This window comes from Streptomyces sp. HUAS CB01, assembly GCF_030406905.1.
GTDB lineage: Bacteria > Actinomycetota > Actinomycetes > Streptomycetales > Streptomycetaceae > Streptomyces > Streptomyces chengbuensis.
Genome location: NZ_CP129137.1, coordinates 1,615,001 through 1,726,349 on the forward strand (window position 1 = coordinate 1,615,001; position 111,349 = coordinate 1,726,349).

The window sequence follows — 111,349 nt, forward strand, 5'->3', positions numbered from 1 at the left end:
CGCGGAAGGCGTGGGAGCCCGGGTCGGCCTGGCCCGCGTAGGCCTCCACCTCGGTGAGCCGGAGTTCGATGAGGCCGTCCTCGCTCCGGCGCACCAGCGTCCGGCCGAGGAGATCGGGTGCGACCTCCAGGACGGGCCGGTCGAAGAAGTCCCGGGGCAGCGGCGTACGGTCGGGGCTCTCGATCATGCCGTACGAGGGTACTCGTCCCCTCCGGGGAACCGGCTACCGTCGTCGCGCGTATGTAGAGGTCAGTACACAGGAGGGATGGAACATGGGCTTCAAGAAGCTGCTCGCGAGCCTCGGGGCCGGCGGGGCGTCGGTCGAGACGGTGCTCACCGAGGACAACGTCGTGCCGGGCGGCGTCGTCCAGGGCGAGGTGCGCATCCAGGGCGGTTCGGTGAACCAGCAGATCGAGGGGCTCTCCGTCGGTCTGCAGGCACGCGTCGAGGTCGAGGGCGGTGACCAGGAGGTCAAGCAGGACATCGAGTTCGTCAAGCAGCGTCTCGGTGGTGCCTTCGAGGTGCAGGCCGGGGCCGTGCACGTGGTGCCGTTCGGGCTGGAGATCCCCTGGGAGACCCCGGTCACGACGATCGCCGGCCAGCGGCTGCGCGGTATGGACATCGGTGTGACGACCGAGCTGGAGATCGCGCGCGCCGTGGACTCGGGTGACCTGGACCCGATCAACGTGCACCCGCTGCCGGCGCAGCAGGCCGTCCTGGACGCTTTCATCCAGCTGGGCTTCCGCTTCAAGAGCGCGGACATGGAGCGCGGCCACATCCGCGGGACCCGCCAGCGGCTGCCCTTCTACCAGGAGATCGAGTTCTTCGCGCCGCAGCAGTACCGCGGGCTGAACCAGGTCGAGGTCACCTTCGTCGCCGACGACCGCGAGATGGACGTCGTGCTGGAGATGGACAAGAAGCCGGGTCTGTTCAGCGAGGGCAGCGACTCGTACCGGGCGTTCACGGTGGACCTGCACAACTTCCAGGGGACGGACTACGCCGGTTACCTCAACCAGTGGCTCGCTGAGGTCGGCGGGCGTCGTAACTGGCTGTAGGGCTCTAGGCTCGGTGCCGTAAGCGCGCGAGCGTAAGCGCAGGACTCCCGATTACGGAGGTTCAGACGTGTCCGAGGCGAAGAGGGCTCCGCTGCCTCATGACTTCCATCCGCAGGTGCCGTCGTTCACCGTGACGAGTACCGACGTGGAGGACGGCGGTGTCCTGCGGGACGCCCAGGTCCACTCGGCGGGCAACACGTCCCCGCAGCTGCGGTGGGAGGGCTTCCCGGCGGAGACGAAGAGCTTCGCCGTGACGTGCTTCGACCCCGACGCCCCGACGGGCAGCGGCTTCTGGCACTGGGTGCTCTTCGACATCCCCGCGTCGGTGACCGAGCTGCCGGCGGGTGCGGGGAGCGGGAAGTTCGAGGGTCTGCCCGAGGGCGCGATCCATGTGCGCAACGACTACGGGACGAAGGACTTCGGCGGTGCCGCCCCGCCGCCCGGTGACGGTCCGCACCGCTATGTGTTCACCGTGTACGCGGTGGACTCCGGGAAACTGGGTCCCGGTGACGACGTGTCGCCCGCGGTCGTGGGCTTCAATCTGCGGTTCCACACGCTGGCGCGTGCCCAGCTGATCGGCGAGTACGAGAACCGCGGCTAGCTTCACCGGCGTTCGCCTGTTGTTTGCCCGCTCCTGGTCTTGGAGAGATCAGGAGCGGGCATCTTTCGTTGTACGCGGATATTGCGTTGTCCATCGCGGCGAGCCCGGCCAGAGTTGATCCCAGCCCAGAGCCCGCCACAGGGGCCGGGCCGGCACACGGGAGGTGGGGCACAATGCGGGACACGCTGGTACTGAATGCGAGCTTCGAGCCGCTTTCGACGGTGACGCTCAACCGTGCGGTGGTGCTGGTGCTGCAGGACAAGGCCGTCGTCGAGCAGGCCCACCCCGCGCTCCGTGTGCGTGCGGCCGCGGTGGAACTCCCGGTGCCGCGGGTGATCAGGCTCTGCAGATACGTACGGGTGCCGTTCCGAAGACAGGCGCCGTGGTCGAGGCGGGGTGTGCTGGTACGGGACCAGCACCGGTGCGCGTACTGCGGGAAGCGGGCGACGACCGTGGACCATGTGGTGCCGCGGTCGCGGGGCGGTGCGGACAGCTGGCTGAACACGGTCGCGTCGTGCGCGGAGGACAACCACCGCAAGGCGGACCGTACGCCGGAGCAGGCCGGTATGCCGCTGCTGCACGAGCCGTTCGTGCCGACGCCGGCGGACGCGATGCTGCTCGCGCTGCGGGCGGGTGAGCGGTCGGCGCTGCCGGAGTGGCTCGGCCAGCACGGCGGCCACGGTGTGGAGTCCGAGGTGCGGTCGGCGGCCTGAAGTCGCTCGCACCGGCGCGGTGCCCCGTAGTGCCGTCGCGTCGCCGTGGTCCCGCCCGGGGCACGGATGTGCGTGGATGCCCGCCTCCTCGTGGGGCGGGCTTTCGTGTGCCGTCAGCGCAGGACGAGCTGGACGATCGCGGCCGTGCCGACAAGCACGATGAACGTCCTCAGCACCACGGGTGAGAGCCGGCGGCCGATCTTGGCGCCGATCTGGCCGCCGATGGCGGAGCCGACCGCGATGAGCAGGACGGCTGTCCAGTCGAAGTCGGCGACGAAGAGGAAGAACGTCGCGGCCACGCTGTTGACGATCGCGGCGAGCACGTTCTTCGTGGCGTTGAGCCGCTGCAGGCTGTCGTCGAGCAGCATGCCCATGAGGGAGAGGTACACGATCCCCTGGGCGGCGGTGAAGTAGCCGCCGTAGACGCTGGCGAGCATCAGCGCGGTGAAGAGCAGCGGGCCTCCGTCGGGGTGCGGCGCTCCGGTGCCGCGGCGTTCGCGTCGGCGCTGGACGGCGGCGGAGATCCGGGGCTGGAGGACCACGAGGACGAGGGCGAGGGCCACGAGGACCGGGACGATGGTCTCGAAGGCCGTCGGCGGCAGCAGGAGCAGGAGCATCGCTCCGGCGAGTCCGCCGATGAGGGCGGCGATGCCGAGCCGGATGACGCGGCGCTTCTGGTCGGTGAGTTCGGCGCGGTAGCCGATGGCTCCGCTGATCGATCCAGGTATCAGGCCGAGGGCGTTCGACACGGTGGCGGTGACGGGCGGGAGCCCGGTGGCCAGCAGGACCGGGAAGGTGATGAGGGTTCCCGAGCCGACGATCGTGTTGATCGTGCCCGCGGTCGTGCCGGCCACGAAGATCGCGACCGCTTCCCAGATGGACAAGGCCATCTCCTCACATGATCAGTGCGTCGCCTCCCCGCCGTCGAGGTCGAGGGGCCGCACCGATCATGCACGACCGTGCCGGGGTGTCAGTCGATCGGGGGCTGCTCGCGTCGCTCCGCGCCGCCGCTCTGGCGGGGGACGCCGTTCCCGCCGCCGCTGTTGCCGCCGTTGCCGGAGAGGGGCCCGCCGAAGCTGCCGATGGCGCCGGAGAGGCCCTTGAGCGCGTCGCCGATCTCGCTGGGCACGATCCAGAGCTTGTTGGCGTCGCCCTCCGCGATCTTCGGGAGCATCTGGAGGTACTGGTAGGAGAGCAGCTTCTGGTCGGGGTCGCCGGCGTGGATGGACTCGAAGACCGTGCGGATCGCCTGGGCCTCGCCCTCGGCGCGCAGGGCCGCTGCCTTGGCCTCGCCCTCGGCGCGGAGGATGGCGGACTGCTTCTCGCCCTCGGCGGTGAGGATCTGGGACTGGCGGATGCCCTCGGCGGTGAGGATGGCGGCGCGCTTGTCACGGTCGGCGCGCATCTGCTTCTCCATCGAGTCCTGGATGGAGGTCGGGGGCTCGATGGCCTTGAGCTCGACGCGGTTGACGCGGATGCCCCACTTGCCGGTGGCCTCGTCGAGGACGCCGCGGAGGGCGGCGTTGATCTCCTCGCGGGAGGTGAGGGTGCGCTCGAGGTCCATGCCGCCGATGATGTTGCGCAGTGTGGTGACGGTGAGCTGCTCGATGGCCTGGATGTAGCTGGCCACCTCGTACGTCGCCGCGCGGGCGTCGGTCACCTGGTAGTAGATGACGGTGTCGATGTTGACGACGAGGTTGTCCTGGGTGATCACCGGCTGGGGCGGGAACGGGACGACCTGTTCGCGGAGGTCGATCCGGTTGCGGATCGAGTCGATGAACGGGACGACGATGTTCAGCCCGGCGTTGAGCGTGCGCGTGTAGCGGCCGAACCGTTCGACGATGGCTGCACTGGCCTGCGGGATGACCTGGATCGTCTTGATCAGGGCGATGAAGACCAGCACCACCAGAATGACCAGAACGATGATGATCGATGGCATCGTGCTTCCCGTGCCCTTCGCTGCCGGATGAGTCTCTGATGATCGAGTTTCCCAGACCGCGGCCGGTCGTGGGTGAGGTTCCGTCACATGATCATGACGAACCGTCACCCGGTATGTCACATCACCACGGCCGTCGCCCCGTCGATCTCGACCACGTCGACCTGCTCCCCCGGTTCGAAGACCCGGGAGGCGTCGAGGGCCCGCGCCGACCAGACCTCGCCCGCGAGCTTGATGCGGCCGCCGTCGCCGTCGACCCGTTCGAGCACGACGGCCTGACGCCCTCTCAGGGCGTCGACCCCGGTGGCGAGTTGGGGGCGCTGGGCGCTGTGGCGTGCGGCGATGGGCCGTACGACCGCGATGAGCGCGACCGAGACGGCGGCGAACACCACCACTTGCGCGACCACGCCGAAGCCGAGGCCCGCGGTGACGGCTCCGGCGACCGCGCCGACGGAGAGCATGCCGAGTTCGGGCATGGCGGTGATCACGAGGGGGATACCCAGACCGACCGCTGCGACGAGCCACCACACCCATGCGTCGATGTCCACAGGGGCATCGTAGGACGGCGAACGCCGCCCCGACAGGGCGCGATCAGGAGAGCGGCAGGCCCTGGGCCGTCCAGCGCTCGCCGTTGCGCTCGACCACGAGCGGGAGTCCGAAGCAGAGGGAGAGGTTGCGGGAGGTGAGCTCGGTCTCCATCGGGCCCGCGGCGAGCACCTTGCCCTGACGGATCATCAGAACGTGGGTGAAGCCCGGTGCGATCTCCTCGACATGGTGGGTCACCATGACCATGGAGGGCGCGTACGGGTCGCGGGCGAGCCGGCCGAGGCGGCGGACCAGGTCCTCGCGGCCGCCGAGGTCGAGGCCGGCGGCGGGCTCGTCGAGGAGCAGCAGTTCGGGGTCGGTCATCATCGCGCGGGCGATGAGGGTGCGCTTGCGCTCGCCCTCGGAGAGGGTGCCGAACTTGCGGTCCAGGTACTCGGACATGCCGAGGCGGTCGAGGAAGGCGCGGGCGCGCTGCTCGTCGACGGCGTCGTAGTCCTCGTGCCAGGTGGCGGTCATGCCGTAGGCGGCGGTGAGGACGGTCTGCAGGACGGTCTGGCGCTTGGGCAGCTTCTCGGCCATGGCGATGCCGGCCACTCCGATGCGGGGGCGGAGCTCGAAGACGTCGACCTTGCCGAGCCGGTCGCCGAGGACGGTGGCGGTGCCGGTGGTGGGGAACAGGTAGCTGGAGGCGATGTTGAGGAGAGTGGTCTTGCCGGCGCCGTTCGGGCCGAGGATCACCCAGCGCTCGCCTTCCTTGACCGACCAGGAGACGTCGTCCACCAGAGCACGTCCGTCGCGGACCACGGATACGTCCACCAGCTCCAGTACATCGCTCATGAGCGCGTTGTCTCCCCATGCAGTCGTCGAGTCTCGGGCCCTGCGCGCCTGTGGGCGCGGCTCCCCAGGTAAACCTACGCCACCCGTCCTGTGCTCCTGCCCCGGGTCCGGTACCTAGGCTGGGTCCATGCTCTCGGAACCACGCTCAGGACGCCTGGCCTCTTGGGGAAATGCCCTATTGGCCGGATTTGTATCACCCGATGACGCAGTGACCGCGATTGTCGGGGACGACGCGGTGCACCGCGTGGAAGGACTCCCCGGCGAGAACGGGCCGGTCGGACTCACACTGGGACTGGGCCGGCTGCGCGCCGCCGGGGTGCGGGGGTTCCGGGTGGCGCTGCCCGCGCCGGGGCATCCGCTGGGGCTGAGCGGACCGCCGGAGTTCAATGCGCGGGCGCTGGACGCGGAGGAGGCGGTCGTCTGCCACGGCGCCGCCTACGGCCTGGTGCCCGAGGTGTACGAGGCGGGCCCGGACGGCGACGTGCACGTCGAGGTGGTCTGGCACTGTCTGCCGGTGCGGGAGGCGCCGCCCGCGGACGTCCCCTCCCTCGGGGAGGCGGAGCGCGAACTCGCTGAGGGGCTGCGGGAGGCGACGGAGGTGCTGTCGCGGCTGGACGTGGCGGCCTCGGGGCCGGTGGCCGAGGCCGCGCTCGACGCGTACCGGGCACGGGCGGAGGCGAGGGGGGCCCGCGACGTGCTCGCGCCCGGGTACCCGTCGCGCGCGGTGCGTGTCCTGGAGCTGGCCCAGCGGATCGGGCTCCTGCTGTCCCTGGCGTACGAGAACGGGCACGGCGGGGCGATGAGCGCGTCGGAGATGGCGGCGCGGGGAGCGGCGCTCCGGCCGGTGGAGCGCGTGGCGCGGCGCGCGCAGGTCGCGGCGTACAACGCGTACGTGGAGGACCGGGAGCGCCGGGCGGGTCTCTGACGGGGCGCGGATCGCCCACGACGGGCGCGCGGGCAGGAGACGCACGACGGGGTGGCACCGCCCGGCCCGGCACGCCGGAACGCGGCCCGGCACGCCAGCGGACCCCGGGCATGGGCCGGGGTCCGCTGGCTGTCGCTGGGCCGTGGGAAGGCCGGGCGGCTCGTTCAGCCGTTGATGCCCGCGTTGCCGAAGGCCGGGTTCAGGGCGCCGATGACGTTGACCGTGTTGCCGACGGCGTTGACCGGGACGTGGATCGGCGCCTGAATCAGGTTGCCGGAGCCGACGCCCGGGGAGTGCGTGGCGTGGCCGTCCGCGTGCGCGCTGGTGGCGGACGCGACACCGGCACCGGCGGCGACGATTCCGCCGGCGACCATGGAGACGGCGAGGGCCTTCTTCAGGTTCTTCACTTCAGGATCCTCCTAGGCGTCACCGCGGCGGGACCGCCGCAGCTCACCCTGGAGAACGCCCGGGCCCCGTACGGGATACGCCGTGTGGGCGACATACACACGACGGTATGAATCTCACACCGGAGGGAACCGGTCCGCTTCGCCCTCCCGATGACCTGCCGAAACGTTCCGAGCAGCCCGGGACTCAGCCCGAGAGCCCGTGCCGCACGGCCCAGAGCGCCGCCTGGGTGCGGTCCGCCAGGTCGAGCTTCATCAGGATGTTCGACACATGGGTCTTCACCGTCTTCTCCGAGAGGACGAGCGCCCGGGCGATCTCCCGGTTGGAGCGGCCGTCGGCGATCAGCCCGAGCACCTCGCGCTCCCGCTCGGTGAGCGACGTGCCCCTCCCCTGCCCGCCGCCCGGCTCGTCCTGGGCGAGGAGCGCTCCCGCCACCTCCGGCTGGAGCAGCACGTGGCCCGCGTGAACGGAGCGGATCGCCGCGGCGAGCGCGTCGGGGTCGACGTCCTTGTACACGTAGCCGGAGGCGCCGGCGCGCAGCGCGGGCACGACCGTGCGCTGCTCGGTGAAGCTCGTGACGACGAGCACCTTCGCCGTGTTGTCGAGGGCGCGCAGCTTGCGGAGCGCCTCGATGCCGTCGGTGCCGGGCATCCGTACGTCCATCAGCACGACGTCGGGCCGCAGTTCCTCGGCACGGGCGACCCCCTCGTCCCCGTCCCCCGCCTCGCCGACGACCTCGATGTCGTCCTGCACCTCGAGGAAGGTGCGCAGACCGCGGCGGACCACCTGGTGGTCGTCCACGAGCAGCACGCGGATCGCCCGCCCGTCTCCCGGCAACGCCCCGCCGGCGGGGTGCTCCCCGCCTCCGCCCACCCGCTCAGCCACCGGGGACCTCCATCTCGACCGTGGTGCCCTTGCCGGGCGCCGATTCCACCGTGAGTCTTCCGCCCACACCGCTCGCCCGGTCGCGCATGGAGACCAGGCCGAGGTGGCGGCCGGCCCTGCGGACCGCTTCGGGCTCGAAGCCCCTGCCGTCGTCGGTGACGCTGAGCACCGCACCCGGGCCCCGGCGGGCCAGGCTGACCGCGACCCGCGGGGCGCCGGAGTGCCGCAGTGCGTTGTGCAGGGCCTCCTGGGCGACCCGCAGCAGGGCCTCCTCCTGGGCGGCCGGCAGCGCGCGGACCCCGCAGCTGTCGAAGGTGACGCGCGCGCTGTGGGCGCGGTCGAGGACCTGGATCTGGGTGCGGAGCGTGTTGACCAGGCCGTCCTCGTCCAGAGCGGCGGGACGCAGTTCGACGACCGCGGCGCGCAGTTCGTCGGCGGCCTCGGCGGCGAGCACGGCCACCTGCTGGAGCTCGCCCTTGGCCCGGGCCGGGTCGCGGTCCACGAGGCGGGCGGCGGCCTGTGCGGTCAGCCGGAGCGAGAACAGCTTCTGGCTGACGGCGTCGTGCAGCTCGTGCGCGAGGCGCGAGCGCTCCTCGGCGATGGTGAGCTCGCGGCTGCGCTCGTACAGCCGGGCGTTGGTGAGGGCGATGGCGGCGTGCTGGGCGAGGATCGACAGCAGTTCCTCGTCGGCCTCGGTGAAGCCGCAGCCCCCGTCGGGCTTGGGGCACCGCTTGTTGGCGAGGAACAGCGCGCCGATCGTCTCGTCGCCGTCCTTGATGGGCAGCCCGAGGAAGTCCGCCATGTCGGGGTGGGCGGAGGGCCAGCCCTCGAAGCGCGGGTCCTGCCGGACGTCCGCGAGCCGCTCGGTCCTCGCGTCCCTCAGCATCGCGGCCAGGATGCCGTGCTGGCGCGGGAGCGGGCCGATCGCCCGCCACTGCTCGTCGCTGACGCCGTCGACGACGAACTGGGCGAAGCCTCCGTGGTCGTCGGGCACGCCGAGCGCCGCGTACTCCGCGTCGAGCAGCTCCCGGGCCGAGGCCACGATCGTCTTGAGGACGTCGCGGACCTCGAGATGCCTGCTCATCGCAAGCAGCGCGGTGCTGACGGCGGCAAGGCCGGAGCTCGGTCGATGGCTCATGGGATCACCGTACCGGGGTGCCGTGACGGTGCGTATCGGCCTGTGGACGGCTGTGGACCCGGTCCCGGGGACTAGGTCGAAGTGCCCTGCGCGGTACGGCCGCGGGGACGAGGCGGCGGGCCCCGGCGCCGAGCCAGCCTGGGTCCCGTCGGCAAACGGCACCGCACGGTGAGCAAGAGGGGACGGACGACATGCCTGTCGCGATCATCACGGGGGCTTCGAAGGGGCTCGGTCACGCGCTGGGGGCCGCGCTCGCGCGGCGCGGCTGGGACCTGGTCCTGGACGCGCGGTCGGCGCGGGTCCTGGAGGCGTCGGCGGAGGAGCTGCGCCGGCACGGGACACGGGTGAGGGCCGTACCGGGCGACGTCACCGACGCGCGGCACCGGGCCGAGCTGGTGTCCGCAGCCCGTGGGCTGGGCGGCTCCCTCGATCTGCTCGTGAGCAACGCCAGCGCACTGGGCGCCGAGCCGCTGGTGCGGCTGGCGGAGCTGCCGGTGGAGGGGCTGCGAGCGGCTCTGGAGACCAACGTGGTGGCGGCGCTGGGTCTGGTGCAGGAGGCGCTGCCGCTGCTGCGGGCCGGTGTGCCGGGCGCGGTGGTCGCGGTGTCGTCGGACGCGGCGACCGGGGCGTACGAGACCTGGGGCGGCTACGGGGCGTCGAAGGCGGCGCTCGACCGGCTGGCGGCGGTGCTGGCGGTCGAGGAGCCGGAGCTGCGGGTGTGGGCGGTGGACCCGGGCGACATGCGCACGGATCTGTACGCGGCGGCGGTGCCGGACGACGACGACCCGAGGCCGGCGCCCGAGGAGGTGGTGCCGGGGTTCCTGCGGCTCCTGGACGAGCGGCCGGCGAGCGGGCGGTACGCCGCGGCGGCGCTGGTGGCCGGGCGATGAGCGTGCTGGAGGCCCTGCGGGTGCCGGACGGGCTGTCGGCGCGCGTCCCGGCGGAGGAGCGCGGGGCGGGGCGGGACGACGTCCGGCTGATGGTGTCGCGCGGTGCGGCCGTGACGCACCACGCGTTCCGTGAGCTGCCCGGGCTGCTGCGGGCCGGGGACGTGCTGGTGGTGAACACCTCCGCGACCCTGCCGGCGGCCGTGAACGCGCGGCTGGGCGGCGAGCGGCTGGTCGTCCACTTCTCGACGCGCGGGGAGGAGGAGCACCCCGGGCCGGGGGGCGGGCGGTGGGCCGTGGAGCTGCGTTCCCCGGACGGGGCGGGCAGCACCCTGCCCCGGGCGGGAGGCCCGGCGGGTGCGCGGATACGGCTCCCCGGGGGTGGGCTGCTCGTGCCGCGCGAGCCGCTGGTGGAGGGCTCGCCCCGGCTGTGGTGGGCCACGGTGTCGGTGGACGTGCCCGCGCTGATGGCGCGGTACGGGCGGCCGATCCGGTACGGGTACACCGAGCGGGACCAGCCGCTCGCCGCGTATCAGACGGTGTTCGCGCTGCCCGCGCCGGACGGGGCGGGCTCGGCGGAGATGCCGAGCGCGGCACGGCCCTTCACGGAGCCGCTGGTGGCGGAGCTGGTACGGCGCGGGGTGCAGTTCGCGCCGGTCACGCTGCACACGGGGGTGGCCTCGACCGAGGCCCACGAGCCGCCCTACCCGGAGCGGTTCGAGGTGCCGGCGGCCACGGCGTGGCTGGTGAACGCGGCCCGGGCGCGCCACCGGGCCGGTGGCGGCGGGCGGATCGTCGCGGTCGGGACGACGGCGGTGCGGGCGCTGGAGTCGGCGACCGGTCCGGACGGGACGGTCCGCGCCGCGGCGGGCTGGACGGATCTGGTCGTCACGCCCGCGCGGGGGGTGCGCGTGGTGGAGGGCCTGCTGACGGGCCTGCACGAGCCGGCGGCCTCGCATCTGCTGATGCTCGCGGCGATCGCCGGGCGTGAGGCGCTGACCAGGAGCTACACGGAGGCGCTACGGCGTCTCTACCTCTGGCACGAGTTCGGCGACGTCCATCTCATCCTTCCGGACCAGGACACTCACTGAGTGCATTGCGGGAGCAACGGAAGGTGAGCGCGAGGACGGCGCGATGTGAGCCCGCACATAGGACCCACATCACTTACGAAGCGCGCTAGTGGATACATAAAGGACATGTGAGCAGGCCAAGGTGAGTGACTTGTCCGATTTTGGGGCTTCCGCGTCCACTACCCGGGATCGTATGTCACACCTTTGCCACAGGATTTTGCTGCCGCTAAGAATTGCGTCCGTCGCCGCCGAGCAGGCGCTGCGCCGCACCGGCCGAAGCGACACCCGCTATTCGAAGAGGTACGTCTCGCATGTCCGCGTCCCGCACCCCCGGCTTCCGCCGTATGTCCAAGACCCACAAGTTCTCGATTGCCGGTGTGGCCGCCGTTGGCGCCTCCGCCCTCGCGTTCTCGCTCGTCCCGGGCAACGCCGTCGCCGGTACCGAGACGCAGGCCGCGCCGGCCTCCGAGGTCGCCTGGTCCACCACCGTCGACACCGCGAAGGCCACCGCGCTGCAGACCAGCATCGCCGAGCAGAACGCCTTCACCGCCGCCCAGGCGAAGGCCGCCGCCCAGGCGAAGGCCGCCGCCCAGGCGAAGGCCCAGGCCGCCGCGAACGCCAAGGCCGCCGCCCAGGCCCGGGCCGCCGCCCAGGCGAAGGCCAAGGCCGTCGCCGCCGCCAAGGCCGAGGCCGCCGCCAAGAAGCGCGCCGTCGAGCAGGCCGCCAGCCGCGCCGCCGCCCGCAAGCCCGTCTACGCGAACAACCTGGACGGCTGGATCCGCGAGGCCCTGGACATCATGAAGAAGCACAACATCCCGGGCACCTACCACGGCATCCACAAGAACGTGATGCGTGAGTCCAGCGGCAACCCGCGCGCGATCAACAACTGGGACATCAACGCCATCAACGGCGTCCCGTCGAAGGGCCTGCTGCAGGTCATCAAGCCGACCTTCGACGCGTACCACGTCCCCGGCACCGCCAAGGACCAGTACGACCCGGTCGCCAACATCGTCGCGGCCTGCAACTACGCGGCCGACCGCTACGGCACGATCGACAACGTCAACAGCGCCTACTGACGGACGCGGCGAGCAGCACACACATGCGCCGGAGGGCGGCACCCCGTGCGGGTGCCGCCCTCCGGCGTCGTCCGTTCCGCGCCCAGGCGGGGGACCGCTACTTGCGCATGACCTCCGGCTCGTGGCGGCGCAGGAAGCGGGCCACGAAGAAGCCGCACAGGGCACCGAGCGCCAGCAGGGCGGCCATGTCCATGCCCCAGGCGCCGACCTCGTGATCCCAGAGCGGATCGGTGTTGCCGGGGTCGTCCTGGTTCGGGCTGATCTTGTTGAAGTCCAGCGTCGCGCCGGCCGCGGCGACCGCCCAGCGGGACGGCATCAGGTACGAGAACTCGTTCACGCCGACCGTGCCGTTCAGGATGAACAGGCAGCCGGTGAAGACGACCTGGACGATCGCGAACATCACGAGCAGCGGCATGGTCTTCTCGGCGGTCTTCACCAGCGCCGAGATGATCAGGCCGAACATCATCGAGGTGAAGCCGAGCGCCATGATCGGCAGCGAGAGCTCCAGCAGTGTGGCCGAGCCGAGGACCAGGCCCTCCTCGGGGATCTCCCGGCTGGAGAACCCGATGACGCCGACCAGCGCGCCCTGGAAGACCGTGATCATGCCGAGGACGATCACCTTGGACATCAGGTACGCGGAGCGTGACAGACCGGTCGCGCGCTCCCGCTCGTAGATCACCCGTTCCTTGATCAGCTCGCGGACCGAGTTGGCCGCGCCGGCGAAGCAGGCACCGACCGCGAGGATCAGCAGCACGGTCGTGGCCGTGCCGTTCGGGATGACCCTGCCGCTCTGCGGGTTGACGCCGTTGGGCAGCAGGCCCTTGTCCGGGTCGATCAGCAGGCTCACCGCGCCGAGGACGGCGGGCAGGACCACCATCAGCGCGAGGAAGCCCCGGTCGGAGACGATCACCGAGACATAGCGCCGGACCAGCGTGCCGAGCTGGGAGAACCAGCCCTGCGGCTTCGGCGGTCTGATCGCCTGCGGCGGCGGCATGTGCACCGACTGCGGGGCGACGGCGTCGATGTCCGCCGCGTACATCTGGTAGTGCTGCGAGCCCTTCCAGCGGCCCGCCCAGTCGTAGTCGCGGTAGTTCTCGAAGGCGGAGAACACATCGGCCCAGGTCTCGTAGCCGAAGAAGTTGAGCGCCTCCTCCGGCGGGCCGAAGTAGGCCACGGAGCCACCGGGCGCCATCACCAGCAGCTTGTCGCAGATCGCCAGCTCGGCCACGGAGTGCGTGACGACGAGGACGGTGCGGCCGTCGTCGGCGAGGCCGCGCAGCAGCTGCATGACGTCGCGGTCCATGCCCGGGTCGAGGCCGGAGGTCGGCTCGTCCAGGAAGATCAGCGACGGCTTGGTCAGCAGCTCCAGGGCGACGGAGACGCGCTTGCGCTGACCGCCGGAGAGGGAGGTGACCTTCTTGTCCTTGTGGATGTCGAGCTTGAGCTCGCGCAGCACCTCGTCGATGCGGGCCTCGCGCTCGGCGGCCGTGGTGTCCGCCGGGAAACGCAGCTTGGCCGCGTACTTGAGGGCCTTGTTGACGGTCAGCTCCTTGTGCAGGATGTCGTCCTGCGGGACCAGACCGATGCGCTGGCGCAGCTCGGCGAACTGCTTGTACAGGTTCCGGTTGTCGTAGAGCACATCGCCCTGGTTGGCCGGACGGTAGCCCGTCAGTGCCTTGAGCAGGGTCGACTTTCCGGAGCCGGAGGGGCCGATGACCGCGATGAGCGACTTCTCCGGGACGCCGAAGGAGACGTCCTTGAGGATCTGCTTGCCGCCGTCGACCGTGACGGTGAGGTGGCGGGCGGAGAAGGAGACCTCACCGGTGTCGACGAACTCCTCGAGGCGGTCGCCGACGAGGCGGAACGTCGAGTGACCGACGCCGACGGTGTCGTTCGGGCCGATGAGCGCGGTGCCGGACTTGGCGAGCGGCTGACCGTTGACGTACGTGCCGTTGTGCGAGCCGAGGTCGCGGATCTCGAAACGTCCGTCGGGCGTCGCGTGGAACTCGGCGTGGTGACGCGAGACCTGGAGGTCGGAGACGACCAGGTCGCTCTCCAGCGCACGGCCGATGCGCATCACGCGGCCCAGGGACAGCTGGTGGAACGTGGTGGGGCTGCGGTCCCCGTGGACCGGCGGGGCCCCCGCGGCACCGCCGGGCGTCTTCTGGACGTAGTGGTCGCGCGGGCCCTGCTGGTGGGGCACCTGGGCGGCGGGCTGCTGCCACTGCTGCTCGGCGGCCTGGGGCCGGGGCGCCTGCTGCGGAGCCCAGCCCTGCTGCGCGGGTGCCTGCTGCGCCGGCTGGGCCTGGGCGGCCTGCTGCGGGGCGGCTCCCTGCGCGCTGTACGCGCCGGCCTCGGCACCGGACAGGCTCAGCCGCGGGCCGTCGGTGGCGTTGCCGAGGTGCAGCGCGGAGCCGGGGCCGAGCTCCAGCTGGTGGATCCGCCGGCCCTGCACATACGTGCCGTTGGTGCTGCCGTGGTCCTCGATGACCCAACCGCGGCCGCTCCAGCTGATCGTGGCGTGCCGCCACGACACCCGGGCGTCGTCGATGACCACATCACCCTGGGGATCCCGCCCCAGGGTGTACGACCTGGACGGATCGAGGGTCCAGGTCCTTCCGTTCAATTCCAGTACGAGTTCCGGCACTCCACGCCCCACTAGTTGTCCCCCGAGCTACCCCCGTCAACGGGAGTCTAGGGATGGCGAACATCGTGGGGAACTATTCCAGGCACGGTCGCGTATCGGAAAGTCGGGCCGTGTGAATACGGCCTCCACCCGCCTGCCCGTGCGCCGCCGGCTGAGGAGAAACACCCCGGAGGGGGGCGGGTGGCACGAGTACGCACGGAACGTGCGGGAAAGGGGCAAGTCCGTGCGGATCGGGGGCTTCTGAGGACATCGGCGGCCGTGTGACGGGACTCGACGACCGCGGCGGTCACGGTGCCCGCGACGGGGGGACGGGCGACGCCGTCGGGCGCCCTGCCCGCGGTAGCGGTCGGCACCGGTCCCGGCTGGCGCTGAGACTGCGGGTCCGGGGCGCTGCCGCGGGCCGGCGGACCGCGCCGCGTACCCACCGTGGCGTGCCGCCGACCGCCCTCGGCCACCCGGGCCGGAACCGTGCCAGGCACGCAGGACCGACCACCCCCACCCCTCCGGCGGGCGTTCCGGGACCGCCACACGGGCGCTTCCGCGCCCGCCGTACGAACGGAACCGCGCCCTCGGCACCCCGTACCGCCGCCGTCGGGCCCTGCGGCAACCCCGCTGCCACCTGCACGTATCCTGGGAGGGCCGCCGACTGTCCGGTACGCGGGACGGGGCGGCGCCTGGCACGGAGTGCCCGATACGGTGGGAGCACCATGAGCGCATCGCAGCCCCCGCAGACGCCCGACGTCCCCACCCTGCTGGTGAAGATCTTCGGGAAGGACCGCCCCGGCATCACGGCCGGGCTCTTCGACACTCTCGCCGCCTTCTCGGTCGACGTCGTCGACATCGAGCAGGTCGTCACGCGGGGGCGCATCACCCTGTGCGCACTCGTCACCGAGCCGGCCGCCGGCACCGAGGGCGAACTGCGCGCCACCGTGCACAGCTGGGCCGAGTCGCTGAAGCTGCAGGCCGAGATCATCTCGGGCCTCGGCGACAACCGGCCCCGGGGCAGCGGGCGTTCGCACGTGACCGTGCTCGGGCATCCGCTGACCGCGGAGTCCACGGCAGCCATAGCGGCCAGGATCACCGGCACCGGCGGCAACATCGACCGTATCCACCGGCTGGCGAAGTATCCGGTCACCGCAGTGGAGTTCGCGGTCTCGGGCTGCGAGACCGAACCGCTGAGGACCGCTCTGGCGACGGAGGCGGCGGAGATCGGGGTGGACGTCGCGGTCGTCTCGGCCGGTCTCCACCGCCGGGCGCAGCGCCTGGTCGTCATGGACGTCGACTCGACGCTCATCACCGACGAGGTCATCGAGCTGTTCGCCGCGCACGCGGGCTGCGAGGCGGAGGTCGCGGAGGTCACGGCGGCGGCGATGCGCGGGGAGCTGGACTTCGAGCAGTCGCTGCACGCCCGGGTGGCGCTGCTGGCGGGCCTGGACGCGTCGGTGGTGGACAAGGTGCGCACGGAGGTACGGCTCACCCCCGGCGCACGCACCCTGATCCGCACGCTGAAGCGCCTGGGCTTCCAAGTCGGCGTGGTCTCGGGCGGGTTCACCCAGGTCACGGACGACCTCAAGGAGCGTCTGGGCCTCGACTTCGCCTCGGCGAACACGCTGGAGATCGTGGACGGCAGGCTGACCGGACGCGTCACCGGCGAGATCGTGGACCGGGCCGGCAAGGCGCGGCTGCTGCGCCGTTTCGCGGCGGAGGCCGGGGTGCCGCTCGCCCAGACCGTGGCGATCGGCGACGGCGCCAACGACCTGGACATGCTGAACGCGGCCGGACTCGGCGTCGCCTTCAACGCCAAGCCCGTGGTCCGCAAGGCCGCGGACACGGCCGTCAACGTGCCCTTCCTGGACGCGGTGCTGTATCTGCTCGGGATCACCCGCGAAGAGGTCGAGGCCGCGGACGCCCACGAGGACTGAGGCCGGTGCCTCCCGGCCCGTACGGCGCCGGACGGTTTCGGCGGCCGGCGGGGGACGGAGGAGACGGAAGGGCCCCGGTGCGCCGCGTACGCACCGGGGCCGTCTCCTGCGCGGTGTGCGCCGGTCAGTCGTGCGGGGCCCAGTAGTCGAGGAGCGTGCCCACGCCGTGCTCGACGGACTTCCAGGAGCCGGAGAAGCCGACCACCGCGAACGCCGCGGTCGGGAAGCCGCCGCGGTTCATCCGCTGCAGGGCGTCGCCCTCCGCCTTGCCCGAGAGGGCGTCGGCGAGGGCGTGCATCCCGGGGTTGTGGCCGATGAGCAGCAGCTCGGTGACCTCGTCCGGGGTCTCGTTGAGCAGCGCGAGCAGATCTCCTAGGGACGCCTCGTAGAGCCGCTCCTCGTACACGGTCCTGGGCCGCTCGGGCAACTCGTGGACCGCGAGCTTCCAGGTCTCGCGGGTCCTCGTCGCGGTCGAGCACAGGGCGAGGTCGAAGGGGATACCGGTGTCGGCGAGCTTGCGTCCGGCGACGGGGGCGTCCATGCGGCCACGGTCGGCGAGCGGCCGCTCGTGGTCGGACACCTGGGGCCAGTCGGCCTTCGCATGGCGGAGTAGGACGATCCTTCGCGGTGTATCGGCGCTCATGTTCCCCAGCTTCGCATGAAATCAGCCAGCAGGCGCAGGGTGTTGGGGGCACCGCACGAAGGGGGAACACGTCGGCGGTGGCAGGCACGGCGCCGGGTTCAGGAGCCGGTCAGGGCCAGCTGGATCCAGCCGAGGAACGTCACCGGCGAGTGGGCCGCGGCTGCCTGCGCCTCGCTCGCTCCGGTCACGAGCAGGAGCAGCGCGGAGAAGGCGAGCACGGGCAGGACGACGGCCCACCAGCGCAGTCCGGTGTCGGCACTCCTCGGTCCGGGTTCGACACCGCTCGGTGCCGTTCCCACGCCGCTCGTCAGTGCGGTTCCCACGCTCCTCGGCCGCGCACGGACGGCCGGCCTCGGTGCGGTGCCGCCGCTCGCGGCCCCGGGGTCGCCGCCGACGGCCGCCGGGCCGTGGTGCCGGGGGTGCGTACGGGCCGACATGGCCGCCTCCGTGAGGTCCGAAGCTGCGCTCCTGCTGAGCTGCTTCCAACCTACGGATCATGGCCCCGGCCGCCCATCCGGTGAGCCACCCACTTCACCCTGACACCCGCCCCCTAGGGGACGGTGGGGAAAACCCCCGTCGGGACACTCAGGGCGAGGCGATCGAGGCGATGATGCCGATGATCACAGTGATGCCGATCATCGTGCCGAAGACGAGCAGGAGCTTCTTCTGGCCGTTCGGGGGGTTCGGGTCGAGCACAGGCATGGGGTCAGTGTCGCATCCCCGCTTCGTCCTCGATCGTGCGGTCCCGGCCCGCGAGGACGCCGGCGGCCATCTGCGGCACGATCAGTCCCGCCATCAGCGCGAGCGGGAGGCCCCAGCCGCCGCTGTGCTGGTAGAGGACGCCGACGAGCAGGGGTCCGGGGATGGAGATCAGATAACCGGTGCTCTGCGCGAAGGCCGACAGCCGGACGACCCCGGCGCCGGTACGGGAGCGCATTCCGATCATGGTCAGCGCGAGCGGGAAGGCGCAGTTGGAGATGCCGAGCAGCAGCGCCCAGGCCCAGGCTCCGGCGGCGGGGGCGAGGAACAGCCCCGTGTAGCCGGTCAGTCCGCACAGCCCGAGCGCGAGGACGATCGGGCCCTGCGTCCTCAGCCGGGCGGCGAGCCGGGGGATCACGAAGGCGAGCGGAACGCCCATGACCATGGTCACCGCGAGCAGCACGCCCGCGGTGCCGGCCGGGACCCCGGCGTCGCGGAAGATCTGCGGCATCCAGCCCATGGTGATGTACGCGCCGGTGGCCTGGAGACCGAAGAAGCAGGCGAGGGCCCAGGCGGTACGGCTGCGGGCGACACGCGGGGCGCCGCCCCGTGCCGTCCCGGGGATCTGCGCGGTCCCTGCTGCGCGTACCGTCCCGGGGGCCTGCGCGGTCCCTGCTGCGCGTCCCGTCCCGGGGATCTGCGCGGTCCCTGCTGCGCGTACCGTCCCGGGGGCCTGCGCGGTCGTGCCGGTGGCGCGCGCGCCCGTGGTGGGGGGCGCGGTGTCCGTACCGCGGTGGCGGACCAGGGGGATCCACGGCAGTACGGCGGTGGCGGCGAGCGCGGCCCAGACGGCCAGACCGGTACGCCAACCGCCGCCCAGCGCCCGGGTCATGGGCACGGTCGCGGCCGCGGCGACCGCGGTGCCGAGGGACAGCGCCATGGAGTACAGACCGGTGACGCTGCCGATGCGGTCGGGGAACCAGCGCTTGACGATCACCGGCATCAGCACGTTGCTGACGGCGATGCCCATGAGCGCGAGCGCACTGGCGGCGAGGAACGCCGCGGTGCCGCCGGCGAAGGGGCGGAGCGCCAGCCCCGCGGTGATGGCCACCATGCCCGCGCAGACCACCGCCGCGGCCCCGAAGCGCTGGGCGAGCCTGGGTGCGGCGAGCCCGAAGACGGCGAAACAGAGCGGGGGCACGGAGGTGAGCACCCCGGCCACGCTGCCGCTCATGTGGAGGCCGTTCTGGACCTCCTCCAGGAGGGCGCCGAGGCTGGTGATGGCGGGCCGGAGGTTGAGTGCGGCAAGCACGAGACCGGCGACGACGAGCCGGAGGACCCAGGCCGGCGGCTTTCCGCCGCGGGAGACGGAAGAATCGGCGGGAGTACGGACCGCCGTGGCGGCGGGGCTCAGGGTCTGGGTCTCGTCCGGCATGGAAGCCATCATAGAATCATGGGATGATTGGTTGTCCAATCCCGGACAGTCCCGCGGGGCCCGGCTGCCGGAGTGCCGGAGCCGACGGCGGGACGGCCGGGCCGTGGACCCTCCCCCGGACAAGGAGCACCATGGCACTGACCTCTCCCCGGCGTTCCGCCCTCTCGGACCAGGTGATCACCGAGCTGCGGAACCAGATCACCTCGGGCGAGTGGCCGGTGGGCTCACGGATCCCGACCGAGCCGGAACTGGTCGAGCAGCTGGGTGTCGCCCGCAACACCGTCCGCGAGGCGGTCCGGGCGCTGGCGCACAACGGGCTGCTGGACATCCGCCAGGGCTCCGGGACCTATGTGGTCGCCACCAGCGAACTGGCCGGGGTCATGCACCGCAGGTTCGCCGGCGCCGATCCCCGCCACGTCGCCGAGCTGCGCTCCACGCTGGAGTCCTCGGCGGCCCGGCTGGCCGCGGAACGGCGTACCGAGAAGGATATGAAGCAGCTGGACGCGCTGCTGGCCCGGCGGGAGGAGGCGTGGGAGTCGGGGGACGCCGAGCGGTTCGTCGCCGCCGACGCCACCTTCCACCTGGCCGTCGTCGCCGCCTCCCACAACGACGTGCTGACCGCGCTCTACGCCGACCTGGGCGATCTGCTGCGCGACTGGCTGCGGGACGACGTGGGCCGGGAACTGCGCCCCGAGAACCACATGGACCACGGCCGGCTGCTGGAGGCGATCCGCGCCCACGACGGCGGGACGGCGGCCGCCGAGGCGGCGAGCTACCCGTTCCAGTGCCTGCGCGGCGGGGTGTGACGGCACACGACGAAGGCCACCCCGTGCCGGCCGCGGAAGGCGGGAAGCGTCCCGGGCCCGGCGGAAACGGCGAGGAGGCGCCCCGGGCCGGACGTGCCCGGCGCCGGCCGCGGCGGGACGCTCAGCGCCGCAGGTGGCTCACCCACACGCTGCGTATCTCCTTCCAGCAGCGTTCGCTGAGCGTGGCGCGGCCGGTCGGGCCGAGGTCGACGGGCGTGCTGTCCGCGTCCACGTCCCACCAGCGTTCGCACTCGACGTGGAGCTGCACCCGGTCGGTGTCCAGGTACGGGTTGTGGCAGTGGGCCGTGGCCCTGGAGCCCTCGACGTACACGCTGCACGCGGCCCCGAAGGGCCGGGGCGCGGGCTCGCGCGGCGGCTCGGAGACGGCAGCCGTGGACGCGGGCCACACCAGGACCCCGAGCACCCCGAGCACGGACGCGGATCGCCACGACGTACGCACAACCAGTACCTCCTCGGCCGTACTGCGGCTCGCGCCGCTGCTGCACCACAAGGGAGGGATTGCCTCTCCAGGGTCCCCCGGACGGGTGCCGGTCCGCCCGCTGCGTTGACCCGAACGGGCGATGCCCCGGCCTCCCGCACACAGCGGGTGACCAGGGCATCGAAAGCGACCAGGTGACGGCCGTCCGTGGGTGACGCTGCGTTACGCACCCATCATGTGCACGCCACCGTCGACGTGGATGATCTCGCCCGTGGTCTTCGGGAACCAGTCGGACAGCAGCGCGACGATGCCGCGGCCGGTGGGCTCCGGGTCGGCCATGTCCCACTCCAGCGGGGAGCGGTGGTTCCACACGTCCGCGAGGTCGCCGAAGCCCGGGATGGACTTCGCGGCCATCGAGCCGAGCGGGCCCGCCGAGATCAGGTTGCAGCGGACGTTCTGCTTGCCGAGGTCACGGGCCACGTAGCGGGAGGTGGCCTCCAGCGCGGCCTTCGCCGGACCCATCCAGTCGTACTGCGGCCAGGCGAACTGGGCGTCGAAGGTCAGACCGACCACCGAGGCGCCTTCCTGCGGGAACAGCGGCAGACAGGCCATGGTCAGCGACTTCAGCGAGAACGCGGACACGTGCATGGCGGTCGCCACGGACTCGAACGGCGTGTTGAGGAAGTTGCCGCCGAGCGCGTCCTGCGGCGCGAAGCCGATGGAGTGGACGACGCCGTCCAGACCGCCCAGCTCCTCGCGCACGATGTCGGCGAGACGGCCGAGGTGCTCGTCGTTGGTGACGTCGAGCTCGATGACCTTGGTCGGCTTCGGGAGCTTCCTGGCGATGCGCTCGGTCAGCGTGGGCCGGGGGAAGGCGGTCAGGATGATCTCCGCACCCTGCTCCTGGGCCAGCTTCGCGGCGTGGAAGGCGATGGAGGACTCCATCAGCACACCGGTGATGAGAATGCGCTTGCCGGCGAGGATTCCACTCATGTGATCAGTGACCCATGCCCAATCCGCCGTCAACCGGGATGACGGCTCCAGTGATGTACGAGGCGTCGTCGGAGGCGAGGAACCGCACCGCTGCGGCGATCTCCTGCGGCTGCGCGTAACGGCCGAGCGGGACCTGCGAGACGATGCCCGCGCGCTGCTCGTCGGTGAGCACCTTGGTCATGTCGGTGTCGACGAAGCCGGGCGCGACGACGTTGAAGGTGATGTTCCGCGATCCGAGCTCGCGGGCGAGGGACCGCGCGAAGCCGACCAGCCCGGCCTTGGAGGCGGCGTAGTTGGCCTGACCCGCCGAACCGAGCAGCCCGACCACCGAGGAGATCAGGACGACGCGGCCCTTCTTGGCGCGGAGCATGCCGCGGTTGGCACGCTTCACGACGCGGAAGGTGCCGGTGAGGTTGGTGTCGAGGACGGTGACGAAGTCCTCCTCGGACATCCGCATCAGCAGCTGGTCCCTGGTGACGCCGGCGTTCGCGACGAGCACCTCCACGGGACCGTGCTTCTCCTCGATCTCCTTGTAGGCCTGCTCCACCTGTTCGGCGTCGGTGATGTCGCAGCGGACCGGCAGGCAGCCCAGCTCGGCCAGTTCCGCCGGTGGCTCACCGGACCGGTACGTGATCGCGACCTTGTCTCCGGCCTCGGCGAAAGCGCGGGCGATGGCGAGGCCGATGCCCCGGTTTCCTCCGGTGACGAGAACCGAGCGGCTCAACGGATCACCCTTTCGATAGCGGTCTGATACTGCGAAAACCTATCGGTACCGCCCTCTGTGCAGGGGATCGACCCCTGACAGTGGCGTCACGGATGCGCTGTCGGGTCCCTACAGAAAGCGGTAGGCAGCGGGCACCCGGGCGCGACATGATCGGTGCGACGACCGGTGCTGTGCCGACCGGTCCCACCAGGACAGGAGACATTCGTGGCTCATTCCATCGACGAAGCCTTCACGGCGTTGCCGCTGCGGGCGCTCGCCGACGCCGCGCTCGCCAGGGCGCGGGCGCTCGGCGCCGAGCACGCCGACTTCCGGCTGGAGCGGGTGCGCAGCGCGGCATGGCGGCTGCGGGACGCCAAGCCCGCCGGCTCGTCGGACACCACCGACCTGGGGTACGCGGTCCGCGTCGTGCACGGCGGGGCCTGGGGGTTCGCGTCCGGTGTCGATCCGACCATGGACGGCGCGGCCCGGGTGGCGGGCCAGGCGGTGGCGATGGCGAAGCTGTCGGCGAAGGTGATCGCGGCCGCCGGCTCCGGCGAGAGGGTCGAGCTGGCCGACGAGCCGGTGCACGCGGACCGCACCTGGATCTCCTCGTACGAGACCGACCCCTTCGACGTCCCGGACGAGGAGAAGTCGGCGCTGCTGGCGGACTGGAGCGCACGGCTGCTGCGGGCGGACGGCGTGGCGCACGTGGACGCCTCGCTGCTGACCGTGCACGAGAACAAGTTCTACGCGGACACGGCGGGCACCGTCACCACGCAGCAGCGGGTGCGGCTGCATCCGCAGCTCACGGCCGTCGCCGTGGACGAGACCACGGGCGAGTTCGACTCGATGCGCACGATCGCGCCGCCGGTGGGCCGCGGCTGGGAGTACCTGACCGGCACCGGCTGGGACTGGGACTCGGAGCTGGAGGAGATCCCGGAGCTGCTGGCCGCCAAGATGCGCGCGCCGAGCGTCGAGGCGGGGACGTACGACCTGGTCGTGGACCCGTCGAACCTGTGGCTGACGATCCACGAGTCGATCGGGCACGCCACCGAGCTCGACCGGGCGCTGGGCTACGAGGCGGCGTACGCGGGCACGTCCTTCGCGACCTTCGACAAGCTCGGGAAGCTGCGCTACGGCTCGCCGGTGATGAACGTGACCGGGGACCGCACCGCGGAGCACGGGCTGGCGACGATCGGCTACGACGACGAGGGCGTCGAGGCGCAGAGCTGGGACCTGGTGAAGGACGGCACGCTCGTCGGCTACCAGCTCGACCGGCGCATCGCGCGCCTCACGGGCCTCGGCCGTTCCAACGGCTGCGCCTTCGCCGACTCGCCTTCGCACGTCCCGGTGCAGCGGATGGCGAACGTGTCGCTCCGGCCCGAACCGGGCGGGTTGTCGACGGAGGACCTGATCGGCGGGGTGGAGCGCGGCATCTACGTCGTCGGGGACCGGTCGTGGTCGATCGACATGCAGCGCTACAACTTCCAGTTCACCGGCCAGCGCTTCTACCGGATCGAGAACGGCCGGCTGGCGGGCCAGCTGCGCGACGTCGCCTACCAGGCGACGACGACGGATTTCTGGGGCTCGATGGAGAAGGTCGGGGGCCCGCAGACGTATGTCCTGGGAGGCGCCTTCAACTGCGGCAAGGCCCAGCCGGGCCAGGTCGCGGCCGTGTCGCACGGCTGCCCGTCCGCGCTGTTCCGCGGCGTCAACATCTTGAACACCACCCAGGAGGCCGGTCGATGAGCCCCGTCAGCAAGCCGCACGAGATCGTCGAGCGTGCCCTCGAACTGTCCACCGCCGACGGCTGTGTCGTCATCGCCGACGAGCACTCGTCGGCCAATCTCCGCTGGGCCGGGAACACCCTCACCACGAACGGCGTGACCCGGGGCCGTACGCTCACCGTGATCGCGACCGTGGACGGGGCGCAGGGCACCGCGTCCGGAGTCGTGTCGCGGTCGGCCGTGACGGCCGCGGACCTGGAGCCGCTGGTCCGGGCGGCCGAGGCGGCCGCACGGGCCGCGGGTCCCGCCGAGGACGCTCAGCCGCTGGTCGGCGGGGTCCCGGTGGCGGGAGACTTCACCGACGCCCCGGCGGAGACCTCGTCGGCCGTCTTCGCCGACTTCGCGCCCGCGCTGGGTGAGTCCTTCGCCCGCGCCCGCGCCGGGGGGCGTGAGCTGTACGGCTTCGCCAACCACGAGCTGACCTCGACCTACCTCGCCACGTCCACGGGGGTGCGGCTGCGCCACGACCAGCCCAACGGGACGCTGGAGCTCAACGCCAAGTCGCCGGACCGCAGCCGCTCGGCCTGGGCGGGCCGCTCGACACGGGACTTCAAGGACGTCGACCCGGCGGCACTGGACGCCGAGCTGGCGGTCCGGCTGGGCTGGGCGGAGCGCCGGGTCGAGCTGCCCGCGGGCCGGTACGAGACGCTGCTTCCGCCGACCGCGGTCGCCGACCTGATGATCTACCAGCTGTGGTCCTCGTCGGGCCGGGACGCCGTCGAGGGCCGTACGGTCTTCTCCAAGCCGGGCGGCGGCACGCGGATCGGTGAGTCGTTGTCCGCGCTGCCGCTCACGCTGCGCAGCGACCCGGACGAGCCGGGCCTGGAGTGCGCACCGTTCGTGATCGCCCACTCCTCCGGCGGCGACGCCTCGGTGTTCGACAACGGTCTGGCGGTGCCCTCGACGGAGTGGGTGCGCGAGGGCACGCTGGAGCGGCTGATCACCACCCGGCACAGCGCGGGTCTGACCGGGCTGCCGGTCTCCCCCGCCGCCGACAACCTGATCATGGACGCCGGGGGTGAGCGCTCGCTGGCGGAGATGGTCGAGTCGACCGAGCGGGGGCTGCTGCTGACCTGCCTCTGGTACATCCGGGAGGTGGATCCGGCCACACTGCTGCTGACCGGGCTGACCAGGGACGGCGTCTACCTCGTCGAGAACGGCGAGGTCACCGGCGAGGTGAACAACTTCCGCTTCAACGAGTCGCCCGTCGATCTGCTGTCGCGGGCCCAGGAGGCCGGGCCGACGGAGAAGACGCTGCCGCGGGAGTGGAGCGACTGGTTCACCAGGGCCGCCATGCCGGCGCTGCGCATCCCGGACTTCAACATGAGCTCGGTCAGCCAGGGCGTCTGAGCCTTCGGGTGCCCCATAGACTGCTGGATGCCCCTTGGGGCGACCATCATCTTCTTCCCACTGTTCGAGGAGAACCGGAACCGTGACGGACATCGTCGACGAGCTGAAGTGGCGCGGGCTGTTCGCCCTGTCCACCGACGAGGACGCTTTGCGCAAGGCGCTCGCGGACGGTCCCGTCACGTTCTATTGCGGTTTCGACCCGACCGCGCCCAGCCTGCACGTCGGTCATCTGGTGCAGGCGCTCACCATGCGCCGGCTCCAGCAGGCGGGACACCGCCCGCTGGCGCTGGTGGGCGGGGCCACGGGCCAGATCGGCGACCCCAAGCCGACGGCCGAGCGCACCCTGAACGACCCGGAGACCGTCGCGGCCTGGGTGGAGCGGGTCCGCGCCCAGATCGAGCCGTTCCTGTCCTTCGAGGGCGAGAACGCGGCGGTCATGGTCAACAACCTGGACTGGACGGCGGGCATGTCCGCCATCGAGTTCCTGCGGGACATCGGCAAGCACTTCCGGGTGAACAAGATGCTGACCAAGGACTCGGTCGCCCGCCGGCTCGAGTCCGACCAGGGCATCAGCTACACGGAGTTCAGCTACCAGCTGCTGCAGGGCATGGACTTCCTGGAGCTGTACCGGCGGTACGGCTGCGTCCTGCAGCAGGGCGGCAGTGACCAGTGGGGCAACCTGACCGCCGGTCTGGACCTGATCCACCGGCTGGAGCCGCACGCGAACGTGCACGCGCTCGCGACACCGCTGATGACCAAGGCGGACGGCACCAAGTTCGGCAAGACCGAGGGCGGCGCCGTGTGGCTCGACCCGGAGATGACGACGCCGTACGCGTTCTACCAGTTCTGGCTGAACGTGGACGACCGCGACGTCTCCCGGTACACGCGCATCCTCAGCTTCCGCAGCCGCGAGGAGCTGGAGGAGCTGGAGAAGCTCACCGAGGAGCGGCCGCAGGCACGCGCCGCGCAGCGCGCGCTGGCCGAGGAGCTGACGACGCTGGTGCACGGCGCCGACCAGTGCGCGGCGGTCGTCGCCGCGTCGAAGGCCCTGTTCGGCCAGGGCGAGCTGACGGAGCTGGACGAGGCGACCCTGACGGCGGCGCTGTCCGAGCTGCCGCACGCACGGGTCGCGGAGCCGGCCCCGGTGGCCGACCTCTTCGCGGAGGTGGGGCTGGTGGCGAGCAAGTCGGCCGCGCGCCGCACCATCAAGGAGGGCGGTGCCTACGTGAACAACGCGAAGGTGACCGCCGAGGACGCGGTCCCGGCCGCGGACGAGCTGCTGCACGGCCGCTGGCTGGTGCTGCGGCGCGGCAAGAAGAACCTGGCCGCGGTCGAGGTCACGGGCTGAGCCCCGGGCACGGACACACGGCGGCATGCGAGCGGCGGCCGGGCGGATTCCTTTCCGCCCGGCCGCCGCCGTCGTACCGGCGCCCGGCCTGCGTCCGGGCCCACCGCCGTACCCGCGGGTCCGGCACCCCGGGTCAGGCCGCCTGTTTCCTGCCGCGCAGGGACATGTAGAGCATGTCGCCGACACCGACGATGACCAGGGCGGCGATGATCTGCAGGGCGTGGCGGCCCCAGTCGATGCCGGGGGTCTCCCTGATGCCGAACGCTCCCGCGAGGGCGTTGCCGACGATGCCGCCGATGATGCCGAAGATCGTGATCAGCCAGAGCGGACTGTGCTGCTTCCCCGGCAGGATCGCCTTGGCGAGCAACCCCAGCACGAATCCGACGATGATCGCCCACAACCAGCCCATGGCTGCCTCCCGCTTTCGGATCGACGTGAGCAGTTACGGACAGTTTCGATGTATCGGCTATACGGCGCATGTCGGACGGAGGCGTATGCAGTACGCGACGCCGCCACGGGCCCGGCACCGGGGACCCGGTCTCGAAAGCGGCGTACGCGCGGCGTACCGTGGGAACAGGTCCGTACCGGGACGGCCCGGCGCGACGGTCGAGTGGTGGAACGACATGCGGAAGCACAAGGAGACCGAGGTCTTCCGGATCACCGGTGCCCGTCAGGGACTGGCCGACGACGTGCGCGGACGTCAGCGCCGCTATGTGATCTCCATGTCGATCCGTACCCTCGCGGTGGTCCTGGCCGCGGTCCTGTGGAACGTCGAGCGCCATGTGGCGATCGTGGCGCTGGTCCTGGGTGCGGCGCTGCCCTACATCGCCGTGGTGATCGCCAACGCGGGCCGCGAGAGCGCCCCGAAGCCGCTCGCCACGTTCGTGCCGGCGCCCACGAGGCCCGCACTCGAGAGCGGCACTCCGGCGCCGCGGCCGGCACCGGAGGACACCGCGCACACCGGCCGGGCGGTGTGGTCGGAGCACGCGGGGGACGATGCGGAATCCCGAGCGGAGGATGCCTCGGAACGGGAGTTCCGGCACGGCTGAGCAGCTCTTCCGCAGGGCCCTCGGGACGCCCGCCGCGAAGCTCAGGAAAAGCTCAGATCAATCATGAAGTTCCGGTGCACCACGGCCCGTTCCGCGTGACATACTGCCAGTGCGCTCCGCATCCCCCGTCGGAGCGACGGACCGACGCCGGGCAGCTCCCCCCGTGGCTGCTCGGCGTCGCCTCGTTGTGGACAATGATCCGGTGAGTACTGACCCGGTGAGCGCCGAAACCCCCGTCTGCTCCGCGAAGGGCTGCCGAGCCGCCGCCGTGTGGGTGCTGGCCTGGAACAACCCGAAGCTGCACACGCCGGAGCGCCGCAAGACGTGGCTGGCCTGCGAAGAGCACCGCGAGCACCTGTCCGCGTTCCTCGGAGTGCGCGGTTTCCTGAAGGACGTCGTGACCCTCTCCGACTGGGAGAGCGCGGCGCCCGGCGAAGGGCGCGGCTCAGCCGCCGATGGCTGACATGGGGCGCTGCGGCTGAAGGAACTCCGGGTCGTCCAGGCCCGATCCCGCCTTCTTCCCCCACATCGCGAGCCGCCAGATCCGGGCGATCTCCTCGTCCGGCGCTTCGGAGCGCAGCGCGCCGCGCAGATCGGTCTCCTCGCGGGCGAACAGGCAGGTGCGGACCTGCCCGTCCGCGGTGAGGCGGGTGCGGTCGCAGGCGCTGCAGAAGGGCCGGGTGACGGAGGCGATGACGCCGACCCGGTGCGGGCCGCCGTCCACCAGCCAGCGCTCCGCGGGTGCGGAGCCACGCGCCTGTTCGCCCTCGGGCGTGAGCTCGAAGCGGGTACGCAGGGACTGCAGGATGTCACCCGCGGTGATCATCCCGTCGCGCTTCCAGCCGTGCTGGGCGTCCAGCGGCATCTGCTCGATGAAGCGCAGCTCGTAGGCGTGCTCGACGGCCCAGGCGAGCAGCTCGGGGGCCTCGTCGTCGTTGAGCCCCGGCATCAGCACCGTGTTGACCTTCACGGGGGTCAGACCGGCGTCACGGGCGGCCTCCAGGCCCTCGATGACGTCGTGGTGGCGGTCGCGGCGGGTGAGGGTCTTGAAGACGTCGGGGCGGAGGGTGTCCAGTGAGACGTTGACCCGGTCGAGCCCGGCGGCCTTCAGGGCCGTCGCGGTGCGCTTGAGTCCTATGCCGTTCGTGGTCAGCGACAACTTGGGGCGCGGCTCCAGGGCGGCGCAGCGCTCCACGATCCCCACGAGCCCCGGCCGCAGCAGCGGCTCACCGCCGGTGAAACGGACCTCGGTGATCCCGAGCCGGGTCACCGCGATGCGGACCAGCCGGACGATCTCGTCGTCGGTGAGCAGCGTGGACTTCGAGAGCCACTGCAGGCCCTCCTCCGGCATGCAGTACGAACAGCGGAGATTGCACCGGTCGGTGAGCGAGACCCGCAGGTCAGTGGCCACACGGCCGTAGGTGTCGATGAGCACTGTGGGCCCCCTCCCCGTGTCCGGACGACGTACTGGCACTCGTTTCGCGAGTGAGGAACTCGTACTACCAGCGAGCCTACGCGAGACCGCCGACAACGGCAGGGGCCGTTTACCACGAGGAACGACGCGGCCGTGTCGTAGGACCCTACGACACGGCCGCGTACAGGCGTATGACGTCTTCCTCCTCAGTGGGCGCCGACGCCTGTGAGGGACTTGACCTCCAGCTCGGCGTACTTGCCCTTGTCCGGCTCCTCCTTGGACAGCAGGGATCCGATCCAGCCGAGCAGGAAGCCCAGGGGGATGGAGACGAGTCCGGGGTTCTCGAGCGGGAACCAGGCGAAGTCCGCCGAGGGGAACATGGACGAGGGCTTGCCGGAGACGACCGGGGAGAACAGCACCAGGACCACCGACGAGACCAGACCGCCGTAGATGGACCACAGGGCACCCGAGGTCGTGAACCGCTTCCAGAACAGGCTGTAGAGGATCGTCGGCAGGTTCGCGGAGGCGGCCACCGCGAAGGCCAGCGCCACCAGACCGGCCACGTTCAGGTCGCGGGCCATGGCCCCCAGCGCGATGGAGACGATGCCGATGAGCACGGTCGCCCAGCGGGCCGCACGGACCTCCTCCTTCTCGGTGGCCTGTCCCCTGCGGATGACGTTGGCGTAGATGTCGTGCGCGAACGACGAGGAGGACGCCAGCGTGAGCCCCGCGACGACGGCGAGGATGGTGGCGAACGCGACCGCAGAGATCACGGCCAGCAGGATCGCGCCGCCCGCGGAGTCCGCGCCGCCGATGTGCAGGGCGAGCAGTGGCGCCGCCGTGTTGCCGGCCTTGTTCGAGGCCGTGATCTCCTCGGGTCCGACCAGGGCGGCCGCGCCGAAGCCCAGCGCGATCGTCATCAGGTAGAACGCGCCGATGATGCCTATGGCCCAGATGACGGACTTACGGGCCGCCCTGGCGGTGGGCACGGTGTAGAAGCGGATCAGGATGTGCGGGAGACCGGCGGTGCCGAGCACCAGGGCGATGCCGAGCGAGATGAAGTCCAGCTTGGAGGTGCCGGTGGCGCCGTACTTGAGGCCGGGCTCCAGGAAGGCCGCGCCCTGGCCGCTCTTCTCGGCCGCGGTGCCGAGCAGGTCGGAGACGTTGAAGTTGAACTTCCACAGCACCAGGAAGGTGATGAGCAGGGTGCCCGCGATCAGCAGGACCGCCTTGACCATCTGCACCCAGGTGGTGCCCTTCATCCCGCCGATGGTGACGTAGAGGATCATCAGTACGCCGACGAGGCCGACGATGGCGATCTTCCCGGCGTCGCTGGTGATGCCGAGCAGCAGCGAGACGAGCACACCGGCGCCCGCCATCTGGGCCAGCAGGTAGAAGATCGAGACGACGATCGTGGATGTGCCGGCGGCCGTGCGGACCGGCCGCTGCCGCATGCGGTAGGCGAGGACGTCGCCCATGGTGAACCGGCCGGAGTTGCGCAGCGGTTCGGCCACGAGCAGCAGGGCGACCAGCCAGGCCACGAGGAAGCCGATGGAGTACAGGAAGCCGTCGTAGCCGAAGAGCGCGATGGCGCCGGCGATGCCGAGGAAGGACGCGGCGGACATGTAGTCGCCGGAGATGGCGAGTCCGTTCTGGAATCCGGTGAACTGGCGCCCGCCGGCGTAGAAGTCGGCGGCGTCCTTGGTCTGCCGGCCGGCCCAGACCGTGATGAACAGCGTCGCGACGACGAAGGCCGCGAACAGGGTGATGATCAGCGGGCGGTGCTCGCCGGCGTCGCTCGCCGCCGCGAGCCCGACGGCCTGGAGTGTCGTACTGCTCATGCGTCGGCCTCCATACGGGACTTGATCGCATCCGCCTTGGGGTCGAGCTTCTCGGCCGCGTGCCGTGCGTAGAACCAGGCGATGAGGAAGGTGGTGGCGAACTGGGCGAGGCCGAAGACGAAGGCCACGTTGATGTTGCCGAAGAGCTTGGTGCCCATGAAGCCGCCCGCGTAGTTGGACAGCAGGACGTACAGCAGGTACCAGAGGATGAAGGCGACGGTCAGGGGGAAGGCGAAGGACCGGTAGGTGCGGCGCAGTTCGGCGAATTCCGCGCTCTCCTGCACCTCGACGAACTGTTCGGTCGTGGGCTGGGCGGGACCGAGGTCCTTCCCCCCAGGGGGCGGCGGTGCTTCGGTGGTCACGGACTCTCCTCGCGCCGCGGGTGCGGCAGACAGGGTGGACGGGGTCGCGTACGGGGAGCGGGGGCGGCTCGCCCCTCCTCCTGACAACGGCACGGAGCCCACCGCGAAGCGGTTCACCTCCGCACGCGTTCGCGCTCGCTTTTCTGCCCGATTTTCGGAACCGAGTTCCCGAAGTCGTTGATGCGCCAGGATGATCGGCGATAGCTTCACTCGTCATGTACCCGCCCATACGCACGGGGTGTCTGGGCGGCCAACCGGATGATGTGGAGATCCCATGGCTCATCTGCGACCCAGACGGACGCGCGCGATAGCACTGCCCGCGGGTCTGGCGCTCACGGCCTCGCTCGGATTCCTGCCCGCGGGCGCGGCGACCGCCGCCCCCGCCGACGACACGCCTGCCGCCGTCTCGACCAACGGCCCGAAGCTGTCGTACGTCGTCAACGTCGACGGCGGCGGACCGGCCGTCGCCAAGGTGAAGCGGGCTGTCGCGAAGGCCGGCGGCACGGTGGTGATCGCCTACGACCGGATCGGCGTCATCGTCGTCCACTCGCAGAACCCTGACTTCGCCCAGCAGATCCGCACGGTGAAGGGCGTCGCCTCGGCGGGCGCCACGCGTACCAACCCGCTGGTCCCCCAGCGGGACAACGCCATCGAGGCCGAGCAGCCGCTGACCGCCGCACAGGCGAAGGCGGCGGCGGCCAGGGCGACCGACGAGCAGGACCCGCTGGAGCCCCTGCAGTGGGACCTGCCCGCCATCAAGGCCGACAAGGCCCACCAGCGCTCGCTGGGCAGCGAGAAGGTCACGGTCGCCGTCCTGGACTCGGGCGTCGACGACACGCACCCGGACATCGCGCCGAACTTCGACCGCCGGGCGTCCGCGAACTGCGTCAGCGGCGTACCGGTCACCGAGAACGACGCCTGGCGTCCGGCGGCGGACGAGAGCGACCACGGAATGCACGTGGCCGGCACCATCGCCGCCGCGAAGAACGGTTTCGGGGTCACCGGCGTGGCGCCCGGGGTGAAGGTGTCCAGCCTCAAGGTCGCGAACCCGGACGGGTTCTTCTACACCGAGGCGGTCCTCTGCGGCTTCGTCTGGGCCGCGGACCACGGTGCCGACGTGACCAACAACAGCTACTACGTCGACCCGTGGCTGTACAACTGCAAGGCCGACGAGGACCAGAAGGCGCTGGTCGAGACGCTCGCCCGGGCCACCCGGTACGCGGAGCGCAAGGGCGTGGTGAACGTCGCCGCGGCCGGCAACTCCCGCGCGGACCTGGCCTCCGACGCGGTCACCGACACGACGAGCCCGAACGACACCACACCGGTCTCACGGGTCGTCAACCCGCGCGAGTGCCCGGACATCCCGGCCATGCTGCCGGGCGTGGTGACGGTGTCGGCGACCGGCGCCAAGGGGCTCAAGTCGTCGTACTCGAACTACGGCAACGGGATCGTGGACATCACGGCGCCGGGCGGCGACTCCACCGCCCTCCAGCCGCCGGAGGCCCCCGCCACCAGCGGGCTGATCCTGTCGACCACGTTCAGGGGCGGCCACACCTGGAACTACAAGGCGGGCACGTCGATGGCGTCCCCGCACGTCGCGGGTGTCGTCGCGCTGATCAAGTCGAAGCACCCGAAGCTGTCGGCGGCCGGGGTGAAGGCCCTCCTGTACGCACAGGCCGACGACCGCGCCTGCACCAACCCGTACGACATCAACGGCGACGGCACGGTCGACGCGGTGTGCGAGGGCGGCAAGGGCAAGAACGGCTTCTACGGTGCCGGCATGGCGGACGCGCTGGACGCGGTGCGCTGGTAGCCGGTCGCGTCGTCCGGTAGGCGGTCCACCGCCCGCCGGGCGGACGCGGGCACGGGCGAGGGGGGCCCGGGCGTGGGAATCACGCCCGGGCCCCTTCGCGTGGGCGGCCGGACGGGCGCGGGCGGTCGCGGCTGACGCAGCGTCAACGGACGGGCCCGGGCCGGAGACCTGCGGAAGGGACACGGGCGCCGGGCGCAGGCGGGCTCCGGGCACGGGCGGCCTCCGGGCACGGCGCGGTCGGCCGGCACGGGCGCCTCGGCGCCGGGCCGCCCGGCGGCTCAGGGCTTGACCAGGACCTTCAGGGCCGTGCGCCCGTCCATGGCGCGGTAGCCCTCGGGGACGCCGTCGAGGCCGACCGTCAGGTCGAAGACGGGCGACGGGTCGACCGTGCCGTCCAGGACGTCCGGGAGCAGCTCGGGGATGTAGGCGCGGACCGGGGCGACCCCGCCGCGCAGCGCGATGTTGCGGTCGAACATCACGCCGAGGTCGAGTCCGGTGCCGCTGCCGTGCGGCACGCCGACGTAGCCGATGGCACCGCCGTCCCGGGTGATCCCGACGGCGGTGCGCATCGACTGCTCCGTGCCGACCGCCTCGATCACGGCGTGCGCGCCGTGACCCCCGGTCAGCTCGCGCACGGCGGCGACGGCCTCGTCACCGCGCGCGGCGACGACGTCCGTGGCACCGAAGGTACGGGCGATGTCGGTGCGGACCCGATGGCGGCCGAGCGCGATGATGCGCTCGGCGCCGAGCCGCCTGGCGGCGAGGACGCCGCAGAGTCCGACCGCGCCGTCGCCGACCACCGCGACCGTGCTGCCCCGGGTGACGCCCGCGCCGAGCGCGGCGTGGTGGCCCGTGCCGAGGACGTCGGAGAGGGCGAGGAGCGCGGTCAGCAGCCGTTCGTCGGAGAGCGCGGCGGCGGGGAGCCCGACGAGGGTGGCGTCGGCGAACGGGACGCGCACGGCCTCGCCCTGGCCGCCGTCACTGCCGGGCGAACCCCAGAATCCGCCCTGCGGGCAGGACGTCTGCAGTCCCTCGGCGCAGAACTCGCAGGTACCGTCGGACCAGACGAAGGGCGCGACGACGAGGTCGCCGGTCGCGAAGGCGGTCACCCGGGAACCGGTCTCCTCGACGACGCCCAGGAACTCGTGGCCGATGCGCTGGCCGGGCTGCCGCTCGGCCTCGCCCCGGTAGGCCCAGAGGTCGCTGCCGCAGATGCAGGCCCGCACCACGCGGACGACCACGTCGGTCGGTTCCTGGACACGGGCGTCGGGCACCTCCTCCACACGCATGTCGAACGGGGCGTGGATGGTGGTGGCGCGCATGTCGGACGGATCCTCGCTCTTCAGACGTCGGTACGCGGTTCACCGTACGCCCGGTCCCGGGCGCACGCCCGCCCGAGGACGCCCACCGTCAGCAGGTACTGCGCCGCGGCGTAGGTGAGCATGATCCAGAAGTCGGCGGCGGGAAGCCTCGGCCGGTCGGCGAGGCCGACGGCGATGAGCATGTCCGAGAGCAGGAAGAGCGCCCCGCCGAGGCCCGCGACGGCACCCGCGGCGCTGGACCGGTACGCCATGGCGGTGAGCAGTACGGAGTACACGGCGACGGGCAGCCGCAGCCCGGCGGGGAGGTCCGGCCACAGCAGTACGAGGGCGCCGGCGAGGACGAGGGCGTACCCGGCGCCGAGCACCGGGCTGGTCCGCCCGCGTCCGAACAGCGTGAGCCAGCAGCAGTGCCCGGCGGCGAACGCCGCCATGCCGGCGAGGAACGCCGGATCCGCCCCGGCCATCAGGAGCACGTCGCCGGCCCAGCCGAACAGCAGCGCGGCGGCCAGGGTCCGCGGCCCGCGCCGGGCCACCGCGTACGCCGCGAGCAACGGCATGAGGAGCGGTTTCGCGACGAGGTGCCCGGTGTCCCAGCCGGCGAGGAGGGAGGCGAGGTCGAGCAGGACGGCCGCCGCGAAGGCGGGGGGCAGCAGCCGCACCGCCCGGGCGCGGCCGCCGGACGCTCCTGCCGCACCGGACCCGACGAGTGCACGGTCCGTGAAGGCACCGATCGGTGCGCGGTCGGCCGTGGTCACGCGAGGCGCTCCGCCGCGGCCGGGGTGCCCGTGGCGGCGTCGGCGGCAGGGCCGGTCCGGGTACCCGTCACGGCGTCCGTGGGGGCCGGGGCGACCGCCGCGGCGGGAAGGGTGGCGGGCCCCGGGGCGACGGCGGCGGCCGCCATCGGCGAAACGCCCGGCGGCTGCCAGCCCGGCCCGCGGAACAAGCGTCCCGCCCGCTCTCGCCAGTCGCCCGCCGCCCGTACGTCGCGGGCGATCGCCACGTACTCGTGCGTGGCGACCCGCAGCGGGTTGTACGTCTCGATGTTCTTGGTGAGTCCGTACACGGGACGATCGGTCTCGGCCGCGAACGACCCGAAGAGCCGGTCCCAGACGATGAGGATCCCGCCGAAGTTCCGGTCCAGGTAACCGCCCTGGGAGGCGTGGTGGACCCGGTGGTGGGAGGGGGTGTTGAGCACGTACTCGACGGGCCGCGGCAACTTGCCGATCCGCTCGGTGTGGATCCAGAACTGGTAGACGAGATTGACGGAGGAGCAGAACGCCAGGGCCGCCGGGTGCACCCCGCACGCGATGAGCGGGAGGTAGAACGGCCACGAGCTGAAGGCGGTCCACGGCTGGCGCAGCGCGGTACTGAGGTTGAACTTCCGGCTGGAGTGGTGGACGACGGCAGGCCCACAGGACACGGACGACGTGGTGGCCGCGGTGCGACCAGTAGTAGCAGAAGTCCTGTGCGAGCAGCATCAGCAGCACGGTCCACCACAGGACGGGCACCCGTAGCGGGGTGAGTTCGTACACGGCGGTGTAGATCGCGACGACCGGGATCTTCCACAGCAGGTCGAAGAAGAGGCTGCCGAGTCCCATGCCGATGCTGGTGGCGGCGTCCCGTGCCTCGTACCCGGCGGCCTCGTCGTCGGGATGGAGCCGGTAGCTGACCATCTCCACGACGGTGAGCAGGATGAAGGCGGGGATCGACCACAGCACGACATCGGGCAGGTTGGACGGCATGCGGGCACGGTAGAGGCGGGTGCGGTGGCTCGGCCAGATGGTGTTGCCGACAAGTTTGTGAGACGAGTTGTCAGGAAGTTTTGGCGACTTCCGCCAACCGGACGCGGCGGGCCGGGTAGACCTGACGGGCCCGGGCGCCGCGACCGGCCACCGGCTCGCGCCGCCCTGCACGGCACCTCGCCGAGTCGTCGCCTCACTCCGTACGCCCGGTACGAGGGCGATCCTGCGCCGTGCGATCACACCGCGCCGGAGGCCGCGACGTGCCCGGCCGTCCGGTCCGCCACGGCGCTAGACGCCCGCCGCCCCCAGCAGCGAGCCCGCCGCGTACGTCACGCCCATCGCCAGCGCACCCCCGCACACGTTGCGCACCATCGCCCGCCCGGCCGGGGCCGCGCCGAGGCGGGCACTCCACCAGCCGGTGAAGGCGAGGGCGATCAGTACCGACACGACGGTCACGGGCAGCCGCGCGGCGGACGGCGGCAGCACGATGGCCAGCAGCGGCAGCAGCGCGCCCACGGTGAAGGCGAGGAAGCTGGCGCCGGCCGCGTGCCAGGGGTTGGCGAGTTCGTCGGGATTGATCCCCAGCTCGACCCGTGCGTGGGCGCGGAGCGCGTCGCGCGCGGTGAGCTGCTCCGCCGCGGCGCGGGCGACCTCGTGGGAGAGGCCGCGGGCGGCCAGCAGGGCGGTCAGTTCGTCGAGTTCGGCCGCGGGCTGTTCGCTGAGCTCCCGCTTCTCCAGTGCCAGCGCCGCCTTCTCCGAGTCGCGCTGGGTCGAGACCGAGACGTACTCGCCGGCAGCCATCGACATGGAGCCGGCGAGAAGCCCGGCGAGGCCGGCCGTGATCAGCGCCGCCCGGTCGGTCGTGGCACCGGCCACGCCCACCACGAGCCCCGCGGTCGACACGATCCCGTCGTTGGCACCGAGGACCGCGGCGCGGAGCCAGTTGAGGCGTGTGCCCATGGATGCGCCGTGGGGCTCGTGGTGCGGTGTCGGTTGCGTCACGACGGGAGGGTCTCACCCCATGCCGCCGCGGGCACAGCCGCCACACGCGCGACCGCGTGGCGGCCCGGCGCGCGGACCGTCTCCCCGGCCGTGCCTGTAACGCAGTTACACCGCCTGCCGATGGAGGGTGAAGAGCCGTTGTGACAACGTAGTTGACCGGAGGTGGGGGTTTCATGTCGCGTACCGTGCTGACCCGCGAGCAGGTGCTGGAGGCCGCGGACGACCTCGTGAAACAGCACGGCCCCGACGCGCTCACCATGCGGGGGCTCGCCGCCCGGCTCGGTACGGCCGCGACGTCCATCTACTGGCACGTCGGCAACCGTGAGTCGCTGCTCGACGCGCTCGTGGACCGGACGGTGGAGGAGATGGGTGCGATACAGCCGACCGGCCGCACCCCGGCCACCCGGATCGTCTCGGTCGCCCGACGGCTGCGCGGTGAGCTGCACGCCCGGCCGCACCTGATCGCGATGGTCCATGAACGCGGCCTGACCGAGCGGGTGTTCCTGCCCGCACAGCACGCGCTCGTCCGCGAGGTGCACACCGCCGGGCTGCGGGGGGCGCGCGCCGCCGAGGCGGTCCGCGCGGTGCAGTTCCAGGTCGTCGGCTTCGTCCTGGTCGAGTGCGCGCGCGGGCTCGCACCGGCGGAGACGTCCGGGCGGGAGCGGCCGCGGAGGACCGCGAGTGCGCGGAAGGACCCGGCCCTGGCGCGCGCGCTGGCACGTCCCGCCGACCCCGAGCGGCTGTTCACCGCGTCCATGAGGGCCCTGGTGAAGTCCCTGCTGGCCCAGGGGAGAACCTGAGCGACGAGCAAGTCCCTGCTGGCCCAGGGGAGAACCTGAGCGACGAGCAAGTCCCTGCTGGCCCAGGGGAGAACCTGAGCGACGAGCAGACCCCGCGCCGGCCTGTCACGGCATTCCGGATGTATCGGGCAAGGTTCGCATCAGTCGGCCGTGGTGAATACCGCCGTGTCCGTGAGGGACTGACGGGGCCCCAGACCTCCGCCCGCCGGGCGGCTCCCACCCGCCCGCGCACGGGCGGGAGCCGCCGTGTCAGTGGCGGCCCGTAAGCTCTGTGACCATGCTCGACGACCGCACGACAGCAGCAGCGTGGCCGGCCGCGTACCCCCAGGGGTACGCGGTCGTCGACGTGGAGACCACCGGCCTCGCCCGTGACGACCGGATAGTGTCGGCTGCCGTCTACCGCCTGGACGCCCGGGGAAACGTCGAGGACCACTGGTACTCCCTGGTCAACCCCGAGCGGGATCCCGGTCCGGTGTGGATCCACGGACTGACGAGCGACATGCTGGAGGGCGCGCCGCTCTTCGGCGACATCGCCCAGGAGTTCGCGCACCGGCTGGACGGCCGGGTGCTCGTCGCGCACAACGCCGTCTTCGACTGGTCCATGATCGCCAGGGAGTACGCACGGGCGGAGCACTTGCCACCCGTGCGCCAGCGGCTGTGCACGATCGCCCTGTCCAAGGAGCTGTCGCTGCCGCTCCCCAACCACAAGCTGGAGTCCCTCGCCGCGCACTTCGGCGTCGTCCAGCGCCATGCGCACAACGCCCTGGACGACGCCCGGGTGCTGGCGGAGGCGTTCCGGCCGAGTCTGCACACGGCGGCCGAGCGGGGCGTGCGACTGCCGCTGCTGGAGTGCCGCCCGCTCACCGAGTGGTCCACCGCGCCCTCCGCGCCGCGGATCGGCCGGCAGGCGTCGGGGTCCGCGTACCGGCCGAACAGCTGGCGTCCGTCACGCAAGCGGCCTCCGTGCCCGTACCCGAATCCGGGGCGCTACGAAGCGGACAAGCCGCTCAAACAGGGCATGAGGGTGGCCTTTTCGGGTGACACGTCGGTCGAGCGGGAACTGCTCGAGGACCGTGCCGTCGAGGCGGGCCTCCACGTCGCGACGAGCGTCTCCCGGCTGACGAGCCTCCTCGTGACCAATGATCCCGACGCGCCCACGTCGAAGACGCTCCGGGCGAAGTCGTACGGGACGCCGGTCATCGACGAGGCCGCGTTCACCCAGCTGCTCAGGGACGTGGCGCCGGCCGAGGGGTGAGGCCCGCCAACGCGTCCGCCCGGCTTCCCCCGGCTTCCCGCCCGCCCGGGCCCCGGGCGGGCGAAGGGCGGCCCGGGCCGCGTGCGCCGGTCGGGTGCAGCCGCCCCGACCCGCCCGGACGGATCTTGCTCCGGTCCGCCGCCCTCCGGACCATGCGGCGCATGGCACGTTGCGAGGTCTGCGGAAACGACTACGGCATGTCCTTCGAGGTGCACGCGCAGGGCGCGGTGCACGTCTTCGACTGCTTCTCCTGCGCCATCCACCGGATGGCCCCCATCTGCGAGCACTGCAGGGTCCAGATCATCGGCCAGGGCGTCGAGGTCCAGGGCCACTGGTACTGCGGCGGGCACTGCGCCCGCGCCGAGGGGAGGACGGGCATCGTCGACAAGGTGTGAACCGGCCGGACCCCGGCCCGCGCACCCCTCCCCCGGACCCGCCCGGCACGCTCCCGGGCCACGCCCAGGACCCTGCTGCCGGACACCCCGCGACCGAGTTGTACGGTCGTGGGGTGTACCGCTTCCTGTTGTCCCGGCAGTGGGTGATCCTCACCCTCGTCAGCCTCGTCCTCATTCCGGTGATGGTCGAGCTGGGCTACTGGCAGCTGCACCGGCACGAGCGCCGCGTGGCACAGAACGAACTGATCGCGGACAACCTCGCCGCGCGGCCCGTTCCCGTCACCGAGCTGACCTCGCCGGGGCACACCGTCCCGCGTGCCGACTACTGGCGGCACGTCACGGCGACGGGCACCTACGACACCGCGCACGAGGTCGTGGTGCGCCGCCGCACCGACAACGACGAGCGGGTCGGCGTGCACGTCCTCACCCCGCTGGTCCTCGCCGACGGCCGTGCCGTCCTCGTCAACCGGGGCTGGGTGCCCGCCGCGGCCGACCAGACCGCGTACCCCGCCGTGCCGCCCGCGCCGAAGGGCCGGGTCACCGTCACGGGCCGGCTCATGGCCGACGAGACGACCGGCGCCAGCGGGATCAAGGACCTCAGCGGGCTGCCGCCCCGTCAGATCATGCTGATCAACAGCGAGCAGCTGGCCGGGAGCCTGGGCCGGCCAGTGCTGGGCGGCTACCTCCAGCAGACGGCGCCCGAACCGGCCGGCGGCACCCCCGAGCTGATCGCGGACCCCGACCACGACTCCATCGGCGCGCACATGGCGTACGCGGTGCAGTGGTGGCTGTTCGCCGCCGGTGTCCCGGTCGGCTGGGTGGTGCTGGTACGCCGCGAGAAGCGCGACCGGGCCGCGGCGAACGCCGGATCCGCCGCCGAACCGACCGCGCCGAACGCCGGACCCGCCGCGCCGAACGCCGAACCTGCCGCCGAATCCGCCGCCGAGGAGACGTCCGCGACGGCGAGCGCACCGGCGAGCTGAGCACCGACCCCGCCGCCGGGCGCCGTCTCGGGGCCGCGCGGGCCGGGCAGGCAGAGCGGCGGGGCCGGCGGCCCAGCCACCCGGGTACACGGTACGGCGGGCGCCGGGCGCCCGAAGCCGGCACGGGCAGAGCCCCGCCGCCGAGGAGACGCACGACAGCCACGGCCTCGTACCCCCCGGTCTCCGCCGCCCCGCACACGGTGCCCGGCCGGCTCCGCGCGCGACGACCGCCGACCGCGTGGGCCACGCAACCGCATAGGCGGCCGCCGGCGAGGGAAAACGGCATGTCGTGACCCAACGCATCGAGGACTACGCCCTGATCGGCGATCTGCAGACCGCGGGTCTGGTGGGCAGGGACGGCTCGGTCGACTGGCTGTGCCTGCCGCGCTTCGACTCCGGGGCCTGTTTCGCGGCACTGCTCGGCGACGAGAACAACGGCCACTGGCGGCTCGCGCCCAAGGGCGCCGGCACCTGCGCCCGCCGCCGCTACGTGCCGGGCACGCTCGTCCTCGAGTCGGTCTGGGAGACACGGACCGGCACGGTCAAGGTCACCGACTTCATGCCGCAGCGCGACAAGGCCCCGGACGTCGTCCGGATCGTGGAGGGCGTCAGCGGCAGCGTCGAGATGGCCGCGACCCTGCGGCTGCGCTTCGACTACGGCTCGGTCGTCCCGTGGATGCGTCGGACGAACGACCACCGGGTCGCGGTCGCCGGCCCCGACTCCGTGTGGCTCCGGGTCGAGAGCCCGGACGCCGTCCCGGTGAAGACCTGGGGGCAGCAGTTCAGCACCGTCTCGTCGTTCACCGTCGGCGCGGGCCAGACCGTGGCGTTCGTCCTCACCTGGCACCCCTCGCACGAGCCGGCTCCCCGGCTCGTCGATCCCTTCGAGGCGCTGAGGGCGAGCGTGGACGACTGGCAGGAGTGGTCGGCGCGGTGCGGGTACGAGGGTCCGTACCGGGATGCCGTGGTCCGTTCCCTGATCACCCTGAAGGCGCTGACGTACGCCCCGACCGGCGGGATCGTCGCCGCTCCCACCACCTCCCTCCCCGAGGACCCGGGCGGCGTGCGGAACTGGGACTACCGCTACTGCTGGCTGCGCGACTCCACCCTGACCCTCGGCGCGCTGCTCTCCACCGGGTACGTCGACGAGGCCGCGGCCTGGCGCGACTGGCTGGTGCGCGCGGTCGCGGGTGACCCCTCGGACCTGCAGATCATGTACGGGGTGGCCGGGGAGCGCAGACTGCCGGAGACGGAACTTCCCTGGCTGCGCGGCTACGAGGGCTCCGCCCCGGTGCGGATCGGCAACGGCGCCGTCGACCAGCTCCAGCTCGACGTGTACGGCGAGGTCATGGACTCCCTGCGGCTGGGCCGCGAGGCCGGTCTGGAGTCGCCGCCGCACGCCTGGAACCTCCAGCTGAGTCTGCTGGGCTTCCTGGAGTCGACGTGGCGGGAGCCCGACGAGAGCCTCTGGGAAGTGCGCGGACCGCGGCGCCACTTCGTGTTCTCCAAGGTGATGGCGTGGGTGGCGGCCGACCGTGCCGTCCGCACGCTGGAGGACGACCCCGGGCTGCCCGGCGACGTGAGCCGGTGGCGGGCGATGCGGGACGCGGTGCACCGGGAGGTGTGCGACAAGGGGTTCGACCGGGAGCGGAACACCTTCACCCAGTACTACGGTTCGGACGAGCTGGACGCCGCCACGCTGCTCATTCCCCGGGTGGGCTTCCTCCCGCCCGACGACCCCAGGGTCGTGGGCACGGTCGACGCGGTGCGGGCAGGGTTGAGCCGGCACGGACTGATCAACCGCTACAGCACGAAGGGTCCGTCCGTCGACGGGCTGCCCGGTCGTGAAGGAACGTTCCTCGTCTGCTCGTTCTGGATGGTCGACGCCCTGCGGGCGACCGGCCGGGTGGAGGAGGCCAAGGACCTCTTCGAGCGGCTGCTGGAGCTGCGCAGCGACGTCGGGCTGCTGGCGGAGGAGTACGACCCGGTGGCGCGGCGGCAGCTCGGGAACTACCCGCAGGCGTTCAGTCACGTGGGACTGGTGGGTTCCGCCCTGGCTCTCGCCGCACGCGGCGCGGCAGGATAGGGCCATGGATCTTGGACTGAAGGACCGTGTCTACGTCGTCACCGGGGCGACCCGGGGGCTGGGCAACGCCGCAGCCCGGGCGCTCGCCGCCGAGGGCGCGAAGCTGATCATCACCGGACGGGACACGAAGGCCGCCGCGGACGCGGCGGCCGAGCTCGGCCCGGACGCCGTCGGCATCGCGGCGGACAACGCCGCCCCCGGGACCGCAGAGCGGCTGATCGAGGCCGCGCGGGCGCATTTCGGCCGCTTCGACGGCGTGCTGATCAGCGTCGGCGGCCCGCCTCCGGGCTTCGTCGCCGACAACACGGACGAGCAGTGGCAGGCGGCGTTCGAGTCGGTGTTCCTGGGCGCGGTCAGACTGGCCCGTGGCTCGGCGGCGGCGCTGGGCGAGGGCGGTGTCGTCGGCTTCGTGCTGTCCGGCTCGGTCCACGAGCCGATTCCGGGCCTGACCATTTCGAACGGTCTGCGTCCCGGGCTGGCCGGTTTCGCCAAGTCGCTCTCCGACGAGCTGGGGCCGCGCGGGATCCGCGTCGTGGGGCTGCTTCCCGCCCGTATCGACACCGACCGGGTGCGCGAGCTGGACGCGCTGTCGGGGGACGCGGACGCGGCCCGCGCCGCCAACGAGTCCCGCATTCCGCTGCGGCGCTACGGCACGCCGGAGGAGTTCGGGCGGACGGCGGCGTTCATGCTGTCGCCCGCCGCGTCGTACCTCACGGGTGTGATGCTGCCGGTGGACGGCGGGGCGAGGTCCGGCTTCTGACGGGGTGGACGCGATGCCGCGTCCCGCCGGCAATGCCCCGGGGGCGGGACGTCGCGGGCGCGGTCCGAAGCCGCCGGCCGGGACTCCCGGCCGACGGCTCTCCGGTGACGGCTCACCTGCCGGGTCACGCGGGTGAGGCGGGGTGTCAGTGCGTCGGGGCATCCGGGTCGGCGGCGGCACCGGAACCGGCACCCGCACCGGCTGACCGCCGTGCCGGCTTCCGTCCGACGGGCAGGCGGCGGTGTGGCGCACGCCCGAGATCAGGGCCATCACCGCGCGACGTCGTTGGCGTTCGTCGGTGTCGGCGGGTTGACGACGACCGCGGTACTGCTGGGTCACGGCGGCGCGCTGCTGACGGGGTTCGCCCTCGGGGCGCCGGCCGGATCGCCGTCGCACGGCGGCCGCCACGGATGCGGGTCGCGCGCCTGGCGGAGGCCGGGCTGCTCGGCCTCGGTCTCGCCCTTGCGGCCGCGGCCGTCGCCGTGTCCGTGGGCCCACCGGCCCTGGGACTGCCGCTGTTCGCCGTCGCGGGGCTCTGCGGCGGCGTCGTGCTGACCGCCACCCTCCGGATCCGTTCCGACTTCGCCCCGCCGGGCGCCCGCCCGCAGGTGCTCACCCCCGGGGCGGGACTGAAGATCACCGCTGCCGCGGCGGCGCCGGGCTCACCGGCCTCCTCGCCGAGCGACCGGCCGCCTGCTCCTGTGCATCGCGGCGCTCCAGCTCACGGCCGCGCTCCTGCACGCCCTCCTGGCTCCGGCGCCGGGCCGTGGCAGGCTTCGGGGGCGCCGGGCCCGTACCCCCGCCGGCCGGTGACAGGGACGGTCACCGGCCGGTGGGGCGGTAGGGAGGCTCACTCCATGGGGTAGATGTCCCCGGACCCCATCGTGCTCTCCTGCTCGCTCTGTTCCTGGAGCCTGCGCGCCTTCTCCTTGAGCCGCTTGCTCTCCTCGGGATCGCTCACGCGCTCCGCGGCCTGCTTCAGCTCCTCGGCCTTCTGCCGCATCTGTCGGACCCGGCCACCGATTTCATCTGACATGCTCATGGCCTCCTCGGACGTCGCTTTCGGCGGACCCCTCTCAGCGAACCAGTGCGCCTGCCCGCTCGCATCCCGAACGCCGCTCGCGTCCCGATCACCGCCGGCGCCCGAACTCCGAGCCGTCGCGGTCGTCCGGAGCGGGTCCCGCTCGGTACGGCGGCGCGGAAGGCCGGGCCCGCCCGCCCGGAACCCCCGCCCCGGATCACGTCACACGCTTCGCCCGGTGCTTCCGGGCCCGCAACCGCACCTCCGCGGGCAGCGACGCCAACCCCGCCGAGTCGCGCGCGTGGGTCAGGGCCTCGGCCGAGAGGCGGTGCAGCGTCTCGCCCGGTGACGCGAAGGGTTCGAGGACCAGACGCACGCGCGCCGCCGGAGCGGTGCGGCGGCCGTGCAGGACGACCTGGGTCCTGGCCACGCCGTCCAGGTCCTCGGCCTCGCGCGCGAGTACGGCCTCCATGGCCCGGCCCCGCAGGAGCGCCCCCTCCCCGTCACCGCTGTCGACCAGCACCTCGCCCAGCCGCGAGCGGCGGAACTGCGCCAGCAGCCACCAGAGGGCGAGGAGGACGACGACCGCCAGGACCGCGATCACCACGGGCCACCACCAGCCCTGGTCCTCCCACCGCTGCCGGCGGCCCTCGCTCAGCAGTACGGCTTCCGTCCCCCGCCACGGCCACCACGACGGCACCGGCAGCCCCAGCCCCGCCGCGAGGACCGCGCCCCCCAGCAGGACGAGCACGAGACCGGCCAGCCCGATCAGTACCCGGTTGACGACCCTGAGCATTCCGCTCACCCCTTCTTGGCCGGGCGGCGCACGTGTACGGACAGGGCCGGCCGCCGCACCAGTCCCAGCTCACGGATGCCGTCGCCCAGCACGGTGTCGAGGTCGGACCGGACCGCGTCGAGTTCGCGGAAGTGGGACACCGCCCGCACCGTGACCCGGGAACGCCGCACCCGTACGCGTGCGGACTGGACCCCGGAGACCTCCATCGCCCGGTCGCGCAGCACCAGTTCGGCGGCGTCCCGGTCGAGTCCGGCCCGTACGTCCGCATCGCCGGCTCGTCGGCGCATGGGCAGCAGATGCCGCAACCCCGGGGTCACCGCGAGCGCCACCAGCCACGCTCCGACGGCCACGGCCGCGGCGGCGCCCGCCAGCACCCAGGCGTCGTCCACCGGTCTGCTCGCCAGTTCGTCGGTGAGCGACCGCCGCCAGCCCATCCCGGGCCGCTCGGCCCGCACGGAGGCAACGTCGAACAGCAGCAGTCCCGCCGCTGCGGTCACCACCAGCGCGAGCAGCGCGGCGGGGATCCTGCGCCGCGACCAGAAGCGCCCGGCGCCGTCGTCGTCCCCGTCGGCCTCCGTCGGCAGCGGCCGGTACGCGGCGGCGGAGGCCGACTGGTCCAGCTCCCGCACGGGACCCGTGTCCGGTTCGCTCTCCTGCACGGTTCCCTTCACCGGTTCGCTCATCGGAGCCTCCCCTGGGCAGCCCGCCGCGTGTGGACGGAGTGCAGCCGCTCGACCTGTACGGCGACCTCCGGCACCGCCATCCCCGCCAACGCCTCTACCCGCTGGGCGACATGACGACGCACGAGACGGCACTGGCCGCCGATGTCGCACGGGTAGTCGAGTTCGAGGGTGATCCGTACCCGGGCGTGGTCATGGTGCACCGTCACCGTCGCATGCGGAGCGGACCCGCCCTCCGGCACCTGGGGGAGCGCCTCACGCGCCGCCTGGGCGGCGATCTTCGCGACCACGCGGTCGACGATGGTCGTCGCCCCGCGTTCGCCCGGTGCGATCCCCTTCGCTCCGGGGTTCGGCGGCGCCGGTGCGGGCGGGCCCGCGACCGGCGCCGACGGGACCGGGGACGGGGGTGTCTCGGCGGCCACGCCGGGTCACCCCCGCCGGTCGCCGTGCTCGCGGCCCCGGAAGAAGTCGCCCGGTTCGAGATCGCCGTCGAGGACGCGCCCGACGACGAACCCGACCGCCCCCAGCGCCGCCACCAGCAGGAACGCCGCGAATCCACCGAAGTATCCGGCGAATCCGAGCGCCATCCCCGCCAGCAGACCGGCCACCGCCATGCTCATGACGGGCTCCTCTCGTGAGCTCCGCTACTGGATCCGAGGTTCCGTCTCTTCGTCTTCCTCGTCGGGCAGTTTCACATCACCCACGGCGATGTTGACCTCGACGACTTCCAGACCGGTCATCCGCTCGACCGCGGCGACGACGTTCTCGCGCACGGCGCGGGCCACGTCCGCGATCGCGACGCCGTAGTCGACGATGATCTCGAGGTCGAGTGCGGTCTGCTTCTCGCCGACCTCGGCCTTCACCCCGCGGGTGACGGACGGTTTGCCCCCGGGCACCCGGTCGCGCACCGCGCCGAAGGTACGGGACAGGCCGCTGCCCATCGCGTGGACGCCGACCACGTCACGGGCCGCGAGCGCGGCGATCTTCTCGACGACTCCGTCCGCGATGGTGGTACGGCCCCGGGTGGCCGGGTCGCCGCCGCCCCGCCGTACGGTGCCGGTCGGTTCCTTGGTCACACTGACATCCGTGTCGGTCATCGCCATGCGTACCTTTCCGGGCGGTGGTGCACTCCCGACTACGCTGACCACACTAAGTCCGCTTGCCCGCTCACGCGCCGGTGGATGCGGCAGGCTGGAGCAATGACGAGGCGGTACGGATGACGACGGCCGAGGACTGGACCGGGGCGGTGCGCGCCCGGCTGGGGCTGGGCAGACTGCTTCCGCTCGGTACTGCGGAGGACGGCGCCTGGCTGGCGGAACGGGCGGCCGAGCCGGTGCTGCGGCGGGCCGCCGAGGAGGTGCCGGGCGTGGCACCGGGCCGGATCCGGACCGGGCTCGCCGACCCCGGAGCGGCCGGGGCGCCGGCCGTCCCGCCTCCCCCTGCCGCGCTGCCGCCGGGGCCCCTGCGGATCGAGGCGGAGTTCGCCGCCGCTCCCGGGGCCTCCCTGCCCGAGTTGGCCGGGTCGCTGCGCACGGCGCTGTTCACCGCCGGGGAACGCCTGGGTCTGCCGGTCACGGTCGTGGATCTCCGGGTGACGGCGCTGCTGGACGCGCCGCCGGAGCCGGCCGCAACGTCGTCGCCGGGAGCCGCCGGTCCGTCCGCGGTCTCCCGCCCGGGCGCCGCGGAGCCACGGACGGCGGAGCGCGCCGCGAAGGCCGTGGAGCAGGAGGGCGAGCCCGGGGCCGGAACGCGCGCCCACGACTCCCGGCGGGAGCCCCGGCATCCGCTCCCGAACGCCACCGGGACGCCGGAGGGCGCGGACGGCGCCGAGCGGCAGGACGGGGCCGGGCCCACGGAGCGACGGGACGCGGTCGCCGCCGCGGCGGCCGCGGTGCCGGGCGTCGCCCGTCTCACCGGCACGCTCGGGGCACCCGTACGGGTCGACGTGTCGTCCGTACGGGTCGAGTGCGCGACGGCGCCGGGCCGTAGCCCCGTGGAGGTGGCCCGCGCGGTCCGCACCGCGGTCACCTCGGTTCTGCCCTCGCCCGTCCCTGTGACGGTCCTCGTCACGGAGGTCGACTGCCGGGGGTGACGACGCCCGCTCGTGGACGCGTGCTCGCCGGCTGACGGGTCTCCCGGCCGACGGACGGCCCCTCCGCGCCGGCCGTGCGGCGATTGCCCGCGCGGTCCGGATGCCCGCCGACCCGGTGCGGGTACGCGCGGCACCCGACGACCGGGCTCGAACCGGGCGACTTCTTCCGGGGCCGCGAGCACGACCGGCGGGGGTGACCCGGCGTGGCCGCCGAGACACCCCCGTCCCCGGTCCCGTCGGCGCCGGTCACGGCCCCGTCCGGTTCGAGCCCGGCCGTCAAGCGGACATGTCCTCGGCGGCCGCCTCCGCCCACTTTTCTCCCGCCGAGAATATGGGCCGCCAAGAGCCGGACCGCCCCGGCACTCGGACGACCGCCGACGTCAACGGGCCCCGTCCCGTGCGTTCAGTCCGCGAGGCCCGCCAGATCGCGCAGACGGCGGGCCTGGGCGGCGCGCTCGGCGGCGCGCTGGTCCTCGTAGGTACGCGACGGGGCACCACGCAGCAGCGCCTTGGTCTCGATCACCGCGTCGCGCGGCGCGGCGAGCAGCGCGGCGGCCAAGTCCCGCACCGACGCGTCGAGTTCCTCGGCGGCGACGGCGAGGTTGGCGAGACCGATCCGCTCCGCCTCGTCGGCGTGGACGAAGCGGCCCGTGGCGCAGATCTCCAGCGCGCGGGCGTAGCCGACCAGCGAGACGAGCGGATGCGTGCCCGTGAGGTCGGGGACCAGGCCAAGGCTGGTCTCACGCATGGCGAACTGCACGTCCTGCGCGACGACCCGTAGGTCGCAGGCGAGGGCGAGCTGGAACCCGGCACCGATCGCATGCCCCTGGACAGCCGCGATGGACACGATGTCGTTGCGGCGCCACCAGGTGAATGCCTCCTGGTACTCGGCGATGACGGCGTCGAGCTCGGCGTCCGAGCCGCGTGCGAGATCGATGAACGACGGCTCCCCGTCGAAGCCCTCCGGTGTGAAGGCCTGTCGGTCCAGCCCCGCGGAGAAGGACTTGCCCTCGCCGCGCAGCACGACCACCCGCACGGTACCCGGCAGCGACCGCCCGGCCTCGGCCAACGCCCGCCAGAGAGCGGGAGATTGGGCATTGCGCTTGGCCGGGTTGGTGAGGGTCACCGTGGCCACCGCGTCTTCGACGGTGAGCCGTACGCCGTCCTTGTCGAGCACAGAGTCCAGCGAAGTCATGAGGGCCTCCGGTTCCGGTGCGGTCAGTGCAGCGAAAATCTAAGTGACTGCACAGTAACCACCCGGCCGACCGCGGGACCGGCCGGGTGGCCGACACCGGAGACCGTCCGGCCTCAGACGACGCTCGGGAACTCGGGCGTCAGGTCGAAGCCGCCTTCTTGCCTCGCGTCGCCCCGCCGCGTCCACGCAGCGTGACTCCGGACTCGCTGAGCATCCGGTGGACGAATCCATAGGAGCGGCCGGTCTCCTCGGCCAACGCCCGGATGCTCGCACCGGAGTCGTACTTCTTCTTCAGGTCTGCCGCGAGCTTGTCGCGCGCGGCGCCGGTCACCCGGCTGCCCTTCTTCAGAGTCTCGGCCACCCGTGCCTCCTCATGGGAAGTGCGCTCTGGACTCTCATGATCACCCCTAAGGAGCCCGATGGCCACCCATTCGACAAGGTCCGTACGACGAGCTTTGACCGCGGTAGGCACCCGAACGGCGGCGGAATTCAATATTCCGGCGGCTGCCGGCGAGGCGTCCCGGCGAGCCGGAGGCCGAAATTCCAGGTCAGGGGCACCCGCGCCCGCGCCGTTGGGCCGCGCGGGTGGCGGACCGTTTCAGCGGACCGCCACGCCGCGGTACGAGACACACTCACTCAGATGAAGGATCACGCGTGAGCCGAATGATCCATACGGCGTGGATCAGTCCGGATGGATCTTCCCGTACGAGCCCCTCGGCCGGCCTCGTACCGGTCCTCCGGCCGTCCGCGCACGGGCCCTCCCCGCACCGGGACCGGGTACCGCCGACCGGCAGCGGCCCCCGGGTCCGGTACCGGCCAGGAGCGCGCGCCCGGGCCGGCCGCCGTCCGCACCGAGCGGGGTCCTCAGGCGAGGGCGACGAGATCCGCGTAGTCCGCGCCCCACAGGTCCTCGACCCCGTCCGGCAGCAGGATGATCCGCTCCGGCTGCAAGGCCTGGACGGCGCCCTCGTCGTGGGTCACCAGGACGACGGCGCCCTTGTACGTGCGCAGGGCGCCGAGGATCTCCTCGCGGCTGGCCGGGTCGAGGTTGTTCGTCGGCTCGTCGAGCAGCAGGACGTTCGCCGAGGAGACCACCAGCGTGGCCAGCGCCAGCCGGGTCTTCTCCCCGCCCGAGAGCACCCCGGCCGGCTTGTCGACGTCGTCCCCGGAGAACAGGAAGGACCCGAGCACCTTGCGGACCTCGACGAGGTCGAGGTCGGGCGCGGCGGAACGCATGTTCTCCAGGACCGTACGGTCCGGGTCGAGCGTCTCGTGCTCCTGGGCGTAGTAGCCGAGCTTCAGCCCGTGGCCCTCCAGGACCTCGCCGGTGTCGGGCTTCTCCACCCCGCCGAGCAGCCGCAGCAGGGTGGTCTTGCCGGCGCCGTTGAGGCCGAGGACGACCACGCGGGAACCCTTGTCGATGGCCAGGTCGACATCGGTGAAGATCTCGAGCGAGCCGTAGGACTTGGAGAGCCCCTCGGCCGTCAGCGGGGTCTTTCCGCAGGGGGCGGGCTCGGGGAAGCGGAGCTTGGCGACCTTGTCGGAGAGGCGCACGTCCTCCAGGCCGGCCAGCAGCCGCTCGGCGCGGCGGGCCATGTTCTGCGCGGCGACGGTCTTGGTGGCCTTGGCGCGCATCTTGTCGGCCTGGGCGTTGAGCGCTGCGGCCTTCTTCTCCGCGTTCTGGCGCTCGCGCCTGCGGCGCTTCTCGTCGGCCTCGCGCTGCTGCTGGTAGAGCTTCCAGCCCATGTTGTAGACGTCGATCGTGGAGCGGTTCGCGTCCAGGTAGAACACCTTGTTGACGACGGTCTCCACGAGGTCGACGTCGTGGGAGATGACCACGAAGCCACCGCGGTAGGTCTTCAGGTACTCGCGCAGCCAGACGATCGAGTCGGCGTCGAGGTGGTTCGTCGGCTCGTCGAGCAGGAGCGTGTCGGCGTCCGAGAAGAGGATCCGGGCGAGCTCGACACGGCGGCGCTGGCCACCGGAGAGGGTGTGCAGCGGCTGGCCGAGGACCCGGTCGGGCAGGTTGAGCGCCGCGGCGATGGTGGCGGCCTCGGACTCGGCGGCGTACCCGCCCTTGGTGAGGAACTCGGTCTCCTGGCGCTCGTACTGCCGGAGCGCCTTCTCGCGGGTGGCTCCCTGGCCGGTGGCGATGCGGTGCTCGTTCTCGCGCATCTTGCGGATCAGGACGTCGAGGCCGCGCGCGGAGAGGATGCGGTCCCGGGCGAGCACCTCGAGGTCGCCGGTCCGCGGGTCCTGCGGCAGATAGCCGACCTGACCCGAACGGGCGATCTGGCCGGCGGCGGGGATGCCCTCGCCGGCGAGGCACTTGGTGAGAGTCGTCTTGCCCGCTCCGTTGCGGCCGACCAGGCCGATGCGGTCGCCCTTGGCGATGCGGAAGTTGGCGGACTCGATGAGGACGCGGGCGCCGGCACGCAGCTCGATGCCGGAAGCGGTGATCACGGAAAGACTCCAGGACGGATGGACGGCGGAAGGACGACGGGGCGTGCGGAGGCTTCGACGCCGTCTAATCCATGAGGAGAATTGCCATGCGGCCAGTCTACCGGGACCCGGCAACCCGATTTCTGTGGCACTGGACACGGCTTCTGTGGCACTGGACACGGCGCCGCGGCGCCCCCGGGCCGCTCCCGGCGGCGCTGCGGACGGTGTGTCCGGCGGGGTTCGGCACCCGGGGCCGGACGGCCCGTCGACCCACCGGGCGAAGCAGTCAAAAGGGGCGAGGGCCACCGTACTGCTCGATACTCGGGGCATGCAGTTCGACGACGACGCCGACCTGGACACCTCGGAGGTCCAGGATGTGCGCCGCAGCCGCGTCCCCGGTGGGAGGGCGACCGTCGGGGGCGGCATCGCCGGTCTTCTCGCGCTGCTCCTCGGCCTGTTCTTCGGTGTCGGCCCGGACCAGCTCGGGCTCACGGAGGACGGGACCGCGCCCGACGCGACGTCCGAGTCCGCCGCCCAGGTGGCGCAGACCTGCCGGAAGGGGTCCGACGCGAACACCCGCGAGGACTGCCGGATCGTCGCCGTCGTCAACAGCCTGCAGGACTTCTGGCGGGCCGAGTACAGCAGGCGCGGGGGCCGCTACACGGACGCCTCGACCGTGCTCTTCAGCGGCCGGGTCGCGACGGCCTGCGGGACGGCGACGTCCGCGGTGGGGCCCTTCTACTGCCCGGCCGACCGGAAGGTCTATCTGGACCTCGGCTTCTTCGACGAGCTGCGCAACCGGTTCGGGGCGACCGGCGGCCCGTTCGCCCAGGCGTACGTCGTGGCGCACGAGTACGGCCACCACGTCCAGAACCAGCTGGGCACCCTCGCGCGGGCCCAGGACCAGCGGGCGGGCGAGGGCAGCAACGCGGTGCGCGTCGAGCTGCAGGCGGACTGCTACGCCGGGGTGTGGGCGCGGCACGCGACGACCACGCCGGACGACAGGACCGGGCGGCCGCTGCTGACGCGGCTGACGGACGAGGACATCCGCGACGGGCTCGACGCGGCCGCCGCGGTGGGCGACGACCGGATCCAGGAGCGGATCCAGGGCCGGGTGACCCCGGAGACCTGGACGCACGGCTCGGCCGCCCAGCGCCAGCAGTGGTTCTACCAGGGCTACCGCACGGGCGACATGGCCCAGTGCAACACCTTCCGCTGACCCGTCACGGCGGCTGCCGGGCGGTGTCGGTCCCCCCTGCCAGACTGAGACCCGGGTCACATCCTGTCGTCGACGGAGGAGAAGGAGCGATCGGCATGGCGGAGGCACCGAGCATCTGTCCCACGCTGCTCTACAGGGACGCCAAGGCCGCGATCAAGCAGCTCACCGAGGCCTTCGGCTTCACCCGGAGCGCGGTCCACGAGGGCGAGGACGGCATCGTGGCGCATGCCGAACTGGCGTACGGGAACGGGGTGGTGATGCTGGGCAGCAGGGGCACGGGCAGCGAGTTCGACCGGGTCATGGCGTCCGCGGGACCCGCCGGCGTCTTCGTCCACGTGGACGACCCGGACGCGCACCACGACCGTGCGGTGGAGCACGGGGTGGAGATCGTGATGCCGCCCACCGACCAGGACTACGGCGCCCGCGACTACATGGCCCGTGACCTGGAGGGGAACGTCTGGAGCTTCGGCACCTACCGGCCGGGGGCCGGGGGGTCCTGACGCCCGCCGCCGCGTCCCCCTGCCCCTCCGGGCCCGGGGGCCCGGCCCGCCGCGGTCACGCGCCTCCGGTGTGCACCTGGAAGGCCGCCCGCCGGACGGCCTTCGCCAGGGCCGGGTCGGGGTGCGCGGCCGCGAGGGCCACCAGGACCTGAACGGTGCGCGGATGGCCGACCGCCCGGACCTCGTCGAGCAGTGCGGGCACGGTGCCCTGCACCGCCGAGTCCAGATGGCGCACCAGCAGGGCGCTCTCGCCGTGGTCCGCGACGGCGGCGGCGGTGTCCACCCAGAGCCAGGTCGCCTCCTCGCGGGTGAGCACCTCGGCGGTGTCCTCGGGGTCGGCACCCTCGTACTCGGCCAGCCACAGCAGGGCGTACGGGCGCAACGGGGGCTCCTCGGCCGCGGCGCGGACCTCGGCCTCGGCGGCGGCGCCGACGACCCGGAGGGCTTCGAACGCGAGGCCGCGCAGCAGGGCGTCCTCGCCCCGCGCGGCGGCCACGAGTTCGCTGACCGCGCCGGAGACGCTGCGCGCGGCGAGCCAGGCCCGGTACTCGGCGCGGGCGGGGCCCGGGCTGAGCCGGGCGCAGCCGCGCAGCATCTCCTCGGCGGACTGCTCGATGTGGCCCGCGGGGCTCTGCGCGGCGACGCAGATCTGCTCGAGCTTGACCCACACGGCCCAGCTGCCGAGCGGGGTGAGGGTGGCGTGGCCGTCGCCGAGGGTCAGTGCGCCGACGGCCGCGAGGCCCTCAAGGGCCCAGTCGAGCAGCGCGGGGAGAGCGGCCCCCGGAGGGCCGGCGGGGGCGGCGGGCGCCACGTCGCCGGGGGCGGGCCCGGGCCCGTAGGGCACCTCGCAGCGCTCCTCGCGGAGTTCCGCCACCCGCTGCTGGAGCAGGTCGAGCAGGGCCGGCAGGGGCACGGGCCCGGCGGAGAGCTGGAGGAGGGAGAGCACCTGGGGGACGGCCTCCACCGCCTCGGCGACGGCGGACGGTGCCACATCGGCGGGGGCGGCGTGCACGAGCGGCCAGGCGTCGAGCAGCGCGACCCAGCCGCGCAGGACGGCGGTGTCGTCGCGGTCCCAGACGTTCAGCCGCCAGCCGGGGCGGGCCGTGCCCCCGTGCAGTTCCACGAGACCGGCGAGACGGGCGCGGTCCCAGCCCGCGTGGACCTGTCCCGGTGTCAGCCGCAGGTCCCCGGCGGCCCGTTCCCGCTCGGCCGCGTTGCCCTCCGCGCGGTGGGCGGCCGCCCAGCGGGCGATGCGCACCGCGTCGGCGAGGACCTCGCGTGCCTGGGCGGCCAGCTCCGCGGTCGGCGGCGTGCCCTCGGGCGGGCGCGGAGCGGGGCGCGTGCGCCGGTTCGTCACGGCGCGGCGGGCCGTGGCGGTGGGCCGTGGACGGACAAGACGGAGCCTGGAGTCGCGCAGGTTACGGGACGTCACGGGGAGCAGTCTCCCCGCTGTCGGCCCGAAAGCCCAATCGGAATGCGGGAACCGCTGCCGAGGGGTCGTCAGAGGGCCTGCGGGGCAGCTGCCGCGGGGCCTCCGCCGGGCTCCGGACCGGGTCGCCGGGCCGCTGGATCACGAGATCGCCGGACCGCGGGGCCGCTGTGCCGCTGGATGCCTGGATCGCCGATCGCGGGCCGCCGCGTCACCGCGTCACCGGACCGCCGCACGGCCGCACCGCCGGACCGCGGGACCGCTGGATCGCCGCATCGCGGGCCGCGCGTCACCGCGTCGCCGGACCGCCGGACCGCCGGACCGCCACGTCGCGGGCCTCCGGGCCGCTGCATCACGAGACCGCCGGACCGCGGGACCGCTGGATCGCCGCACCGCGGGCCGCGCGTCACCGCGTCGCCGGACCGCCGGACCGCCACGTCGCGGGCCTCCGGGCCGCTGCATCACGAGACCGCCGGACCGCGGGACCGCTGGATCGCCGCACCGCGGGCCGCGCGTCACCGGACCGCCGGATCCCTGGATCCCCGGATCCCCGGATCCCCGGATCGCCGGATCGCCGACGTCGCCGGATCCCCGATCCCTAGATCAGGGGGGTGAGGAAGCGCCGGAGGGCCTCCTCGTAGCGGGCCGGGTCGGCGTTCCACATGGCCGCGTGCGGGGCGTGGGCCACGGTCTGCAGACTGACCAGGTCGGGCCGCCGGGCCGCGAGTTCCCGGGACGGCCCCCAGGGAGCGATGGTGTCGTCCGGGCCGTGGAAGACCAGGGTGGGCACGCGCAGGGCGTCCGGGTCCGCGGCCGCCCTCAGCCGGTCGCCGTGGAGTCCGGTGCGCCCCTGTGCCGCGCGTACCGCGAGCGGCAGCAGGGCGGCCGGCATCCGGCGGGCCGCGGCGAGGGCGCGCAGGGTGGTCTCCCAGTCCAGTACCGGGGAGTCCAGGACGAGTCCGGCGATCCGCTCGCGCAGCGCGGAGTTGGCGGCGGCGTGGAGGGCCATGGACGCGCCGGTGGACCAGCCGTGCAGGATCACGCGGTCGGCTCCGCCGCGGACCGCGAAGCGGACGGCCGCGTCGAGGTCGCGCCACTCGGAGTCGCCGAGGTGCCCGAGGCCGTCGGGGGAGGCAGGCGCTCCGGGGTCGCCGCGGTAGGCGGGCGCCAGTACCGGGAGGCGCTGCTCCGTGAGGAACGGCATGAGGTTCATCGTGAGTTCGCGGGTGGTGCCCAGTCCGTGCACCACGATGACCCAGGTCGAGCGGGGGCCGGGGACGAACCAGCCGGGCAGGGGCCCGAGTTCGCCGGGGATGTCCACGTCCTCGTGGTCGATGCCGAGTGCGCTGCCCGGGTCGCCGACGTGCAGCTGGGGGGTGAGCCGCACCTTGGTGCCGGGGTCGAGGCTGCCGCGCTCGACACGATCCAGCCGGCGGACCACGGTGTCCGCGGCGTGCGGCACCTGGTCCAGGACGGGGCCGCCGACCGCGTGGACGTCGTGCCCGCACAGCCCGTACGTGCCGGGGCGCAGGGACACGAGGCTGCGGGTGAGGGTGACCCGGCCCGGCCCGGTGGCGTGCACGGTGAGCCGTCCCTCGCCGGGCAAGGGCCGTCCGGTGGGGGCTTTGAGCGCGGCGTCGCTGGCGTACCGGCCGGCCGCGAACGCGGCCGCGCCGAGACCGATGAGTGTGGTGACGGCCGCTGCCGTCGCTGTTGCCGGGCGCACCGTTCCAGTGTGGTGAGGTCCGGGCCGCGCTGCCAGTGGACCGGGTGGCGCGAGTGACGTCAGCGGGACTGGCCGTACCCGCGGAGCTTCTCGGCGACCTCGCGGAGCTGTGTCCGGGAGAGCAGGGTGGGGGTGCGTCCGGGGACGGAGCCGGCGGTGAGCCAGAGGCGGCACATCCACTCGAGCTGGGCGGTGCGGTCGAAGGCCTGGTCGAGCGAGGCTCCGTAGGTGACCGTTCCGTGGTTCCGCAGCAGGCAGCCGGTGCGGTCCTCCAGGGCGCGGAGCATTCCGGCGGCCAGTTCGTCGGTCCCGTACAGGGCGTAGGGGGCGACGCGGACGGGGCCGCCGAAGGCCGCCGCCATGTAGTGGATCAGCGGCAGCTCGTCGACCAGGGTGGACACGGCGGTGGCGTGCACGGCGTGGGTGTGGACGACGGCCACCGCGTCGGTGGTGCGGTGGACGGCGAGGTGCATCGGGAGCTCGCTGGTGGGTGTGAGCTCGCCGAGGACCTGGCGTCCGTCGAGTCGGACGCCGACGGCGTCGGCGGCGGTGAGCCGGTCGTAGTGCACCCCGCTGGGGGTGACCAGCACGATGTCGCCGGCGCCGAGGCGGACGCGCACGGAGACGTTGCCCGAGGTCCCGACGACGAGCCCGTCCGTGACGGTCCTGCGGGCGGTGGCCACGAGGTCCGACCAGGCCCGGGATATCGCTTCCCGCTCCCGCTCCTCCGGCTGTTCGTGTTCCGTCATGCGGCCGATCGTGTCAGCCCGTACCGGCGGGGGCGACGGCGGGCCGGTGACGGGCCGCGGTGACCGGGCCCTTCGGGCCGGCCGGGTGGCGGAAAGTCCGGAGTGACCAGAATCTCTTCCGCTGTTCATCCAGACGATTGAATCCGATCATCTGACGGATGTTGTGCGACCATCGGAGACCGGTAGAGGCCCGGAATTTGGCCGATTCCGAACGGTACGCACCGGCCTCGAGGGTTGCCGGCGCGCCGCCGCAGACATAAGCGGAGGGACCGCAACCCACTTGGGGACACTCCAGCGCCCGCCCCAGTTCACCTTCCGTTCACTCAGAAACCCTACGTTCACCCGAGCCACTGACATCCGAACGATTGCCTGGGTACCCGGTAAATGGAGCACATCACCCTGCTGCTCGCGATTGTCGTCGTGACAGCACTCGTGTTCGATTTCACGAACGGCTTCCACGACACCGCCAACGCCATGGCGACGACCATCTCGACGGGTGCGATGAGACCGAAGGCAGCAGTGGCGATGTCCGCCGTGCTGAACCTGGTCGGCGCGTTCCTCTCGGTCGAGGTCGCCAAGACGATCTCGGGCGGCATCATCAACGAAGAGGGCATCCGCACAGAAGTGATCTTCGCCGCGCTCGTCGGCGCGATCCTCTGGAACCTGCTGACCTGGCTGCTGGGCCTGCCGTCCAGCTCCTCCCACGCACTCTTCGGCGGCCTCATCGGCGCCGCGGTGATGTCCGCCGGATTCTCGGCCGTCAACGGCGGCACGATCGTCACCAAGGTCCTGATCCCGGCCGTCGCCGCTCCGCTCGTCGCCGGCCTCGCGGCCCTGGTCGCCACCAGGCTGACGTACCGGATGGGCGGTACCACCCAGAACAAGGCCACCTCCAAGGGCTACCGCGCCGGCCAGATCGCCTCCGCCGGCCTGGTGTCCCTCGCGCACGGCACCAACGACGCGCAGAAGACCATGGGTGTCATCACCCTGGCCCTGGTCACCGGCGGCGTCCTCGCCCCCGGTGCGAACCCCCCGATGTGGGTCATCGTCTCCGCCGGTGTCGCGATCGCGCTCGGCACCTACCTCGGCGGCTGGCGCATCATCCGCACCATGGGCAAGGGCCTGACCGACCTCCAGCCGCAGCAGGGCTTCGCCGCCCAGACCAGCGCCGCGACGGTCATCCTGGCCTCCTCGAACCTCGGCTTCTCGCTCTCCACCACCCAGTCCTGCTCGGGTGCCGTGATGGGCGCGGGTCTCGGCCGCAAGGGCGGAGTGGTCCGCTGGTCCACCGCGACCCGGATGTTCGTCGCCTGGGGCCTGACCCTGCCCGCCGCGGGCCTGGTCGCCGCGGCCGCGGAGTTCCTGACCAAGCAGGGCACCTGGGGCATCGCCGCCGTTGCCGTGCTGCTCGTCGCGGGCTCCGGAGCCATCTGGGTGATCTCGCGCCGCAAGCCGGTGGACCACACCAACGTCACGGACGACGAGATCGAGCCCGCGGGCGTCGTCACCACCGCCATCGCGGCGGTCACCCCTCCCCCGGCCGGTGTCGCGGTGGCCGAGCCCGAGGAGCTGAAGGCCACCGTCCCGGCCCCGGCCCCCGAGTCCGCTCCGGCGCCCGCCGCCACGGTGTAAGGAAAGAACAGCATGAAGATCGACTGGGCAGCTCTGGGCTCCGTCTTCGGCGTGAGCCTCGTCGTGACCGTCGCCCTGGTGGGCCTCTTCACCCTCGGCGTCGCGGGCCTCTCCAAGCAGGAGGCCGCGGCCGCGCAGGGAGGCTCCGCCGGCCTCGCCCGCACGGGTGCGTACGCCTGCTTCGCGCTCTGCGCCGCGGCGGTGGCCTTCGGGATCTATCTGATCGTGGTCTGACGGCCGCACGGCACGTCCTCGTACAGGGGCCGGGCACACCTCCGGGTGAGTCCGGCCCCTGTCGTGTGCGCGCCCCGTGCCCGCACCGTGTGGGCCTCCGCACACTGTCCCGTCGCAGGTCAAGGGCGAGTTGACGGGCGTTCGGGGCCCGTGGTGGACTTCCGGAGCCATTTACGGCGGCAGAAGAGGAAGCCGGTGCGAATCCGGCGCGGTCCCGCCACTGTCACGGACGCGCTCCCCTCACGGAGCGTCCCGGAGCCAGGAACTCTCTCCCGCCGGTCACGTCGAGCCAGGGCGCGGACCCTGAGTGAGGACGAACATGCCTGCCGAACCGGGGGGGCCGGGCGTGCTGCGCCCGGACATCACGTTCGCGTACGGCGCCGCGGCCGGACTGGCCGGCGACCTGCTCCTCGGCGATCCACGCCGCGGGCACCCGGTCGCCGTCTTCGGCCGGGCAGCCGCGGCGGTCGAACGGAGACTCTGGCGCGACCACCGAGGCTGGGGCGCCCTGCACACCGCGGTGTGCGCCGGCGGCGCGGTCGCCGCGGGCGCGCTGGCCGCAGACCGCGCACGCCGGTCACGCGCCGCCGCCGTCGCCCTGACCGCGGCCGCCACCTGGGCCGTCGTCGGCGGCACCTCGCTCGGCCGGGAGGCACGGGCGATCGGCGGAGCGCTGGCGGCCGGGGACATCGAGGTCGCCAGGGAGCGGCTGCCGCATCTGTGCGGGCGCGACCCGCAGGCGCTCGACGGCCCCGGTATCGCCCGAGCCGTCGTCGAGTCCGTCGCCGAGAACACCTCTGACGCCGTCGTGGGCGCGCTGGTCTGGGGTGCGATCGGCGGCGTGCCCGGTCTCGTCGGGTTCCGCGCCGTCAACACCCTGGACGCGATGGTGGGTCACAAGTCCCCCCGCTACCGGCGGTACGGCTGGGCCTCGGCCCGGCTCGACGATCTCGCGGGCTGGCCCGGGGCCCGGCTCACCGCGGCCCTCGCGACCGCCGCGGGCGGTGACCCGCGCGGCGCGGCCCGCGCCTGGCGCCGGGACGCCGCGAAGCATCCGAGCCCCAACGCCGGTCCCGTGGAGGCCGCGTTCGCCGGAGCCCTCGGCGTACGCCTCGGCGGAACGCTCGCGTACGGCGGACGCGTCGAGCACCGGCCCGTGCTCAACGGCGACGGCGGACGGGCCGTCGAGGTCGCGGACATCGAACGGGCCGTACGGCTCTCGCGACGCGTGGGGGTGCTGGCGCTCGCGGTGTGCGCGGGCGGCCGCCTCGCGGCCGGAGCCCTGAAGCGGAGGCGGGCATGAGCGGGGGCGGACTGCTGGTCGCCGGCACCACCTCGGACGCCGGCAAGAGCGTCGTCACGGCGGGGATCTGCCGCTGGCTGGTGCGACAGGGCGTGAAGGTCGCGCCCTTCAAGGGGCAGAACATGTCCCTCAACTCCTTCGTGACCCGTGAGGGCGCCGAGATCGGCCGGGCACAGGCCATGCAGGCCCAGGCCGCCCGGGTCGAGCCCACGGCGCTGATGAACCCCGTCCTGCTGAAGCCCGGCGGCGACCGCTCCAGCCAGGTCGTGCTGATGGGCAGGCCGGTCGGTGAACTCAGCGCGCGCGGCTACCACGGAGGGCGCCAGAAGACCCTGTTCGAGCCGGTGATGGCCTGCCTGGAGGAGCTCCGCGGCACGTACGACGCGGTGATCTGCGAGGGCGCCGGCAGCCCTGCGGAGATCAATCTGCGGCGCACGGACATCGTGAACATGGGCGTCGCCCGCGCGGCGCGCCTCCCCGTGCTGGTGGTGGGGGACATCGACCGCGGCGGGGTCTTCGCCCAGTTCTTCGGAACGACCGCGCTGCTGGCCCCGGAGGACCAGGAGCTGATCGCGGGCTACCTCGTCAACAAGTTCCGCGGCGACGTCACGCTGCTGGAGCCGGGGCTGGAGATGCTGCACGGGCTCACCGGGCGGCGGACGTTCGGCGTACTGCCGTACGCGCACGGGCTCGGCATCGACGAGGAGGACGGACTGCGGGTGTCGCTGCGCGGCACGGTGCGCGAGTCGGTGGTGGCGCCGCCGGTCGGCGAGGACGTGCTCCGCGTGGCCGTGTGCGCCGTGCCGCTGATGTCCAACTTCACCGACGTGGACGCGCTGGCGGCCGAGCCGGGCGTGATCGTGCGCTTCGTCGACCGGCCCGAGGAACTGGCCGACGCCGACCTGGTGATCGTGCCCGGTACCCGCGGCACCGTGCGCGCCCTGGAGTGGCTGCGCGAGCGCGGTCTCGCCGGCGCGCTCGCCCGGCGCGCCGCGGAGGGCCGGCCCGTGCTCGGCATCTGCGGCGGCTTCCAGGTGCTCGGCGAGCACATCGACGACGAGGTCGAGTCGCGTGCCGGAGCCGTGCCGGGCCTCGGACTGCTGCCGGTGCGGGTGCGGTTCGCCGCGGAGAAGACGCTCGCCCGCCCGTCCGGTGCGGCGCTGGGGCAGCCGGTCGAGGGCTACGAGATCCACCACGGCGTCGCCGAGGTGCTCGGCGGCGAGCCGTTCCTCGACGGCTGCCGGGTCGGTGAGGTGTGGGGCACCCACTGGCACGGGTCGCTGGAGAGCGACGGATTCCGCCGGGCGTTCCTGCGGTCCGTCGCCGCGGCGTCGGGCCGCCGCTTCGTCCCCGCCCCGGACACCTCCTTCGCCGCACTGCGCGAGGCCCAGCTCGACCGCCTCGGCGACCTGATCGAGGAGCACGCGGACACGGACGCCCTCCTCCGACTCATCGAGGGCGGCGCGCCCTCGGGCCTGCCGTTCATCCCGCCGGGCGCCCCCGACTTCCCCGGTGCGCCCGCCGCCGGAACCCCTGGAGCCGCACAGTGAGCAACGCACCCCACTACCCGTTCACGGCGGTCGTCGGCATGGACGACCTGCGGCTGGCCCTGCTGCTGAACGCGGTCAGCCCGGCCGTCGGCGGAGTGCTCGTACGCGGGGAGAAGGGCACCGCCAAGTCGACGGCCGTGCGCGCCCTCGCGGCGCTGATGCCGGACGTCGACGTGGTCGCGGGCTGCCGGTTCTCCTGCGCGCCCGGGGCTCCGGACCCGGGCTGCCCGGACGGGCCGCACGAGGCCGCGCCCGGCACGGCACGCCCGGCCAGGATGGTCGAACTGCCCGTCGGCGCCTCGGAGGACCGGCTCGTCGGCGCCCTCGACATCGAACGGGCCCTCGCGGACGGCGTGAAGGCGTTCGAGCCCGGTCTGCTCGCCGACGCGCACCGGGGCGTGCTCTACGTCGACGAGGTCAATCTGCTCCACGACCATCTCGTCGACCTGCTGCTGGACGCGGCCGCGATGGGCGCCTCCTACGTCGAGCGCGAGGGTGTGTCCGTACGGCACGCCGCGCGTTTCCTGCTCGTCGGGACGATGAACCCCGAAGAGGGGGAGCTGCGGCCGCAGTTGCTCGACCGCTTCGGGCTGACGGTCGAGGTCGCCGCCTCCCGGGAGCCGGAGCAGCGGGTGGAGGTCGTCCGGCGCCGGCTCGCGTACGACGACGATCCCGCGGCCTTCGCGGCCCGCTGGGCGGACGAGGAGGCGGCGCTGCGCGAGCGCATCGCGGACGCGCGGGCGCTGCTGCCCCAGGTGGTGCTCGGGGACGCCGCTCTGCGCCAGATCGCCGCCACCTGCGCGGCGTTCGAGGTGGACGGCATGCGCGCCGACATCGTGATGGCCCGAACCGCTACGGCGCTGGCCGCATGGGCGGGGCGCACGGGCGTCCGCGAGGAGGACGTGCGGCAGGCCGCGCTCCTCGCGCTCCCCCACCGGCGACGGCGCAATCCCTTCGACGCGCCCGGCCTGGACGAGGACAGGCTCGACCAGACGCTGGAGCAGTTCGGCGGGGACGACCGGCCGGACGCCGATCCGGACCCCGACCCCGATCCGGACACGGACCCGTCCGGCCCGGACGGCGGCCCGGGCGGCGGAGGTGTCCCGCCCCAGGGCGAGGCGCCCGACTCCGTCCCGCCCACCGGGCAGCCGGAGCCGTCCGAACCGGCCGGGCCGCCCGCACACCCCGAGCCGTCCGGCTCACCCGCCGCGAACGCCGGCGCGGGAGAGCGGGCCGCCGAGCGGGCGGCGGAGCCGTTCCGTACGAAGGCGCTCAGCGTGCCGGGGCTCGGCGAGGGAGCCGCGGGCCGCCGCTCCCGGGCCCGTACCGAGCACGGCAGGACCACCGGGGCGCGCCGGCCGCGGGGGGCGCTCGGCAAGCTGCACCTGGCGGCGACCGTGCAGGCGGCGGCCCCGCACCAGCGGGCGCGCGGCCGCTCCGGACCGGGTCTCGTGGTCCGCCGGGACGATCTGCGGCAGGCCACCCGCGAGGGACGCGAGGGCAACCTCGTGCTCTTCGTCGTCGACGCCTCCGGCTCCATGGCGGCCCGGCGGCGCATGAGTTCCGTGAAGGGCGCGGTGCTGTCGCTGCTGCTGGACGCCTACCAGCGCCGGGACAAGGTCGGCCTCGTCACCTTCCGGGGCAGCGGGGCCGAGGTGGCACTGCCGCCGACCTCGTCCGTGGACGCCGCCGCCGCACGGCTGGAGGAACTGCCGACGGGCGGCCGGACACCCCTGGCCGCCGGGCTGCTGAAGGCCCACGACGTCCTGCGGGTGGAGCGGCTGCGCGACCCGTCGCGGCGGCCGCTGCTGGTGGTCGTGACCGACGGCCGCGCGACCGGGGCGCGTGGCGGCGACGCCCTCGCGCTCGCCGGGCGCGCCGCCCGGCTGCACGCGGCCGAGGGCACGGCCGCGGTGGTGGTCGACTGCGAGACGGGGCCGGTGCGACTCGGCCTCGCCGGGAATCTCGCCCGTGACCTCGGCGGCACCGCCGTCACCCTGGACGAGCTGCGCGCCGACAGCATCGCCGGGCTGGTCCGGGACGTCCGGGCGGCGACGGGAACCGACAGCACGGTCCGCAACAGGAGGGCAGCGTAGTGCCGCAGGGAAAGCCGGACGTCGTTCCGGACGACGGTCTCACCACCCGCCAGCGCCGCAACCGGCCGCTGGTGATGGTGCACACGGGCATCGGCAAGGGGAAGTCGACGGCCGCCTTCGGGATGGCGCTGCGCGCCTGGAACCAGGGCTGGCCCGTCGGGGTGTTCCAGTTCGTCAAGTCGGCGAAGTGGAAGGTCGGCGAGGAGAACGCGCTCAAGGTCCTCGGCGCGAGCGGCGAGGGCGGCACCGTCCACTGGCACAAGATGGGCGAGGGCTGGTCCTGGATCCAGCGCCCGCCGGCCGAGGGCGAGCAGTCCCACGAGGACAAGGCACGTGAGGGCTGGGAGCAGGTGAAGCGCGATCTGGCCGCCGGGACCTACAAGTTCTACGTGCTCGACGAGTTCGCCTATCTGCTGCACTGGGGTTGGATCGACACGGCCGAGGTGATCGAGGTGCTGCGCGACCGCCCCGGCACGCAGCACGTCGTGATCACCGGCCGCAACGCCCCGCAGGAGCTGCAGGAGTTCGCCGATCTCGTGACCGACATGTCGAAGGTCAGGCATCCGATGGACGCGGGCCAGAAGGGCCAGCGGGGCATCGAGTGGTAGAGCGAGTGGCAGGCAGAACGTGGTAGCGCGTCTCGTCGTCGCCGCGCCGGCCTCCGGCAGCGGCAAGACCACCGTCGCGACGGGTCTGATGGCGGCCTTCACCGCCGCCGGACTCGCCGTGTCGCCGCACAAGGTGGGTCCCGACTACATCGATCCCGGGTACCACGCGCTCGCCACCGGGCGCCCGGGCCGCAACCTCGACGCGTACATGTGCGGCACGGAGCTGGTCGCCCCGCTGTTCACGCACGGCGCGCGGGGCTGCGACCTGGCCGTCGTCGAGGGCGTGATGGGGCTGTACGACGGGGCCGCCGGAGCCGGCGAGCTGTCCTCCACGGCCCAGGTCGCCAAACTGCTCGGGGCGCCGGTGGTCCTGGTCGTCGACGCCTCCTCGCAGTCGCGGTCGGTGGCGGCTCTGGTGCACGGATTCGCTTCCTGGGACCCGGAGGTGCGGCTCGGCGGGGTGATCCTCAACAAGGTCGCCACCGACCGCCACGAGGCCCTGCTGAGGGAGGCCCTGGACGAGTCCGGGGTGCCGGTCCTGGGAGTGCTGCGGCGGGCGCCCGCCGTGGCGACACCGTCACGGCACCTCGGACTCGTGCCGGTCGCCGAGCGGCAGACGGAGGCGGTCGACGCGGTCGCCGCGCAGGCCGAGCAGGTGCGGGCGGGCTGCGACCTGGAGGCGCTGCTGGCCCTGGCGCGCAGCGCGCCGCCGCTCGCCGGGGACGCGTGGGAGCCGGGCGCGGCACTGGGCACCCCTGCCGTCGACGCGCGGAGCCGCCGGCCCGTGGTCGCCGTGGCCGGGGGCGCCGCGTTCACGTTCTCGTACGCCGAGCACTCGGAACTGCTGACGGCCGCCGGCGCGGAGGTCGTCGCCTTCGACCCGCTCCACGACGAGGAACTGCCCGCCGGCACGGCCGGCCTGGTCATCGGCGGCGGCTTTCCCGAGGTGTACGGGCCGGAGCTGTCCGCCAACTCCCGCCTGCGTGAGGCGGTCGCCGTGCTGGCCCGCTCGGGGGCGCCCGTCGCCGCCGAGTGCGCCGGGCTGCTGTACCTCGCGCGCTCCCTGGACGGCCGGCCCATGTGCGGGGTGCTGGACGCCGACGCGCGGATGTCGGAGCGGTTGACGCTGGGCTACCGGGACGCCGTGGCGGTGAGCGACAGCGTCCTGGCCCCGGCCGGGACCCGGATGCGCGGCCACGAGTTCCACCGCACCGTCACGGAGCCGGGCGCGGGGGCGGACCCCGCCTGGGGGCTCCGGCAGCCCGAGCCCCGGGTGGAGGGCTTCGTCCGGGGCGGAGTGCACGCGAGCTATGTGCACACGCACTGGGCGGGCGCGCCGGGGGCGGCACGGCGGTTCGCGGAGAGGTGCGCCGCGTGGGACCCGGAAGGCTAGGGCGTGTGGCGAAAGCAGCTCCGTCCGCCCGCAGGGCTACGGCGTCCGGTGCGTGCGTTCGCAAGACGGAGGACCGTCCTCGTACCGGACGTACTCGGATGACTCCGACAGCGCAGCGAGCGCACGTGCCGGGCGTCGCGGGCCAGGAGGGACCTTCGCCACACGCCCCAGGCCCCGGCGGCTCCGGCGCGTCACTCCGCCAGGCCCGTCACCAGCCAGATGAACGCCACGCCCGACACCGTGCACAGCAGGGTCGACCGGGCCGGGTGCGCGTGGTGGGCCTCCGGGAGGATCTCCGCGGCGGCGAGATAGAGCAAAGCGCCGCCGAAGAAGCCGAGATAGCTGCCGAGCACCTCGGGCGGCATCGTGAACAGCAGCGTGGAGGCGGCGCCGACCACCGGCGCGAGGGCCGCGGCGAACAGCATGGCGACGGCCTTGCGGCGCTCGTTCCCGTACAGGCTGGTGACCGTGTACGTGTTGAACCCGTCGGCGAAGTCGTGGGTGATGACCGCGAGCGCGACGGTGAGCCCCATCTCGCCGCCCGCCTGGAAGGCCGCGCCGATGGCGATGCCGTCCATCAGGCTGTGCAGCACCATGGCCGCGGCGGCGGTCATGCCGACCTGCGGGGCACGGTGGTCGTGGGCGTGCCGGCCGCCGTTGTACGCGCCGTGCGCCGCCTGCCGGCCGGCCAGCAGCCGCTCCACCCCGTGAGCCAGCAGGAAGCCGCCGACGAACAGCAGCATCGCCTGCGGTACGCCGAAGACCTCCTGCCCCGCGACCGCCATCGCCTCCGGCAGCAGATCGAGGCCGGCGACCCCCAGCATCAGCCCTCCCGCGAGGCCGAGCACGAGGTGCCGGCGGTCGGTGACGCGCTGCGCCGCCCAGCCGCCGAACAGCGTCATCAGGAACGCGCCGAGCGCGACGAACACCGCCATGGGTTCTTGCTAGCCGATCCCACCCCCACCCCGCCGGGTGCCACGCCATGACCGGAAGCGCGGGCCGGTTCGTCGTCGGCGTCGGGGCGCGCCGGGGCGCTCCCGTGGACGAGGTTCTCGGCCTGGTCCGTGAGGCACTGCGGGAGGCCGGGGCACCGGCGGGCTCGGTCGTGGCCGTCGCGACGGTGGCGGCCAAGGCCGGTGAACCGGGCATCGTGGCCACGGCGGCCACGCTCGGCGTCCCGCTGCGGACGTACCCCGCCGCCCGGCTCGCCCGGGTGCCGGTGCCGAACCCGTCCGCGGCCGCGGCCGCGGTGGGCACCTCTTCGGTGGCGGAGGCCGCCGCTCTCGCGGACGGGGGAGAACTCGTGGTGGGGAAACGGAAATCCGGAGGTCAGGGGCGACCCGGCGCGGTGACCTGTGCCATCGTGCGGCTTGCGGATTCTTCGACTCCGGGACCGGTTCCGCCGTGCGTGGAACCGGTGGCGCCGGACATGATCTCGGACGTGAACGACGGCGGACCGGTCGGACTGCACCGGCGGCATCGCCACCACCGCAAGGAGAACCTGTGACTTCCCCGCCCGCCCTGCTCATCGCCGCGGACGGTGTCCGGCACGACGCCGGCGCCGCGGCACTGCTGGACCTCGTGGAGCACCTGGGCAGCCGCCATCCCGGAATCCCCGTCGCGGCCGGCCTCCTCGGCCCCGGCCGGTGGCCGCTCTCGGAGGCCGTGGGCGAGCTCGTCGCCGCCGGAGCCGACCGGCTGGCCGCCGTCCCCCTGGCGCTGGTACCGGACCGCTGGAGCGAGGACGCCCTGTCCACGGCGCTGGACGCGGTCCGCGAGGAACAGCCCGGCCTCACCGTCGCCGTGAGCCGCGCCCTCGGCCCCGACCCCGCGCTGCTCGCGCTGCTGGAGCAGCGGCTCGACGAGGCGCTGGGCGGCGGTGCGCGCTCACCGCGGGACCGCGCCGACGTGACCGTGCTGCTGGCCGCGCCCGGCTCGGCGGATCCGCAGGCCAACGCGGAGGTGCACCGGGCGGCGCGGCTGCTCTGGGAGGGCCGGGGGTACGCGGGGGTCGAGACGGCGTTCGTGTCGACGGCCGCGCCGGACGTGCCGACCGGGCTGGACCGCTGCGTACGGCTCGGGGCGCGGCGGGTCGTGGTGCTCCCGTACGCCCTGTTCGACGGCGGGCCGGTCGAACGGGCCGTGCTGCACGCCGAGGGCTGGGCCGAGGCCCACCCGGACACGGACGTGCGCTGCGCCGAAGTGATCGGCGCGGCGGACGAGTTGGCCGATCTGGTCGTCGACCGCTACCGGGAGGCCGTGGCCTCGCCGGTCCCGGCCGCGGCGGGACGACCATGAACGACGACATCCACGATCTCCGGCACCACGGTGACGCGGAGGTCCGCGACGGCGCACTGACCGATCTCGCGGTCAACGTCCGCACCGGCACTCCGCCGGGGTGGCTGCGGGAGCACATCGCGGAGTCGCTGACGTCGCTCGCCGCCTACCCGGACGGCCGGGCGGCCCGGGCGGCGGTCGCGGCACGGCACGGGCTGCCGGTGGAGCGGGTGCTGCTGACGGCCGGGGCGGCGGAGGCGTTCGTGCTGATCGCCCGTGCCCTGCGGGTCAGCCGGCCGGTGGTGGTCCACCCCCAGTTCACGGAGCCCGAGGCCGCGCTCCGGGACGCCGGCCACCGCGTGGAGCGCGTCGTGCTGCGTGCCGAGGACGGCTTCCGGCTGGACCCGTCCGCGGTGCCCGAGAGCGCGGACCTCGTCGTCGTCGGCAACCCGACCAACCCGACGTCGGTGCTCCATCCCGCCGCCGAACTGGCCCGGCTCGCCCGGCCCGGGCGGATCCTGGTCGTCGACGAGGCGTTCATGGACGCGGTGCCCGGCGAACCGGAGGCCCTGGCGGCCCGGACCGACATACCCGGGCTGGTCGTGCTGCGCAGCCTCACCAAGACCTGGGGCCTCGCGGGCCTGCGGATCGGCTACGTCCTCGCCGAGCCCGGGACGGTCGCCCGGCTCGAACGGGCGCAGCCGCTCTGGCCGGTGGGGACCCCGGCCCTCGCCGCGGCCGAGGCCTGCATGTCGCCCCGGGCGCTCGCGGAGGCCGCGGCGGCGGCGGAGCGGATCGCGGCGGACCGGGCGCATCTGCTCGCGGGACTCGCGGAGTTCGACGAGGTACGGGTGGTGCCGGCGGCCGCCGGGCCGTTCGTCCTCGTCCGCATCGACCGCGCGGACGAGGTACGCGGACGGCTCCGGGCCCTCGGCTTCGCGGCCCGGCGCGGGGACACGTTCCCGGGACTGGGCCACGACTGGCTGCGCCTCGCGGTCCGGGACCGCGCCACGACGAACCGCTTCCTCCAGGCTCTCGACCAGGCCCTGACCCTCGTCGGCGCGTAGGCGCCGGGCCCGCTTGCGGGCGGGGGCGTTGCGTGCGTGCGGACGGCGCCGCCCCGGTGAGGGTGACGCGTACGTGCTCCGCGCCCGCAGGGGGCCACCGGCGCCCACCGGCTACGCGCGGCGGCGGGCCAGGGCGACCGCGCCGCCGCCCAGGGCGAGGAGGACCACCGAACCCGCAGCGAACCACGGTGTCGACGCGTCCCCGCCGGTCGCCGCCAGATCGTCCGTCGCGGGGGGCTTCGCCGCTTCCCCGCCGGTCTGCGGCTTGACGTCGGGCGCCGTCGTGGCGGGCGGTTCGTCGACGGGCTCGCCCGACGGGGTCTCGCAGGTCGCCTCCGCGAGCGTCAGCGTCCCGTCGACCTCGGCGACGTTCAGCTTCAACGGGTCGACGGAGACCTTGAGTTCGAGGGCCGTGGCCGCGGCCGTGCGCGAGGTCGTGCCGGTACGGGACAGGTCGAGGGTGACGACGCCGACGCCGGGCACCTTGACCTCGGTCGTGCCGCCCGTCGTGAGCGTGGTCTTCCGGCCGAGGACGGTGACCGAGCCGAGCAGACGGGACCGGGCGACCGGCTTCCTCCCCACCTCGCAGACCGCCTCGGACGTCACCTGCCCGACCTCGACGAGGGAGAGCAGCGGCAGCCCCGGCACGTGCACCTCGGCGTGGGCGAGTTCCACACGGCCCTCCGCGCTGTCCCGGTCCGCGGTGGCCTTCGCGCTCGCCACCTCGGCCTGCAGCACGTTGAACGGCTTGCCCTGGTCGACACCTTCGAGCTGGACGGCCAGCGCGGTCTTCTCGGCGCTCGCGGGCGCCTGGACCTCGTTGAGGGACGTCTTCAGCGGCACCCGGACACTGTTGCTGAGCAGCGAGACGTCCAGCCCGGTCCGGAGGACGACCGCGCTCGACCGTCCGTCGCCGCCGCCCGTCGCCTGGGCCGGCGCGGCGAGCGCCACGGGCCCGACGGCCAGCACTGCCGCGGCCGCGGCGGCCGTCGAGCGGCGTACGGGCATGCGGAAGGTGTTGCTCTTCACGGTGGTGGAACCCCCACGGGAGACATGACGTCGCCGCGCGCCCGCGACAGGGACTCGTGCGCGGCGGCGGCGATCGGGAACACCGGAATACTCACGCACCGAGAGTGAACCGTCAGACACCTGGGGTGAGTTCACTCCAAAGTGACGTTTCCGCGCTCGCATTCGATTACCGATGCACGGACGTTCCCCCGCGTCCCCCGGGCGGCGGGCGCGAAGGGCGTGCACCGGGGCGGCCGGGGGTGGTGCGCACCCATCGGGGACAGGCGGCACGAAAGAGGCACAACGAGCCGGAGCCGGCCCGCGTCACGGTCCGTCAACCGACGACGCGCCCGCGCATCACCACCGTGCGGGGCGCCGCCAGTACCCGTACGTCCGCCCTCGGGTCGCTGTCGTACACGACCAGGTCCGCCGGGGCGCCTTCCTCCAGGCCGGGCCGGCCGAGCCAGCTCCGGGCGCCCCAGGCGGTCGCGGAGAGCGCGTCCACCACCGGGAGCCCGGCCCTGACCAGCTCGGCGACCTCGGCGGCGACGAGCCCGTGCGGCAGGGTGCCGCCGGCGTCGGTGCCGACGTAGACGGGGATGCCCGCGTCCCAGGCCGAGCGGACGGTGTCGTACCGGCGTTCGTGGAGCCGGCGCATATGGTCCGACCAGCGCGGGAACCTGCTCTCGCCGCCGGCCGCGAGCTGCGGGAAGGTGGCGATGTTGACCAGCGTCGGGACGATGGCCACACCGCGCTCGGCGAACAGCGGGATCAGGTCCTCGGTCAGTCCGGTGGCGTGCTCGATGCAGTCGATTCCCGCCTCGACGAGGTCGCGCAGCGAGTCCTCCGCGAAGCAGTGCGCGGTGACCCGGGCACCGAGGCGGTGCGCCTCGGCGATGGCCGCCTCGACCGCGCCGCGCGGCCAGCACGCGGTGAGGTCGCCGACCTCCCGGTCGATCCAGTCGCCGACGAGCTTGACCCAGCCGTCGCCGCGCCGGGCCTCCCGGGCCACGTAGGCGACCAGGTCCTCGGGCTCGATCTCGTGGGCGTAGTTGCGGATGTAGCGGCGGGTGCGGGCGATGTGCCGGCCGGCGCGGATGATCCTCGGGAGGTCCTCGCGGTCGTCGATCCAGCGGGTGTCCGCGGCCGATCCGGCGTCGCGGATGAGGAGGGTGCCCGCGTCCCGGTCGGTCAGCGCCTGCTTCTCGCTGGTCGCCTCGTCCACCGCCCCGTGCCGGTCGAGCCCGACGTGGCAGTGCGCGTCGACCAGGCCGGGGAGCGCCCAGCCCCGGACGGTGCGGACGTCCCCGGAGGCCGGGCGCCGGTAGGTGACGCGGCCGCCGACCACCCACATCTCGTCCCGTGCGTCGTCCGGCCCGACGAGCACCCGCCCCTTGACATGCAGCACCGCGTGATCGCTCATGACCAGCACTCTACGAGCCCTGGCCTACCCTCGACCGAGAACATCACCGAACATCCATCCGAGCGAAGCGAGCACCGCCGTGACCCATCCGTTCCTGGACCTGACCCCGCTGACCGCCGCGCACTTCGCGGCCATCGAGCGGCGGGTCGCCGGCCTCCTCTCCACCGAGGCGGACGTGGTGGTCCCCCAGGGGGAGGCGCTGCTGCCGCTGGAGGGCTGCATCCGCGCCGGGGCGCGGCCGGGTTCGGCCGCGCTGAACGTGGTCACGGGCCCGTACGGGCAGACGTTCGGCCACTGGCTGCGCGACTCCGGCGCCGCGGTGGTCGACCTGGAGGTGCCGTTCCACACGGCGGTGACCGCCGAGGAGGTCGAGCGGGCCCTGGAGCGGCACCCGGAGATCGACTTCGTCTCGCTGGTGCACGCGGAGGCCGCCACCGGCAACACCAATCCGGTCGCGGAGATCGGCGAGGTCGTACGGGCCCACGGCGCGCTGTTCATGCTGGACGCCGTGGCCTCCGTGGGTGCCGAGCCGCTGCTGCCGGACGCGTGGGGCGTGGACCTGTGCGTGATCGGGGCGCAGAAGGCGCTGGGCGGTCCGGCCGGGGTGTCGGCGGTGTCGGTCAGCGAGCGGGCGTGGGAGCGCTTCGCGGCCAATCCGGCGGCGCCCCGGCGCTCGTACCTGTCGCTGCTGGACTGGAAGGACCGCTGGATCGACGGCGGCCGCAGGGCACTGCTGCACGCGCCCGCGCAGCTGGAGATGCTGGCGCTGGAGGCGTGCCTGGAGCGCGTCGAGGCGGAGGGGCTGGACGCGGTGACGGGGCGGCACGCCTCGGCGGCCGCGGCGACGCGTGCCGGGGTGCTCGCGCTGGGCGTGCTGGCCCCGTACGTGCACGAGGCCGGGGAGGCGGCCCCGGTGGCGACGACACTGCGCACGCCCGCGGGCGTGGACGCCGCGGACCTGGTGGCGAAGGCGCTGGCCGTCGACCCGTCGGTGCCGCTGGTCGCGGGCGGCGGCGCGCTGTCCGCCGAGATGATCCGGGTGAACCACTACGGCGCGGACGCGAGCCGCGACGTGGTGTCCTCGTCGCTCGCCGCACTGGGGGCCGCTCTCGGTGAACACGGCCACGGAACGGATGTCGCCGGCGCCCGTCGCGCGATTTCGGAAGCCTGGCAGGACTAATTCCCTCCGACCGCACCGAAAAATAAACAGCGCATTAATAAACGAATGCAGGGAGTCGCTTTATCAGGAGCGGCTCCCTGCATTCGTCTGCCCGCTTCCCCGGACCCTAAACGCATGAGTTCCCGCGAGATCCAGGAGCCATTCGGAGGGCGTTACGATCATGTGACAGACGCCACACAAACGTCTTTCTGCCCGATAACTCCCGGTCAAATGGGGAGAGTTCACCCCGACCTCGCGCCAGGGCGCGCGCTCGCGCGATAACACACGGAGCGAGTCCCGCCAACCCCTTCCCACGATGCAATTTACGAATTTGCTCGGTAAATTCAATCCGCATGACCACCGCATTGAGCATCGACAGCCCGAGCGTGGAGGACGGAGCCGCCATCTGGCGTATCGCCCGCGACTCCGAGGTCCTGGACCTCAACTCCTCGTACAGCTATTTGCTGTGGTGCCGCGATTTCGCCGCGACCTCCGTGGTGGCCCGCGGCCCGGACGGTGAGCCGATCGCCTTCGTCACCGGATACGTCCGGCCCGAGCGGCCGGACGTGCTGGTCGTCTGGCAGGTCGCCGTCGACGGGGAGCACCGCGGCCGCGGACTGGCCGGCACGCTCCTCGACGCGCTCACCCACCGCGTCGTCCCGCGCGGAGTCCGCGCGGTCGAGACGACCGTCACTCCGGACAACACCGCCTCGGACCGCCTCTTCACCTCGTACGCGGCCCGGCACGGCGCGTCACTGGACCGCGAGGTCCTGTTCGACGGCGGGCTCTTCCCCGACGGGGGACACGAGCCCGAGGTGCTGTACCGCATCGGCCCCATCGGCGACTGAGACCGGTGGACCGGCCGATCCCGGATCCCCCTTCCGCGCCGGGCCGGTTCCGGCCTGCCCGGCGCGCCCCCCGCACGACCCGCATCCCAGCTCCGTCCGACCCCCACATCAGGAGTGAAACGCAGTGACCATCACCCCGCCCGCCCTGAGTGTCTTCGAGACCCTGGAGTCGGAGGTGCGCAGCTACTGCCGCGGTTGGCCCGCCGTTTTCGACCGCGCGCAGGGCGCTCGCCTCACCGACGAGGACGGCCACACCTATCTGGACTTCTTCGCCGGCGCAGGGTCGCTCAACTACGGCCACAACAACCCGGTGCTGAAACGCGCGCTGCTGGACTACCTGGAGCGCGACGGGATCACCCACGGCCTGGACATGGCGACGACCGCCAAGCGCGCCTTCCTGGAGTCCTTCCAGAACGTCGTGCTGCGGCCGCGTGACCTGCCGTACAAGGTGATGTTCCCCGGCCCGACGGGCACCAACGCCGTCGAGGCGGCGCTGAAGCTGGCCCGGAAGGTGAAGGGCCGGGAGTCGATCGTCTCCTTCACCAACGCGTTCCACGGGATGTCGCTCGGCTCCCTCGCCGTGACCGGCAACGCCTTCAAGCGCGCAGGCGCCGGCATCCCGCTGGTCCACGGCACCCCGATGCCGTTCGACAACTACCTGGACGGCCAGGTCCAGGACTTCCTCTGGTTCGAGCGGCTGCTCGAGGACCAGGGGTCCGGGCTGAACAAGCCCGCCGCGGTCATCGTCGAGACCGTGCAGGGCGAGGGCGGCATCAACGTCGCCCGCGCCGAGTGGCTGCGCGCGCTGGCCGATCTGTGCCGGCGCCAGGACATGCTGCTCATCGTCGACGACATCCAGATGGGCTGCGGCCGCACCGGTGCCTTCTTCTCCTTCGAGGAGGCGGGCATCACGCCGGACATCGTCACCCTGTCGAAGTCCATCAGCGGCTACGGCCTGCCGATGTCGCTCTGCCTGTTCAACCCGGAGCTGGACGTCTGGGAACCGGGCGAGCACAACGGCACGTTCCGCGGGAACAACCCGGCCTTCGTCACGGCCGCCGCCGCGCTCGACACGTACTGGGCCGACGGGCAGATGGAGAAGCAGACCATCGCCCGCGGCGAGCAGGTCGAGCAGGCCCTCCTGGGTATCTGCGACGAGAACTCCGCCCTCGGTGCCCACTACCGCGGCCGCGGTCTGGTCTGGGGACTGGAGTTCACCGACAAGAGCCGTGCTTCGGCGGTCTGCGCCCGGGCGTTCGAACTCGGGCTGCTGCTCGAGACGTCGGGCCCGGAGAGCGAGGTGGTGAAGCTGCTGCCGCCGCTCACCGTGACGCCCGACGAGCTGGACGAGGGCCTGCGCACGCTGGCCCGTGCCGTCCGCGAGACCGCCTGACGCCCCCCGCGGCGCCGACCCACCCGTACGGCGAGGAAAAGAAAGGTTCTGAACACACCGTGATCGTCCGATCCCTCAAGGACATCGAGAACACCGACCGGCACGTCAGGTCGAAGTCCGGCACCTGGGAGAGCAAGCGCATCGTGCTCGCCAAGGAGAAGGTCGGCTTCTCCCTCCACGAGACCGTGCTGTACGCGGGTACGGAGACGTCGATGTGGTACGCGAACCACATCGAGGCCGTGCTCTGCGTGGAGGGCGAGGCGGAGCTGACGAACGACGAGACCGGTGAGGCGCACTGGATCGAGCCCGGCACGATGTACCTGCTGGACGGTCACGAGCGCCACACGCTGCGCCCCAAGACGGACTTCCGCTGCGTCTGCGTCTTCAACCCGCCCGTCACCGGACGGGAGGACCACGACGAGAACGGCGTCTACCCTCCCCCAGAGCCGGAGGCCTGGGGGGACCCCAAGCTCACCGAGGAGGGCTGACCATGACCACCGCGATCACCGATCTCTACCCGACCCGCGGCGCCGAGGAGACGGCCGTCCCCCGGCAGGACCCGGTGGTGTGGTCGCCGCCGGGCACGCCGGGCCCGATCTCCGCGGCCGATCTCCAGGGCTACGAACACGACGGCTTCCTCGCGATGCCGGAGCTGCTCACCCCGGCCGAGGTCGAGGTCTACCGCGCCGAACTGGACCGGCTGGTCAACGACCCGCTGATCCGCGCCGACGAACGCTCGATCGTCGAGCCGACGACCCAGTCGGTCCGTTCGGTGTTCGAGGTCCACAAGATCAGTGAGATCTTCGAGGCCCTGGTGCGCGACGAGCGCGTGGTGGGCCGGGCACGGCAGATCCTCGGCTCGGACGTCTACGTCCACCAGTCGCGGATCAACGTCAAGCCGGGCTTCGGGGCGTCGGGCTTCTACTGGCACTCGGACTTCGAGACCTGGCACGCCGAGGACGGGCTGCCGAACATGCGGACCGTTTCGGTGTCGATCGCCCTCACCGAGAACTACGACACCAACGGCGGGCTGATGATCATGCCCGGCTCGCACAAGACGTTCCTGGGCTGCGCCGGTGAGACGCCCAAGGACAACTACAAGAAGTCGCTGCAGATGCAGGACGCCGGGACCCCGTCGGACGAGGCGCTGACCGCGTTCGCGGACCGGCACGGCATCCGGCTGTTCACCGGCAGGGCCGGCTCGGCGACCTGGTTCGACTGCAACGCGATGCACGGTTCCGGGGACAACATCACCCCGTACGCGCGCAGCAACGTCTTCATCGTGTTCAACAGCGTGGAGAACGCCGCGCGGGAGCCGTTCGCGGCGCCGGTGCCGCGCCCGACGTTCATCGGGGCGCGGGACTTCACACCGGTGAAGTGAGCTCGGGGCCGGTTCCGGGGGACGCTCCGGAACACGGCGTCGGAGCGCGGTGGCCCCACTCCGGTGGGGTCGCCGTGAGGTGCGGGCAGGGGGCCGGCCGCTGATGCGGCCGGCCCCTTCCCCGTGCCCGGACGCCGGTCAGCCGCCCAGCGCCGGGTAGTCGGTGTAGCCCTTGTCCCCGCCGCCGAAGAAGGTGGCGACGTCGGGGGTGTTGAACGGGCCGCCCGCCCTCAGCCGGGCCGGCAGGTCGGGGTTGGCGAGGAACAGCGCGCCGTACGACACGAGGTCGGCCACGCCGTCGTCGATCAGGTCCAGCGCACCGGGCCCGGTCGGTCCCTCGGTCGCCGCGTTGAGCACGAGGGTGCCGGAGTACTCCTTGCGCAGGGCGAGGGTGAGCTCCCGCAGCCCCGGCCCGCCCTCCAGGATGTGCAGGTACGCGAGGTCCAGCGCGTCCAGCTCCCGGACCAGCGCGGGGTAGGCCAGCTCGGCCTCCTCGAGGGGTTCGGCGATGTCGTTGTACGCGTTGGTGGGTGAGATCCGGATGGCGGTGCGCTCCGCACCGATCGCGGAGACGACGGCCTTGGTGACCTCCAGCGCGAAACGGGTGCGGGCCTCGGGGGAGCCGCCCCACTCGTCGTCGCGGAGATTGGTGTTGGGCGCCAGGAACTGGTGGATGAGGTAGCCGTTGGCGCCGTGCAGCTCGACGCCGTCGAAGCCCGCCTCGACCGCGTTGCGCGCGGCGGCGGCGAAGTCGCCGATGGTGGCGCGCACTTCGTCGGCGGTGAGTTCGCGCGGGGTGACCAGGTCCTGCGGGCCCTCGTGTGTGAACAGCTGTCCGGCGGCGGCCACCGGGGAGGCGCCGACCGGTACGAGCCCGTCGGGCAGGAGTGAGGGGTGACCGATCCGGCCGGCGTGCATGAGCTGGGCGAAGATCCGCCCGCCCGCGGCGTGCACCGCGTCGGTGACCCGCCGCCAGGCCGCGACCTGCTCCCCCGAGTGCAGCCCGGGAGTGTCGGGATAGCCCTGGCCGACGGGGGAGGGCTGGATGCCCTCCGTGATGATGAGCCCGGCGGTGGCGCGCTGCGCGTAGTACTCGACGGTGGAGTCGGTCGGGGTGAGGCCCGGGCCGAAGGCGCGGCTGCGGGTCATCGGCGCCATGGCGATGCGGTTGGCGAGCGGTGTGCCGCGGAGGTCGATCGGGTCGAAGGCGGTGGTCATGACGGCTCCCGGAGGGACAGGCAGGAGAAAGGACAATTGGTCGGCCAAGTATTGGCCCCGGCGACCACTGTAACGCATTGATTGGCCGACCAAGGTAATCTGGGCGTACGGAGATGTGGGACGGTCGACGCGGTCCGCGCCGCCCTCGGGAGCGCGGTCCGCGTCACATCCGCAGCAAGAGCACCCAGGAGGCCCGATGAAACCGGAGGCCGACCCCTTCTGTCCCGACGCCCGCAGCGGTGAGTTGCCGGCCACCGCCCGTGGCGGCCCGGTCAGCCACGCCGTCTCCAGGGTGGCCCGGCTCCACCGCGCCGCGGCGGGCAGGCTGCTGAAGCAGGCGGGGCTCTACCCGGGCCAGGAGCTGGTGATGATGTACCTCTGGGAGGTCGGGCCCGTACGGCAGGCCGAGCTCATCAGGGCCGCCGAGCTGGACCCGTCGACCGTCACCAAGATGCTCCAGCGCCTGGAGCAGTCCGGCCATGTCCGCCGGAGCCCCGACCCCGCCGACCGGCGTGCCGTGCTCGTCGAGGCGACCGAGGGCAGTTGTGCGCTGCTCGCCGACGTCGGCAGGGCCTGGAGCGCCCTGGAGGAGCTGACGCTCGCCGGGCTCGACCCGGCCGAGCGCGCCGAGCTGGGCCGGTTGCTGGCCAAGGTCGAGGGCAACCTCTGCGCGGAGGCGGCTGAGTGCCGCGCCCGCCCGGCGGCACGGACGGCGGGGCCCGCGAGCGCGCCGGAGCGGCCCGGGGGGACGTGTGCCCAGCCCCCGGTCACGCAGGATCGGCCCGGGAGCGCCTGGGCCCCCGGCACGCGGGCTCAGCCCGAGAGCACGTCGAGCGCCCGGTCGACGTCCGCCGCCGAGTTGTAGAGGTGGAAGGAGGCCCGCAGATTGCCGGCGCGGGCCGACACGACGACCCCGGCACGGGCGAGCAGGGGCCGGCGCCCACCGAGGCCGGGCACGGCGACGATGCACGAGTCGCCGGGAACCGGCGTGTGCCCGAGCTCCACCAGCCCCGCGCGGAAACGGGCCGCGAGCGCGGTGTTGTGGGCGTGGACCGCGGCGATGCCGGTCTCCTCCAGCAGCGGCAGGGACTGCGCGGCGGCGTGGTAGGCGAGGAACGAGGGCGGTTCGTCGTAGCGGCGGGCGGAACGGGCGAACCGCTCGACGGGTCCGTACGTGCTCCCCTCCGGGTCCTCGGCCGCGAACAGTCCGGCGTGCACCGGGACCAGCGACTCCTGGGCGTCCTCGGTCACGGTGAGGAAGGAGGCGCCGCGCGGGCACAGCAGGTACTTGAACCCGCCCGTGACCGTGTAGTCGAACTGCCCGGCGTCCAGCGGCAGCCAGCCGGCCGCCTGGCTGGCGTCCAGCAGGACGCGCGCTCCGTGCGCGGCGGCGGCGGCGCGCACCGCCGGCAGGTCCGCGATCCGGCCGTCGGCAGACTGCACGGCGGACAGGGCCACCAGCGCGGTGCCGGGGCCCACCGCCTCGGCGAGCGCGTCGAGCGGGGCGTACCGCACCTTCAGGTCGCGCGTGGTGAAGGGGGTGACCATGGAGCTGAACTCGCCCTCGGGGACCACGACTTCGGCCCCGGCAGGGAGGGAGGCCGCGATGAGCCCCACATGGACGGCGACCGAGCCGCCCAGCGCGACCCGGTCCGAGGCCACACCCATCAGTCGGGCGAAGGAACCCCGGGCCGCCTCGACGGCGGCGGTGCTCCCCGAGCCCTCCGGGCGGCCCGCGGCGATCTCCTGAGCGAGCTCCCCGACGGCCTCCACCGAGCGCCTCGGCCACAGACCGCAGGTGGAGGTGTTCAGATACGTCGACGTGGGCGCGAACTCGGCGCCTCCCAGGGTGTCCATGGCTCCGTACCCTACGGCGCGCCCGGCCGCGCCGGGTGATCGTTCCGGCGGCGGTGACCACTCCCGCGGTCGGCGGTCAGCCCCGCGGAGGGACCTCGCAGGCGCCGTCGTCGCAGGCACCGCCCGCGGGGGCGGGCGGGGTGACGACGGGGATGATCCTGCGGCCCTGCCACGCCTGCTCCAGGGCCTGGGTGAACACCTCGGCCGGCTGGCCGCCGGAGACGCCGTAGCGGCGGTCGAGCACGAAGAACGGCACGGCGCTCGCGCCGAGTTCGGCGGCCTCCCGCTCGTCGGCCCGCACGTCCTCCGCGTACGCGTCCTCGTCGGCGAGGACCGCACGGGCCTCGTCCTCGTCCAGCCCCGCCTCGACCGCGAGCCCGATCAGCACCTCGGGGTCGAACACGGACCGCTCCTCGGCGAAGTTCGTCCGGTAGGCGAGGTCCAGGAGCTCCTCCTGGAGGCCGCGGGCCTTGGCCAGATGGAGCAGCCGGTGGATGTCGAAGGTGTTGCCCTGGTCGCGCCCCTCGGTGCGGTACCCGAGTCCCTCGGCGCGCGCGGCGGAGGCGACGTGCTCCTCCATGGCGCGGGCCTCGTCGAGCGTGCGGCCGTACTTCCTGGCGATCGACTCCACCACGGGGACGGTGTCGCGCCTGGCGCGGTGGGGGTCGAGCTCGAAGGAGCGGTGCACGACCTCGACGTCGTCCCGGTGGGCGAAGGCCGCGAGGCCCTGCTCGAAGCGCGCCTTCCCCACGTAGCACCAGGGGCAGGCGATGTCGCTCCAGATCTCGACGCGCATGGGTCTCTTACCGCTCTCTCTCGGCCGGGTTCCGGACGTCTTCCGTACGGGCACGGAAGGGTCCTTCCGCCGAGCCGCTCAACGCCGGCGGGCAGCGGTTCATTCCCCCCGGACGGGCCCGGGCACCGGGACCGGGCCCGCCCGCGCGGGCCCGGCAGGTGCGCCGTGGCGGAGGCCGGGCCGGACGGCCGGCGGATCAGGAGCCGTCGCGCAGGCCGTCCGGCCACGCGGGCCGGTACTCGATGCGGTCGAAGGTGACGACGCAGCCCTCGCCGACGGGCGACTGGGCCATGAAGCCGACGAGCGCGGCAGCGGCCTCCTCGCCGCTGCCGAGGGTGAAGATCCGGACGAAGGTCCAGCGCTGCCCGTCGGCGGAGGCGTGGAACGCGAAGGCGCCACCGGTGCGGCTGATCCGCAGCCAGGCGCTGTCGCCCTCCAGCACGAAGGAGTTGGCGTCGTCGGAGTGCCCGCGGGTGACGACGGTGCAGATCGTCGGCCGGTCCGGGGACAGTTCCAGACAGAGCTTGGCCCATTGCCGCTCGGCCACGTGCAGATAGAGCACACCCGCGTCGAAGGCGGCCCCGAAGCCGACCTTCACCCGGGCGATCAGCTGGAAGTCGCCCTCCGGCGCGCCGAGCAGCCGCGGCGCGTCGGAGACCGGCTCCAGGGCCTCACCGGTGGGCGGCACGAAGCGGTCCTGCCGTGCGCCCGCCCAGCCGGTGAGCATCCCGTTCTCGTACGACCAGTCCGCGTCGGGGCCGTAGGGACGCAGGGGGAAGGGGAGTTCCGGCAGGGCCATCTCGTCGGTCACCGGGTCAGCCTCGCAGAGGCTCCGGGCGTCCGTCGACCTGTCGCGGCAGCCCCAGCGGATTGCCGTCGCGCAGCTCGGGCGGGAGCAGCGCGGACGGCGCCGACTGGTAGGTGACGGGCCGCAGCCAGCGCTCGATCGCGGTCGCGCCGACCGAGGTGGAGGTGGACGTGGTGGCCGGGTAGGGGCCGCCGTGGTGCTGGGCGGGGGCGACGGCGACCCCGGTGGGCCAGCCGTCGACGAGGACCCGGCCGGCGAGGGCGGTGAGCGAGCCGAGCAGTTCCGCGGCGGAGCCCTGGGCCTCCTCCTCGGAGACGTGCAGCGTGGCGGTGAGATTGCCGGGCAGGCGGGACAGCACCGCCTCGACCTCGTCCGTGTCCTCGTAGCGGGCGACGACCGTGACGGGGCCGAAGCACTCCTCCAGCAGCAGGTCGTGCGGTCCCTCCTCGGCCAGCCGCCGCGCCGGCACGGTCAGGAAGCCCGCGCTGACGCTGTGGTCGCCGCAGGCGCCGGGGGTGACGGGCGACTCCACGCCCTCCAGTCCGGCCCGCTCGCCGACGCCCGCGATGAACGCGTCGCGCATGCGGTGGTCGAGCATCACCCCGGGGTCGGTCTCGCTCACCGCTGCGGTCAGGGACTTCAGCAGCCGGTCGCCCGCGTCGCCGGCGGGGGCGAGGACGAATCCGGGCTTGGTGCAGAACTGCCCCTCCCCCAGGGTCATCGAGCCGGCCAGCCCGCCGCCGATGGCCTCGGCACGCTCGGCGGCCGCCGCCTCCGTGATCACGACGGGGTTGAGGGAGCCGAGTTCCCCGTGGAAGGGGATGGGCACCGGGCGGGCGGCGGCCGCGTCGAAGAGGGCCCGTCCGCCGCGCACCGAGCCGGTGAACCCGGCGGCGGCGACGAGCGGATGGCCCACCAGCTCCACGCCCGCCTCGAAACCGTGGACCAGCACCACGACGTCCTCGGGCAGCCCGGTCCGCCGGGCGGCCGCGCGGAGCAGTGCCGCGCAGAGCTCGGAGGTCGCCGGGTGGTCCGGGTGGGCCTTGACGACCACGGGGCAGCCGGCGGCGAGGGCGCTGGCGGTGTCGCCGCCCGGCACGGAGAAGGCGAGCGGGAAGTTGCTCGCCGCGTAGACGGCGACGACGCCGAGCGGGATCTTCCAGCGGCGCAGGTCGGGCCACGGCGGGGTGCGTGCGGGGTCGGCGTGGTCGATGCGGACGTCCAGGAAGGAGCCCTCGTCGACCACGTCGGCGAAGGCCCGCAACTGGGCGGTGGTCCTGGCGAGTTCGCCGGTCAGCCGGACGGGGCCGAGTGCGGTCTCGGCGTCGGCGGCCTCGATGACGTGCCGGCCCGACTCGTCCAGGAGGTCCGCGGCGGTCCGCAGCAGGGCGGCCCGGGCCGTGCGGTCGCCCAGGGCGGCCCGGGCGGCCTCCGCTGCCCGCACCGCGCGGTCGACCTCCTCCGCTGTGGCCTCGACCGCAACCTGCTCGCGCGGCTTCCCGGTTCGGGGGTCCACACTCCAGACTGGTGCTGCTCCCACCGCGGCTTCCTTCCCCAAGTTGTTCGGTATTCTGAACAAGGTTCCCGATGATGAATAGTGGGGTCGTCGGTGACTCTATTTCCGGGCGTTCTGCGCGGTCAAGAAGGGTGGAGGGCCATGGCAACTGCCGACCAGGGTGGGGCGCAGGTCAAATCCGCGGTGCGGACGGTGGAACTGCTCGAGTACTTCGCGGGCCGCCCCGGAATGCACTCGCTGGCCGCCGTCCAGGAGGCCGTCGGCTATCCGAAGTCCAGCCTGTACATGCTGCTCCGCACCCTCGTCGAGCTCGGCTGGGTGGAGACGGACGCGACCGGCACCCGCTACGGCATCGGCGTACGGGCCCTGCTCGTGGGCACCTCGTACATCGACGGCGACGAGGTCGTCGCGGTGGCCCGCCCCACGCTGGACCGGCTCTCGGACGACACCACGGAGACGATCCATCTGGCCCGGCTCGACGGCACGAACGTGGTGTACCTCGCGACCCGCCAGTCGCAGCACTATCTGCGGCCCTTCACCCGTGTCGGCCGCCGGCTGCCCGCCCACTCCACCTCGCTCGGCAAGGCGCTGCTCGCGACCCACAGCGACGAGCAGGTACGGAAGATGCTCCCGGAGACGCTGCCCTCGCTCACCGAGCACACCCTCACCGACCGGGAGCAGCTGATCGAGGAGCTGCGGCAGATCCGCGAGCAGGGCTACGCCGTGGACCGGGAGGAGAACACGCTGGGGCTGCGCTGCTTCGGCGTCGCCATCCCGTACCGCACCCCCGCCCGGGACGCGATCAGTTGCTCGGTGCCGGTGGCCCGGCTGACGCCCGCCCACGAACAGATGATCAAGGACGCGCTGTTCGACGCGCGGGACCGGCTGGCGCTCGCCACGCGGAGGCTCTGAACGGAGGTCGCCCTCCGCGAGGTCCGGCCCTCCGACCTCGACGTCCTCTTCACCCTGATGCAGGACCCGGAAGCCGTGCGGATGGCAGCGTTCACCGCCGAGGACCCGGGCGACCGGGCCCGGTTCGACGCCCACTGGGAGCGGATCCTGCGCACGGACGCCGTCAACCGCACCGTCCTCGTCGACGGGACCGTGGCGGGGCACGCCGCCGTGTACGGGCCGCCCGGCGAGCGCGAGGTGACGTACTGGATCGACCGCGCCCAGTGGGGGCGCGGCGTGGCCACCGCCGCGCTGCGCGCCCTGCTGCTGCTCGTACCGGAACGCCCGCTGCACGCCCGCGCGGCCGCCGACAACGCCGGTTCCCTGCGGGTGCTGGCCAAGTGCGGGTTCACCGTGACCGGCCGGGACAGCGGCTTCGCCCACGCACGGGGCGAGGAGACCGAGGAACTGCTGCTGCGGCTCGACGGCTGAGACCGGCGGGCCCCCGCTCCGGGCCGCACGCACCCGCGTGCGGGCGGACCGGGCCGGACGGATTCCCCACCGGGCCCCGGCGCGCGGCTTCCCGGCCGGATGCGAACCGGACGAGGACCCGGATGAGGCTCCGGATGAGGATCCGGTGAGAAACCGGCCGATCCGGAACGAAGCTCTCCGTACCGCTCGTCCTTCTGCGGGATGAACAAGACGATCAGGCGCGCCGCGGTCTTCAGCCTGCTCCTGGTGTTCGCCCTGCTGCTGCGGGCGACCTGGGTGCAGGGCTACGAGGCCAAGGCCCTCGCGGACGACAAGCACAACCGGCGGAACACCATCGCGCAGTACGCGCAGCCGCTCGGCGACATCGTCGTGGCCGGCTCCCCGGTCACCGGCTCGCAGCGGACGAAGGGAGGCGATCTCGCCTACAAGCGCACGTACACGGACGGCGCGCTCTACGCACCCGTCACCGGCTACAGCTCGCAGGCGTACGGGGCCACACAGCTCGAGGGCATCTACGGCGAGGTGCTCGACGGCACGGACAACCGGCTGAAGAACCCCCTGGACGTGCTCACCGGCAAGCGGGCCCAGCCGGGGGACGTCCTCACCACCATCGACCCCGCGGTGCAGAAGGCCGGTTTCGAGGCGCTCGGCGACAAGAAGGGCGCCGCGGTCGCCATCGACCCGAAGACCGGACGGATCCTCGGGGTGGTGAGCACCCCGTCGTACGACCCGTCGGAGATCAGCGGGACCACGGACGGCGAGGCGTGGCAGCGGCTCACCGGGGACGAGGACCAGCCCGTGGTCAACCGGGCCCTGCGGCAGCCGCTGCCGCCCGGCTCGACCTTCAAGCTCGTGGTCGCCGCCGCGGCGCTGGAGGACGGGCTCTACTCGTCCGTGGACGAGCCGACCGACAGCCCCCAGCCCTACACGCTGCCGCACACCCGGACGGTGCTGGTCAACGAGAACAGGTCCGCGCCGTGTGAGAACGCCACGATCCGCACCGCACTGCGGTACTCCTGCAACAACGTCTTCGGCCGGATGGCGGAGCAGCTCGGCAAGGAGAAGGTCCGGGCGACGGCGGAGAAGTTCGGCTTCAACGACTCCGAGCAGGACGTCCCCGTGCGTGCCGCCAGGAGTGTGTACCCGAAGGACATGGACGACGCGCAGACGGCGCTGACGGGCATCGGGCAGTTCGAGGTCACGGCCACTCCCCTGCAGATCGCCATGGTGTCGGCCGCCCTGGCCAACGACGGCCTCATGGCCTCGCCGCACATGGTGTCCAAGGTCGTCGACGCCGACGGCACCACGCTGCAGGAGTACCCCGACTCCGACACCGAGCGCGTCGTGTCCTCGGAGACGGCCGAGCAGCTGCGCAGCGCGATGGTCACGGTCGTCGAGGACGGCACGGGCACCAACGCCCGGATCGACGGCGCCGAGGTCGGCGGCAAGACGGGCACGGCGCAGCACGGCGAGAACAACAGCAAGACGCCTTACGCCTGGTTCACCTCGTACGCCGAGGCCGACGGAAAGGCGGTGGCGGTCGCGGTGATCGTCGAGGATTCCGGGGCGGCGCGTTCCGAGGTGAGCGGCAACGGACTCGCGGCGCCGATCGCGGAGAAGATGATGCGGGCGGCGCTCGGATAGCGAACGCCCGTGCCGGAAGCGTCTGTTCCGGTTGGCGGACGGGGCGCGGGGCGCGGTATGCAAGGTCCTTCATCTTTCAATATCCCAATTCCGGGGGAGGACCTCGTGCGGCAGCTGCCCCGTTCCCTGTCCGGCTGGACCATGGCGGTGTTCGGCGTCCTGGCGGCGGCCGTGGGCCTGGTGGGGCTGGTCTCGCCGAACCTCCTGCTCACCGTCCTCGGCCTGGAGACCGGCAGGGAGCCCGCGCTCACCGCCGCGGGCGACCACACGGCCGCGTTCGCCACCGCCTCCTCCATGGCCGCGCTCAACATGGGCGTGTACTACGTACTGGCGGCACTGTCCGACTGGAAGCCCTTCTTCCGCTGGACGGTCCCGTTCCGGCTGCTCACCTTCGCGGTCTTCGGCCTCGCGGTGCTCACCGGCCGCGCGCCCACGCCCTTCCTCGGCGTGGCCGTGTGGGAAGGCCTCGGCGCGCTGGCGACGGGCCTGGCCCTCCGGTACGACGCACGACGGGCCGCTACCTGAGGCCGATCAGCTGCTCGATCGGGTCAATGGCGAAGTACACGACGAACAGGGCCGCGGTGACCCACAGCAGCGCGTGCACCTCCCGCGCCTTGCCCAGCACCGTCTTGAGGACGACGTAGGCGATGAAGCCCGCGCCGATGCCGTTGGTGATGGAGTACGTGAACGGCATCACGACGATCGTGAGGAACGCCGGGATGGCGATCTCGTACGACAGCCAGTCGATGTGCCGCACCTGGGTCATCAGCAGGAAGCCGACGACGACCAGGGCGGGGGCGGCTGCCTGGGCGGGCACCACCGTGGCGAGCGGGGTGAGCAGCAGGGCCAGGCCGAAGAGCGCGCCGGTGACCACGTTGGCGAAGCCGGTACGGGCTCCCTCGCCGACACCGGCGGCGGACTCGACGTAGGACGTGGCGGAGGAGGCGGAGGCCAGACCGCCGGCGGCCGCGGCCGCACCGTCGATGAGCAGGATCCGGCCCAGGTTGGGGACGTCGCCCTTCTCGTCGAGCAGTCCGGCCTCGTTGGAGACGCCGACGACCGTGCCCATGGTGTCGAAGAAGTCGCTGAGCACCAGGGTGAAGACGAGCAGGACGACGGTGACGACGCTGACCTGCTCGAAGGCGCCGAAGAGACTGAAGGAACCGACGAGTCCGAAGTCCGGGAAGGCCACCACGTCGTCCGGGATGGAGGGCACGGTCAGCCCCCAGGCGGTCGGTTCGATGTCGGCGATCGCGTCGATGACGATGGCCACGACGGTCATCGTGACGATGGACAGCAGGATCGCGCCGCGCACCTTCCGCGTCACCAGGGAGATGGTGAGCAGCACACCGAGGCAGAAGACGAGTACCGGCCAGCCGGACAGTTGGCCCGTGGAGCCGAGCTGGACCGGCACGGTCCCGGTCTCGCCGGGGATGCGGGTCGCGAAGCCCGCGTCGACGAACCCGATGAAGGCGATGAACATCCCGATGCCGACGCTGATGGCCTGTTTCAGCTGTTGCGGGATGGCGTGCATGATCGCCTCGCGCAGCCCGGTGACGACGAGCACGCAGATGACGATGCCCTCGATCACCACCAGGCCCATCGCGTCGGGCCAGCTCATCAGCGGCGCGATCTGGTAGGCGACGAGGGCGTTGAGGCCGAGTCCGGCCGCGATGGCGATCGGCACATTGCCGCCGACGCCCATGATCACGGTCATCACGGCGGCCACCAGGGCGGTGACGGTGACCAGCTGGTGCGCGGAGAGCTGGTTGCCGAACTTGTCCTGGGCACTGCCGAGGATGATCGGGTTGAGGACGAGGATGTAGGCCATCGTGAAGAACGTGGCGATGCCGCCCCGCACTTCGCGGGCGACGGTCGATCCTCGTTCGGCGATGCGGAAGTAGCGGTCGAGGGCGTTTCGCTCTTGCGTTTCCGGCATGGGCTCTCCTCGGCGGGTGACGGTTCCGCGCGTGTCGGACGGCTGGATTGTGCCCGCCGGAAGGGCTCCTCAGGTTTTCGCCACGTTACTTGACCATGGTGTTACCCGACTGGACCGCCGGACGCGCCGGGCCGCAGCGCTCCCGGGCGCCGTGGAACCGGGTACCCGGTACCCCGCGGAACAGGTCGGACACCCCGTCCGGCCGGCCCGTGCGCAGGGCGACGCCGCGCCGCAGACGGCGGTGGGAGACGGGCGGGAGGCGACGGACTCCGCCGCGGGAAGGCCGGGGTCACCGCCACGCGGCGCCGGTGGTGTCAGGGGTCGGCGGCTCAGGGGCGACGGCGACACGGCCGGCTTCCGGCATCCGGGTGAAGCCGCTGACGGGGTACGGGCGCGGCGGCGGCCCTCGGACTCCCCCGCCTTCCCGCTCCCGGCGGATCCGCACCGGACTTTCGACGCGGAACTCCTCTTGCGGCGGCCTCGTCGCGGCGGGCGAGGGGGCGATGCCGCCGGCCGGTCCGGACGGCTCGCGGTCGCGGACCGGGCGCTCGATGCGTTCCCCGCGTTCGCGACCGTGCTCGACCCGGTGCGGGGCGGCTGAATCCGTCGTGGCCGGGCCGCCGGGCGGGCCACTGCTCCGGGGGCTGTCGGCGCCGGTCCTCGCGGCAGGGCGGCACGGCGCCGTTCGCGGTGCCGGCGGCCCTCAACCGAGCCGGGACAGACCCTCCCCGACCGCGGCGAGGTCCTGGTCGGAGGCCAGGCCGGCGTGGTACAGCCGCAGTTCGTTCGCGCCGAGCGAGGCCGCACGGGCGGCGTCCGCCGCCAGGGTGCCGGGGCTGCCGCCCATCCCGGAGACCACCGTGAGGTTCGCGGCCAGGACGGATCCGGCGGAGGCGTGCCGGGCGAAGGGAGGCAGCAGCCCGGTACCGCCTGTGCAGGGCACGACCACCCCGTCGGCCAGTGCGAGCACGTGCGCGGGGTCGGTGCCCGCGTTCGCCCCGCAGTGGTACTCCACGGGGTCGGCGTGCAGCAGCACCCGGAAACCCTCCGGTGCGGCCGCCCGCACCGCCGCCACCGCCTCCTCCTGGAAGGTCCGCGCGGTACGGGCGCGGAACTCCAGCGTGAGCGCGGCCGGTTCGGCCCCCAGCAGCTTCCCGACCGGGACGTCCGCGGGGACGCCGCCCCGCCACACCGGCTCCAGTGCGTCGCGCACGCCCGCGCGCAGTGCTTCGGGGTCCGCGCCCAGGGCCGCGTAACCGTCCCGGCAGCCGGGGCAGAAACAGAGCGACATCGCGTACTGGGCGGCGTCCCCGAGGGGGACACCGGAGGTCTTGTCGTGGGCGTGCAGATGGGAGAGGCCGTACCAGCCGCAGGACTCCAGCTCGGTGCCGCGCGCCCCGGGCCGTACGGCGGCCTCGGTGGCGAGGCCGGTCAGGAGGGCGCGCACGGCGGGCTGTGCGATGCACGGGGCCCAGGGGTAGCGGTCGCCGTAGGCGTTGACCACGGAGGTGTCCGGATACTCGGCCCCGAGGCGGGAGTTGTGGGCGAGCACGACCCAGGTGTGCACCTCGAGCCCCACCGCGGAGAGCGCGTCGGCCGCCTGGCCGTAGGCGTCGCCGGGCGCCCAGGGCCCGGCCGGGTACGGACGCGGGCCGCGTCCGGCCCAGCGCCCCTCGTCGGGCGGGTAGAGCACGGCTGCGTACTCCGCGGTGACCACCCGGTGGCGCGGATGGCGCGGAGTGAGGGCCCGGGTCGAGTGGTAGGCGGCGGCGAGGGTGACCTGGTGGACGCCGAGCCCGGCGACGCGTGCGGGTGCGGCGGGGTCGCCGTTGACGTCCCAGGGGTACAGGAAAACGCCCGTCCTCACCCGGCGGCTCCGTCCCCGAGGAGCGCGCGGCCGCGGCCGATGATGTCGGCGAGTTCCTTGACGTGGTCCGCGGAGGGCTCGCTGAGCGGTGGCCGCACCTCCCCCACGTCCTGGCCGCCCATCCGTACCGCCGCCTTGACCAGGGAGACGGCGTATCCGTGGCGCCGGGCCCGCAGTTCGACGAGCGGCCGGTAGAAGCCGTCGAGCAGCCGTTCGACGGTCGTGTCGTCGCCGCTCGTGAACGCGCGGTGGAAGGCGAGGGCGATGTCGGGGGCGAAGCAGAAGACGGCGGACGAGTAGAGGGTGACGCCGATGCCGCGGTAGGCGAGGCCGGTGAGCTCGGCGGTGGGGAGCCCGTTGAAGTAGAGGAAGTCCCGCCCGGGGGCGTCCGTGCGGACGGCGCTGACGATGCGCTGCATCAGATCGAGGTCGCCGTGCCCGTCCTTGAGGCCGATGATGCCGTCCGTCCCGGCCAGTTCGACGACGGTCTCCGGGGTGAACACGGCGTTGTCCCGCTGGTAGACGATGACGGCGAGCTCCGTCGCGGCGGCGAGCGCGGAGTAGTGGCGCACGAGCCCCGCCTGGTCGGCCACGACCAGGTACGGCGGCATGGCGAGGATGCCGTCCGCGCCGGCCTCCTCGGCGAGCCGCGCGTACCGGACGGCGAGGGCCGTGCCGTATCCGGCGCCGGCGACCACGGGGACCCGGCCGGCGGTCTCCTCGACGGCGGCGACGACGCAGTCTCGGAACTCCTCCGGGGTCAGGGCGTGGAACTCGCCGGTTCCGCAGCAGGCGAAGACGGCCGCGGCGCCGGCGTCGACCCCGGAGCGCACATGGGCGCGGAACGCCTCGAGGTCGAGGGCGCCGTCCGGTCCGAACGCGGTCACGGGGAAGAACAGCGGCCCGGTGCCACTGGTGAGCCGGGCGGCGAGCGGGGCTGAGGTCACGGGCGCTCCCTGGGCCATGCGCCGAGCACAACGGGCTCGTGCATCACTCTGATCAGCGTTTATATTTCTGAACAACACCACGCTAGGGCAGCGCCGACGCGGAGGTCAAGCGGCGGAACCGCGACCCGGCGGCGGAGTTGACGCCGCCTGCAGCACCCTTGACGGCCTCCCGGGCGCTGCCTAGCGTGTCCACGCTTGTGAATAGCGTCCATGCCCCAGACCAGTGCCGCCACGAGGGGAACCCGCCATGCCCGCACCCCGCACCGTCCTGCTCACCGGCGCAGCCGGCGGCCTCGGCACCCTGATGCGGGGGCTGCTGCCCGCGTACGGATACGAGCTGCGCCTCTTCGACATGAACCCCATCGAGGGCGAGCCGGACGCGGTCACCGCCGAACTCGCCGACACGGACGCCCTGCGCGAGGCCGTCAGGGGCGTGGACGCGGTCCTCCATCTGGCGGGCATCTCCCTGGAGGCGCCGTTCGAGAAGATCCTCCGGGCCAACATCGAAGGCACGTACCACCTCTACGAGGCGGCACGGGCGGAAGGCGTCCGGCGCGTGGTCTTCGCCTCCAGCAACCACGCCGTCGGCTTCACCCCGCGCCCGCGCGAGGGCGACCCGCTGATCCCCGTCGGCACCCCGCGCCGCCCGGACACCTACTACGGCCTGTCCAAGGGCTTCGGCGAGGACCTCGCCCAGCTCTACTGGGACCGGTACGGCATCGAGACGGTCTCGGTCAGGATCGGCTCCTGCTTCATGGAGCCCAGCACCGTGCGGATGCTCTCCGTGTGGCTGAGTCCCGGCGACGGGGCACGCCTCTTCCACGCCGCGCTGACCGCCGAGGGGGTCGGCCACACCGTGGTCCACGGCTCCTCCGCGAACACCCGGCTGTGGTGGGACCTGTCCACGGCCCGCGCGCTCGGGTACGACCCCCAGGACGACTCCGAGCAGTTCGCGGAGAAGCTCGTCGCCGAGCAGGGGGAACTGGACCCGGACGACCCGGCGCACGCCTGTCTGGGCGGGCCGTTCGTGACCGACCCGCCCCGCTGGCCGCACTGAGCGGCGCACGGGCCGGCGTCCCGTCCGGGCGGGCCGGTCGCCGCGGGGAAGCGTCCCCGACGACCGCCGGCCGGACCGGGGCCGCGCAGCCCCGCGCCCGCCCCGGCTCCGGCCCCCGCCTGACGCCGGCCCCACCGGACCGACCGCTCCGCGGCCACCGCACCGACCGGACCGCCTCCGGCCGCCGCCCTTGACCGATTCGGCCGAAGGTAAGGAACGGCAAAGCGACCTCGCTCGTTACCCCAGTCATGACCGCTATGACCCCCGGCTCGAACATCCCCCTGGCCGCCGCCCGCGTGGCGGTGGACGTCGCCGCCCCGGTGCGGCTCGACGTATCGGGCCTGCTGCTCACCGCCGACGGCAAGGTGCGCTCCGACGACGATTTCATCTTCTACAACCAACCCTCGGGCCCCGGCGTGACCTACCGGTCGGGCGGCGGCTCCGCGCCGGACGCGATCGTGGTCGACACCGCGGCCGTCCCGGCGGGCATCGAGAAGATCGTCGTCACCGCCAGCCCCGACGCGGCGGGGCAGACCTTCCAGGGCATCGAGCCCACCGCCACGGTCCGCAACGCCGACGACGGCACCGCACTCGCGACCTTCACCCCGCCGCGCCTGGGCGCGGAGACCGCCCTGGTGGTCGTGGAGATCTATCTGCGGAACGGCGCGTGGAAGGCCCGCGCCGTCGGCCAGGGGTATGCGAACGGGCTGGCCGGCATCGCGACCGACTTCGGCGTCTCGGTCGACGAGGAGCCGGCCGCCGCGCCCGCTGCGACTCCGGCACCTGCCCCGGCCCCGGCCCCGGCCCCCGCTGCGGCGCCGCAGGCACCTGCCGCACCCCCGGCCGTGGCTGCGGCCCCCGCCGCGGCCGCACCCGGCTCCGGAAAGATCAACCTCGACAAGGGCCGCGTCAGCCTCCAGAAGAACCAGACGGTCTCCCTGGTCAAGGGCGGCCGCCCGCTGCTGTCCCAGGTCAAGATGGGGCTCGGCTGGGAGCCCGCCTACCGCGGCCGGGACATCGACCTGGACGCCTCCGTGATCGCGTACGGCCCGCAGCGCAACCACCTCGACAGCTGCTACTTCGGGAAGCTGTCCATCCTGAACGGCTCGGTCAAGCACTCCGGCGACAATCTGACCGGTGAGGGCGCCGGCGACGACGAGGTGATCGTCGTGGACCTCGGCAGGCTCCCGGCCGAGGCCACCGGACTGGTCTTCACGGTGAACTCCTTCTCGGGCCAGAAGTTCACCGAGGTCGCGAAGGCGTACTGCCGGCTGATCGACGCCGCCACGGGCGAGGAGCTGGTGCGTTTCGACCTCACCAGCGCCGAACCGCAGACCGGGGTGATGATGGCGAAGCTCATCCGCCAGTTCTCCGGCGAGTGGGAGATGACGGCCATGGGCGAGTTCGTGAAGTCCCGCACGGTCCGGGGCATGGTCAAGCCCGCCGCACAGGCTCTGTGAGGCTCCGGAGCACAGTCAGAGGCCCCGGCCGCCGCCGGTGCGGCGGCGGCCGGGGCCTTGAGGTCACAGTTTGACCAGTTTGGTGAACGGGCTCAGGATCCTCCCTTGCCGGCCTGAGAAATCGACGAGGACGGCATCGGCGCCCTCGACTCCGGTGACTCTTCCGAGTCCGAATTGATCATGCGATACCCGGTCTCCGACCTGGAACTGCTCGATCGGTGGGGCGGGCTGGGTGGGGCGGTGGAAGGGACTGGTGGGCAGGTGACGCCGGGAACCGGCAGATTCAGTCATTGCCAGCAGTATGTGCCCTCTCGCCGCTCCGGGTTCAATCGGCCACCCAGGGCCAGTCCGCGTCCCGCCCTGCCTCCAGCAGCGGCACCATGCGGAAGGCCGCGTCCGTCAGGCCGCCGAAGGTGTGCCGGTTGCCGGTGCCGGAGGGCCCGTGGCCGGCCCGGTACCCGGCAAGATTCCAGGTGTAGACCGGGACGCGGTCCGGCACCTGCGCGGCCGGGTCGCCGTGGTGGCTGTACATCGCCTGCTCGTCGGTGACGATGAGCACCCGGTCGTGCTTCCGGTAGTGCCGGCGCACCGCCCCGCTGGTGTCGGTGCCACCCAGGTCGCCGAACCTGCCCAGCACCTTCAGCACCGACTCGCCCCGCCGGTACGTCACGGGCCGGCTGGTCGTCCCGAACTCCACCAGGTCCGCGTCGGCCGCCCGCATCGCCAGCGCCGTGCCGAAGATCGCCGCCGCGTCCGCGCGGTTCAGCTCCGACCGGTCCGAGAGCCGCGACCACATCGAGCCGGAGCGGTCGACCAGGATCAGTGTCCGGCCGGGCAGCGCCGGCACGTTCGCCAGCGAGTGGCCGAGCGCCGTCTCCAGCGGGTACGACCAGCGCAGCGACGGGGCGTGCCGGTAGGCGGCCAGGTAGCGGAACGGGAACTGCCGCGAGGCCGCGACCACCTCCGGGTCCGAGATCTTCGCGGCGACCCGTGCCGCCACCTCGTCGGACACCCCGGCCTGGTCGAAGTTCCGCAGATTCCGCACCAGGGCCATGGCCCCCATGGACGGGATCACGGCCTCCCAGGCGGTGGCGTCCAGCGGCCCCTGCAGCCAGCCCGCCAGCGCCTCCCAGGTCATCCCGGCCCCGGCCAGCCGCTCGGCCGCGTCCGGCGCCTCGACCACGGCGCGCCGCTGCCCGGCCGGGAGCGCCATCAGCGCCCGGTGTGCGCCGAGCGTTCGGTTCGAGGCGGGCGGGACGGCAGTGTCCGGGTGGTGCCGGCGGTCCAGGGCGTACCGGAACAGCTCGCCCTGCCACGGCTTGTCCGGGTCCGGCGAGGCGTGCACCAGGTTCAGCACGTCGCCGAACCGGTAGCCCCTGGCCGCGGTGTCGTACTTCAGCAGCGACTTCCCGTTGTAGAGGCGGCGGACGGCGTCGGCGGTGCCGCGCTTCACCGGCTTCGGGATGTTCCGCCCGTACCGGGAGGTCCAGTAGCCGAGCAGTTCGCCCGGCTCGTCGGCACGACGCAGCACGGACGCGACGACCTGCCGGTTCGCCGGGCCGTCGGTGGCCCCGGCGTCCAGCCGGGCCTTCACGTACTCGGCGGCGGCGACGAGCGAGGCGGTACGCATGCCCGCGTCGCCCCGGAGCCAGCCGATCAGGCCGGCGGTCCACTCCGGGTCCTCGACGGCGAGTCGGCGGGCGAGCGCCGTGAAGCGGTCGTCCCGGGCTTCGCCGGACTCGTAGAAGGTCTGCTGGGACACGAAGTTGGCGACGGCGAGCAGGAAGAGCTCGGAGCGGACGTCGCGCACGTGACCTCGGCCGCCCTGGTGGGTGACCGTGCTCCGCCCGGTCGTCCGTACGGGCGAGACCGCACGGGCCCTGGTGGGGCGGATGTTGAAGCGTGCCATGGGAATTCCCCCGAATTCGGTGTTCCAGGGGGAAGCGCAGCACGGAGGAGGGTGCCCGAGATCAGGGGTCGGCGACGGTTGCTGTGCCTGGTGCTCTGTCCTGTTGAGCTACATGCCCCGAAGGCATGACGGGATTCGAACCCGCAGCCGCCAGATCCGAAGTACCCGTCGCCTGCGCACCGGGCACCCTCTCCGCATGCTGGGCCTCCCGAGATCGGATCGGCGGCGGTCCGATTTCTCTGGAAAAGAAGTAACCGCGGCCTGCGCACCGGGAGGTGCGTGGAGTTGTGTCGTCCAGAGGACGGTTCGGCGGAACCGACAGTGGTGCTCTGACCCCTGAGCTACGCCGGCGCGCGTGCCGGCGACGGGACTCGAACCCGTGGCCTCCCCGTTATGAGCGGAAGTAGGTCCTGCCTGCGCACCTGGACGTGGATCACTCTAGGGACCCGGGTGCGGGAGGCGCCAAGGGTTTTCCGGCTGCCCGGCGGCCCTCGGCACGCCGGGCGGTCAGTGGCGGGGCCCGCGCCTCCACGGGCCCGTGACGGCGAGCGTGATGCCCGGCGTCTGGATGTTGGCGTACAGCGTGCGTCCGTCGGGTGAGAAGACCACGCCGGTGAACTCGCTGTACTCCGGCTCCTCCTCGGTGCCGATGTTGAGCTCGTTGCGGGCGATCGGGTAGGTGCGGCCGCTCTCGGTCGCCCCGAACAGGTGCTGGAAGCCCTCGCCGTCCTCGGCGATGACGAGGCCGCCGTACGGGGAGACGGTGATGTTGTCCGGGCCGTCGAACGCGGCGTCGGCCGCGGGGTCCGGGTTCACACCGAGCAGCACCTTGAGGGTCAGGGTCCGGCGGCGCGGGTCGTAGAACCAGACCTGTCCGTCGTGGGGGCGGCCGGGGCTCTCCTCACGGGCGTACGAGGACACGATGTAGGTGCCGCCGTCGGCCCACCACATGCCTTCGAGCTTGCGCGCGCGGGTGACCGCGCCTTCGGCGAACTGCTTGCGCACGGGGACGGTCCGGGCGTCACGGTCGGGTACGTCGACCCAGTCCACGCCGTACACGGTCCCTGTCCTCGTGGCGCGGGAGAGGTCGTCCACGAAACGGCCCCCGGCGTCGTAGCACTTGGGCGCCTGGAGCACTCCGGCGCCCTCGGGGAGGTGGCGCAGCCTGCCGCGGCCGTGGTGGAAGCCGGCCGGCGGGACCCAGCGGTAGAACAGGCCGTTCGGACCGGATGCGTCCTCCGTCAGATAGGCGTGGCCGTGCCGGGTGTCGATGACGACGGCCTCGTGCTCGTACCGGCCGAAGGCCTTGATCGGGTGGGGACGACGGTTGGCGCGCCGGTCGTAGGGGTCGACCTCGAAGACGTACCCGTGGTCCTTGGTCATGCCGTTCTGACCGGCCCGGTCGGCGTTCTCCTCGCAGGTGAGCCAGGTGCCCCAAGGGGTCCGCCCACCGGCGCAGTTGGTGGAGGTGCCCGCGATGCCGACCCATGCGGCGGTGCGGCCGTCGCGGTGGGTCTCGACGACGGTGCAGCCGCCGGCGGCGGCGGGGTCGTAGACGAGGCCCTCGGTGAGCGGCACCGGGTACTTCCATTTCGCGCGGGGGCCCTTGAGCTCGTGGTTGACCACGAGGAGGGTGACGCCGCGAGGGCCCTCGAACGCGGCGGTGCCGTCGTGGTTGGACGGGGTGGACTCGCCCGTTTCGAGCGTCGTCACACCGCTGTGGGTGACGATCCGGTACGAGAAGCCGGCGGGGAGGGCGAGGATGCCCTCGGGGTCCGGTACGAGCGGCCCGTAGCCGTGCCGCACACCGCCCGCGGCCGCTCCGGCGCCCTCCTCGACCCCCTCCTCGGCCGCGAGCGCCCCCGGCGCCGTGGCGAGTGCCCCGACGGCACCGGTGAGTGCCACGCCCGCGCCGGTGAGCGCGGACCGTGTGGTGAATTCCCTGCGGGTGAGGGGCATCGCAGTCTCCTGGGGACTCAGAGCTTCGGCAGGCGGGACTCCGGCACTGCCGACGACACGCTCCCGCCCACGGACGAACGCCAGTTGAAGTCCACGAGACATCTCGCCGCCTCGGGACGCCACGCAGGGACCGTTCCCCACCGGCCGGCCGCACACGGACGCACCACGCCACCACGGGCGCGGCGCGGACGAGTTGTCGGACTCGGCGCGGACGGAGTCGGCGCGGACGTGGTCTCAGCCCTGGGAGCGGGCCTTGAACGCCGCCTTGCGGGCGTCCTTCGCGGTCTTCTTGTCGGGGTGGAGGCGGCCCATCGCCTCGAGGACGTCGACCGTCGCCGGGTGGTCGACGCGCCAGACCGCGTCGAAGAAGCCACCGTGCTGACCCGCGAGGCCCACGATCAGGTCCTGCAGTTCCGCCAGGTCTCCCTCGGCGTCGAGCTGGGCCGCGATGGTGTCGACGGCGAGCCAGAAGACCATGGCCTCCGGTGGCGGCGGTACGTCCTGTGCCCCGTGCTCGGCGAGCCAGACACGGGCGAGGCCGCCGAGTTCGCGGTCGTCCAGGACGTCCCGGACCGCCGGCTCCGCCTCCGGGCCGGCGAGTGCGAGTGCCTGCTGGCAGCGCAGGCGGCGCAGCGGCGCGCCGGGGTCGGTGCCGCGCGCGGCGGCCAGCAGCTCACGGGCGGCCTGCAGCGGGGCACGCGCGCCGAGCCACTGCGCGGTCTCCGCCTGGGCCGCCCCGTCGGGGTAGTACGCCACGCCGTCGAGCAGCGCGTCCGCGTCCTTGTCGGCGAGATCGCCGACGGCCGGCACCGACTCCCCGCTCTCGACCAGCCGGTTCCTGACCCCGTACAGCCCGAGCGGGGTGAGCTTCACCAGCCCGTAGCGCGAGACGTCCTCCTCCACGGCGGGCAGCGCCGCCCCGGCGGCCTCCTCGACCATCAGCGCCTCGTCGACCGGCCGGTACTCCACGAGCCCGATCGGCTCCAGCAGACGGAACTGGTCGTCCAGACGCATCATCGCGTCGGAGACCTGCTCCAGCACGGCGTCCGTGGGCTCCCGCATGTCGTCGGGCACGATCATCGACGCGGCCAGGGCCGGCAGCGGAACCTGTCCTTCCTCCGCCGCCGCGGCCTCACCGACCGTCAACAGGAACAGATTGCCGAGGACCCCGTCGAGGAACTCCGTCTCCGCCTCGGGATCCCATCCGAGCGCGTCGAAGTCGATCTCGCCGTCGGGGCCGATGATCGCGTCCGGATCCTGCAGCACGGGTGCGATGGCGTCGGCGAAGACCGCGTCGAAGGCGTCCTGCCAGAGCGCGAGCACGTCCTGCGGACTGCCGCCGGTGACCAGCGGCAGCGCGCCCCCGGCGGTGGCCGTGCCGTACTCGGCGTCGTCGTCCTCGGGGTCGGTGACCTCGACGAGCCCGGTGTCCACCGCGATCCGCCACGCCTCGCTCGCGTACGCGCGGCCGTCCTCGTCCGAGGGCAGCCCCAGCACCTCGGCCGCCGGGGCGAGTTGCTCGTCGACGAGCTCACCGCCCGCGCCGACCCTGGTCTCCGGTCCGGCCCAGCGAGCCAGCCGCACGGCCCGGGCGAGCAGGGGGGTGCCGAGCGCGTCCCGGGCCAGTTCCGCTTCCGAGTGCAGTCGCACGGGCGGCAGGGCACGGCGTCCGGCGGGGCGGTCTCCTGACATCTGGGGGCTCTCCTCGGCTGTGGGCGTTGCGGCGCGTGGCGGCCCCCAGCGTAGACGCAATTCGCCCGATGCCTTCCGATTCATGTACCCGTCAACCCCCGTACACCCGGCACCTCTTGACAAGTCACGCATCCACACAAGACATTGACGCGCGTAGATCCATCAGTGGTCCCAAAATGCCACCCCTCAACCCTCACACCGGAGTTCCCTGATGCCATCCATACCGAGATCTGCCGCCGTCGCAGCCGTCGTGGCCTCCGCACTGGCCGCCGGTCTGCTCGCCGGTTCCTCCTCGGCCGCCGCCGATGCCGAGAACGCGGACGCGGACGTCCGCATTCACGACATCCAGGGCACGACCCGTACGTCCCCGCTCGTCGGCCGGCAGGTCGCGGACGTCGAGGGCATCGTCATCGGTGTCCGCACCTACGGCTCCTCGCGCGGCTTCTGGATCCAGGACGCCCAGGCCGACGCCGACCCCGCCACCAGCGAGGGCCTCTTCGTGTTCACGAGCTCCACGCCGACGGTCGCCACCGGCGACGCGGTCAAGGTCTCGGGCACGGTCGGCGAGTTCGTCCCCGGCGGCCTCAACTCCGGCAACCAGTCGATCACCCAGATCTCCAAGCCGGCCGTCACCGTGGTCTCCTCGGGCAACGCGCTGCCCGCGCCGGTGACGATCACCGCCCGGTCCGTGCCGTCGGCGTACGCGCCCGAGGGCGACCCGGCGGCCGGGAACAGCATCAACGCGCTGCCGCTGCGGCCCCGCTCGTACGCCCTGGACTACTACGAGTCCCTGGAGGGCAGCAACGTCCGGATCGGCACCTCGCGCGTCGTCGGTGCCACCGACCCGTACTCGGAGCTGTGGGTCACGGTGAAGCCGTGGGAGAACCCGACCGTGCGCGGCGGCGCCCGCTACGGCTCGTACACCTCCCAGAACACCGGCCGCCTCCAGATCCAGTCGCTGGTGCCGGTCGCCCAGCAGCCGTTCCCGAAGGCGAACGTCGGCGACGTGCTCTCCGGTACGACCGAGGGCCCGCTGGACTTCAACCAGTTCGGCGGGTACACCCTCACGGCCCGCACCCTCGGCACGGTGCAGGACCGCGGTCTGGAGCGCGAGAGCGCCCGCCAGGAGCGCCGCGGCGAACTGTCCGTGGCCACGTACAACGTGGAGAACCTGGACCCGTCGGACCCCCAGGAGAAGTTCGACGCCCTGGCCCGCGCCGTCGTCGACAACCTCGCGACGCCCGACATCATCGCCCTGGAGGAGATCCAGGACAACACGGGCGCGAAGAACGACGGCGTGGTCGCCGCGGACCAGACCGTCCGCAAGTTCACGGAGGCGATCGTCGCCGCCGGCGGTCCGGCGTACGACTTCCGCTCGGTCGACCCCGAGGACAACAAGGACGGCGGCGAGCCCGGCGGCAACATCCGCCAGGTGTTCCTCTTCAACCCGGAGCGCGTCTCCTTCACCGACCGCGCGGGCGGCACGGCGACCGCCGCGACCGCCGTCGTCCGGGAGAAGGGCCGCGCCGCGCTCACCCTCTCCCCCGGCCGGGTCGACCCGGCGAACGCCGCCTGGGAGAACAGCCGCAAGCCGCTCGCGGGAGAGTTCGTCTTCCGCGGCCGCACGGTGTTCGTCATCGCCAACCACTTCGGCTCGAAGGGCGGTGACGAGGGCCTGACGTCGCACCACCAGCCGCCGGCCCGCTCCTCCGAGGCCAAGCGCCTCCTGCAGGCGCAGACCGTGAACGTCTTCGTGAAGGACATCCTGAAGGCCCAGCGCAACGCGGACGTGGTCGTGCTCGGGGACATCAACGACTTCGAGTTCTCGGAGACCACGAAGGCGCTGACGGCCGGCGGTGCGCTGTACCCGGCCATCAAGTCGCTGCCTCGCGCGGAGCGTTACTCGTACGTGTACCAGGGCAACAGCCAGGTGCTCGACCAGATCCTGACCAGCCCGTCGATCGACGACTTCAGCTACGACAGCGTCCACATCAACGCGGAGTTCGCCGACCAGAACAGCGATCACGACCCGCAGGTGCTGCGCTTCCGCCCGTAGGGGCGGAGCCGCTGGCGTGACCGCTCGGGCGCCCGTGGCCGGGCCGGCACCGGCGCGGCGCGGTCAGCCTCGGCGGTCCAGGACGCCCGCGCCCAGGGAGAGCGCGGGCGTCCAGCGCGTCACACGGCTGCTTGTGAGGCCCGGGTGGTTCCGGACCCGTTCCCACTGTTCGGTGGCGGAGCCGACCCCGTCGCCGGGGGCCTCCAGCGCCTCCCGGTGCGCCCGCTCGCTCTCCCACTCGGCGTAGTCGAGGACGCGGGGGCCGTCCGTGGCGAGGTGGAAGTGGGCGGAGATCCCGCCGGGGTGCGCCTGCGGATCGCTGTCGATCGCGGCGAACACCGCGTCGACCCAGGCGCGTCGGCGCTCGGGGTCCGGGCCGTCGAAGTCGATCTCCACGACGACGACACGGCCCGGCTCCCTGCCGTCGCCGTCGGCGCGCCCGCTGCGGTAGAGCTCGTACGAGTGGAGTCCCTGCCGTTCGATGCCCGGGACGGCGGCGTCGATCTCGGCGTTGCGGCCGGCCCGCGCGGTGCGGACGAAGTCCCGGTAGGCGTCCTCCCCGGTCCACTGCGAGTAGTGGAGCAGGCGGGTTCCGTCGGAGCTCGTGTGGACGTGGTAGGAGAGCGGGGCGCCGCCGGGGCGTGCGCGCCGCCGCCAGGCACGCGCGACGGCCTCGACGGCGGCCCGCTGCCGCGCGGGCGTGCCCACGTACCAGGTCCCGACCTTGACGACGCCGACGTCGGGACGGTCGAACCGGGGTGGGACCGGGCGGGAGGCATCGGCCCGGGGCGGGCGGGAGGCATCGGCTCGGCTGGGAAATTGCCTGGTCATGGCAGTCCTCCGGAAAGGGTCGATTCCTCGGCAGCCAGACTCGGACGTGAACCCTGGTCGAGGTCATCCCCGAAATCCCCCAGCACGCGCTTCCCACCGTGACGGTCACCTCGCACTCGAAAGACCCTTCAGCAAAGCTTCCTTTTACTCCCAAGCAAAACTAAGTAGACCTTCACAGTCGGCCGGACGGACACTTCGGGCATGACGACGCCACGCCCCCGGCCGCGCCCGTTCGGCCGTGCCCTCTGCGCGATGATCACGCCCTTCACCGCCGACGGCGCCTTCGACCCGGACGGCGCGCAGCAGCTGGCCGCCCACCTGGTGGCCGAAGGCTGCGACGGGCTGGTGCTGAACGGCACCACCGGTGAGTCGCCCACCACCACGGACGCCGAGAAGACCGCGCTCGTGCGCGCCGTGCGCGAGGCCGTGGGTGATCGGGCGGCCGTCGTCGCCGGTGTCGGCAGCGCGAGCACCCGGCACACCGTCGAGCTGGCCCGGGCCGCGGAGAACGCCGGGGCGGACGGGCTGCTGGTGGTCACCCCGTACTACAGCAGGCCACCGCAGGACGCCCTCGCCGACCACTTCCGGCGGGTCGCCGACGCGGTGGGCGTTCCGCTGATGCTGTACGACATCCCGGGCCGCACCGGCACCCGCATCGAGCCGGACACCCTGATGCGTGTGTCCGCGCACCCGCGGATCGTGGCCGTGAAGGACTGCGCGTACGACCTGCTCGGCAGCACCAAGGTGATCGCCCGGACCTCGCTCGCGTACTACTCGGGCTGCGAGGAGACCAACCTCCCGCTCTACGCGGTGGGCGCCGCCGGGTTCGTCAGCACCGTCGCGAACGCCGCCCCCCGCCCCGTGCGGGCCGTCCTCGACGCCTTCGACGCGGGCCGGACGGCGGAGGCCACCGCGATGAACCAGCTCACGCTGCCGCTCGCCGAGCTGATGATGGCGTCGGGGCTGCCGGGCACCGTGACCGCGAAGGCCCTGCTCGGGGCGATCGGACTGCCGGCCGGACCGGTGAGGGAACCGCTGCGGCCCGCCGGCCGCGAGACGGCGGACGGGCTGCTCGCGGCGTACGAGGAACTGGCCCGGCTGTACCCGGCTGCGCCACGGGCCCCGCAGTCCGCGGCGGTCCTGGCGGGCCTCGGCGCGGCTCAGTCGTGGACGTAGGTCGTACCGAGGACCGCCGCGTGTTCCAGGACGTCCTCGAGCGGGTCGTCGATCTGGCCGGTCGAGACCAGCGCCACCACCGGGGCGTTGTGCGAGTCGCTGTGGGTCTCGTCGGCGTGCGCGAGGCCGCACGGGCCCGCCACGGTCAGCAGCAGCGCTCCGAGCACGGCCGGCCTGGTCTTCATGTCGTTTCCTCGCCTTGGCATCTCGTCCGACTCCACGGTCACCTGTTCATCCGTCCGACGGCGCCGGAGGTCACGCGGAGTCACACGAAAGCGTCGGCGGCCCCGGGGAGCGGACCTCCGTTCCCCGGGGCGGCGGGCCTCAGTTGTGGCTGTGGAGCACCTCGTTGAGGCCGCCCCAGACCGCGTTGTTCGGGCGGGCCTCGACGGCACCGGTCACGGAGTTGCGCCGGAAGAGGATGTTCGAGGCGCCGGAGAGCTCACGGGCCTTGACGATCTGCCCGTCGGGCATGGTGACGCGGGTGCCCGCGGTGACGTACAGGCCGGCCTCGACGACGCACTCGTCGCCGAGCGCGATCCCGACGCCCGCCTCGGCACCGATGAGGCAGCGCTCGCCGACGGAGATGATGACGTTGCCGCCGCCGGAGAGGGTGCCCATGGTGGAGGCACCGCCGCCGATGTCGGAGCCGTCGCCGATCACGACGCCCGCGGAGATACGGCCTTCGACCATGGAGGTGCCCAGGGTGCCCGCGTTGAAGTTGACGAAGCCCTCGTGCATGACCGTGGTGCCCTCGGCGAGGTGCGCGCCGAGCCGGACGCGGTCGGCGTCGGCGATGCGGACGCCCTTGGGTGCGACGTAGTCCGTCATGCGCGGGAACTTGTCGATCGAGGTGACCTGGAGGTGGAGGCCCTCGGCGCGGGCGTTCAGCCGCACCCGCTCGACGTTGTCCACGGCGACCGGGCCGAGAGAGGTCCAGGCGACGTTGGCGAGCAGGCCGAAGACCCCGTCGAGGCTCTGGCCGTGCGGCCGCACGAGCCGGTGCGAGAGCAGGTGGAGGCGCAGATAGGCGTCGTGCGCGTCGATCGGCTTCTCGTCGAGGGAGGCGATGACCGTACGGACGGCGACGATCTCGACCTCGCGCCGGGCGTCCACACCGACGGCCCTGGCGGCGCCTTCACCGAGCAGGTTGACCGCCTGGTCGGGGGTGAGCCGCTCGGTCCCGGCCGGGCCGGGCTCGGCGGAGAGTTCGGGGGCGGGGAACCAGGTGTCGAGCACGGTGCCGTCGCCGGCGATGGTGGCGAGGCCGGCGGCGACGGCGCCGGTGGGGCGAGGTGCGGTGGTGCTGTCGGGCGAGTCAGTCATGAGGAGAACCTAACCGGCGGGGGCGGGCGGGGGCGAACCGGTCTCAGGTGCCGGTCCGGGCGGTCGGGCCCGCCCGCCCGGCAGGTCAGGGCCGCACTCCCGGCCGGTCGACGACACCGGTACCGGGTCTGATGCCGGTCCGATCCCGCTCCGGGTCACGTCCCCGGCCGGCCGGAGGGCGCGGACGGGTTCACGGAGGCCGGCCGGTTGCCGCCGTCCTCGCCGGGGTTCCCGCCCGGAAGCCCGCCCTCGCCGGAGAGTTCTCCGGGGGGCGCACCCGCACCCGCACCCGCGGACAGGATCCGCGTCAGCATCTCGCGCGCGTACTCCTCGTCGTAGGGGGTGTCCGTGAGCAGGACCTGGAGGCAGATCCCGTCCATGAGGGCCACCAGGGCCCGGGCCGTCACCGGGTCGCTGCGGCGGGCGAGCACCTCGGTGACGCCGTCGGTCCATTCCGCCGCCACGGGGCGCAGCGCGGGGCGGCGCAGGGCGGCGAGATAGAGCTCGTACTCCAGCTCCACCCCGCTCCGTTCGCGCCCGAGCCACTCCCCCATCAGCCGGGCCAGGTCCCCGGCCGGATCCCTGTCGGCGTCCGCGAGGACGCCGCTGTCCCGGACGGCGGCCGCGAAGCCCTCGTTGGCCTGACGCAGCGCGGCGACCAGGAGTTCGTCGAGCGAGGCGAAGTGGTACGTCGTCGATCCGAGCGGCACGTCGGCCTCGGCGGCGACCGTGCGGTGGCTCAGCCCGGCGATGCCGTCGCGGCCGACGACCCGGATCGCGGCGTCGATGATGCGCTGGCGCCGTCCGGGGTCGTACCGGCGCGCCATCAGTGCGCGCCGCCGAGGTTCAGCACGACGACGCCGGCGACGACCAGGGCGATCCCGACGATCCTCACGAGGCTGGTGGACTCGTTCAGGAACACCATGCCGATCGCCGCGACGGCGGCGGTCCCGACGCCCGCCCAGATCGCGTACGCCGTGCCGACCGAGAGCGTCTTCAGCGTCTGCGCCAGCAGTGCGAAGGCGATCAGGTACCCGATGACGGTGGCCAGCGAGGGCCAGAACCGGGTGAAGCCCTCGCTGTACTTCATCGCCGTGGTGCCGGCGACCTCGGCCGCGATCGCCGCGGCGAGCAGTCCGTACGCCATGCGTACGACTGTACACAACGATGGGTACGCCCGTACACAACGAGACCGGGGACTCCGGCATCGTCGGGCATGCCCACGCCAGCTACCGTGTCCCGGTCAGGTGGGGACGACTGCACGGGGGGCACGGCACATGTCGGACACGATGGGGCAGGGAACGGGACCGTACGGCGGAACGCCCGGCTGGGGCGGGCCGCCGGGGTACGGCGGGGCGCCCGGGTGGGGCGGCTGGGGACCTCCCCCGGCGCCGAAGCCCGGAGTGATACCGCTGCGACCGCTCGAACTCGGCGATGTCCTGGGCGGCGCGTTCGCGACGATCGCCCGCGGCTGGAAGCAGCTCTACGGCACGGCCGTCGCCGTCTACGTCCTCGCCGCCCTGGCGGTCGGCGGGACGCTCGCGCTCGCCTACTCGGCGGTCGGCGACCGCCTGCACGAGGTCATCGACCTCCCGCCGGGCGAGGCCCCGTCCTGGGACCAGGCACAGCCTCTGGTGGTCGCGCTCGCCTCCGTCTGGGTGTTCGCCCTCGTCGTGCTGCTCGTCTCGACGGCGGTGGTCACGGCCGCGGTACCGGCCGTCCTCCAGGACACGGTGCTCGGCCGGCCGGTCGTCTTCGGCACGGTCTGGCGCCGCGCCTGGGGAAAGGTTCCGGCGGTGCTCGGGACCGTCGTCCTCACCGGTCTGATCGCTCTCGTGCCCGTGGCCCTGATGATGCTCGGCTTCGTGGCCCTCACGGTCAGCCTGGTGACGTCGCTGGACGGCGACGGCAGCGGCGCGGGCGGGCTCGCAGCGCTCGGCTTCCTCGGGGTGCTGGCCACCGCGCCGGTCGCGACCTGGCTCTGGGTGAAGTTCAGCCTCGCCCCGCACGTCGCGGTCTTCGAGGGCCAGGGACCGATTCAGTCGATGCGCCGCTCCTGGCACCTGGTGCGCGGCGGCTGGTGGCGGATCTTCGGCATCTCGCTGCTGGCCTATCTGATGGCCGCGGCGGTCGGTTTCGCGATCCGCCAGACGGTCGACATGGCGAGCGCCGTCCCGATGGCGGGCACCGCGACCCCGGACGACGGCGAGGACATCTCCACGTTCCTCGTCGGGATGTCCGGCTGGTTCGCCCTCGCCCTGGTCGGCCAGCTGGTCGCCCAGATCGTCACCTCGACGTTCCCCCAGCTGGTGAACGGTCTGCTCTACGTCGACCAGCGCATCCGCAACGAGAACCTGGCGCCGGTCCTGGCCTCGGCCGCGGGTGCCGGCACGGGCTCGGGTACGCCGGGACCGCAGCCGCCGGCCCCGCCCGTCGTCGGCTGACGCGCGGAGCGGCCGACGGCTGCCGCCGCACGGACGCGCCGCCGAACAAGCGAACGGCCGTGCCCGCCGGGAAGACCGGCGGGCACGGCCGTTCGCGTGCCCTGCGGACCGCGTCGGACGATGACGTGCCCGGAAGTGCGGGACGCTCCCCGGAGGGACGGACGGTCCGGTGCGGGATCGCGCCGTCCCCGGAGGCGTCGCGACGTCAGACGTTGAAGCCGAGCGCCCTCAGCTGCTCACGGCCGTCGTCCGTGATCTTGTCCGGACCCCACGGCGGCATCCAGACCCAGTTGATCTTCAGCTCGTTGACGATGCCGTCGGTCGCGGCCTTCGCCTGGTCCTCGATCACGTCCGTCAGCGGGCAGGCCGCCGACGTCAGCGTCATGTCCAGGGTCGCGATGTTGGCGTCGTCGATGTGGATGCCGTAGATCAGACCGAGGTTGACCACGTCGATGCCCAGCTCGGGGTCGACGACGTCGTACAGGGCCTCGCGGACCTCCTCCTCGGAGGCCTTCGTGCTCGTCGGCGTCGCGGCCTCGGAGGAGAAGGTCTCCTCGTCCGGCCAGTCCTTCTCCGCCGTGGTCTCGGGGTTCTCAGTCATGCGGTCTTCCCTTCGGACAGCGCCTGCGCCGTCGCGTCCTTCCATGCCATCCAGCTCAGGAGGGCGCACTTCACGCGCGCCGGGTACTTGGAGACGCCGGCGAACGCGACCGCGTCCTCCAGCACCTCCTCCATCGCGTCGTCCGGCTCGATCTGGCCCTTGGACTGCATCAGCTCAAGGAACGTCGCCTGGATCTTCTGCGCCTCCGCGAGCTCCTTGCCGACGAGCAGCTCGTTCAGCACGGAGGCGGACGCCTGGCTGATGGAACAGCCCTGGCCCTCGTAGGAGACGTCCGCGATGCGGGTGCCGTCGTACTTCACCCGCATCGTGATCTCGTCGCCGCAGGTGGGGTTGACGTGGTGCACCTCGGCGTCGCCGTCCCGCAAGCCCCGCCCGTGCGGGTGCTTGTAGTGGTCCAGGATGACGTCCTGGTACATCGAATCAAGCTTCACGTCAGGCCCCTCAGCCGAAGAAGTTACGGACGTGCTCCAGGCCGTCGATCAGTGCGTCCACCTCGCCCGGCGTGGAGTACAGATAGAACGACGCCCTCGTGGTCGCGGGAATTCCGTACCGGAGGCACACCGGCCGTGCGCAGTGGTGGCCGACCCGGACGGCGATGCCCTGCTCGTCCAGCACCTGCCCCACGTCGTGCGGGTGGATGTCCCCGAGCACGAAGGAGATCGCCGCGCCGCGGTCCTCGGCGGTGACGGGGCCGATGATCCGCAGGTCGGGGACCTGCTGCAGCCGCTGGACGGCGTACTCGGTGATCGCGTGCTCGTGCTGCGCGATCCTGTCCATGCCGATCGCGCTCAGGTAGTCCACGGCGGCGCCGAGGCCGACGGCCTGGGCGATCGGGGGCGTACCGGCCTCGAACTTGTGCGGCGCCGGGGCGTACGTCGACGAGTGCATCGAGACGGTCTCGATCATCTCGCCGCCGCCCAGGAACGGAGGCAGGTCCTCCAGGAGCTCCTGGCGGCCCCAGAGCACGCCGATGCCGGTCGGGCCGCACATCTTGTGGCCGGTGAAGGCCACGAAGTCGGCGCCGAGCGCCTGGACGTCCAGGGGCATGTGCGGGGCGGCCTGCGAGGCGTCGACGAGGACGAGCGCGCCGACGTCCTGCGCCCGGCGGACGATCTGCTCGACCGGGTTGACCGTCCCCAGGATGTTGGAGACCAGCGTGAAGGAGACGATCTTCGTCTTCTCCGTGATGACCTCCTCGATGTTGGAGAGGTCGAGGCGGCCGTCGTCGGTGAGGCCGAACCACTTCAGCTTCGCGCCCGTGCGCTGCGCCAGCAGCTGCCAGGGAACGATGTTGGAGTGGTGCTCCATCTCCGTGATGACTATCTCGGTCTCGCGGTCGACGCGGTAGGGCTCGTCGGCCCAGCCCAGCATGTTCGCCACGAGGTTCAGCGACTCCGACGCGTTCTTGGTGAAGATCACCTCGTCGCGGCTCGGCGCGTTGATGAAGGAGGCGACCTTGTCGCGAGCGCCCTCGTACAGTGCCGTGGCCTCCTCGGCGAGCACGTGCACACCGCGGTGGACATTGGCGTTGTAGCGCTCGTAGTACTCGGCGAGTGCGTCCAGCACCTGGCGCGGCTTCTGCGAGGTCGCCGCGTTGTCCAGGTACACGAGCTTCCTGCCGTCGTGGACCACGCGGTCCAGGATCGGGAAGTCCTTGCGGATCGCCTCGGTGTCGAGGAGGCCAGGGAGCCCCTGGCGGGCAGGGGTCACGCGGATACGCCACCCTTCGTGTATGCCTCGTAGCCCTCGGCCTCGAGCTTGTCGGCGAGCTCGGCACCGCCGGACTCGGCGATGCGGCCGTTCGCGAACACGTGGACGAAGTCGGGCTTGATGTAGCGCAGGATGCGCGTGTAGTGCGTGATCAGCAGGGTGCCGACCTCACCGGTCTCGCGGACGCGGTTGACGCCCTCGGAGACGGTGCGCAGCGCGTCGACGTCGAGGCCGGAGTCCGTCTCGTCGAGGATCGCGATCTTCGGCTTGAGGAGCTCCAGCTGGAGGATCTCGTGCCGCTTCTTCTCACCCCCGGAGAAGCCCTCGTTCACGTTCCGCTCGGCGAAGGCCGGGTCCATCTGGAGACGCTCCATGGTCTCCTTGACCTCCTTCACCCAGGTGCGCAGCTTGGGGGCCTCGCCGCGGATGGCGGTGGCGGAGGTGCGCAGGAAGTTGGAGACCGAGACACCGGGGACCTCGACGGGGTACTGCATCGCGAGGAAGACGCCGGCGCGGGCGCGCTCGTCGACGGACATCTCCAGGACGTCCTCGCCGTCCAGGGTCACGGTGCCACTGGTGATCGTGTACTTGGGGTGGCCCGCGAGGGAGTAGGCGAGGGTCGACTTGCCGGAGCCGTTGGGGCCCATGATGGCGTGGGTCTCGCCCTGCTTCACGGTCAGGTCGACGCCCTTGAGGATCTCCCGGGGGCCGTTCTCGGCCTCGACGGAGACGTGCAGGTCGCGGATTTCAAGCGTTGCCATGGGTGACTCAGGACTCCTGGGTGACGGAGACGAGCACATCGTCCCCTTCGATCTTTACGGGGTACACGGGGACGGGGCGCGTCGCGGGAAGGCCGGACGGCTTGCCGGTGCGGAGGTCGAAGCTGGAGCCGTGCAGCCAGCACTCGATCTGGCAGTCCTCCACCTCGCCCTCGGACAGGGAGACGTTCGCGTGCGAGCAGATGTCGTGGATCGCGAACACCTCGCCCTCCGTGCGGACGACGGAGACCGGCGTGCCGTCGAGTTCCACCCGCTTCGGGGTGTCCTCCTCCAGCTCGCTCAGCCCACAGGCGCGGACGAAGGCCATCAGACGGACGCCTCCAGCTCCGCCTCGATCTTGGCGATGAGGCGCTCCTCCACGTCCGGCAGACCGATCTGCTGGACCAGCTCGGCGAAGAAGCCGCGGACGACGAGGCGGCGGGCCTCGGCCTCCGGGATGCCCCGGGCCATCAGGTAGAAGAGCTGCTCGTCGTCGAAGCGGCCGGTGGCGGAGGCGTGGCCGGCGCCGACGATCTCACCGGTCTCGATCTCCAGGTTGGGCACGGAGTCGACGCGGGCGCCGTCGCTCAGAACCAGGTTGCGGTTCATCTCGTAGGTGTCGGTGCCCTCGGCCTTGGCCTCGATGAGCACGTCGCCGATCCAGACGGCGTGCGCGTCGTCGCCCTGGAGCGCGCCCTTGTAGACGACGTTGGACTTGCAGTGCGGCGTGTTGTGCGTGACCAGGAGTCGGTGCTCCTGGTGCTGGCCCGCGTCGGTGAAGTACAGACCGAACAGCTCGGCCTCGCCGCCCGGGCCCGCGTACTCGACGCGGGGGTGGAGGCGCACGACGTCGCCGCCGAAGGTGATCACGACCGACTTGAAGGTGGCGTCGCGGCCGACGAGCACGTTGTGCTGCGAGCAGTGCACCGCCGTGTCGTCCCAGTCCTGGACGGAGACGAAGGTGACCTTGGCCCCGTCGCCGACCAGGAAGTCCACGTTGGCGGCGCGCACGGCGTCACCGGTGTGGTCGATGACGATGACGGCCTCGGCGAAGGCGCCGATCTCGAAGACCGTGTGCCCGAAGGTGGTGCCGCCCTCGCCGTGCAGGGTGACCCGCACCGGTTCGGTCAGGACCGTCTCCTTCGGCACCGAGACGACGGTGGCCTTCTCGAACGAGGAGAACGCCTGCGCGGCGACCCGGTCGACGGGCGTGCCCGCCTTGCCGATGCGCGCGTCGTCACGGCCGACGGACTGGACGGTGACGCCGTCGGGGGCGTTCACCTCAGCCTTGATCGAGCCGTCGGCCTTCGCGGTGCCGTCGTGGAGACCCTTCAGCCGCTCCAGCGGCGTGAACCGCCACTCCTCCTCGCGGCCGTGCGGGACCGGGAAGTCCGCCACGTCGAAGGACGGGGGCGCGCTCATGCGCGTGGCGACGGTGGACTCCGCGGCCACCGCGATCGAGCCGGCGGTGGTGGAGCCCACC

General features: G+C 72.7%; 106 protein-coding genes, 5 pseudogenes and 1 riboswitch (2 of these 112 cut by a window edge). Of the genes and pseudogenes, 49 read left to right on the forward strand and 62 right to left on the reverse strand.

The window, feature by feature from the left end:
• Positions 1-187 carry the 5' end (the start) of a DNA-3-methyladenine glycosylase gene (locus tag QRN89_RS07230; RefSeq protein WP_290348516.1) on the reverse strand. The gene continues 464 nt to the left of window position 1, outside the view, so the window shows 187 of its 651 coding nt (coding positions 1-187); its start codon is at positions 185-187; the stop codon falls past the left edge of the window.
• 85 nt (positions 188-272) lie between these two features.
• Between QRN89_RS07230 and QRN89_RS07235 the strand changes: the two genes are divergently transcribed.
• The 3 genes from QRN89_RS07235 to QRN89_RS07245 all read left to right on the forward strand — a co-directional run bounded on the left by QRN89_RS07235 (position 273) and on the right by QRN89_RS07245 (position 2,369).
• Positions 273-1,055: a sporulation protein gene (locus QRN89_RS07235; protein ID WP_290348517.1), complete on the forward strand. Its 783-nt coding sequence runs from the start codon at positions 273-275 to the stop codon at positions 1,053-1,055.
• 67 nt (positions 1,056-1,122) lie between these two features.
• The gene (locus QRN89_RS07240) at positions 1,123-1,656 is read left to right on the forward strand and encodes a YbhB/YbcL family Raf kinase inhibitor-like protein (protein WP_290348518.1); all 534 of its coding nucleotides are present in this window, start codon (positions 1,123-1,125) and stop codon (positions 1,654-1,656) included.
• Positions 1,657-1,829: 173 nt separating this feature from the next.
• Positions 1,830-2,369, forward strand: coding sequence for an HNH endonuclease (locus QRN89_RS07245; protein ID WP_290348519.1), 540 nt, complete (start codon positions 1,830-1,832; stop codon positions 2,367-2,369).
• Between the two features lie 113 nt (positions 2,370-2,482).
• On the opposite strand, the gene QRN89_RS07250 is transcribed toward QRN89_RS07245, so the two are convergent.
• From QRN89_RS07250 to QRN89_RS07265, 4 genes are all read right to left on the reverse strand, one after another.
• Positions 2,483-3,259 (reverse strand): sulfite exporter TauE/SafE family protein, encoded by a 777-nt coding sequence (locus QRN89_RS07250; RefSeq protein WP_290348520.1) that lies wholly within the window; start codon positions 3,257-3,259, stop codon positions 2,483-2,485.
• 80 nt (positions 3,260-3,339) lie between these two features.
• Positions 3,340-4,308 carry an SPFH domain-containing protein gene (locus QRN89_RS07255; protein ID WP_290348521.1) on the reverse strand — a complete coding sequence of 323 codons (969 nt, stop codon included), beginning with the start codon at positions 4,306-4,308 and terminating at the stop codon, positions 3,340-3,342.
• A gap of 116 nt (positions 4,309-4,424) precedes the next feature.
• Entirely contained in the window at positions 4,425-4,853 is a 429-nt protein-coding gene (locus tag QRN89_RS07260) for an NfeD family protein (RefSeq protein ID WP_290348522.1), read from the reverse strand.
• 43 nt (positions 4,854-4,896) lie between these two features.
• The gene (locus QRN89_RS07265) at positions 4,897-5,688 is read right to left on the reverse strand and encodes an ABC transporter ATP-binding protein (protein WP_290348523.1); all 792 of its coding nucleotides are present in this window, start codon (positions 5,686-5,688) and stop codon (positions 4,897-4,899) included.
• Positions 5,689-5,815: 127 nt separating this feature from the next.
• Here QRN89_RS07265 and QRN89_RS07270 point away from each other — a divergent pair, with 127 nt between their 5' ends.
• Complete coding sequence (locus QRN89_RS07270; RefSeq protein ID WP_290348524.1) at positions 5,816-6,613, forward strand: Rv1486c family protein; 798 nt, start codon at positions 5,816-5,818, stop codon at positions 6,611-6,613.
• Between the two features lie 164 nt (positions 6,614-6,777).
• Here QRN89_RS07270 and QRN89_RS07275 read toward each other — a convergent pair whose 3' ends face one another.
• The 3 genes from QRN89_RS07275 to QRN89_RS07285 form a co-directional block, all read right to left on the reverse strand.
• A complete protein-coding gene (locus tag QRN89_RS07275) occupies positions 6,778-7,020 on the reverse strand; it encodes a chaplin (RefSeq protein WP_290348525.1) in 243 nt (80 codons plus the stop codon).
• A 184-nt stretch (positions 7,021-7,204) separates the two neighbouring features.
• Positions 7,205-7,855: a response regulator gene (locus QRN89_RS07280; RefSeq protein ID WP_290353608.1), complete on the reverse strand. Its 651-nt coding sequence runs from the start codon at positions 7,853-7,855 to the stop codon at positions 7,205-7,207.
• 40 nt (positions 7,856-7,895) lie between these two features.
• A complete protein-coding gene (locus QRN89_RS07285) occupies positions 7,896-9,041 on the reverse strand; it encodes a GAF domain-containing sensor histidine kinase (protein ID WP_290348526.1) in 1,146 nt (381 codons plus the stop codon).
• A gap of 191 nt (positions 9,042-9,232) precedes the next feature.
• On the opposite strand from QRN89_RS07285, the gene QRN89_RS07290 reads away from it, so the two are divergent.
• The 3 genes from QRN89_RS07290 (at position 9,233) to QRN89_RS07300 (ending at position 12,074) form a co-directional block, all read left to right on the forward strand.
• Positions 9,233-9,931, forward strand: coding sequence for an SDR family NAD(P)-dependent oxidoreductase (locus QRN89_RS07290; RefSeq protein WP_290348527.1), 699 nt, complete (start codon positions 9,233-9,235; stop codon positions 9,929-9,931).
• A complete protein-coding gene (locus QRN89_RS07295) occupies positions 9,928-11,019 on the forward strand; it encodes an S-adenosylmethionine:tRNA ribosyltransferase-isomerase (protein WP_290348528.1) in 1,092 nt (363 codons plus the stop codon). The genes QRN89_RS07290 and QRN89_RS07295 overlap by 4 nt, the downstream gene beginning before the upstream one ends.
• A gap of 290 nt (positions 11,020-11,309) precedes the next feature.
• Positions 11,310-12,074 (forward strand): transglycosylase SLT domain-containing protein, encoded by a 765-nt coding sequence (locus tag QRN89_RS07300; RefSeq protein ID WP_290348529.1) that lies wholly within the window; start codon positions 11,310-11,312, stop codon positions 12,072-12,074.
• Between the two features lie 97 nt (positions 12,075-12,171).
• Here the strand turns inward: QRN89_RS07300 and QRN89_RS07305 are convergent, their stop codons facing one another.
• Positions 12,172-14,721: an FHA domain-containing protein gene (locus QRN89_RS07305; RefSeq protein ID WP_290348530.1), complete on the reverse strand. Its 2,550-nt coding sequence runs from the start codon at positions 14,719-14,721 to the stop codon at positions 12,172-12,174.
• A gap of 707 nt (positions 14,722-15,428) precedes the next feature.
• On the opposite strand from QRN89_RS07305, the gene serB reads away from it, so the two are divergent.
• Positions 15,429-16,643 (forward strand): phosphoserine phosphatase SerB, encoded by a 1,215-nt coding sequence (serB, locus tag QRN89_RS07310; protein WP_290348531.1) that lies wholly within the window; start codon positions 15,429-15,431, stop codon positions 16,641-16,643.
• 124 nt (positions 16,644-16,767) lie between these two features.
• On the opposite strand, the gene QRN89_RS07315 is transcribed toward serB, so the two are convergent.
• From QRN89_RS07315 to QRN89_RS07330, 4 genes are all read right to left on the reverse strand, one after another.
• On the reverse strand, positions 16,768-17,286 hold the full coding sequence (locus QRN89_RS07315) for a SixA phosphatase family protein (RefSeq protein WP_290348532.1): 519 nt from the start codon (positions 17,284-17,286) through the stop codon (positions 16,768-16,770).
• 98 nt (positions 17,287-17,384) lie between these two features.
• Positions 17,385-17,723, reverse strand: coding sequence for a hypothetical protein (locus QRN89_RS07320; RefSeq protein ID WP_290348533.1), 339 nt, complete (start codon positions 17,721-17,723; stop codon positions 17,385-17,387).
• Between the two features lie 148 nt (positions 17,724-17,871).
• On the reverse strand, positions 17,872-17,988 hold the full coding sequence (locus tag QRN89_RS07325; RefSeq protein ID WP_267905275.1) for an SGM_5486 family transporter-associated protein: 117 nt from the start codon (positions 17,986-17,988) through the stop codon (positions 17,872-17,874).
• Between the two features lie 4 nt (positions 17,989-17,992).
• Entirely contained in the window at positions 17,993-19,420 is a 1,428-nt protein-coding gene (locus QRN89_RS07330; RefSeq protein ID WP_290348534.1) for a CynX/NimT family MFS transporter, read from the reverse strand.
• 131 nt (positions 19,421-19,551) lie between these two features.
• Between QRN89_RS07330 and QRN89_RS07335 the strand changes: the two genes are divergently transcribed.
• Positions 19,552-20,226 (forward strand): FadR/GntR family transcriptional regulator, encoded by a 675-nt coding sequence (locus QRN89_RS07335; RefSeq protein WP_290348535.1) that lies wholly within the window; start codon positions 19,552-19,554, stop codon positions 20,224-20,226.
• Between the two features lie 121 nt (positions 20,227-20,347).
• Here the strand turns inward: QRN89_RS07335 and QRN89_RS07340 are convergent, their stop codons facing one another.
• From QRN89_RS07340 to fabG, 3 genes are all read right to left on the reverse strand, one after another.
• Positions 20,348-20,686, reverse strand: coding sequence for a hypothetical protein (locus tag QRN89_RS07340; protein ID WP_290348536.1), 339 nt, complete (start codon positions 20,684-20,686; stop codon positions 20,348-20,350).
• 201 nt (positions 20,687-20,887) lie between these two features.
• Positions 20,888-21,658 carry an enoyl-ACP reductase FabI gene (gene fabI / locus QRN89_RS07345; RefSeq protein ID WP_290348537.1) on the reverse strand — a complete coding sequence of 257 codons (771 nt, stop codon included), beginning with the start codon at positions 21,656-21,658 and terminating at the stop codon, positions 20,888-20,890.
• A 4-nt stretch (positions 21,659-21,662) separates the two neighbouring features.
• Positions 21,663-22,382: a 3-oxoacyl-[acyl-carrier-protein] reductase gene (gene fabG, locus QRN89_RS07350; RefSeq protein WP_290348538.1), complete on the reverse strand. Its 720-nt coding sequence runs from the start codon at positions 22,380-22,382 to the stop codon at positions 21,663-21,665.
• 204 nt (positions 22,383-22,586) lie between these two features.
• Here fabG and QRN89_RS07355 point away from each other — a divergent pair, with 204 nt between their 5' ends.
• The 3 genes from QRN89_RS07355 to tyrS all read left to right on the forward strand — a co-directional run bounded on the left by QRN89_RS07355 (position 22,587) and on the right by tyrS (position 26,846).
• Entirely contained in the window at positions 22,587-24,110 is a 1,524-nt protein-coding gene (locus QRN89_RS07355; protein ID WP_290348539.1) for a TldD/PmbA family protein, read from the forward strand.
• Positions 24,107-25,498 (forward strand): metallopeptidase TldD-related protein, encoded by a 1,392-nt coding sequence (locus QRN89_RS07360; RefSeq protein WP_290348540.1) that lies wholly within the window; start codon positions 24,107-24,109, stop codon positions 25,496-25,498. Before QRN89_RS07355 ends, QRN89_RS07360 begins: the two co-directional genes overlap by 4 nt.
• Before the next feature lie 82 nt (positions 25,499-25,580).
• Complete coding sequence (gene tyrS, locus QRN89_RS07365) at positions 25,581-26,846, forward strand: tyrosine--tRNA ligase (protein WP_290348541.1); 1,266 nt, start codon at positions 25,581-25,583, stop codon at positions 26,844-26,846.
• Positions 26,847-26,979: 133 nt separating this feature from the next.
• On the opposite strand, the gene QRN89_RS07370 is transcribed toward tyrS, so the two are convergent.
• Positions 26,980-27,255: a GlsB/YeaQ/YmgE family stress response membrane protein gene (locus tag QRN89_RS07370; protein WP_290348542.1), complete on the reverse strand. Its 276-nt coding sequence runs from the start codon at positions 27,253-27,255 to the stop codon at positions 26,980-26,982.
• Positions 27,256-27,469: 214 nt separating this feature from the next.
• Between QRN89_RS07370 and QRN89_RS07375 the strand changes: the two genes are divergently transcribed.
• Entirely contained in the window at positions 27,470-27,895 is a 426-nt protein-coding gene (locus tag QRN89_RS07375) for a DUF3099 domain-containing protein (protein ID WP_290348543.1), read from the forward strand.
• Positions 27,896-28,097: 202 nt separating this feature from the next.
• Entirely contained in the window at positions 28,098-28,358 is a 261-nt protein-coding gene (locus QRN89_RS07380; RefSeq protein WP_290348544.1) for a hypothetical protein, read from the forward strand.
• On the opposite strand, the gene moaA is transcribed toward QRN89_RS07380, so the two are convergent.
• The 3 genes from moaA to QRN89_RS07395 form a co-directional block, all read right to left on the reverse strand.
• Positions 28,341-29,330 carry a GTP 3',8-cyclase MoaA gene (gene moaA / locus QRN89_RS07385; protein ID WP_290348545.1) on the reverse strand — a complete coding sequence of 330 codons (990 nt, stop codon included), beginning with the start codon at positions 29,328-29,330 and terminating at the stop codon, positions 28,341-28,343. The genes QRN89_RS07380 and moaA overlap by 18 nt on opposite strands.
• Before the next feature lie 185 nt (positions 29,331-29,515).
• Positions 29,516-31,150, reverse strand: coding sequence for a monocarboxylic acid transporter (locus tag QRN89_RS07390; protein ID WP_290348546.1), 1,635 nt, complete (start codon positions 31,148-31,150; stop codon positions 29,516-29,518).
• Positions 31,147-31,512: a DUF485 domain-containing protein gene (locus QRN89_RS07395; RefSeq protein ID WP_290348547.1), complete on the reverse strand. Its 366-nt coding sequence runs from the start codon at positions 31,510-31,512 to the stop codon at positions 31,147-31,149. The genes QRN89_RS07390 and QRN89_RS07395 overlap by 4 nt, the downstream gene beginning before the upstream one ends.
• 274 nt (positions 31,513-31,786) lie before the next feature.
• Between QRN89_RS07395 and QRN89_RS07400 the strand changes: the two genes are divergently transcribed.
• Positions 31,787-33,325: a S8 family peptidase gene (locus QRN89_RS07400; RefSeq protein WP_290348548.1), complete on the forward strand. Its 1,539-nt coding sequence runs from the start codon at positions 31,787-31,789 to the stop codon at positions 33,323-33,325.
• A gap of 278 nt (positions 33,326-33,603) precedes the next feature.
• On the opposite strand, the gene QRN89_RS07405 is transcribed toward QRN89_RS07400, so the two are convergent.
• From QRN89_RS07405 to QRN89_RS07420, 4 genes and pseudogenes are all read right to left on the reverse strand, one after another.
• Entirely contained in the window at positions 33,604-34,647 is a 1,044-nt protein-coding gene (locus QRN89_RS07405) for a zinc-dependent alcohol dehydrogenase family protein (RefSeq protein WP_290348549.1), read from the reverse strand.
• A 20-nt stretch (positions 34,648-34,667) separates the two neighbouring features.
• On the reverse strand, positions 34,668-35,306 hold the full coding sequence (locus tag QRN89_RS07410; RefSeq protein WP_290353609.1) for a lysoplasmalogenase: 639 nt from the start codon (positions 35,304-35,306) through the stop codon (positions 34,668-34,670).
• 92 nt (positions 35,307-35,398) lie between these two features.
• Positions 35,399-36,389: pseudogene (locus QRN89_RS07415) on the reverse strand (sterol desaturase family protein).
• 288 nt (positions 36,390-36,677) lie between these two features.
• A complete protein-coding gene (locus QRN89_RS07420; protein ID WP_290353610.1) occupies positions 36,678-37,349 on the reverse strand; it encodes a VIT1/CCC1 transporter family protein in 672 nt (223 codons plus the stop codon).
• Between the two features lie 215 nt (positions 37,350-37,564).
• Here QRN89_RS07420 and QRN89_RS07425 point away from each other — a divergent pair, with 215 nt between their 5' ends.
• From QRN89_RS07425 to QRN89_RS07450, 6 genes are all read left to right on the forward strand, one after another.
• The gene (locus QRN89_RS07425; RefSeq protein ID WP_290348550.1) at positions 37,565-38,191 is read left to right on the forward strand and encodes a TetR/AcrR family transcriptional regulator; all 627 of its coding nucleotides are present in this window, start codon (positions 37,565-37,567) and stop codon (positions 38,189-38,191) included.
• A gap of 271 nt (positions 38,192-38,462) precedes the next feature.
• Complete coding sequence (locus QRN89_RS07430; RefSeq protein WP_290348551.1) at positions 38,463-39,446, forward strand: DEDDh family exonuclease; 984 nt, start codon at positions 38,463-38,465, stop codon at positions 39,444-39,446.
• A 161-nt stretch (positions 39,447-39,607) separates the two neighbouring features.
• The gene (locus QRN89_RS07435) at positions 39,608-39,841 is read left to right on the forward strand and encodes a metallothionein (RefSeq protein ID WP_017948874.1); all 234 of its coding nucleotides are present in this window, start codon (positions 39,608-39,610) and stop codon (positions 39,839-39,841) included.
• 113 nt (positions 39,842-39,954) lie between these two features.
• A complete protein-coding gene (locus QRN89_RS07440; RefSeq protein ID WP_290348552.1) occupies positions 39,955-40,824 on the forward strand; it encodes an SURF1 family cytochrome oxidase biogenesis protein in 870 nt (289 codons plus the stop codon).
• Between the two features lie 289 nt (positions 40,825-41,113).
• Positions 41,114-42,910, forward strand: coding sequence for a glycoside hydrolase family 15 protein (locus tag QRN89_RS07445; protein WP_290348553.1), 1,797 nt, complete (start codon positions 41,114-41,116; stop codon positions 42,908-42,910).
• Between the two features lie 4 nt (positions 42,911-42,914).
• Positions 42,915-43,670, forward strand: a complete 756-nt coding sequence (locus QRN89_RS07450; protein WP_290348554.1) for an SDR family oxidoreductase — start codon at positions 42,915-42,917, stop codon at positions 43,668-43,670.
• 850 nt (positions 43,671-44,520) lie between these two features.
• On the opposite strand, the gene QRN89_RS07455 is transcribed toward QRN89_RS07450, so the two are convergent.
• The 6 genes from QRN89_RS07455 to QRN89_RS07480 form a co-directional block, all read right to left on the reverse strand.
• Entirely contained in the window at positions 44,521-44,712 is a 192-nt protein-coding gene (locus tag QRN89_RS07455) for a DUF6381 family protein (RefSeq protein WP_290348555.1), read from the reverse strand.
• A gap of 196 nt (positions 44,713-44,908) precedes the next feature.
• Complete coding sequence (gene amaP, locus QRN89_RS07460) at positions 44,909-45,487, reverse strand: alkaline shock response membrane anchor protein AmaP (protein ID WP_290353611.1); 579 nt, start codon at positions 45,485-45,487, stop codon at positions 44,909-44,911.
• A 5-nt stretch (positions 45,488-45,492) separates the two neighbouring features.
• Positions 45,493-46,170: a DUF6286 domain-containing protein gene (locus QRN89_RS07465; protein ID WP_290348556.1), complete on the reverse strand. Its 678-nt coding sequence runs from the start codon at positions 46,168-46,170 to the stop codon at positions 45,493-45,495.
• A complete protein-coding gene (locus tag QRN89_RS07470; protein WP_290348557.1) occupies positions 46,167-46,589 on the reverse strand; it encodes an Asp23/Gls24 family envelope stress response protein in 423 nt (140 codons plus the stop codon). The genes QRN89_RS07465 and QRN89_RS07470 overlap by 4 nt, the downstream gene beginning before the upstream one ends.
• A 6-nt stretch (positions 46,590-46,595) precedes the next feature.
• Positions 46,596-46,787, reverse strand: a complete 192-nt coding sequence (locus tag QRN89_RS07475) for a hypothetical protein (protein ID WP_290348558.1) — start codon at positions 46,785-46,787, stop codon at positions 46,596-46,598.
• A 24-nt stretch (positions 46,788-46,811) separates the two neighbouring features.
• Positions 46,812-47,264 (reverse strand): Asp23/Gls24 family envelope stress response protein, encoded by a 453-nt coding sequence (locus tag QRN89_RS07480; RefSeq protein WP_290348559.1) that lies wholly within the window; start codon positions 47,262-47,264, stop codon positions 46,812-46,814.
• 62 nt (positions 47,265-47,326) lie between these two features.
• Between QRN89_RS07480 and QRN89_RS07485 the strand changes: the two genes are divergently transcribed.
• Entirely contained in the window at positions 47,327-48,259 is a 933-nt protein-coding gene (locus tag QRN89_RS07485; protein WP_356948613.1) for a hypothetical protein, read from the forward strand.
• 403 nt (positions 48,260-48,662) lie between these two features.
• On the opposite strand, the gene QRN89_RS07490 is transcribed toward QRN89_RS07485, so the two are convergent.
• From QRN89_RS07490 to QRN89_RS07500, 3 genes are all read right to left on the reverse strand, one after another.
• On the reverse strand, positions 48,663-49,454 hold the full coding sequence (locus tag QRN89_RS07490; RefSeq protein ID WP_290348560.1) for an enoyl-CoA hydratase/isomerase family protein: 792 nt from the start codon (positions 49,452-49,454) through the stop codon (positions 48,663-48,665).
• Between the two features lie 139 nt (positions 49,455-49,593).
• Complete coding sequence (locus tag QRN89_RS07495; protein WP_017948860.1) at positions 49,594-49,815, reverse strand: helix-turn-helix domain-containing protein; 222 nt, start codon at positions 49,813-49,815, stop codon at positions 49,594-49,596.
• A 503-nt stretch (positions 49,816-50,318) separates the two neighbouring features.
• A complete protein-coding gene (locus tag QRN89_RS07500; protein WP_290348561.1) occupies positions 50,319-51,917 on the reverse strand; it encodes an ABC-F family ATP-binding cassette domain-containing protein in 1,599 nt (532 codons plus the stop codon).
• 307 nt (positions 51,918-52,224) lie between these two features.
• Between QRN89_RS07500 and ypfJ the strand changes: the two genes are divergently transcribed.
• Both ypfJ and QRN89_RS07510 read left to right on the forward strand, forming a co-directional pair.
• Positions 52,225-53,115, forward strand: a complete 891-nt coding sequence (ypfJ, locus tag QRN89_RS07505; RefSeq protein ID WP_290348562.1) for a KPN_02809 family neutral zinc metallopeptidase — start codon at positions 52,225-52,227, stop codon at positions 53,113-53,115.
• Positions 53,116-53,210: 95 nt separating this feature from the next.
• The gene (locus QRN89_RS07510; RefSeq protein WP_290348563.1) at positions 53,211-53,615 is read left to right on the forward strand and encodes a VOC family protein; all 405 of its coding nucleotides are present in this window, start codon (positions 53,211-53,213) and stop codon (positions 53,613-53,615) included.
• Positions 53,616-53,670: 55 nt separating this feature from the next.
• Here the strand turns inward: QRN89_RS07510 and QRN89_RS07515 are convergent, their stop codons facing one another.
• The 3 genes from QRN89_RS07515 to QRN89_RS07525 all read right to left on the reverse strand — a co-directional run bounded on the left by QRN89_RS07515 (position 53,671) and on the right by QRN89_RS07525 (position 57,519).
• Positions 53,671-55,047, reverse strand: coding sequence for a hypothetical protein (locus QRN89_RS07515; protein ID WP_290348564.1), 1,377 nt, complete (start codon positions 55,045-55,047; stop codon positions 53,671-53,673).
• Positions 55,048-55,642: 595 nt separating this feature from the next.
• On the reverse strand, positions 55,643-56,770 hold the full coding sequence (locus QRN89_RS07520; RefSeq protein WP_290348565.1) for an alpha/beta hydrolase: 1,128 nt from the start codon (positions 56,768-56,770) through the stop codon (positions 55,643-55,645).
• Positions 56,771-56,829: 59 nt separating this feature from the next.
• Positions 56,830-57,519 carry a class II aldolase/adducin family protein gene (locus QRN89_RS07525; protein ID WP_290348566.1) on the reverse strand — a complete coding sequence of 230 codons (690 nt, stop codon included), beginning with the start codon at positions 57,517-57,519 and terminating at the stop codon, positions 56,830-56,832.
• 384 nt (positions 57,520-57,903) lie between these two features.
• Here QRN89_RS07525 and QRN89_RS07530 point away from each other — a divergent pair, with 384 nt between their 5' ends.
• From QRN89_RS07530 to QRN89_RS07560, 7 genes are all read left to right on the forward strand, one after another.
• Positions 57,904-59,151: an inorganic phosphate transporter gene (locus QRN89_RS07530; protein WP_290348567.1), complete on the forward strand. Its 1,248-nt coding sequence runs from the start codon at positions 57,904-57,906 to the stop codon at positions 59,149-59,151.
• Between the two features lie 12 nt (positions 59,152-59,163).
• Positions 59,164-59,385, forward strand: a complete 222-nt coding sequence (locus tag QRN89_RS07535) for a hypothetical protein (protein ID WP_093653077.1) — start codon at positions 59,164-59,166, stop codon at positions 59,383-59,385.
• 137 nt (positions 59,386-59,522) lie between these two features.
• Positions 59,523-59,673, forward strand: a riboswitch (cobalamin riboswitch).
• 31 nt (positions 59,674-59,704) lie between these two features.
• Entirely contained in the window at positions 59,705-60,688 is a 984-nt protein-coding gene (locus QRN89_RS07540; RefSeq protein ID WP_435833242.1) for a cobalamin biosynthesis protein, read from the forward strand.
• On the forward strand, positions 60,685-62,238 hold the full coding sequence (locus QRN89_RS07545; protein WP_290348568.1) for a cobyric acid synthase: 1,554 nt from the start codon (positions 60,685-60,687) through the stop codon (positions 62,236-62,238). Before QRN89_RS07540 ends, QRN89_RS07545 begins: the two co-directional genes overlap by 4 nt.
• A gap of 38 nt (positions 62,239-62,276) precedes the next feature.
• Complete coding sequence (locus QRN89_RS07550; protein WP_290353614.1) at positions 62,277-64,334, forward strand: putative cobaltochelatase; 2,058 nt, start codon at positions 62,277-62,279, stop codon at positions 64,332-64,334.
• Positions 64,334-64,942, forward strand: coding sequence for a cob(I)yrinic acid a,c-diamide adenosyltransferase (cobO, locus tag QRN89_RS07555; RefSeq protein WP_290348569.1), 609 nt, complete (start codon positions 64,334-64,336; stop codon positions 64,940-64,942). Before QRN89_RS07550 ends, cobO begins: the two co-directional genes overlap by 1 nt.
• Positions 64,943-64,961: 19 nt before the next feature.
• Positions 64,962-66,335, forward strand: a complete 1,374-nt coding sequence (locus QRN89_RS07560; protein ID WP_290348570.1) for a cobyrinic acid a,c-diamide synthase CobB — start codon at positions 64,962-64,964, stop codon at positions 66,333-66,335.
• A 191-nt stretch (positions 66,336-66,526) separates the two neighbouring features.
• On the opposite strand, the gene QRN89_RS07565 is transcribed toward QRN89_RS07560, so the two are convergent.
• Positions 66,527-67,270, reverse strand: a complete 744-nt coding sequence (locus tag QRN89_RS07565) for a ZIP family metal transporter (protein ID WP_290348571.1) — start codon at positions 67,268-67,270, stop codon at positions 66,527-66,529.
• A 47-nt stretch (positions 67,271-67,317) separates the two neighbouring features.
• Here QRN89_RS07565 and QRN89_RS07570 point away from each other — a divergent pair, with 47 nt between their 5' ends.
• The 3 genes and pseudogenes from QRN89_RS07570 to cobC form a co-directional block, all read left to right on the forward strand.
• The gene (locus tag QRN89_RS07570; RefSeq protein WP_390701939.1) at positions 67,318-67,842 is read left to right on the forward strand and encodes a cobalamin biosynthesis protein; all 525 of its coding nucleotides are present in this window, start codon (positions 67,318-67,320) and stop codon (positions 67,840-67,842) included.
• Positions 67,839-68,633, forward strand: a complete 795-nt coding sequence (locus QRN89_RS07575) for a sirohydrochlorin chelatase (protein WP_290348572.1) — start codon at positions 67,839-67,841, stop codon at positions 68,631-68,633. Before QRN89_RS07570 ends, QRN89_RS07575 begins: the two co-directional genes overlap by 4 nt.
• 14 nt (positions 68,634-68,647) lie before the next feature.
• Positions 68,648-69,679, forward strand: a pseudogene (gene cobC / locus QRN89_RS07580) (Rv2231c family histidinol phosphate aminotransferase CobC); the annotation flags it as partial.
• A gap of 111 nt (positions 69,680-69,790) precedes the next feature.
• On the opposite strand, the gene QRN89_RS07585 reads toward cobC, so the two are convergent.
• Both QRN89_RS07585 and QRN89_RS07590 read right to left on the reverse strand, forming a co-directional pair.
• Positions 69,791-70,708, reverse strand: coding sequence for an SCO1860 family LAETG-anchored protein (locus QRN89_RS07585; protein ID WP_290348574.1), 918 nt, complete (start codon positions 70,706-70,708; stop codon positions 69,791-69,793).
• A gap of 313 nt (positions 70,709-71,021) precedes the next feature.
• Complete coding sequence (locus QRN89_RS07590) at positions 71,022-72,110, reverse strand: amidohydrolase family protein (RefSeq protein WP_290348575.1); 1,089 nt, start codon at positions 72,108-72,110, stop codon at positions 71,022-71,024.
• 79 nt (positions 72,111-72,189) lie between these two features.
• Between QRN89_RS07590 and QRN89_RS07595 the strand changes: the two genes are divergently transcribed.
• From QRN89_RS07595 to thpD, 5 genes are all read left to right on the forward strand, one after another.
• Positions 72,190-73,290 (forward strand): pyridoxal-phosphate-dependent aminotransferase family protein, encoded by a 1,101-nt coding sequence (locus QRN89_RS07595; RefSeq protein WP_290348576.1) that lies wholly within the window; start codon positions 72,190-72,192, stop codon positions 73,288-73,290.
• A 332-nt stretch (positions 73,291-73,622) separates the two neighbouring features.
• Positions 73,623-74,117, forward strand: coding sequence for a diaminobutyrate acetyltransferase (gene ectA, locus QRN89_RS07600; RefSeq protein ID WP_290348577.1), 495 nt, complete (start codon positions 73,623-73,625; stop codon positions 74,115-74,117).
• 124 nt (positions 74,118-74,241) lie between these two features.
• Entirely contained in the window at positions 74,242-75,510 is a 1,269-nt protein-coding gene (gene ectB, locus QRN89_RS07605; protein ID WP_290348578.1) for a diaminobutyrate--2-oxoglutarate transaminase, read from the forward strand.
• 59 nt (positions 75,511-75,569) lie between these two features.
• Positions 75,570-75,998, forward strand: coding sequence for an ectoine synthase (locus QRN89_RS07610; RefSeq protein WP_290348579.1), 429 nt, complete (start codon positions 75,570-75,572; stop codon positions 75,996-75,998).
• A gap of 2 nt (positions 75,999-76,000) precedes the next feature.
• Complete coding sequence (thpD, locus tag QRN89_RS07615; protein ID WP_290348580.1) at positions 76,001-76,891, forward strand: ectoine hydroxylase; 891 nt, start codon at positions 76,001-76,003, stop codon at positions 76,889-76,891.
• Between the two features lie 138 nt (positions 76,892-77,029).
• Here the strand turns inward: thpD and QRN89_RS07620 are convergent, their stop codons facing one another.
• On the reverse strand, positions 77,030-78,109 hold the full coding sequence (locus QRN89_RS07620) for an alkene reductase (RefSeq protein ID WP_290348581.1): 1,080 nt from the start codon (positions 78,107-78,109) through the stop codon (positions 77,030-77,032).
• 196 nt (positions 78,110-78,305) lie between these two features.
• On the opposite strand from QRN89_RS07620, the pseudogene QRN89_RS07625 reads away from it, so the two are divergent.
• Positions 78,306-78,812: pseudogene (locus QRN89_RS07625) on the forward strand (MarR family winged helix-turn-helix transcriptional regulator); the annotation flags it as partial.
• 110 nt (positions 78,813-78,922) lie between these two features.
• Here QRN89_RS07625 and QRN89_RS07630 read toward each other — a convergent pair.
• The 4 genes from QRN89_RS07630 to QRN89_RS07645 form a co-directional block, all read right to left on the reverse strand.
• Positions 78,923-79,966: an aminotransferase class V-fold PLP-dependent enzyme gene (locus QRN89_RS07630; RefSeq protein WP_290348582.1), complete on the reverse strand. Its 1,044-nt coding sequence runs from the start codon at positions 79,964-79,966 to the stop codon at positions 78,923-78,925.
• A gap of 76 nt (positions 79,967-80,042) precedes the next feature.
• A complete protein-coding gene (locus tag QRN89_RS07635) occupies positions 80,043-80,762 on the reverse strand; it encodes a DsbA family oxidoreductase (RefSeq protein WP_290348583.1) in 720 nt (239 codons plus the stop codon).
• 196 nt (positions 80,763-80,958) lie between these two features.
• Entirely contained in the window at positions 80,959-81,561 is a 603-nt protein-coding gene (locus tag QRN89_RS07640) for a DUF1349 domain-containing protein (RefSeq protein WP_290353615.1), read from the reverse strand.
• Between the two features lie 16 nt (positions 81,562-81,577).
• A complete protein-coding gene (locus tag QRN89_RS07645; protein WP_290348584.1) occupies positions 81,578-83,110 on the reverse strand; it encodes an aldehyde dehydrogenase (NADP(+)) in 1,533 nt (510 codons plus the stop codon).
• Positions 83,111-83,227: 117 nt separating this feature from the next.
• Between QRN89_RS07645 and QRN89_RS07650 the strand changes: the two genes are divergently transcribed.
• The 4 genes and pseudogenes from QRN89_RS07650 to QRN89_RS07665 all read left to right on the forward strand — a co-directional run bounded on the left by QRN89_RS07650 (position 83,228) and on the right by QRN89_RS07665 (position 86,638).
• Positions 83,228-83,998, forward strand: coding sequence for an IclR family transcriptional regulator (locus QRN89_RS07650; RefSeq protein WP_290348585.1), 771 nt, complete (start codon positions 83,228-83,230; stop codon positions 83,996-83,998).
• A 3-nt stretch (positions 83,999-84,001) separates the two neighbouring features.
• A pseudogene (locus QRN89_RS07655) lies at positions 84,002-84,469 on the forward strand (GNAT family N-acetyltransferase); the annotation flags it as partial.
• A 201-nt stretch (positions 84,470-84,670) separates the two neighbouring features.
• Positions 84,671-86,113: a peptidoglycan D,D-transpeptidase FtsI family protein gene (locus tag QRN89_RS07660; RefSeq protein ID WP_290348586.1), complete on the forward strand. Its 1,443-nt coding sequence runs from the start codon at positions 84,671-84,673 to the stop codon at positions 86,111-86,113.
• A gap of 105 nt (positions 86,114-86,218) precedes the next feature.
• Entirely contained in the window at positions 86,219-86,638 is a 420-nt protein-coding gene (locus QRN89_RS07665) for a hypothetical protein (RefSeq protein WP_290348587.1), read from the forward strand.
• Here the strand turns inward: QRN89_RS07665 and QRN89_RS07670 are convergent.
• From QRN89_RS07670 to QRN89_RS07680, 3 genes are all read right to left on the reverse strand, one after another.
• The gene (locus tag QRN89_RS07670) at positions 86,631-88,052 is read right to left on the reverse strand and encodes an NCS2 family permease (RefSeq protein WP_290348588.1); all 1,422 of its coding nucleotides are present in this window, start codon (positions 88,050-88,052) and stop codon (positions 86,631-86,633) included. The two genes, QRN89_RS07665 and QRN89_RS07670, sit on opposite strands and share 8 nt — an antisense overlap.
• Positions 88,053-88,755: 703 nt before the next feature.
• On the reverse strand, positions 88,756-89,919 hold the full coding sequence (locus QRN89_RS07675) for a hypothetical protein (protein WP_290348589.1): 1,164 nt from the start codon (positions 89,917-89,919) through the stop codon (positions 88,756-88,758).
• The gene (locus QRN89_RS07680) at positions 89,916-90,866 is read right to left on the reverse strand and encodes a 5-dehydro-4-deoxyglucarate dehydratase (protein WP_290348590.1); all 951 of its coding nucleotides are present in this window, start codon (positions 90,864-90,866) and stop codon (positions 89,916-89,918) included. The genes QRN89_RS07675 and QRN89_RS07680 overlap by 4 nt, the downstream gene beginning before the upstream one ends.
• A gap of 247 nt (positions 90,867-91,113) precedes the next feature.
• Here QRN89_RS07680 and QRN89_RS07685 point away from each other — a divergent pair, with 247 nt between their 5' ends.
• Together QRN89_RS07685 and QRN89_RS07690 are read left to right on the forward strand one after the other, a co-directional pair.
• Positions 91,114-91,923 (forward strand): NAD-dependent epimerase/dehydratase family protein, encoded by an 810-nt coding sequence (locus tag QRN89_RS07685; RefSeq protein ID WP_290348591.1) that lies wholly within the window; start codon positions 91,114-91,116, stop codon positions 91,921-91,923.
• A 257-nt stretch (positions 91,924-92,180) separates the two neighbouring features.
• Entirely contained in the window at positions 92,181-93,383 is a 1,203-nt protein-coding gene (locus QRN89_RS07690; protein ID WP_290353616.1) for a TerD family protein, read from the forward strand.
• Between the two features lie 63 nt (positions 93,384-93,446).
• Here QRN89_RS07690 and QRN89_RS35545 read toward each other — a convergent pair whose 3' ends face one another.
• From QRN89_RS35545 to QRN89_RS07705, 4 genes are all read right to left on the reverse strand, one after another.
• Positions 93,447-93,674: a hypothetical protein gene (locus tag QRN89_RS35545; protein WP_336551912.1), complete on the reverse strand. Its 228-nt coding sequence runs from the start codon at positions 93,672-93,674 to the stop codon at positions 93,447-93,449.
• A gap of 34 nt (positions 93,675-93,708) precedes the next feature.
• Positions 93,709-95,292, reverse strand: a complete 1,584-nt coding sequence (locus QRN89_RS07695) for a TROVE domain-containing protein (protein WP_290348592.1) — start codon at positions 95,290-95,292, stop codon at positions 93,709-93,711.
• A 507-nt stretch (positions 95,293-95,799) separates the two neighbouring features.
• Complete coding sequence (locus QRN89_RS07700; RefSeq protein ID WP_290348593.1) at positions 95,800-97,251, reverse strand: alkaline phosphatase PhoX; 1,452 nt, start codon at positions 97,249-97,251, stop codon at positions 95,800-95,802.
• A gap of 234 nt (positions 97,252-97,485) precedes the next feature.
• A complete protein-coding gene (locus tag QRN89_RS07705; RefSeq protein ID WP_290348594.1) occupies positions 97,486-98,943 on the reverse strand; it encodes an amino acid adenylation domain-containing protein in 1,458 nt (485 codons plus the stop codon).
• Between the two features lie 211 nt (positions 98,944-99,154).
• Between QRN89_RS07705 and QRN89_RS07710 the strand changes: the two genes are divergently transcribed.
• The gene (locus tag QRN89_RS07710) at positions 99,155-100,999 is read left to right on the forward strand and encodes a DUF8508 domain-containing protein (RefSeq protein ID WP_290348595.1); all 1,845 of its coding nucleotides are present in this window, start codon (positions 99,155-99,157) and stop codon (positions 100,997-100,999) included.
• 63 nt (positions 101,000-101,062) lie between these two features.
• Here QRN89_RS07710 and QRN89_RS07715 read toward each other — a convergent pair whose 3' ends face one another.
• Entirely contained in the window at positions 101,063-101,830 is a 768-nt protein-coding gene (locus tag QRN89_RS07715; protein ID WP_290348596.1) for an antibiotic biosynthesis monooxygenase family protein, read from the reverse strand.
• A 201-nt stretch (positions 101,831-102,031) separates the two neighbouring features.
• Here QRN89_RS07715 and dapA point away from each other — a divergent pair, with 201 nt between their 5' ends.
• Entirely contained in the window at positions 102,032-103,006 is a 975-nt protein-coding gene (gene dapA, locus QRN89_RS07720; protein ID WP_290348597.1) for a 4-hydroxy-tetrahydrodipicolinate synthase, read from the forward strand.
• On the opposite strand, the gene QRN89_RS07725 is transcribed toward dapA, so the two are convergent.
• From QRN89_RS07725 to QRN89_RS07740, 4 genes and pseudogenes are all read right to left on the reverse strand, one after another.
• Positions 102,991-103,191, reverse strand: coding sequence for a hypothetical protein (locus tag QRN89_RS07725; RefSeq protein WP_290348598.1), 201 nt, complete (start codon positions 103,189-103,191; stop codon positions 102,991-102,993). The two genes, dapA and QRN89_RS07725, sit on opposite strands and share 16 nt — an antisense overlap.
• Before the next feature lie 139 nt (positions 103,192-103,330).
• The gene (gene dapD / locus QRN89_RS07730) at positions 103,331-104,332 is read right to left on the reverse strand and encodes a 2,3,4,5-tetrahydropyridine-2,6-dicarboxylate N-succinyltransferase (protein WP_290348599.1); all 1,002 of its coding nucleotides are present in this window, start codon (positions 104,330-104,332) and stop codon (positions 103,331-103,333) included.
• Between the two features lie 278 nt (positions 104,333-104,610).
• A pseudogene (locus QRN89_RS07735) lies at positions 104,611-105,159 on the reverse strand (TetR/AcrR family transcriptional regulator); the annotation flags it as partial.
• Positions 105,159-105,479: a DMT family transporter gene (locus QRN89_RS07740; RefSeq protein WP_290348601.1), complete on the reverse strand. Its 321-nt coding sequence runs from the start codon at positions 105,477-105,479 to the stop codon at positions 105,159-105,161. The pseudogene QRN89_RS07735 and the gene QRN89_RS07740, both read right to left, overlap by 1 nt.
• A 256-nt stretch (positions 105,480-105,735) precedes the next feature.
• Here QRN89_RS07740 and QRN89_RS07745 point away from each other — a divergent pair, with 256 nt between their 5' ends.
• On the forward strand, positions 105,736-106,776 hold the full coding sequence (locus QRN89_RS07745) for a DUF7847 domain-containing protein (protein WP_290348602.1): 1,041 nt from the start codon (positions 105,736-105,738) through the stop codon (positions 106,774-106,776).
• Positions 106,777-106,981: 205 nt separating this feature from the next.
• On the opposite strand, the gene QRN89_RS07750 is transcribed toward QRN89_RS07745, so the two are convergent.
• The 6 genes in view from QRN89_RS07750 to sufD are tightly spaced (at most 10 nt apart) and all read right to left on the reverse strand, a layout consistent with a single transcriptional unit that may run on beyond the window.
• Entirely contained in the window at positions 106,982-107,377 is a 396-nt protein-coding gene (locus QRN89_RS07750; protein WP_290348603.1) for a metal-sulfur cluster assembly factor, read from the reverse strand.
• Positions 107,374-107,829 carry a Fe-S cluster assembly sulfur transfer protein SufU gene (gene sufU / locus QRN89_RS07755; RefSeq protein ID WP_026165434.1) on the reverse strand — a complete coding sequence of 152 codons (456 nt, stop codon included), beginning with the start codon at positions 107,827-107,829 and terminating at the stop codon, positions 107,374-107,376. Before sufU ends, QRN89_RS07750 begins: the two co-directional genes overlap by 4 nt.
• Positions 107,830-107,839: 10 nt before the next feature.
• A complete protein-coding gene (locus QRN89_RS07760; protein WP_290348604.1) occupies positions 107,840-109,108 on the reverse strand; it encodes a cysteine desulfurase in 1,269 nt (422 codons plus the stop codon).
• Positions 109,105-109,869, reverse strand: a complete 765-nt coding sequence (gene sufC, locus QRN89_RS07765; protein ID WP_290348605.1) for a Fe-S cluster assembly ATPase SufC — start codon at positions 109,867-109,869, stop codon at positions 109,105-109,107. The genes QRN89_RS07760 and sufC overlap by 4 nt, the downstream gene beginning before the upstream one ends.
• A gap of 7 nt (positions 109,870-109,876) precedes the next feature.
• The gene (locus tag QRN89_RS07770; RefSeq protein WP_017948817.1) at positions 109,877-110,194 is read right to left on the reverse strand and encodes a non-heme iron oxygenase ferredoxin subunit; all 318 of its coding nucleotides are present in this window, start codon (positions 110,192-110,194) and stop codon (positions 109,877-109,879) included.
• Positions 110,194-111,349 carry the 3' portion of a Fe-S cluster assembly protein SufD gene (gene sufD / locus QRN89_RS07775; RefSeq protein WP_290348606.1) on the reverse strand. The gene runs 23 nt beyond the window's last position, so only the last 1,156 of its 1,179 coding nucleotides appear in the window; the start codon falls outside the window, past its right edge; it ends in the stop codon at positions 110,194-110,196. Before sufD ends, QRN89_RS07770 begins: the two co-directional genes overlap by 1 nt.

What these genes read in the sequence shown, in the direction of transcription:
- QRN89_RS07335 (WP_290348535.1), top strand. Translation starts at nt 19,552, where the DNA reads ATGGCACTGACCTCTCCCCGGCGTTCCGCCCTCTCGGACCAGGTGATC.
- QRN89_RS07420 (WP_290353610.1), bottom strand. Translation starts at nt 37,349, where the DNA reads ATGGGCACACGCCTCAACTGGCTCCGCGCCGCGGTCCTCGGTGCCAAC.
- QRN89_RS07690 (WP_290353616.1), top strand. Translation starts at nt 92,181, where the DNA reads ATGACCCCCGGCTCGAACATCCCCCTGGCCGCCGCCCGCGTGGCGGTG.
- thpD (WP_290348580.1), top strand. Translation starts at nt 76,001, where the DNA reads ATGACCACCGCGATCACCGATCTCTACCCGACCCGCGGCGCCGAGGAG.
- QRN89_RS07565 (WP_290348571.1), bottom strand. Translation starts at nt 67,270, where the DNA reads ATGGCGGTGTTCGTCGCGCTCGGCGCGTTCCTGATGACGCTGTTCGGC.
- QRN89_RS07315 (WP_290348532.1), bottom strand. Translation starts at nt 17,286, where the DNA reads ATGAGCGCCGATACACCGCGAAGGATCGTCCTACTCCGCCATGCGAAG.
- QRN89_RS07295 (WP_290348528.1), top strand. Translation starts at nt 9,928, where the DNA reads ATGAGCGTGCTGGAGGCCCTGCGGGTGCCGGACGGGCTGTCGGCGCGC.
- ectA (WP_290348577.1), top strand. Translation starts at nt 73,623, where the DNA reads ATGACCACCGCATTGAGCATCGACAGCCCGAGCGTGGAGGACGGAGCC.
- QRN89_RS07370 (WP_290348542.1), bottom strand. Translation starts at nt 27,255, where the DNA reads ATGGGCTGGTTGTGGGCGATCATCGTCGGATTCGTGCTGGGGTTGCTC.
- QRN89_RS07630 (WP_290348582.1), bottom strand. Translation starts at nt 79,966, where the DNA reads ATGGACACCCTGGGAGGCGCCGAGTTCGCGCCCACGTCGACGTATCTG.
- QRN89_RS07400 (WP_290348548.1), top strand. Translation starts at nt 31,787, where the DNA reads ATGGCTCATCTGCGACCCAGACGGACGCGCGCGATAGCACTGCCCGCG.
- QRN89_RS07375 (WP_290348543.1), top strand. Translation starts at nt 27,470, where the DNA reads ATGCGGAAGCACAAGGAGACCGAGGTCTTCCGGATCACCGGTGCCCGT.
- QRN89_RS07510 (WP_290348563.1), top strand. Translation starts at nt 53,211, where the DNA reads ATGGCGGAGGCACCGAGCATCTGTCCCACGCTGCTCTACAGGGACGCC.
- QRN89_RS07250 (WP_290348520.1), bottom strand. Translation starts at nt 3,259, where the DNA reads ATGGCCTTGTCCATCTGGGAAGCGGTCGCGATCTTCGTGGCCGGCACG.
- QRN89_RS07550 (WP_290353614.1), top strand. Translation starts at nt 62,277, where the DNA reads ATGGACGACCTGCGGCTGGCCCTGCTGCTGAACGCGGTCAGCCCGGCC.
- dapD (WP_290348599.1), bottom strand. Translation starts at nt 104,332, where the DNA reads ATGACTGACTCGCCCGACAGCACCACCGCACCTCGCCCCACCGGCGCC.
- QRN89_RS07660 (WP_290348586.1), top strand. Translation starts at nt 84,671, where the DNA reads ATGAACAAGACGATCAGGCGCGCCGCGGTCTTCAGCCTGCTCCTGGTG.
- QRN89_RS07685 (WP_290348591.1), top strand. Translation starts at nt 91,114, where the DNA reads ATGCCCGCACCCCGCACCGTCCTGCTCACCGGCGCAGCCGGCGGCCTC.
- amaP (WP_290353611.1), bottom strand. Translation starts at nt 45,487, where the DNA reads ATGCTCAGGGTCGTCAACCGGGTACTGATCGGGCTGGCCGGTCTCGTG.
- QRN89_RS07650 (WP_290348585.1), top strand. Translation starts at nt 83,228, where the DNA reads ATGGCAACTGCCGACCAGGGTGGGGCGCAGGTCAAATCCGCGGTGCGG.
- QRN89_RS07325 (WP_267905275.1), bottom strand. Translation starts at nt 17,988, where the DNA reads ATGCCTGTGCTCGACCCGAACCCCCCGAACGGCCAGAAGAAGCTCCTG.
- QRN89_RS07235 (WP_290348517.1), top strand. Translation starts at nt 273, where the DNA reads ATGGGCTTCAAGAAGCTGCTCGCGAGCCTCGGGGCCGGCGGGGCGTCG.
- QRN89_RS07265 (WP_290348523.1), bottom strand. Translation starts at nt 5,688, where the DNA reads ATGAGCGATGTACTGGAGCTGGTGGACGTATCCGTGGTCCGCGACGGA.
- QRN89_RS07740 (WP_290348601.1), bottom strand. Translation starts at nt 105,479, where the DNA reads ATGGCGTACGGACTGCTCGCCGCGGCGATCGCGGCCGAGGTCGCCGGC.
- QRN89_RS07695 (WP_290348592.1), bottom strand. Translation starts at nt 95,292, where the DNA reads ATGGCACGCTTCAACATCCGCCCCACCAGGGCCCGTGCGGTCTCGCCC.
- QRN89_RS07285 (WP_290348526.1), bottom strand. Translation starts at nt 9,041, where the DNA reads ATGAGCCATCGACCGAGCTCCGGCCTTGCCGCCGTCAGCACCGCGCTG.
- QRN89_RS07255 (WP_290348521.1), bottom strand. Translation starts at nt 4,308, where the DNA reads ATGCCATCGATCATCATCGTTCTGGTCATTCTGGTGGTGCTGGTCTTC.
- QRN89_RS07360 (WP_290348540.1), top strand. Translation starts at nt 24,107, where the DNA reads ATGAGCCCCGTCAGCAAGCCGCACGAGATCGTCGAGCGTGCCCTCGAA.
- QRN89_RS07705 (WP_290348594.1), bottom strand. Translation starts at nt 98,943, where the DNA reads ATGTCAGGAGACCGCCCCGCCGGACGCCGTGCCCTGCCGCCCGTGCGA.
- fabI (WP_290348537.1), bottom strand. Translation starts at nt 21,658, where the DNA reads ATGAGTGGAATCCTCGCCGGCAAGCGCATTCTCATCACCGGTGTGCTG.
- QRN89_RS07405 (WP_290348549.1), bottom strand. Translation starts at nt 34,647, where the DNA reads ATGCGCGCCACCACCATCCACGCCCCGTTCGACATGCGTGTGGAGGAG.
- serB (WP_290348531.1), top strand. Translation starts at nt 15,429, where the DNA reads ATGAGCGCATCGCAGCCCCCGCAGACGCCCGACGTCCCCACCCTGCTG.
- QRN89_RS07545 (WP_290348568.1), top strand. Translation starts at nt 60,685, where the DNA reads ATGAGCGGGGGCGGACTGCTGGTCGCCGGCACCACCTCGGACGCCGGC.
- QRN89_RS07710 (WP_290348595.1), top strand. Translation starts at nt 99,155, where the DNA reads ATGCCATCCATACCGAGATCTGCCGCCGTCGCAGCCGTCGTGGCCTCC.
- dapA (WP_290348597.1), top strand. Translation starts at nt 102,032, where the DNA reads ATGACGACGCCACGCCCCCGGCCGCGCCCGTTCGGCCGTGCCCTCTGC.
- QRN89_RS07245 (WP_290348519.1), top strand. Translation starts at nt 1,830, where the DNA reads ATGCGGGACACGCTGGTACTGAATGCGAGCTTCGAGCCGCTTTCGACG.
- ypfJ (WP_290348562.1), top strand. Translation starts at nt 52,225, where the DNA reads ATGCAGTTCGACGACGACGCCGACCTGGACACCTCGGAGGTCCAGGAT.
- QRN89_RS07770 (WP_017948817.1), bottom strand. Translation starts at nt 110,194, where the DNA reads ATGGCCTTCGTCCGCGCCTGTGGGCTGAGCGAGCTGGAGGAGGACACC.
- QRN89_RS07725 (WP_290348598.1), bottom strand. Translation starts at nt 103,191, where the DNA reads ATGAAGACCAGGCCGGCCGTGCTCGGAGCGCTGCTGCTGACCGTGGCG.
- QRN89_RS07640 (WP_290353615.1), bottom strand. Translation starts at nt 81,561, where the DNA reads ATGGCCCTGCCGGAACTCCCCTTCCCCCTGCGTCCCTACGGCCCCGAC.
- QRN89_RS07480 (WP_290348559.1), bottom strand. Translation starts at nt 47,264, where the DNA reads ATGACCGACACGGATGTCAGTGTGACCAAGGAACCGACCGGCACCGTA.
- sufC (WP_290348605.1), bottom strand. Translation starts at nt 109,869, where the DNA reads ATGGCAACGCTTGAAATCCGCGACCTGCACGTCTCCGTCGAGGCCGAG.
- QRN89_RS07320 (WP_290348533.1), bottom strand. Translation starts at nt 17,723, where the DNA reads ATGTCGGCCCGTACGCACCCCCGGCACCACGGCCCGGCGGCCGTCGGC.
- QRN89_RS07620 (WP_290348581.1), bottom strand. Translation starts at nt 78,109, where the DNA reads ATGACCACCGCCTTCGACCCGATCGACCTCCGCGGCACACCGCTCGCC.
- QRN89_RS07490 (WP_290348560.1), bottom strand. Translation starts at nt 49,454, where the DNA reads ATGACTTCGCTGGACTCTGTGCTCGACAAGGACGGCGTACGGCTCACC.
- QRN89_RS07435 (WP_017948874.1), top strand. Translation starts at nt 39,608, where the DNA reads ATGGCACGTTGCGAGGTCTGCGGAAACGACTACGGCATGTCCTTCGAG.
- QRN89_RS07425 (WP_290348550.1), top strand. Translation starts at nt 37,565, where the DNA reads ATGTCGCGTACCGTGCTGACCCGCGAGCAGGTGCTGGAGGCCGCGGAC.
- QRN89_RS07590 (WP_290348575.1), bottom strand. Translation starts at nt 72,110, where the DNA reads ATGAGCGATCACGCGGTGCTGCATGTCAAGGGGCGGGTGCTCGTCGGG.
- QRN89_RS07270 (WP_290348524.1), top strand. Translation starts at nt 5,816, where the DNA reads ATGCTCTCGGAACCACGCTCAGGACGCCTGGCCTCTTGGGGAAATGCC.
- QRN89_RS07700 (WP_290348593.1), bottom strand. Translation starts at nt 97,251, where the DNA reads ATGCCCCTCACCCGCAGGGAATTCACCACACGGTCCGCGCTCACCGGC.
- QRN89_RS07290 (WP_290348527.1), top strand. Translation starts at nt 9,233, where the DNA reads ATGCCTGTCGCGATCATCACGGGGGCTTCGAAGGGGCTCGGTCACGCG.
- QRN89_RS07525 (WP_290348566.1), bottom strand. Translation starts at nt 57,519, where the DNA reads ATGACGGAACACGAACAGCCGGAGGAGCGGGAGCGGGAAGCGATATCC.
- QRN89_RS07450 (WP_290348554.1), top strand. Translation starts at nt 42,915, where the DNA reads ATGGATCTTGGACTGAAGGACCGTGTCTACGTCGTCACCGGGGCGACC.
- QRN89_RS07455 (WP_290348555.1), bottom strand. Translation starts at nt 44,712, where the DNA reads ATGAGCATGTCAGATGAAATCGGTGGCCGGGTCCGACAGATGCGGCAG.
- QRN89_RS07540 (WP_435833242.1), top strand. Translation starts at nt 59,705, where the DNA reads ATGCCTGCCGAACCGGGGGGGCCGGGCGTGCTGCGCCCGGACATCACG.
- QRN89_RS07390 (WP_290348546.1), bottom strand. Translation starts at nt 31,150, where the DNA reads ATGAGCAGTACGACACTCCAGGCCGTCGGGCTCGCGGCGGCGAGCGAC.
- QRN89_RS35545 (WP_336551912.1), bottom strand. Translation starts at nt 93,674, where the DNA reads ATGACTGAATCTGCCGGTTCCCGGCGTCACCTGCCCACCAGTCCCTTC.
- QRN89_RS07570 (WP_390701939.1), top strand. Translation starts at nt 67,318, where the DNA reads ATGACCGGAAGCGCGGGCCGGTTCGTCGTCGGCGTCGGGGCGCGCCGG.
- QRN89_RS07530 (WP_290348567.1), top strand. Translation starts at nt 57,904, where the DNA reads ATGGAGCACATCACCCTGCTGCTCGCGATTGTCGTCGTGACAGCACTC.
- QRN89_RS07750 (WP_290348603.1), bottom strand. Translation starts at nt 107,377, where the DNA reads ATGACTGAGAACCCCGAGACCACGGCGGAGAAGGACTGGCCGGACGAG.
- QRN89_RS07475 (WP_290348558.1), bottom strand. Translation starts at nt 46,787, where the DNA reads ATGAGCATGGCGGTGGCCGGTCTGCTGGCGGGGATGGCGCTCGGATTC.
- QRN89_RS07535 (WP_093653077.1), top strand. Translation starts at nt 59,164, where the DNA reads ATGAAGATCGACTGGGCAGCTCTGGGCTCCGTCTTCGGCGTGAGCCTC.
- QRN89_RS07670 (WP_290348588.1), bottom strand. Translation starts at nt 88,052, where the DNA reads ATGCCGGAAACGCAAGAGCGAAACGCCCTCGACCGCTACTTCCGCATC.
- QRN89_RS07635 (WP_290348583.1), bottom strand. Translation starts at nt 80,762, where the DNA reads ATGCGCGTCGAGATCTGGAGCGACATCGCCTGCCCCTGGTGCTACGTG.
- QRN89_RS07715 (WP_290348596.1), bottom strand. Translation starts at nt 101,830, where the DNA reads ATGACCAGGCAATTTCCCAGCCGAGCCGATGCCTCCCGCCCGCCCCGG.
- QRN89_RS07465 (WP_290348556.1), bottom strand. Translation starts at nt 46,170, where the DNA reads ATGAGCGAACCGGTGAAGGGAACCGTGCAGGAGAGCGAACCGGACACG.
- QRN89_RS07330 (WP_290348534.1), bottom strand. Translation starts at nt 19,420, where the DNA reads ATGCCGGACGAGACCCAGACCCTGAGCCCCGCCGCCACGGCGGTCCGT.
- QRN89_RS07300 (WP_290348529.1), top strand. Translation starts at nt 11,310, where the DNA reads ATGTCCGCGTCCCGCACCCCCGGCTTCCGCCGTATGTCCAAGACCCAC.